General features: G+C 70.9%; 96 protein-coding genes and 8 pseudogenes (2 of these 104 cut by a window edge). 67 read left to right on the top strand and 37 right to left on the bottom strand.

From position 1 onward, the window contains the following. A protein-coding gene (locus ACFZA0_RS17720; protein WP_391017218.1) for a DUF1330 domain-containing protein crosses the window boundary here: on the top strand, positions 1–273 show its 3' portion. It extends 21 nt beyond the left edge of the window; the window shows 273 of its 294 coding nt (coding positions 22–294); its start codon lies off the left edge, out of view; the stop codon is at positions 271–273. 377 nt (positions 274–650) lie between these two features. On the opposite strand, the gene ACFZA0_RS17725 is transcribed toward ACFZA0_RS17720, so the two are convergent. Then, positions 651–953: a hypothetical protein gene (locus tag ACFZA0_RS17725; protein ID WP_391017221.1), complete on the bottom strand. Its 303-nt coding sequence runs from the start codon at positions 951–953 to the stop codon at positions 651–653. Between the two features lie 598 nt (positions 954–1,551). Between ACFZA0_RS17725 and ACFZA0_RS17730 the strand changes: the two genes are divergently transcribed. Together ACFZA0_RS17730 and ACFZA0_RS17735 are read left to right on the top strand one after the other, a co-directional pair. After that, complete coding sequence (locus tag ACFZA0_RS17730; protein ID WP_391017223.1) at positions 1,552–1,932, top strand: SH3 domain-containing protein; 381 nt, start codon at positions 1,552–1,554, stop codon at positions 1,930–1,932. Between the two features lie 783 nt (positions 1,933–2,715). After that, complete coding sequence (locus ACFZA0_RS17735) at positions 2,716–3,756, top strand: helix-turn-helix domain-containing protein (protein WP_391017226.1); 1,041 nt, start codon at positions 2,716–2,718, stop codon at positions 3,754–3,756. Positions 3,757–4,067: 311 nt separating this feature from the next. On the opposite strand, the gene ACFZA0_RS17740 is transcribed toward ACFZA0_RS17735, so the two are convergent. Beyond that, a complete protein-coding gene (locus ACFZA0_RS17740) occupies positions 4,068–4,289 on the bottom strand; it encodes a hypothetical protein (RefSeq protein ID WP_391017228.1) in 222 nt (73 codons plus the stop codon). 149 nt (positions 4,290–4,438) lie between these two features. Here ACFZA0_RS17740 and ACFZA0_RS17745 point away from each other — a divergent pair, with 149 nt between their 5' ends. Next, entirely contained in the window at positions 4,439–5,689 is a 1,251-nt protein-coding gene (locus tag ACFZA0_RS17745; RefSeq protein ID WP_391017231.1) for an IS256 family transposase, read from the top strand. Beyond that, positions 5,686–6,153, top strand: a complete 468-nt coding sequence (locus ACFZA0_RS17750) for a hypothetical protein (RefSeq protein ID WP_391017234.1) — start codon at positions 5,686–5,688, stop codon at positions 6,151–6,153. Before ACFZA0_RS17745 ends, ACFZA0_RS17750 begins: the two co-directional genes overlap by 4 nt. A gap of 563 nt (positions 6,154–6,716) precedes the next feature. Here the strand turns inward: ACFZA0_RS17750 and ACFZA0_RS17755 are convergent. Further along, complete coding sequence (locus tag ACFZA0_RS17755) at positions 6,717–7,547, bottom strand: type II CAAX prenyl endopeptidase Rce1 family protein (protein WP_391017237.1); 831 nt, start codon at positions 7,545–7,547, stop codon at positions 6,717–6,719. A 365-nt stretch (positions 7,548–7,912) separates the two neighbouring features. On the opposite strand from ACFZA0_RS17755, the gene ACFZA0_RS17760 reads away from it, so the two are divergent. Then, a complete protein-coding gene (locus tag ACFZA0_RS17760) occupies positions 7,913–8,440 on the top strand; it encodes a hypothetical protein (protein ID WP_391017239.1) in 528 nt (175 codons plus the stop codon). A 583-nt stretch (positions 8,441–9,023) separates the two neighbouring features. Here the strand turns inward: ACFZA0_RS17760 and ACFZA0_RS17765 are convergent. Continuing rightward, on the bottom strand, positions 9,024–9,161 hold the full coding sequence (locus ACFZA0_RS17765) for a hypothetical protein (RefSeq protein WP_391017242.1): 138 nt from the start codon (positions 9,159–9,161) through the stop codon (positions 9,024–9,026). A gap of 811 nt (positions 9,162–9,972) precedes the next feature. Here ACFZA0_RS17765 and ACFZA0_RS17770 point away from each other — a divergent pair. Then, entirely contained in the window at positions 9,973–10,176 is a 204-nt protein-coding gene (locus ACFZA0_RS17770; protein WP_391017244.1) for a cold shock domain-containing protein, read from the top strand. Positions 10,177–10,391: 215 nt separating this feature from the next. Here ACFZA0_RS17770 and ACFZA0_RS17775 read toward each other — a convergent pair whose 3' ends face one another. The 3 genes from ACFZA0_RS17775 to ACFZA0_RS17785 all read right to left on the bottom strand — a co-directional run bounded on the left by ACFZA0_RS17775 (position 10,392) and on the right by ACFZA0_RS17785 (position 13,139). Continuing rightward, the gene (locus ACFZA0_RS17775; RefSeq protein WP_391017247.1) at positions 10,392–11,006 is read right to left on the bottom strand and encodes a TetR family transcriptional regulator; all 615 of its coding nucleotides are present in this window, start codon (positions 11,004–11,006) and stop codon (positions 10,392–10,394) included. Beyond that, complete coding sequence (locus ACFZA0_RS17780; RefSeq protein WP_391017250.1) at positions 11,006–11,854, bottom strand: oxidoreductase; 849 nt, start codon at positions 11,852–11,854, stop codon at positions 11,006–11,008. Before ACFZA0_RS17780 ends, ACFZA0_RS17775 begins: the two co-directional genes overlap by 1 nt. A 712-nt stretch (positions 11,855–12,566) precedes the next feature. Next, on the bottom strand, positions 12,567–13,139 hold the full coding sequence (locus ACFZA0_RS17785; RefSeq protein ID WP_391017612.1) for a TetR/AcrR family transcriptional regulator C-terminal domain-containing protein: 573 nt from the start codon (positions 13,137–13,139) through the stop codon (positions 12,567–12,569). A 94-nt stretch (positions 13,140–13,233) separates the two neighbouring features. On the opposite strand from ACFZA0_RS17785, the gene ACFZA0_RS17790 reads away from it, so the two are divergent. Next, on the top strand, positions 13,234–14,484 hold the full coding sequence (locus ACFZA0_RS17790; protein ID WP_391017253.1) for an FAD-dependent monooxygenase: 1,251 nt from the start codon (positions 13,234–13,236) through the stop codon (positions 14,482–14,484). 302 nt (positions 14,485–14,786) lie between these two features. On the opposite strand, the gene ACFZA0_RS17795 is transcribed toward ACFZA0_RS17790, so the two are convergent. The 3 genes from ACFZA0_RS17795 to ACFZA0_RS17805 form a co-directional block, all read right to left on the bottom strand. Then, positions 14,787–15,569, bottom strand: coding sequence for an alpha/beta fold hydrolase (locus ACFZA0_RS17795; protein WP_391017256.1), 783 nt, complete (start codon positions 15,567–15,569; stop codon positions 14,787–14,789). Positions 15,570–15,664: 95 nt separating this feature from the next. Then, entirely contained in the window at positions 15,665–16,567 is a 903-nt protein-coding gene (locus ACFZA0_RS17800; protein WP_391017259.1) for an aldo/keto reductase, read from the bottom strand. Then, positions 16,564–17,430: a helix-turn-helix domain-containing protein gene (locus tag ACFZA0_RS17805; RefSeq protein WP_391017262.1), complete on the bottom strand. Its 867-nt coding sequence runs from the start codon at positions 17,428–17,430 to the stop codon at positions 16,564–16,566. Before ACFZA0_RS17805 ends, ACFZA0_RS17800 begins: the two co-directional genes overlap by 4 nt. A gap of 337 nt (positions 17,431–17,767) precedes the next feature. On the opposite strand from ACFZA0_RS17805, the gene ACFZA0_RS17810 reads away from it, so the two are divergent. Next, entirely contained in the window at positions 17,768–19,165 is a 1,398-nt protein-coding gene (locus ACFZA0_RS17810; RefSeq protein WP_391017264.1) for a hypothetical protein, read from the top strand. 482 nt (positions 19,166–19,647) lie between these two features. Here the strand turns inward: ACFZA0_RS17810 and ACFZA0_RS17815 are convergent, their stop codons facing one another. The 6 genes and pseudogenes from ACFZA0_RS17815 to ACFZA0_RS17840 form a co-directional block, all read right to left on the bottom strand. Continuing rightward, a complete protein-coding gene (locus tag ACFZA0_RS17815; protein WP_391017267.1) occupies positions 19,648–20,085 on the bottom strand; it encodes an SgcJ/EcaC family oxidoreductase in 438 nt (145 codons plus the stop codon). Next, positions 20,061–21,056, bottom strand: coding sequence for a helix-turn-helix domain-containing protein (locus ACFZA0_RS17820; protein WP_391017270.1), 996 nt, complete (start codon positions 21,054–21,056; stop codon positions 20,061–20,063). The genes ACFZA0_RS17815 and ACFZA0_RS17820 overlap by 25 nt, the downstream gene beginning before the upstream one ends. A gap of 292 nt (positions 21,057–21,348) precedes the next feature. Further along, complete coding sequence (locus tag ACFZA0_RS17825; RefSeq protein WP_391017273.1) at positions 21,349–21,735, bottom strand: hypothetical protein; 387 nt, start codon at positions 21,733–21,735, stop codon at positions 21,349–21,351. A gap of 135 nt (positions 21,736–21,870) precedes the next feature. Continuing rightward, the gene (locus tag ACFZA0_RS17830) at positions 21,871–22,527 is read right to left on the bottom strand and encodes a maleylpyruvate isomerase N-terminal domain-containing protein (RefSeq protein ID WP_391017276.1); all 657 of its coding nucleotides are present in this window, start codon (positions 22,525–22,527) and stop codon (positions 21,871–21,873) included. 325 nt (positions 22,528–22,852) lie between these two features. Continuing rightward, positions 22,853–23,349: pseudogene (locus ACFZA0_RS17835) on the bottom strand (NADP-dependent oxidoreductase); the annotation flags it as partial. Between the two features lie 152 nt (positions 23,350–23,501). Then, positions 23,502–24,260, bottom strand: a pseudogene (locus tag ACFZA0_RS17840) (isocitrate lyase/phosphoenolpyruvate mutase family protein); the annotation flags it as partial. Positions 24,261–24,283: 23 nt separating this feature from the next. On the opposite strand from ACFZA0_RS17840, the pseudogene ACFZA0_RS17845 reads away from it, so the two are divergent. Then, positions 24,284–25,131, top strand: a pseudogene (locus ACFZA0_RS17845) (IS5 family transposase). A 341-nt stretch (positions 25,132–25,472) separates the two neighbouring features. Here the strand turns inward: ACFZA0_RS17845 and ACFZA0_RS17850 are convergent. Then, a complete protein-coding gene (locus tag ACFZA0_RS17850) occupies positions 25,473–26,054 on the bottom strand; it encodes a VanZ family protein (RefSeq protein ID WP_391017279.1) in 582 nt (193 codons plus the stop codon). 68 nt (positions 26,055–26,122) lie between these two features. Between ACFZA0_RS17850 and ACFZA0_RS17855 the strand changes: the two genes are divergently transcribed. After that, the gene (locus ACFZA0_RS17855) at positions 26,123–26,365 is read left to right on the top strand and encodes an isochorismatase family protein (RefSeq protein WP_391017282.1); all 243 of its coding nucleotides are present in this window, start codon (positions 26,123–26,125) and stop codon (positions 26,363–26,365) included. A 172-nt stretch (positions 26,366–26,537) separates the two neighbouring features. On the opposite strand, the gene ACFZA0_RS17860 is transcribed toward ACFZA0_RS17855, so the two are convergent. Then, the gene (locus tag ACFZA0_RS17860; protein ID WP_391017285.1) at positions 26,538–27,161 is read right to left on the bottom strand and encodes a hypothetical protein; all 624 of its coding nucleotides are present in this window, start codon (positions 27,159–27,161) and stop codon (positions 26,538–26,540) included. A gap of 157 nt (positions 27,162–27,318) precedes the next feature. Continuing rightward, positions 27,319–27,686, bottom strand: a pseudogene (locus tag ACFZA0_RS17865) (IS5/IS1182 family transposase); the annotation flags it as partial. Between the two features lie 57 nt (positions 27,687–27,743). On the opposite strand from ACFZA0_RS17865, the gene ACFZA0_RS17870 reads away from it, so the two are divergent. Then, complete coding sequence (locus tag ACFZA0_RS17870; protein ID WP_391017288.1) at positions 27,744–27,935, top strand: hypothetical protein; 192 nt, start codon at positions 27,744–27,746, stop codon at positions 27,933–27,935. 526 nt (positions 27,936–28,461) lie between these two features. On the opposite strand, the gene ACFZA0_RS17875 is transcribed toward ACFZA0_RS17870, so the two are convergent. Next, positions 28,462–29,064: a hypothetical protein gene (locus ACFZA0_RS17875; RefSeq protein WP_391017291.1), complete on the bottom strand. Its 603-nt coding sequence runs from the start codon at positions 29,062–29,064 to the stop codon at positions 28,462–28,464. 716 nt (positions 29,065–29,780) lie between these two features. Here ACFZA0_RS17875 and ACFZA0_RS17880 point away from each other — a divergent pair. Both ACFZA0_RS17880 and ACFZA0_RS17885 read left to right on the top strand, forming a co-directional pair. After that, the gene (locus ACFZA0_RS17880) at positions 29,781–30,374 is read left to right on the top strand and encodes a DUF998 domain-containing protein (RefSeq protein WP_391017294.1); all 594 of its coding nucleotides are present in this window, start codon (positions 29,781–29,783) and stop codon (positions 30,372–30,374) included. Between the two features lie 957 nt (positions 30,375–31,331). Further along, complete coding sequence (locus ACFZA0_RS17885) at positions 31,332–32,333, top strand: hypothetical protein (RefSeq protein ID WP_391017297.1); 1,002 nt, start codon at positions 31,332–31,334, stop codon at positions 32,331–32,333. Between the two features lie 437 nt (positions 32,334–32,770). Here the strand turns inward: ACFZA0_RS17885 and thpR are convergent, their stop codons facing one another. After that, positions 32,771–33,448, bottom strand: a complete 678-nt coding sequence (thpR, locus tag ACFZA0_RS17890) for an RNA 2',3'-cyclic phosphodiesterase (protein ID WP_391017300.1) — start codon at positions 33,446–33,448, stop codon at positions 32,771–32,773. A gap of 1,070 nt (positions 33,449–34,518) precedes the next feature. Between thpR and ACFZA0_RS17895 the strand changes: the two genes are divergently transcribed. Next, positions 34,519–35,379 carry an SAM-dependent methyltransferase gene (locus ACFZA0_RS17895; RefSeq protein ID WP_391017303.1) on the top strand — a complete coding sequence of 287 codons (861 nt, stop codon included), beginning with the start codon at positions 34,519–34,521 and terminating at the stop codon, positions 35,377–35,379. A 507-nt stretch (positions 35,380–35,886) separates the two neighbouring features. Then, positions 35,887–36,141 (top strand): DUF5959 family protein, encoded by a 255-nt coding sequence (locus tag ACFZA0_RS17900; protein WP_391017306.1) that lies wholly within the window; start codon positions 35,887–35,889, stop codon positions 36,139–36,141. Between the two features lie 88 nt (positions 36,142–36,229). Here ACFZA0_RS17900 and ACFZA0_RS17905 read toward each other — a convergent pair whose 3' ends face one another. Both ACFZA0_RS17905 and ACFZA0_RS17910 read right to left on the bottom strand, forming a co-directional pair. Next, positions 36,230–37,762 carry an amino acid permease gene (locus tag ACFZA0_RS17905; RefSeq protein ID WP_391017615.1) on the bottom strand — a complete coding sequence of 511 codons (1,533 nt, stop codon included), beginning with the start codon at positions 37,760–37,762 and terminating at the stop codon, positions 36,230–36,232. A gap of 257 nt (positions 37,763–38,019) precedes the next feature. Continuing rightward, positions 38,020–38,251, bottom strand: a pseudogene (locus ACFZA0_RS17910) (heavy metal translocating P-type ATPase); the annotation flags it as partial. Between the two features lie 305 nt (positions 38,252–38,556). Here ACFZA0_RS17910 and ACFZA0_RS17915 point away from each other — a divergent pair. Beyond that, positions 38,557–39,903, top strand: coding sequence for a hypothetical protein (locus tag ACFZA0_RS17915; RefSeq protein WP_391017308.1), 1,347 nt, complete (start codon positions 38,557–38,559; stop codon positions 39,901–39,903). A gap of 104 nt (positions 39,904–40,007) precedes the next feature. Here ACFZA0_RS17915 and ACFZA0_RS17920 read toward each other — a convergent pair whose 3' ends face one another. Next, on the bottom strand, positions 40,008–40,751 hold the full coding sequence (locus ACFZA0_RS17920) for an ankyrin repeat domain-containing protein (RefSeq protein ID WP_391017311.1): 744 nt from the start codon (positions 40,749–40,751) through the stop codon (positions 40,008–40,010). 778 nt (positions 40,752–41,529) lie between these two features. On the opposite strand from ACFZA0_RS17920, the gene ACFZA0_RS17925 reads away from it, so the two are divergent. Then, positions 41,530–41,874: a hypothetical protein gene (locus tag ACFZA0_RS17925; protein ID WP_391017314.1), complete on the top strand. Its 345-nt coding sequence runs from the start codon at positions 41,530–41,532 to the stop codon at positions 41,872–41,874. Between the two features lie 407 nt (positions 41,875–42,281). On the opposite strand, the gene ACFZA0_RS17930 is transcribed toward ACFZA0_RS17925, so the two are convergent. Next, positions 42,282–43,364: a hypothetical protein gene (locus ACFZA0_RS17930; protein WP_391017317.1), complete on the bottom strand. Its 1,083-nt coding sequence runs from the start codon at positions 43,362–43,364 to the stop codon at positions 42,282–42,284. A gap of 1,092 nt (positions 43,365–44,456) precedes the next feature. Here ACFZA0_RS17930 and ACFZA0_RS17935 point away from each other — a divergent pair. After that, the gene (locus tag ACFZA0_RS17935) at positions 44,457–44,984 is read left to right on the top strand and encodes a tryptophan-rich sensory protein (RefSeq protein WP_391017319.1); all 528 of its coding nucleotides are present in this window, start codon (positions 44,457–44,459) and stop codon (positions 44,982–44,984) included. Positions 44,985–45,525: 541 nt separating this feature from the next. After that, positions 45,526–46,776: a SpoIIE family protein phosphatase gene (locus ACFZA0_RS17940; RefSeq protein ID WP_391017322.1), complete on the top strand. Its 1,251-nt coding sequence runs from the start codon at positions 45,526–45,528 to the stop codon at positions 46,774–46,776. Positions 46,777–46,932: 156 nt separating this feature from the next. Here the strand turns inward: ACFZA0_RS17940 and ACFZA0_RS17945 are convergent, their stop codons facing one another. Further along, positions 46,933–47,592, bottom strand: coding sequence for a TetR/AcrR family transcriptional regulator C-terminal domain-containing protein (locus tag ACFZA0_RS17945; RefSeq protein ID WP_391017325.1), 660 nt, complete (start codon positions 47,590–47,592; stop codon positions 46,933–46,935). 148 nt (positions 47,593–47,740) lie between these two features. On the opposite strand from ACFZA0_RS17945, the gene ACFZA0_RS17950 reads away from it, so the two are divergent. After that, positions 47,741–48,499 (top strand): SDR family oxidoreductase, encoded by a 759-nt coding sequence (locus tag ACFZA0_RS17950; RefSeq protein ID WP_391017328.1) that lies wholly within the window; start codon positions 47,741–47,743, stop codon positions 48,497–48,499. Positions 48,500–48,639: 140 nt separating this feature from the next. On the opposite strand, the gene ACFZA0_RS17955 is transcribed toward ACFZA0_RS17950, so the two are convergent. Together ACFZA0_RS17955 and ACFZA0_RS17960 are read right to left on the bottom strand one after the other, a co-directional pair. After that, positions 48,640–49,353, bottom strand: coding sequence for an LmeA family phospholipid-binding protein (locus tag ACFZA0_RS17955; protein WP_391017330.1), 714 nt, complete (start codon positions 49,351–49,353; stop codon positions 48,640–48,642). Between the two features lie 475 nt (positions 49,354–49,828). Then, complete coding sequence (locus tag ACFZA0_RS17960) at positions 49,829–50,746, bottom strand: helix-turn-helix domain-containing protein (RefSeq protein ID WP_391017333.1); 918 nt, start codon at positions 50,744–50,746, stop codon at positions 49,829–49,831. A gap of 304 nt (positions 50,747–51,050) precedes the next feature. On the opposite strand from ACFZA0_RS17960, the gene ACFZA0_RS17965 reads away from it, so the two are divergent. From ACFZA0_RS17965 to ACFZA0_RS17975, 3 genes and pseudogenes are all read left to right on the top strand, one after another. After that, positions 51,051–51,935 carry a hypothetical protein gene (locus tag ACFZA0_RS17965; protein WP_391017336.1) on the top strand — a complete coding sequence of 295 codons (885 nt, stop codon included), beginning with the start codon at positions 51,051–51,053 and terminating at the stop codon, positions 51,933–51,935. 95 nt (positions 51,936–52,030) lie between these two features. Continuing rightward, on the top strand, positions 52,031–52,498 hold the full coding sequence (locus ACFZA0_RS17970; protein ID WP_391017339.1) for a hypothetical protein: 468 nt from the start codon (positions 52,031–52,033) through the stop codon (positions 52,496–52,498). Between the two features lie 45 nt (positions 52,499–52,543). Further along, a pseudogene (locus ACFZA0_RS17975) lies at positions 52,544–52,960 on the top strand (transposase family protein); the annotation flags it as partial. Between the two features lie 44 nt (positions 52,961–53,004). Here ACFZA0_RS17975 and ACFZA0_RS17980 read toward each other — a convergent pair. After that, positions 53,005–54,405: an MFS transporter gene (locus tag ACFZA0_RS17980; protein ID WP_391017341.1), complete on the bottom strand. Its 1,401-nt coding sequence runs from the start codon at positions 54,403–54,405 to the stop codon at positions 53,005–53,007. A 65-nt stretch (positions 54,406–54,470) separates the two neighbouring features. Here ACFZA0_RS17980 and ACFZA0_RS17985 point away from each other — a divergent pair, with 65 nt between their 5' ends. The 3 genes and pseudogenes from ACFZA0_RS17985 to ACFZA0_RS17995 all read left to right on the top strand — a co-directional run. Beyond that, positions 54,471–54,869: a winged helix-turn-helix transcriptional regulator gene (locus tag ACFZA0_RS17985; protein ID WP_391017343.1), complete on the top strand. Its 399-nt coding sequence runs from the start codon at positions 54,471–54,473 to the stop codon at positions 54,867–54,869. After that, a pseudogene (locus tag ACFZA0_RS17990) lies at positions 54,866–55,163 on the top strand (Lrp/AsnC family transcriptional regulator); the annotation flags it as partial. The gene ACFZA0_RS17985 and the pseudogene ACFZA0_RS17990, both read left to right, overlap by 4 nt. 147 nt (positions 55,164–55,310) lie before the next feature. After that, a pseudogene (locus tag ACFZA0_RS17995) lies at positions 55,311–55,451 on the top strand (IS5/IS1182 family transposase); the annotation flags it as partial. A gap of 128 nt (positions 55,452–55,579) precedes the next feature. On the opposite strand, the gene ACFZA0_RS18000 reads toward ACFZA0_RS17995, so the two are convergent. Continuing rightward, positions 55,580–56,743 carry an alpha/beta fold hydrolase gene (locus ACFZA0_RS18000; protein ID WP_391017346.1) on the bottom strand — a complete coding sequence of 388 codons (1,164 nt, stop codon included), beginning with the start codon at positions 56,741–56,743 and terminating at the stop codon, positions 55,580–55,582. A 97-nt stretch (positions 56,744–56,840) separates the two neighbouring features. On the opposite strand from ACFZA0_RS18000, the gene ACFZA0_RS18005 reads away from it, so the two are divergent. Then, on the top strand, positions 56,841–57,440 hold the full coding sequence (locus ACFZA0_RS18005; protein ID WP_391017349.1) for a TetR family transcriptional regulator: 600 nt from the start codon (positions 56,841–56,843) through the stop codon (positions 57,438–57,440). A gap of 55 nt (positions 57,441–57,495) precedes the next feature. On the opposite strand, the gene ACFZA0_RS18010 is transcribed toward ACFZA0_RS18005, so the two are convergent. Next, positions 57,496–58,437, bottom strand: a complete 942-nt coding sequence (locus ACFZA0_RS18010) for a helix-turn-helix domain-containing protein (RefSeq protein ID WP_391017352.1) — start codon at positions 58,435–58,437, stop codon at positions 57,496–57,498. Between the two features lie 175 nt (positions 58,438–58,612). On the opposite strand from ACFZA0_RS18010, the gene ACFZA0_RS18015 reads away from it, so the two are divergent. From ACFZA0_RS18015 to ACFZA0_RS18070, 12 genes are all read left to right on the top strand, one after another. Next, positions 58,613–59,305 carry an SDR family NAD(P)-dependent oxidoreductase gene (locus ACFZA0_RS18015; protein ID WP_391017355.1) on the top strand — a complete coding sequence of 231 codons (693 nt, stop codon included), beginning with the start codon at positions 58,613–58,615 and terminating at the stop codon, positions 59,303–59,305. Positions 59,306–59,634: 329 nt separating this feature from the next. Beyond that, positions 59,635–60,267, top strand: a complete 633-nt coding sequence (locus tag ACFZA0_RS18020) for a DUF6461 domain-containing protein (RefSeq protein WP_391017357.1) — start codon at positions 59,635–59,637, stop codon at positions 60,265–60,267. Positions 60,268–60,879: 612 nt separating this feature from the next. After that, positions 60,880–61,236, top strand: coding sequence for an SsgA family sporulation/cell division regulator (locus tag ACFZA0_RS18025; RefSeq protein ID WP_391017359.1), 357 nt, complete (start codon positions 60,880–60,882; stop codon positions 61,234–61,236). 167 nt (positions 61,237–61,403) lie between these two features. Further along, positions 61,404–62,507 (top strand): MFS transporter, encoded by a 1,104-nt coding sequence (locus ACFZA0_RS18030; RefSeq protein WP_391017361.1) that lies wholly within the window; start codon positions 61,404–61,406, stop codon positions 62,505–62,507. 374 nt (positions 62,508–62,881) lie between these two features. Next, the gene (locus ACFZA0_RS18035; protein WP_391017365.1) at positions 62,882–65,794 is read left to right on the top strand and encodes an AAA family ATPase; all 2,913 of its coding nucleotides are present in this window, start codon (positions 62,882–62,884) and stop codon (positions 65,792–65,794) included. A 130-nt stretch (positions 65,795–65,924) separates the two neighbouring features. Continuing rightward, positions 65,925–68,243, top strand: coding sequence for a helix-turn-helix domain-containing protein (locus tag ACFZA0_RS18040; protein WP_391017368.1), 2,319 nt, complete (start codon positions 65,925–65,927; stop codon positions 68,241–68,243). 345 nt (positions 68,244–68,588) lie between these two features. Beyond that, the gene (locus ACFZA0_RS18045) at positions 68,589–69,491 is read left to right on the top strand and encodes an alcohol dehydrogenase catalytic domain-containing protein (protein WP_391017371.1); all 903 of its coding nucleotides are present in this window, start codon (positions 68,589–68,591) and stop codon (positions 69,489–69,491) included. 214 nt (positions 69,492–69,705) lie between these two features. After that, positions 69,706–70,149 (top strand): nuclear transport factor 2 family protein, encoded by a 444-nt coding sequence (locus tag ACFZA0_RS18050; protein ID WP_391017373.1) that lies wholly within the window; start codon positions 69,706–69,708, stop codon positions 70,147–70,149. 42 nt (positions 70,150–70,191) lie between these two features. After that, positions 70,192–71,160 (top strand): alpha/beta hydrolase fold domain-containing protein, encoded by a 969-nt coding sequence (locus ACFZA0_RS18055; RefSeq protein ID WP_391017376.1) that lies wholly within the window; start codon positions 70,192–70,194, stop codon positions 71,158–71,160. A 312-nt stretch (positions 71,161–71,472) separates the two neighbouring features. Next, on the top strand, positions 71,473–72,792 hold the full coding sequence (locus tag ACFZA0_RS18060; RefSeq protein ID WP_391017379.1) for an alpha/beta fold hydrolase: 1,320 nt from the start codon (positions 71,473–71,475) through the stop codon (positions 72,790–72,792). A gap of 164 nt (positions 72,793–72,956) precedes the next feature. Continuing rightward, the gene (locus ACFZA0_RS18065; protein WP_391017381.1) at positions 72,957–73,706 is read left to right on the top strand and encodes an SDR family oxidoreductase; all 750 of its coding nucleotides are present in this window, start codon (positions 72,957–72,959) and stop codon (positions 73,704–73,706) included. 77 nt (positions 73,707–73,783) lie between these two features. Then, positions 73,784–74,644 carry a TIGR03620 family F420-dependent LLM class oxidoreductase gene (locus ACFZA0_RS18070; protein ID WP_391017384.1) on the top strand — a complete coding sequence of 287 codons (861 nt, stop codon included), beginning with the start codon at positions 73,784–73,786 and terminating at the stop codon, positions 74,642–74,644. Between the two features lie 112 nt (positions 74,645–74,756). Here the strand turns inward: ACFZA0_RS18070 and ACFZA0_RS18075 are convergent, their stop codons facing one another. After that, complete coding sequence (locus ACFZA0_RS18075) at positions 74,757–75,164, bottom strand: FKBP-type peptidyl-prolyl cis-trans isomerase (protein ID WP_391017387.1); 408 nt, start codon at positions 75,162–75,164, stop codon at positions 74,757–74,759. Between the two features lie 301 nt (positions 75,165–75,465). On the opposite strand from ACFZA0_RS18075, the gene ACFZA0_RS18080 reads away from it, so the two are divergent. Beyond that, complete coding sequence (locus ACFZA0_RS18080; RefSeq protein ID WP_391017390.1) at positions 75,466–78,636, top strand: discoidin domain-containing protein; 3,171 nt, start codon at positions 75,466–75,468, stop codon at positions 78,634–78,636. A gap of 493 nt (positions 78,637–79,129) precedes the next feature. Further along, positions 79,130–82,144 carry a glycosyl hydrolase gene (locus tag ACFZA0_RS18085; RefSeq protein WP_391017393.1) on the top strand — a complete coding sequence of 1,005 codons (3,015 nt, stop codon included), beginning with the start codon at positions 79,130–79,132 and terminating at the stop codon, positions 82,142–82,144. Positions 82,145–82,273: 129 nt separating this feature from the next. Here the strand turns inward: ACFZA0_RS18085 and ACFZA0_RS18090 are convergent, their stop codons facing one another. Further along, complete coding sequence (locus ACFZA0_RS18090; protein ID WP_391017396.1) at positions 82,274–82,834, bottom strand: TetR family transcriptional regulator; 561 nt, start codon at positions 82,832–82,834, stop codon at positions 82,274–82,276. Between the two features lie 104 nt (positions 82,835–82,938). Between ACFZA0_RS18090 and ACFZA0_RS18095 the strand changes: the two genes are divergently transcribed. Then, positions 82,939–83,862 (top strand): NmrA family NAD(P)-binding protein, encoded by a 924-nt coding sequence (locus ACFZA0_RS18095; protein WP_391017399.1) that lies wholly within the window; start codon positions 82,939–82,941, stop codon positions 83,860–83,862. A gap of 196 nt (positions 83,863–84,058) precedes the next feature. Here ACFZA0_RS18095 and ACFZA0_RS18100 read toward each other — a convergent pair whose 3' ends face one another. Beyond that, the gene (locus ACFZA0_RS18100; protein WP_391017402.1) at positions 84,059–84,664 is read right to left on the bottom strand and encodes an NAD(P)H-dependent oxidoreductase; all 606 of its coding nucleotides are present in this window, start codon (positions 84,662–84,664) and stop codon (positions 84,059–84,061) included. A 150-nt stretch (positions 84,665–84,814) separates the two neighbouring features. On the opposite strand from ACFZA0_RS18100, the gene ACFZA0_RS18105 reads away from it, so the two are divergent. From ACFZA0_RS18105 to ACFZA0_RS18210, 22 genes are all read left to right on the top strand, one after another. Continuing rightward, on the top strand, positions 84,815–85,663 hold the full coding sequence (locus ACFZA0_RS18105; RefSeq protein WP_391017405.1) for a helix-turn-helix domain-containing protein: 849 nt from the start codon (positions 84,815–84,817) through the stop codon (positions 85,661–85,663). A 783-nt stretch (positions 85,664–86,446) separates the two neighbouring features. Then, the gene (locus tag ACFZA0_RS18110; RefSeq protein ID WP_391017408.1) at positions 86,447–86,776 is read left to right on the top strand and encodes a TcmI family type II polyketide cyclase; all 330 of its coding nucleotides are present in this window, start codon (positions 86,447–86,449) and stop codon (positions 86,774–86,776) included. After that, positions 86,773–88,047: a beta-ketoacyl-ACP synthase II gene (locus ACFZA0_RS18115; RefSeq protein WP_391017411.1), complete on the top strand. Its 1,275-nt coding sequence runs from the start codon at positions 86,773–86,775 to the stop codon at positions 88,045–88,047. The genes ACFZA0_RS18110 and ACFZA0_RS18115 overlap by 4 nt, the downstream gene beginning before the upstream one ends. Next, positions 88,044–89,273 (top strand): beta-ketoacyl synthase N-terminal-like domain-containing protein, encoded by a 1,230-nt coding sequence (locus ACFZA0_RS18120; protein WP_391017413.1) that lies wholly within the window; start codon positions 88,044–88,046, stop codon positions 89,271–89,273. The genes ACFZA0_RS18115 and ACFZA0_RS18120 overlap by 4 nt, the downstream gene beginning before the upstream one ends. A 63-nt stretch (positions 89,274–89,336) precedes the next feature. Next, positions 89,337–89,606, top strand: a complete 270-nt coding sequence (locus ACFZA0_RS18125; RefSeq protein ID WP_391017416.1) for a phosphopantetheine-binding protein — start codon at positions 89,337–89,339, stop codon at positions 89,604–89,606. 9 nt (positions 89,607–89,615) lie between these two features. Then, positions 89,616–90,422 (top strand): 3-oxoacyl-ACP reductase FabG, encoded by an 807-nt coding sequence (gene fabG / locus ACFZA0_RS18130; RefSeq protein ID WP_391017418.1) that lies wholly within the window; start codon positions 89,616–89,618, stop codon positions 90,420–90,422. Positions 90,423–90,519: 97 nt separating this feature from the next. Then, positions 90,520–91,452, top strand: coding sequence for an SRPBCC family protein (locus tag ACFZA0_RS18135; protein WP_391017421.1), 933 nt, complete (start codon positions 90,520–90,522; stop codon positions 91,450–91,452). Positions 91,453–91,454: 2 nt separating this feature from the next. Further along, on the top strand, positions 91,455–92,870 hold the full coding sequence (locus ACFZA0_RS18140) for an FAD-dependent monooxygenase (protein ID WP_391017423.1): 1,416 nt from the start codon (positions 91,455–91,457) through the stop codon (positions 92,868–92,870). 8 nt (positions 92,871–92,878) lie between these two features. Continuing rightward, positions 92,879–93,562 (top strand): antibiotic biosynthesis monooxygenase, encoded by a 684-nt coding sequence (locus ACFZA0_RS18145; protein ID WP_391017426.1) that lies wholly within the window; start codon positions 92,879–92,881, stop codon positions 93,560–93,562. Positions 93,563–93,575: 13 nt separating this feature from the next. Further along, positions 93,576–95,195 carry an FAD-dependent monooxygenase gene (locus ACFZA0_RS18150; RefSeq protein ID WP_391017428.1) on the top strand — a complete coding sequence of 540 codons (1,620 nt, stop codon included), beginning with the start codon at positions 93,576–93,578 and terminating at the stop codon, positions 95,193–95,195. A 119-nt stretch (positions 95,196–95,314) separates the two neighbouring features. Then, positions 95,315–96,394 carry a PfkB family carbohydrate kinase gene (locus ACFZA0_RS18155; RefSeq protein WP_391017618.1) on the top strand — a complete coding sequence of 360 codons (1,080 nt, stop codon included), beginning with the start codon at positions 95,315–95,317 and terminating at the stop codon, positions 96,392–96,394. 286 nt (positions 96,395–96,680) lie between these two features. Beyond that, positions 96,681–97,517: an alpha/beta fold hydrolase gene (locus tag ACFZA0_RS18160; RefSeq protein ID WP_391017620.1), complete on the top strand. Its 837-nt coding sequence runs from the start codon at positions 96,681–96,683 to the stop codon at positions 97,515–97,517. A 62-nt stretch (positions 97,518–97,579) separates the two neighbouring features. Next, positions 97,580–98,095, top strand: coding sequence for a nuclear transport factor 2 family protein (locus ACFZA0_RS18165; RefSeq protein WP_391017431.1), 516 nt, complete (start codon positions 97,580–97,582; stop codon positions 98,093–98,095). Between the two features lie 189 nt (positions 98,096–98,284). Then, positions 98,285–99,304, top strand: coding sequence for a methyltransferase (locus ACFZA0_RS18170; RefSeq protein ID WP_391017433.1), 1,020 nt, complete (start codon positions 98,285–98,287; stop codon positions 99,302–99,304). A 97-nt stretch (positions 99,305–99,401) separates the two neighbouring features. Next, a complete protein-coding gene (locus ACFZA0_RS18175) occupies positions 99,402–100,322 on the top strand; it encodes an LLM class flavin-dependent oxidoreductase (protein ID WP_391017435.1) in 921 nt (306 codons plus the stop codon). 200 nt (positions 100,323–100,522) lie between these two features. After that, a complete protein-coding gene (locus tag ACFZA0_RS18180) occupies positions 100,523–102,142 on the top strand; it encodes an ABC transporter substrate-binding protein (protein ID WP_391017438.1) in 1,620 nt (539 codons plus the stop codon). Continuing rightward, the gene (locus ACFZA0_RS18185; RefSeq protein ID WP_391017441.1) at positions 102,139–103,149 is read left to right on the top strand and encodes an ABC transporter permease subunit; all 1,011 of its coding nucleotides are present in this window, start codon (positions 102,139–102,141) and stop codon (positions 103,147–103,149) included. Before ACFZA0_RS18180 ends, ACFZA0_RS18185 begins: the two co-directional genes overlap by 4 nt. Beyond that, positions 103,146–104,390: an ABC transporter permease subunit gene (locus ACFZA0_RS18190; protein WP_391017444.1), complete on the top strand. Its 1,245-nt coding sequence runs from the start codon at positions 103,146–103,148 to the stop codon at positions 104,388–104,390. Before ACFZA0_RS18185 ends, ACFZA0_RS18190 begins: the two co-directional genes overlap by 4 nt. After that, complete coding sequence (locus ACFZA0_RS18195) at positions 104,387–106,714, top strand: dipeptide ABC transporter ATP-binding protein (protein WP_391017447.1); 2,328 nt, start codon at positions 104,387–104,389, stop codon at positions 106,712–106,714. Before ACFZA0_RS18190 ends, ACFZA0_RS18195 begins: the two co-directional genes overlap by 4 nt. Beyond that, positions 106,705–107,757 (top strand): LLM class flavin-dependent oxidoreductase, encoded by a 1,053-nt coding sequence (locus ACFZA0_RS18200; protein ID WP_391017449.1) that lies wholly within the window; start codon positions 106,705–106,707, stop codon positions 107,755–107,757. Before ACFZA0_RS18195 ends, ACFZA0_RS18200 begins: the two co-directional genes overlap by 10 nt. Continuing rightward, complete coding sequence (locus ACFZA0_RS18205; protein WP_391017451.1) at positions 107,750–108,136, top strand: TIGR03618 family F420-dependent PPOX class oxidoreductase; 387 nt, start codon at positions 107,750–107,752, stop codon at positions 108,134–108,136. The genes ACFZA0_RS18200 and ACFZA0_RS18205 overlap by 8 nt, the downstream gene beginning before the upstream one ends. 156 nt (positions 108,137–108,292) lie before the next feature. Continuing rightward, the gene (locus ACFZA0_RS18210; protein ID WP_391017454.1) at positions 108,293–109,132 is read left to right on the top strand and encodes a rhodanese-like domain-containing protein; all 840 of its coding nucleotides are present in this window, start codon (positions 108,293–108,295) and stop codon (positions 109,130–109,132) included. 17 nt (positions 109,133–109,149) lie between these two features. Here the strand turns inward: ACFZA0_RS18210 and ACFZA0_RS18215 are convergent, their stop codons facing one another. Together ACFZA0_RS18215 and ACFZA0_RS18220 are read right to left on the bottom strand one after the other, a co-directional pair. After that, positions 109,150–110,823 carry an LLM class flavin-dependent oxidoreductase gene (locus ACFZA0_RS18215; RefSeq protein ID WP_391017456.1) on the bottom strand — a complete coding sequence of 558 codons (1,674 nt, stop codon included), beginning with the start codon at positions 110,821–110,823 and terminating at the stop codon, positions 109,150–109,152. Between the two features lie 14 nt (positions 110,824–110,837). Beyond that, on the bottom strand, positions 110,838–112,322 hold the full coding sequence (locus ACFZA0_RS18220; protein ID WP_391017459.1) for an MFS transporter: 1,485 nt from the start codon (positions 112,320–112,322) through the stop codon (positions 110,838–110,840). A gap of 148 nt (positions 112,323–112,470) precedes the next feature. Here ACFZA0_RS18220 and ACFZA0_RS18225 point away from each other — a divergent pair, with 148 nt between their 5' ends. Together ACFZA0_RS18225 and ACFZA0_RS18230 are read left to right on the top strand one after the other, a co-directional pair. Continuing rightward, positions 112,471–112,968, top strand: coding sequence for a MarR family transcriptional regulator (locus tag ACFZA0_RS18225; RefSeq protein WP_391017460.1), 498 nt, complete (start codon positions 112,471–112,473; stop codon positions 112,966–112,968). A 248-nt stretch (positions 112,969–113,216) separates the two neighbouring features. Then, entirely contained in the window at positions 113,217–114,020 is an 804-nt protein-coding gene (locus tag ACFZA0_RS18230; protein ID WP_391017463.1) for a glucose 1-dehydrogenase, read from the top strand. Between the two features lie 50 nt (positions 114,021–114,070). On the opposite strand, the gene ACFZA0_RS18235 is transcribed toward ACFZA0_RS18230, so the two are convergent. Further along, a protein-coding gene (locus ACFZA0_RS18235; RefSeq protein WP_391017467.1) for an FAD-dependent oxidoreductase crosses the window boundary here: on the bottom strand, positions 114,071–115,343 show its 3' portion. The gene runs 287 nt beyond the window's last position; 1,273 of the gene's 1,560 nt are visible here — the last part of the coding sequence; its start codon lies beyond the right edge, outside the window; its stop codon occupies positions 114,071–114,073.

Genomic DNA, 115,343 nt, shown 5'->3' on the forward strand with positions numbered 1-115,343 from the left:
AGTGCCTACCGCATCATTTCCGATCCTGAGAAGCTGGCCGCGTACAGCGAGCTGGCAGGTCCGGCCGTGCAGGCCGGGGGCGGGCGGATGCTCGCTCGCGGCGGTCGGGTCGTCGCCCACGACGCCGGAATCGCGGAGAGCACCGTCATCATCGAGTTCGACAGCTTTGAACAGGCGGTCGCGGCACACGAGAGCGCGGCGTACCAGGAGGCGCTGGCCGTCCTTTCCGACGGCGTCGAGCGCGACTTCCGCATCATCGAAGGCATCGACTGACCGTCACGCTGACGTCCAGGTCGGCCCGACTGCCCCAACGGCCTCTCATCGGCGCTTCGCATGCTCGCCCGAAGCGGACCGCGAACCGCGAGTGGCAAACCGGATCGCTGCGGCAGACCGGTCAAGCGAGCACCCGAATGTGATGACCAGCGGCACGTCCAGCATCCGTCTGCTGCGTAACCCGTCGGAGCTGCCTCAGACAAGGGTCCCTGACCAGGCGCTATGCCAGTCAGGGACTCACTGGGATCTCCAGTGCCACGATCTGCCCGTTCGCCAGCCTGGCATTGCTGATGACTACGAACAGCGAAAGTTCACAACCTCGGATGGCACCCGGGGTTCGAACGGCCCGTGACCCTTGACTGGTCAGTACGGAGCGTTCAGTCCCACCAGCCGCCGCCGGCGTGCCAGTGCTGCACCCACTCCTTGAAGCCCCATGCCTGGTCGCCGGGTACCGGGACAGCGCCCACGTCGGCGATCATCCACACCTCGCCGCGGCGAGGGCCGGTGGTCAGCAGGAGCCAGAACGACTGCCCGTCCTCGGACCCGAGAACGACGGATCCCTTGTTGAACGAGGCGTCGATCCGCGGGTCCTCGGCATCGACACCCGCGTCGTCCTCCCAGGGCCAGGCTGCCTCCAGGGGGAGGGTGCGCCTGGTTGCCGTGGGCCGAGGCCGGGCCATGTGTCGGGCAGCCAGCCGAGCGGCTGGAGACCGCCGTCGCCGGCGGGCCCCAGGCTCGACCCGTTGCTGATCTCCGCGATGAACGTCCTGTACGGCTCCGGGAGGGCCACACCGTTCGCCTGCTCCCATCCCGCAACGGCTTCATGCCCAAGCGCCGGCTCGCGCCATTCCGGCGGAAACGCGGAGCGCAGGAAATCGAGGGTGGCTTCGGAGGGTCGCTGATCACTTATGCCTGTCACGTCAGCATGCTGGCAGAAGGGCTGACACTCCATCGCTGCTGCCTCACTCCGGAGCGGTCACAAAGGCGGCTACGAGCGCGTGCGCGCCTACCTGCACAACAAACGAACCTCACCACGGCTGATGAACGCCCAGCCGTTCTCTCCCCGGATGGCGCATTGCCGCGTCGGCCAGGGGTGTTCATCGCACGGCCTCCCTGTAGAGGGCGGCCAACCGGGCGCCCTCGCATCCACGCCGACAGAACACCAGGCGCGCAGGGCTCAGTGGTTGGCACGGGTGGCTAACGACTCCCCGGGGACGGTCGCACACGATGGCCGATGAGCGGAGAGATCGGCTCCCCGCCAGACCAAGAGGACACCTGATGCCGAATCCCGGAACATCCCGCAAGGCACAGCGGACACTGGGCACGTCCCTCGCCGCCATCGGCCTGGCGGCCGCGGCCACGCTGGGCGCGGCCACCCCGGGCCACGCCTCTGCGGCGATCAGTTGCAGCGGCTGGGGCCACAGCAACAAGGACGGCGGCTCGGGCTACTCCAACGGTACGTACGCCCTGAAGGCCGGCCCCTACGCGGCGTGCGGCAACACCGGTCAGACGTACAGCGGGACCTACCTCTACTACCACTGCTACATCGTCAACGACTACGGCAACACCTGGACGTACGCGCGGATCTCCGGCACCAGCACGGAGGGATGGTTCTCCGACGCGAACCTCAGCAACGGCGGTGCCGTCGCGCACTGCTGACCTCGTGTTACCGCGTCGCACTCCGCCAGTCTGACTCCCTCCGCACCGAGGCAGGGAACGGGCAGCCGCGGCGGCGTACAAGGGCCGGGACCTCGTGTGAAGATGTCCCGGCCCGCTCCGCGCCCGGACCTGTGCATTCGTGGCGGGCGCGGCGGCGAGCTGCAACCGCGAACGCAAAGTAGCCCAGCCAGGACGCATCTTGACTCTGCCACCATCTCCCGCCCGCGGTGCCCGGCTCGGCCACCGTGGGCAACACACGTGCGCACGGCCGGGTTTCGTGCCACGAGATCGTGCTCCGAAACGGCCTTGGTGACACCCCAGGTCGTCGAGACCGACCACCCCTGAGGGAAAGACACCCAAGCAGATCAGGCCCTGCTGTCCGGCGCGAACCGGCCCACCGTGATCCTGAGCATCCGTGTACCGCGCTCTCGCGTTCATGGAACACGTCGGAGCGAAGCGGACCTGACCGCCGACCAGTTGCGCTCGCAACGGCCCAACGGCCGTACCTGCGCGGACGCGTGCCCGTCGGGCCGACGTCGGCCGGTCAATGAGCGCGATCGGCACCAGCGACAGCGACACAGCCCTCACGGTGTCCGCCGGCCTCGCCGCCGTGCTGGACGGCTCGGCCTCGGCATCAACCACACCACAAGCCAAAGTGGTTGACCGGTTTGCGCGGCGTGCTCGGGTACAGGTGGTGCCTAGAATCGCCCGGGGCGTGACCGGGGCCGCTTTCCGGCCCCTCGATCATTTGGCCGTGAACTGCCCGCAATCATCAGGAGCCTTGTGGAGACGACCGTCCTGTCGACCCGTCAACTGCCAAAGGCCGAGCGTTTCGACTGGTGGCGCGAGATGGTCGCCCACTCCTCGACACCGACAGCCGTGGCCAGCGAGCATCGGGCCGACTTCCTCGCCACCTCCGAGCAGACCTGGCTCGGTGACCTGCGTCTGTCGGCCGTGTCATTTCCGTCGATGCGCGTCAGCCGGTCGCCCACGCTCGTCCGCCGATGCGACCCCGAGCGGTACCACCTCGTCCTGCCGAGCCGGGGCGGCAGGTGGTTCTCCTGGGAGCGCAGCAATGCGCTGGTGAGGGAGGACGACCTCATGCTGTACGACAGCTCGCACGCCTACGAGGCACACTCTGTCACGCGGGACAGCGGGCTCTCATGCCTCATGATCGACATTCCTCGTGGGCGATTGCCGTTACCGACAGCGAAGATCGACCTGCTTCTGGGCCGTCCGCTGTCCGCCCGCGCCGGCACCGGCTTCCTCGTCGCGCAGTTCCTCACTCACTTGGCCCGGCAGGTGGGCACGCTGGAGGACAGCGACGCCCTGCGGCTCGGCACCGCCACCTCCGACCTTGTCACCGCGTTGCTTGCCCACCATCTCAGCCTCTCCGACGAGGTTGGCGTCGACAGCCGGGAACGCTTCCTGCTGACTCGGGTTTACGCCTTCATCGAGGAGCACTTGGGCGACCGCGGCCTTTCACCCGCGCGCATAGCAGCCGCCCATCACATCTCCGTCCGCAGTTTGCACCGCTTCTTCCACCGGGAGGAGACGTCCGTCAGCGCGTGGATCAAACACCGCCGGCTGGAGCGTTGCCGCCGTGACCTCGCCGAGCCGCACCTGTTGCACAGGCCCGTCCACACCATCGCCGAGCAGTGGGGGTTCGCCCACCCGCAGTCCTTCAGCCGTGCCTTCAGCGCGGCCTACGAGTGCACCCCGAGCGATTACCGCGCCGGCTTCCGCCCGGCGGAACGTGCACAGGGAGGACAGGCTGCTGCGCTGAGCGCCGAGGCCGACTCGGCCTCGCAGCGGGAGGGTTGAGGGGGGGGCGAGTCGAGATCCGCATCCTTCCGCCCCTGCGGTGAAACCGCGACCGGGAGTGGTCGTGAAGCGAATCGCGGACGAGCGCGGTCCCACCCTGCGTCGGCACGTGCCGCGGCTGCGGGCGAAGGATCGGCTGCGCGGCGGTGGTCACCAGGTTCCCTGCGGTGGGCACGCGACGCCCGATGTCGGTGCCGGAGCAGATGGCGGCTGGCTGTAGACGTTCTCCTTCACTCACGAGGGGACCGACGTCGCGCGGCACGCCATGGAGGCGGGCTGGCCCGTCGGCCCTGCGGGCCGTCGCCCCATCGCTATTCGTCTTCCGGGAGGTGGTAGTAGACGGTCCCAGACCGCCAAGGGCCGTGTTCGGTGGTCTCCGACGAGATCACCACGTCTTGGATCTCAACGGGCCCCAACGCGTCGATGGTGTCGGCCAGCCGTCGCAAGAGCGCCGGAACGCTGTCGCAGCCTGGGCCGGCGGGGTTGGCCTGCGAGAAGTGGCGCACGGTCCAGTGTTCTGGAGTTTCCATCATGGGCGGATCGTAGGACCCGCTGTGGTTGGAGCAATGCTCAGGACTTGTGGATCGGTGCCGGGAGGGCATGCGGAGGGCGTACCTTCCCGAATGATCCGTAAGGTCTCCGAGTAGGCCCGCGTTGCAGCGCGGGTCGGGAAGGCACGCCCGTGCTCAGCGTAGTCACCGAAGACGGCTCCACCCAGCCCGGCTCCCTGATCGACGAAATCGTGCGGGAAGGCGCCCGCCGGATGCTCGCCGCCGCGCTGGAAGCGGAAGTCAACCAGTACATAGCCGAGTTGGCGGCCGAGACCGACGAGTACGGCCGGCGTCTCGTTGTCCGCAACGGCCACCACCGGCCCCGGACGGTGGTCACCGCGGCCGGACCGGTCGAGGTCGAGGCCCCACGGGTGAACGACCGCCGCGTCGACGATGAGACCGGCGAGCGCCAGCGGTTCTCTTCGAAGATCCTGCCGCCGTGGTGCCGCAAGTCCCCGAAGATCTCCGAAGTACTGCCGCTGCTCTACTTGCACGGCTTGTCCTCCGGCGACTTCGTCCCGGCGCTGGGGCAGTTCCTCGGCGGCACCGCCGGCCTGTCGGCCGCAACCGTGACACGGCTGACCAAGCAGTGGAGCGAGGACCATGCTGCCTTCCAGAATCGGGATCTGTCGGATCGCGACTTCGTCTATGCGCGGGCTGACGGCGTGCACCCGAAGGTCCGGCTGGGCCAGGCCCACTCGTGCGTCCTGGTCCTGCTCGGGGTCCGGCTGGACGGCACGAAGGAGCTGATCGCCCTGGCCGAGGGCTTGCGGGAGTCGACCGAGTCGTGGGCCGACCTGCTGCGCGACTGCCGCCGGCGCGGCATGCGCGACCCCGAGTTGGTTATCGGCGACGGTGTCATGGGCCTGTGGCGGGCGCTCGCCGAGGTCTTCCCGGCAGCCAGGCCACAAAAGTGCTGGGTTCGCAAAACCCGCAACGTCACTAACTGTCTGCCCAAGTCCGCACAGCCCGGCGCGACGAAAGCGATGCAGGAGATCTACAACGCCGAGGACCGCACCCCCGCCGAGCGGGCGATCGAGGCGTTCGCGAAAACCTACGGCGCAAAGTGGCCCAAGGCCGTCGCGAAGATCACCGAGGACCGTGACGAACTGCTCGCCTTCTACGATTTCCCCGCCGAGCACTGGATTCACTTGCGGACCACCAACCCCATCGAGTCGACCTTCTCCACGGTCAAACTCCGCACCAAGGTCACCCGCGGCGCGGGCAGCCCAGCGGCCGTCCTCGCGATGGTGTTCAAGCTGGTCGAGTCCGCTCAGGCGCGATGGCGCGCGATCACCGGAGCCCACCTGGTGTCCCTGGTCCGCGCCGGCGCACGATTCGAGAACGGCGTCCTGGTCGAGCGCGAGGAGCAGGCCGCATGAACGTCCACGACATCCTGCAGAACCCGGACGAGCACATCCGCTTCTCGGCCTACCTCGACAAGCTGGAGCACGTTGCCGACGCGAACGAGCTTGACCTGGTCAGCCGCGTGCTCACTGACCCGGACCAGACGATGGCCCAGTCCGCTGTGCTGCGGCACCTGGACCGTCGAGCCGCCGGACTCTACCCCGGTCCCGCCTACGAGAAGTGGGCGCAGACGATGACCCAGGCCACGATCGACCACCCCTTACTGGCTCAGCGCCTGCGGGAGTGGTCACTCTTCCGCGCCATCACGCTCAAGCTGCCCTGGCAGGCGGAGGACCTGCTCGCGTCATCCAACTGGCTCCAGCTCAAGACCGCCGCCGGGACGAACACCGAGGCCATCGAGATTCTCGCCGAAGCCGGCCGCACCAAGCGGATCCGCAACACTGCCAGAGTCGGCCTCAACCACCGCAGCGAGAGCTGAAATCAGCTCACCCACAACTCTTGACTATTGCTCCTGTGGTGTTGGCAGGCCGACCGCAGGGGCCGACGGATCGCTTCCTCGGAGACAGCCGACCGTGATCGATAGGCCAAGTCCTGGCCCCCTGCCCTTGCATGGTGCCCGGCGTCAGTCATGTCGGTTGCTGCCGCGAGCAGTTGGAGACGACCCACAGCCAGCCCCCTTTGGCGTTGACGGACTTGCTGTCGGGGAACAGCGGAGGAGGTGCAGAGGGCAGGCGGCGCCCGGCGCGGACCTGTCCGGCGGCCCGTTGCCGGGCTTCGCGCAATGGAGAGGCAGTGTCCAGCAGCAGGGGCGATCAGGCCACGCGTCCCTTCGACCCTCACGGCGACTCTTCGGATACGACGCCCCCGTCATTGTTCCGGCCGGCGACGATGCGAGGCTCACCCGGGCTTCGACCAGCTCCTTCTACCTGCCGCCGGATAACGCAGGCGCGCCCAGTCGTCCGGCGCCGTGAAGAACCTCACGATCATGAGTTCGCGGTCAGGCTACGAACCGAGGGCCCGCGGGCCGATTGCTGTCAGCTGTCAGCTGTCGACTGCGCGGCGTGCGGTCTGCGGGTGCGGTCCGGTGCCGTCGGAGCTGTCGACGGGTTCGATGGTGTGGCGTTTGACGATGACGAGGACGATGAGAACGACCTGGAGGACGATCGGCAGGATCATGCCGGGGTATGCCTTCGGATCGATGCCCGCGGAGTTGGAGACGAGGCTGAAGTCCCAGAGTCCGTGGACGAGCATCGGCAGGAGGATGGTGCCGCCGACGCGCAGGCAGAGGTAGAAGAAGTAGCCGGAGGTGGAGACGACCACGGCCTGGAGAATCGCCTGGACGCCTTCGCTGAAGGCGTTGCTGAGGTGGACGATGCCGAAGATCACGGACGACCACAGGGCGACCCTGCCCTCGCTGAGGCCGGCACGCCTGAAGACCTGGACGCCGATGCCGCGGAACATCAACTCCTCGCCGATGCCCACGAACAGAGTCATCACGATCAAGCTCAGGACGAGGGAGAGCGGCTGGTCGGCAAGGTTGGGGTAGTTCATCCCGAGGACGGCGACCACCAGCATCGAGATCGGCACGAACCGCACCCAGTGCCGCACCGGCACGCGGTAGCGAAGGATGCTGCCCCACCAGCCGAGCCAGGTCACGACGGCCGCGCCGAAGAGGACCGACAGCCCGATCGGGATCACCCCGCTGCGGATGATCGACTCGGTGGTCGGGAACTGGCTGTCGCCGCTGTCCCGGTCGACGGCGATGAGCGCGCCAAGTCCCTGGAGGATCGCGAGGTAGACGACGACCACGACCAGGAACCACGGCCAGGTCAGCCGGCGCCCAGCCGGAGCAGGGGACGGTAGTGCGGACACGGGACAACTCCTCGCGGTAAGGAAAAAGGCCCGGAAGGATCGGCGGGCAAACGATCTCATGGATGGCAGAGTCTTTGAAGGATCAGCCGGCCAAGGTCCGCTCGACGACCCAGCATCACCGCACCGCCCGGCGCGACCTCTCCAACCGCATCCACCGACCCGCACCTCGACTCGGGCTGGGGCTACTGCTGGACGCCTCGCAATGGGACCAATGAGCGCACGTGCTGCTTGCCAGTTCCCGTCCATCACGGCGCAGGTCGGACGTGACCGGAAACGATCAATCGTCACAGGTCAGCCACAAGCCTTACGTCGTGGACACTTTGGCGGGCATGATCCCCGTGCATCTGACACGCACGGGGGGAACCATGACTCAGCCGCAACAGCCCTGGGGACAAGCACCGCAGCCGCAGCAGTCTGCCTGGAGCGGGCAGCCGCAGCCGGCGCCCCGGCCGCCGAAGAAGAACACCGGCCGCAACATCGGTCTGGGATGCCTCGGCCTCGTCGTCGCGCTCGCTGTCATCGGCATCGTCGCGTCCGTCATCACGGGCACCGAGGACGATTCCTCGTCGACCAAACCGAGCGTGGTGGCGAGCGCCACCCCGAGCGTCGACTACAGCGCAGCTGAGAAGGCTGCCGGTATTCCGCCCAACCCGACGGGCGCCAAGCGTGCCGAGTTGCTGCGCGCGCTTCGTGCCGCGAACCCGGACATCACCCGGTACGAGGACAAGGCGGTCGACGCAGCCCGCAACCAGTGCTCCGCACTCAACGGCGACGCGAACAAGCCGGACTGGCTGGCCTCGCAGCGGTTCACATACAAGGACGTGACCACCACGGAGAAGCAGGGCCACCAGATCAACCAGGCACTCACCGACCTCGGCTTCTGCAAGGACTGACCCACCCTTCCAGCCGTTGGAGGGTGATTCTCCCTATGTCTGGCTACTTTGAGCCAGGCATAGGGAGGACGGCCTGGTCGAGCCGACGAGGCCGGGCCCGCAGTCCGTCCGCCGCGTAGCACTCCGCTGTGCCGGAGCTGCCGCGACGCTTCGAAGCGGTCGCGCTACGAGGGATGGCTGGAACGCAATCTTGATCCATGGGTTGGTTCTCGAACTCCCGCCCGGTGGCCTCACGTTGGCGAGCCGAGGCGGCACGGGCTACTCCCACGGGCGAGGGCGGGCCCTTCAACTACCGCAGAAACACAGTTCCTTTGACAGCCTCGTTCCATCTGATCCGCGCTGCTTCTCAGTGGCCGTACCGGTGCGCAACCGTCCACCGTGCGGGGTGGGTACCGGAGGGTGGTGGTGCGCACCGCGATGCGCGCTGCGCACGGGGTCTTGCGGAAGGAAAGGCCGAGGACAGGGCGGGTAGTGCCCTGTCGGTGGCCCGGGGTGCGGATGAATGCCCACGGGATGCACGCCTGGTCTTGGCCCTGGTCCCGGATTCCGGCCTGCGCGGCCTCCCGGGAAGGGGCGCCGTTCTTCAGAGTGGTTGTGTGGGTTCTTCTTCGGCGGAGGGCGGCTGGTCGGTGTCCTTGGAGAACAGGATGTTTTCCAGGGCGTCCGACCCGAAGAGCATGAGCACGATCAATGCCAGCAGGAGCAGGGCGATCACGATCACAACGCCTCCCGGTGGTTCGGTTCACGGCCATCCTGGTGGGCACTCGTTCCCAGACTGGCCCGATCGAGTGATCAGCGCCTGCGGGGCGGGCAACCTTGTAGGCCGTTCGGGTGGCATCGGATTGTGCCGCGATCAGTCCTTGCTCTGCCTGTTCTGCCCGGGGGCGGACCGGGGGCTCCGGGAGGTGCAGGCTGCGGTCATGCCGAGGCGGGGTCGACAGGGATGTCTTGGACGTCTTGGTCGACTCGACCAATTGTCGGGGTGCATCGATACGCGGCTGGCGACCGCGTCGGTTCGCGCCCGACTGGGTTTCAGTGGACCGAGCCCTACGAGCGTCTCAAAACAACGTCTGCGGGGAGGTCACCAGGCGTAACGGCGGCAATCGTGGCGACCTCGCCTTTCGGAGCCGGAGCCGGAGCCGGAGCCGGAGCCGGAGCCGGGGGCCTCGCGACGTCGGGCATCTGTGTTGCGTCAGCACAGGCAGCCGTACGGGACTCGGGTCTGGACGAGGTCACGAGGTGGTTGGTGAACCGGCGATAGTCGGGCGGTTGCTCCGTATGGGGGACGTGCCGCGGTCCGGCCGGAGTTCTGCAGCAGGGACCTCGCTGCCGCTGACGTGCGGTTTTGGGTGGGCCGAGAGGGAGCGGCCGTCGGGCCTCGTGGTCGGGCGGTGTGGTCGGGTCGGCTAGTTTTTGATCAGCAGTCGTGGTTCCGATGCGCCGCTCGAATGGCGGTCGCAGGACCAGGGCGATCACCTCAACCCCCAGGGGTGCGCGACCGATGCGCATCCCGTCCTCGACCAGGGAGCGGCATGGCTACCGGAATCGTGAAGTGGTTCAACTCGGAAAAGGGCTTCGGCTTCATCGAGCAGGACGGCGGCGGCGCCGACGTGTTCGCCCACTACTCGAACATCGCGTCGACGGGGTTCCGTGAGCTCACGGAGGGCCAGAAGGTCGAGTTCGACGTCACTCAGGGCCAGAAGGGCCCGCAGGCCGAGAACATCAGGGCCATCTGACGCACCGCACCGCAGAGCAGGCGCTCTGCTCCGCACCGCGCCTGCACTGAGTCCGTAGACCAGAGGCCGCCGCCGGGATCGAGACGGCGGCCGGCCGGTGTCGGTTCGGTGTCACGGGCGAGAAGGTGGCCCAAGGGGCGGAGCCCGCGGCGGGCGGGTGTCTCAGGCCGTCGACGACGGTGGACGGATCCTCGGTGTCGTCGGTAGCGGTCAGCTCACGTGGTCAGCCCGGCGCTGGTGAGCCAGATGTGTGCGCATGTCGCCGATGCCTCTTGGAGTTTCTCGTGGGCTTCCTGTGAGGCGTGGTAGAAGGTTCGCTCGATCATCCAGCACAGGGCGCGTGCCATGGCTGAAGCTTGTTCGGGTGCGGTGCCGGCCTGGATGCCGGCGCGTTCGAGGACGGCGGTGATGGCCGCGATGAACAGGTCAGCCGTGTGGTTCCACAGCTCACCGATCTCCGGCACGGTCAAGGACAGGTCGATCGCCGTGCGCATGACCAGGCCGTGCTCGTTCCACAGCTCGACCGTGCGCTGCATGGCCGCCGCGATGGCCTGGCGCGGCTCGTCCGTCTCCGCGGCGACCCGGGACCGTTCCCACAGATGCTCGACCGTCCGGGCCACGAGCGCCGTGACCACTTCCTGCTTGGAGCCGAAGTAGAAGTACAGGGCGCCGCGGGTGATACCGGCGCCCTGGGCCACGTCGGCGACGGTCATGGCGTCGTAGCCCTTGTCCGCCAGCAGGGCTTCGCAGGTGTCGAGGATGGCCCGCTCCCGGACGTCTCCCTTGCGCTCGGTGGTGCGACGGCCGCGCGCGGGGTGCTGGCCGGGCATCAGAGCTGAGCGCCGTCGGCGAAGTCGGTCGTCCGGGAGAGTGCTTCCCACGCGCGGATGTCCTCGTCCACGGCCGTGCGCGCGGCGGTGACCAGGCGGAGCGCGTCCGAGCCCAGGACGAGGTGGGCCGGGGGCTGGTCGACCGTCGTGATGTGGACGAGGGCTTCCCCGGCCTTGGCGGGATTGCCCAGCTGGTTGCCGCTGGCCTTCTGCCGTGCCGCGCGGATGGGGACGAACAGCTCGTCGTAGTCGTCGACGGTCCGCGCTGCCCGGGTCATGGAACGTCCGGCCCAGTCGGTACGGAAGGAGCCGGGCTCGATCGCCGTCGCATGGATCCCGAACTGCGCGACCTCCTTGCCCAGCGCCTCCAGGATGCCCTCCAGCGCGAACTTGCTGCCGCAGTAGGCGGACATGCCGGGTACGGCCATGAGTCCGCCTATGGAAGTGACGGCCATCAGGTGTCCGCGGCGGCGCTGGCGCATGTGCGGCAGCGCCGCCTGCAAGGTGGCCATCGCCCCGAACACGTTCACTTCGAACTGGCGTCGCACCTCGGCCAGCGGGGTTTCCTCGAAGGTTCCCTCCAGGCCGTAGCCGGCGTTGGCGACGACGACGTCCAGGGGGCCGACGTTCCGCTCGACCTCCGCGACCGTACTGATGGCGGCGTCGGCGTCCGTCACGTCCAGGATGCGGCCGTGGGTGTACCCGGGCCCGAGCTCTTCGAAGGCCCGCAGGTCCTCCTCGGAGCGGACGGTACCGACGACGGTGTGCCCGGCCGCCAGGGCGGCCTGGGCGAAGGCGCGCCCGAGGCCCGTGCTGACGCCGGTGATGAGCCAGTTCCGCTTCTCCACTGTTCCTCCAGAGAGGTCTTGAGAGGAGCCGGGTGGCCCTCTCAAGAAAAAGTCTACACAACGTCGAGTTTTCTCGTTACTGCGTTGATTCGGCAGCGCCCGCAGAACGGAACCCGAAGGTCAACCTCGTGCTGCGCTCCTCTCGGTCGGGTCTACGTCGTCAAGACCGATCAAGGCCGGTCGAGGACAGTCAGGACTGGTCAAGGCGGGCGGTCAGGTCGTCGACCGTCCGCATCGCGACCTCGCGCGGGCATCCTGCGAGGGCTGGGAGGAGATGCGAGCAGGTCGCGGGCCAGGCCGGCACCGCTCTTGCCGGCGCCGACTCCGGTGGGACGCGCTCGTCCATGCTCGACGAATCGCGAAGCGGAATCGTCGGGCCGCGCGGAGGCCGGCCGCCGCTGACAGCGACTCGGCGCACCGCCCGAAGTGCGCCAGAGTCTGTCTCCGGGAACCGCTCAGCGGGTCGACCGAGGCCAACGGCGATGGCTCTCTGGTGTACGCGTGTATGAGGCGAGGCCAGGGGCCAGGGCGGCCCGCCCGCAGGTCTGCGTACCGTGCGGTGAGTCCTGCCCGTGCCGAAGCGCGGTGCGCGACACCTCGGCTCGCGGGCCTGTCAGCCTCAACCTCCAGTACAGGGTCAGGCTCCAGTACCGGACTCAACCTCCCGTGCCGGCCTCAACCTCCAGTACAGGGTCAGATTCCAGTGCTGGGCTCAACCTCCCGTGCCGGACTCAACCTCCAGTACCAGGCCGTTCAGGATGAGGCGGACGCCCGCCTCGAATGCCGACTCGTGATCGATGACCGGCACATTGGCCGGTAGATCCGCGCCGTCGCCGGGGGCGGTGTCCGCCTGCTCTTCCAGGACGCTGCCGACCGTGAAGCGGCTGGCGGTCAGCATGGCCATCTGGGCTGCTCGCTCGGGCACACCCGAGGCGACGAGGAACTCCATCTTGCGGCGGATCCGGTCGATGTCGCCGGTGGGAGTGCTGCCGGCGTGCAGCCGTGCACCGTCCCGGTGCAGCAGCAGGGTGCGCCTGAAGCTGCGCGTGTTGTCCAGGAACCAGGTGCGCCAGTCGTCGTCGGGTGTCGGCAGAGGTGCGGTCGCGTGGGGCGTCATCGCCGCCGCCGCCATGGCGGCGAGGAGATCCTTCTTGGTGCGGAAGTACCAGTAGAGCGACGGCTGCTCGACTCCCAGTCTCTTCGCCAGTCGCCGCGTACTCACGGTGTCCAGTCCGACCTCGTCGAGCAGTTCCAGCGCCCCGGCGATGACGGTCCCACGGTTCATCTTGGTCACGTTGACAATCTATCGCTGATAGACAACTCTCGGAATGGAATCATTCACTGATAGATTTTTTGGGGTGATGGTGATGGTGATGGGCATGCCGAACGGATCCGACGGGCGGTCCCTGCGGGTTCTGGTCGCCGGTGCCGGTATCGCGGGGCAGGCCTTGGCCTTCTGGCTCGTGAGGGGCGGCCACCGGGTGACCGTTGCCGAGCGCTTCCCGGCACTGCGGGACACGGGGGCCCAGGTCGACCTCCGGGGGCAGGGCATCGAGGCCATCGAGCGGATGGGGCTCCTCGACGCCGTCCGGGGCAAGCTCGTGGACGAGAAGGGCGTCGCGTTCATCGATGGCCACGGCAGGGCCAGGGCCACGATCATGGCCAACACCTCTGGGCAGGGCCGCCAGAGCCTCACGTCCGAGTACGAGATCATGCGCGGTGACCTGGTGCGCATCTTGAACGATGCGACGAAGGACGACGCCGACTACGTCTTCGGCAAGAGCGTGGACGGCTTCGAGCAGGACGCGCACAAGGTCGTGGCGCACTTCTCCGACGGGTCCTCCGGCGAGTTCGACCTCCTGGTCGGCGCGGACGGCCAGGGTTCACGCATCCGGCAGGCGATCCTTCCGAAGGGCTTCGACCCCTACTGGCGCGTCGGTATTCACATGGCCTATTGGTTCGTCCCACGCATCGAATCCGACAGCAGCATCCGGGACACCTACATGGTCCCGGGCGGCCGCCAGATCATGCGCCGCAGCCACAACCCGACCGAGACGCAGGCGTACTTCGTGATGCGGGAAGAGTCGGAGGATGCCTCGGCGATCCACCGTGCTCCCGTCGAGCGCCAACAGGAGTTCTGGGCGGACAGGTTCCGCGACGCCGGGTGGCAGACCGAACGCTTCGTCGAAGGCATGAAGACGAGTCCGTTCTTCTACTCCCAGGAGGTCGTCCAGGTGCGCACCGACACCTGGTCCGAAGGCCGCGTGGTCCTGGCCGGTGACGCCGCGCACTGCGCCTCTCCCTACAGCGGCATGGGAATCTCCGGCGGCCTGGTCGGCGCACTCGTCCTGGCTGACGAGATAAACCGGCACGCGGACGACCTGCCGACGGCCCTGAAGAATTACGACAGGGTGCTGCGGCCCTTCGTCGACGAGATCCAGGCCGAGGTGAATCCGCGCCTTCTTCGACTGGCCATGCCGGAAACGCAGCGTGCGATCGACGCCTTCCAGGCTGCCACCGCGCTGGCCTGCTTCCTCCACGTCCCCGATCTCGTCGCGCGCTTTTCGAAGGAGGACCGCGGCGGCGCCTGGCAACTCCCCGCGAACCCGGCACGGCGCAGCGCCGCCTGAGACGACGGGTCACGAGGGCTGACAGCGCTCCGGCGTGTACCGGGGCAACGCGAAAGCACCTGGGGCGCCGGACGAGGAGGCGCGGGAGGACCTGGCCACACGCATGCCACGCAGCAGGATCGGCTCGTTTCGGCCGGGACGACGGCGGGGCGCTGCGCCGGGGGACGGGGTGTGCCTTCGGCCCGGCACGCGGCACGCGCCGCCCGCGGGTGAACGGGCCTCCGACGGCCGTGCTGACGGGACCCCGGCCTGGCGGGCCACCTGATCCTCCAGCATCGGGAGCACCGCTCGGAGTGTGAGGTTCAGGGGCGCCGCTCCGGGAGACGGCGGACGAAGTCCAGCAGCAGGGTGCAGAACGCAGCGGGCTGTTCCAGTGGCGCGAGGTGGCCCGCGGCGCGGATGACCGCGGTGTGGCCGGCGTTGAGGTCCCGGGCCAGTCCCTCGCCCCCCTCGAAGAAGTCGGGCATGTCGTGTTCGCCGACCGCGACCGGGGCGGGCACGGTCAAGCTGCGCAGGACCGCCATTCCCTCGCCGAGCGGGTCCGCTGCCAAGGGAGGCTCGCCGTGGGCGAGTTGTGCGGTCAGTTGGCCGCGGAGCATACGGGCCGCGTGCGCGCGTACGTCGTCGGTCGCGTCGGTCGAGGTCCACGCCTGGACGCCGGCTGTCACGGCTGCGTCCAGGTCGTCGGCGTCGAGTGCCGCGCGTTCGGCGTCCCACGCGGCTCGCAGACGGGGTGAGGCCGGCTGATCGTGGGGCCGGTACCCGACGAGCACCAGGCCCTCGACCCGCTCGGGTGCCGCGACGGCGGCCTGGAGTGCCACCAGGGCGCCGAGGGAGTTCCCCGCCAGGACGAAGCGGTCGGCCCCGAGGTGGTCGAGGGTGTCGAGTACGTCTGTCCAGGGGGCCACCTCACGGCCGTCGGGTACGCGTGCGCCGCCGTGGCCGGGCAGGTCCAGGGAAATGGCCCGCACGCCGGCATCGGCGAGCAGGGGAAGGTGGGCGCCCCACATGGTGCGATCGGTGGGACGGGCGTGCAGCAGGACGACCGGGCGGCCTCGGCCCGCTTCGTCGGAGGGCAGCAGCATGGCAGGTGTCTTTTCTTCGGTGGGAACGCCAGGGAGAAGGCGGAGACGGAGGGCAGCGGGCTCACGGTGTGGAGGGGCCCGCTGCCGGAGGGCTGTCAGGCTGTGACGGCGGTCAGTTCCGCTGCTTCCGCGTCGCTCAGCCGCAGGGTCGCCGCGGTCAGGTTCTCCTCCAGGTGCGCGACCTTGGAGGTGCCGGGGATGGGCAGGACGACGTCGGAGCGGGCCAGCAGCCAGGCCAGTGCCACCTGCAGGGGACCGGTGTGGTGGGCGGTCGCGATCCGTTCCACCGGGCCACCCGCGCGGGCCGACTCACCCGCGGCCACCGGCGCCCACGGGATGAAGCCGATGCCGTGGCGGGTGCAGTACTCCAGGACGTCGGCGGAGCCGCGGTCGGTGAGGTTGTAGCGGTTCTGGACAGTGGCGATCTCGGCGATCGTACGAGCCTGCTCGATCTGGGCGACGGTGACCTGGGACAGCCCGATCGCGACGATCTTTCCCTCGTCCTGGAGCCTCTTCAGCTCGCCTACCTGGTCCTCCAGCGGGACTTTCGGATCGACGCGGTGCAACTGGAACAGGTCGATGTGGTCCATGCCGAGGCGGCGCAGACTCATCAGGGCCTGTTGGCGCAGGTACTCCGGGCGCCCGACCGGCGGCCACGCCGCCGGACCGAGGCGCACCGGTCCCTCGGCGGTCCTGATCACGTCGGGCCCGTTGCGGGTCAGCCCGGCCTTGGTCGCGATCAGCACGTCGTCACGGTAGGGATGGATCGCCTCCCGGATGATCTCCTCGCTCACGTACGGGCCGTAGGAGTCCGCGGTGTCGATCAACTGCACGCCGAGTTCGACGGCGCGGCGCACCACCCGGACGCACTCCTCGCGGTCGTCGGGCTCACCCCACACCCCGAGCCCGGTCAGGCGCATGGTGCCGAACCCGAGGCGCGCGACCTTCTTGCCGGCGATCTCGAAGGTGCCGGCGGCGTCGGACAGCGAAGCGGTCATGATCGGACTTCTCCTTCTTCCGCGGGGGCGTCCTGGTCTGTCGACGCCGCTTCCTGCTGGGACAGCCGACCGAGCAGGACCAGGGCGTCGGCGCCGGCGCTGCCGGGTTCCGCGCTGTAGACGGACAGGTGCTGTCCGGGGGTGCTGGTGACGGCGAGCGCCTCGAAGTGCAGCCGCATCTCTCCCACCCGCGGGTGCCGGAAGTGCTTGTCCTCGTGCGTACGGGGCCGGACCTCGTAGCGCGCCCACAGGCCCGCGAACGCGGGACTGCGCACGCTCAGGCCGCCGACGACCGCCTCGATCCGTTCGTCCCGCGGGAACTGCGAGGAGGAGGCCCGCAGATTGCCCACCGCGATGCGTGCCGCGTGGTCCCAGTCGACGTAGAACTCGCGCGCGAACGGATCGAGGAAGATCATCCGCAACAGGTTGTCGTACCGGGCGAAACCGCCGTACAGCTCACGCGCCAGCGCGTTGGCCGCCAGCACGTCCTGCGCCACCCCGACCACGAAGGCCGGCACGTCCCGCATGCCGTCCATCAGCCGCAGCAACTCCGGGGCGACACTCGTCGAGGCGGCCGCCGTACCGAAGACGGACAGGCCCAACCGGAAGAGGTGCGCGGCAGCCGCGTCGTCGAGCCGCAGCGCCCCGGCGATCGCCCTCAACACCTGCTCGGACGGACGGCGCTCCCGGCCCTGCTCCAGCCGGATGTAGTAGTCCGTGCTCATCCCCGCCAGCAGCGCCACCTCGTCACGCCGCAGCCCCGGCACCCGCCGCGGCCCGTCATCGAGCAGCCCGACATCCGCCGGCGTGACCGCCGCACGACGGGCGCGCAGGTAGTCACCAAGTTCGTTCACGCTTTCCATGGCAGCCACGCTAATCGCGCACGCACGCCGGGTCGTGGGTGCGCTGCACACACCCGGGCGCGACGGCTGGGCCCGTGTCCCGGGCCGCCGCCGCACACCCTCGCGCACCTGCATGCGTGGTGCACGCAAAATGATCGTCAACTGCACAGCAGGCTCTCAGGCGACACCTAGGCTTGCGCCGCTCAGGTCCCACCGGACACGACAACCGGTCATGTCCGCGGATCCGGCACGCCCGCGCGCCCGCGGTGACCGGACGCAACGGCTCAACGTCTCCTGTCCACGCCGCACACGCAGTCCGTGCTCCTCGCACGGTTCATCCCGACATCCAAGGGTCCTCATGACTTCTCCGCACCCTGTCCGGCGCCGACTGGCCGCCGTCCCGGCGGTCGTCGCCATGCTGGCGGCCGGCCTGCTGACCGCCGCTCCCGCGCACGCGGCCGGCGAGGCCCTTCCGGTGGTGAGGCTCGCGAAGCTGCCCACCCTGGCCCTGCCCGCCGCGCCGCAGACCGCCCAGCCCTACTTCTCCTACACCACGAACGCCTCCACACTCGACGTCGACGACGCCGTCGTCACCGTGGACTTCGGCAAGCTCGCGGACATCGCCACCGTGTCCTTCTCCGGCAACTGCACCGTGGCGGGCACGGTCGCCACCTGCTCCGAGTGGCTGGACTACGGGCAGGTCAGCGATGGCGAGAGCTTCGGCTCCGATACCCAGATGACCGTCACGGCGCTGCCTGACGCGCAGTTGGGGGCCACCGGCAGCTACACGGTCGCCGGGCACTCCGACGAGGCGACGATCGTCGGGCGCACCGCGAATGTCGTGGTGGGCGGGCCCGCCCTCGCCCTCCGGCAGCCCGCGGAACGCACCGGTCTGGCTGTGGGCAGCACCGTCGCCGAGCCGGTGCGGTTCACCAACAAGGGCACCCTGCCCGCGTCGGCCACCGAGGTCGTCCTCCAGGCGTCACCGGGGCTGGACTTCGCCGACCACTACGCCAACTGCCGTTACGGGACCAACGGTTCGGCCCAGGCGCCCACCCAGGTGGCGGTCTGCCGCATACCGGGTCCGGTCGGTGTGGGGGAGAGCGCGCGTCTCGCGACACCGGTACGGCTCCAGGTCACCTCGGCCGCCCTCGTCACCTACTTGGATGTCGCCACCTACGCACCGCGCGACGAAAGATACCTCGACGGCGTCCAGTTGACGCCCGGAACCGGGAAGAGGCTACGGCTGAAGGTGCTCGAAGAAGGTGACACCACACTGCCGGCGGGCGACGTGTCCGTTCCGTTCACCGGCAACGCGAGCAACTACCGTATTGCCACGCTGAAGGCGGACAACACCGACGACTTCGGCGTCACGGGCGCGACCGCCTCCGGCGGACAGGGCGCCGACACCATCTTCGAGTTCACCGCCTACTCGGCCGGCCCCGCGACCCTCTTCGACCGCAGCGGTGGCGAAGGCGTCCCCCTGGTGAGGGTGACGCCCCCGCCGGGCACCAGCGTGGTGTCGACGTCCGCCAACTGCCATGCCGACGCGGGCGCTTACCTCTGCCGTCTCGACTCGTTCGTTGTCCCCGCCGGGGCCACGAGCCACTTCTCCCTCACGGTGCACGTCAACGACGCCGAACCGGGCGCCCAGGGCACCGTCTCCCTGGTCTACGGGCCGCCCGGCGAGGACGTGTACCAGTTCCCCTACGACAAGAACAGCGCCAACGACTCCGCCGCGCTGATCCTGCAGTGAAGCAGCCGGGGGGCAACTCCTCGGACTCGCCCCGGACTTGCCGACTGTCCCATTCCTTGATGACGCCCGTCTGTCCCACTCCCTCCCCGGGAGTGGGACAGGCGGGCTCGCTGACATCCCCCACCCACCACCAGAAGGGCACCGAACCCCGGTGCACCGGGCAGGCTTGGCGGCCTGGGCCTGGGCCTGGGCCTGGGCCTGGTGCAGCGGGCGCGAAAGCCGAAGATGTGCAGGTGGCGGTCGAGCGCTGTGGTGGACTGCCGCGCGGCGTGGAGGAGGCCGACAGTTCCAGGGAGACGGTCAACTCGCCTTTGATTGCAGGAAGGTTGCCAGCTTGAAGGCAGCGCGCCTGGCCTCGTTGGTTCCAACTGACGTGTCCGGACTCGAGCCGGCTTGGTGCCCTGCGCCCGAACGCGAGTGACCCCGGGGGAGGTCCCTTCGGTGGAGTCAGCGATCTCGTGTGCGTCCTCGGGGCTGTGCCCCTATCCGGCAGCTGCCTGGGTGTCCAGGGCCATCGCGGTCTCCAGCGAGATCAAGCGCGCGTTCTGCAGTGCCGCGATCTCCCAGCGGTCGTTCTGCCAGACCAGTGCGAACAGTTGGAGGAAGTGGCGGCTCGACAGCGGCTCCTCCTCACCCGGCATCACCATGGCGACGCGGTGATGCACCACGCCCATGCCCGGACGGACGATCCGGGCGAACGCCACCTCGCCCCGCACCATCCGGGAACCCTTCAGCACGGTGTCGAAGAGCGGCTGGTTGAACGCAATCACCGACTCGCGTCCCTTGTGGATGGTTCCCTCGAAGTCTACGAGCTCGGCATCCTCCGCGAAATCGGCAACGAATGCGGTGGCGTCACCGCTGTTCCAGCCCTCGTTCATCCGGGCCGGGATCGCGCTCATTGCTTCGACAGACTGTTCCATGTGAGCGCCTTTCTGCGTTCTGTACCCTCAGCCACCATCCTCGGCGGGCCGGGCGGCCGACGCACCATCCGTGCACGGTTGCCGGACATGAGTGCCGCCGCGTTGTAGCCGTAGGTGGCCTTGAACAGTCGGCTGAAGTGCGCCGGATCGGTGAACCCCCAGCCGGCGGCGACGGCCGCGACGGTCCGACCGGTCCCCGCCAGATCCGCGTGGCACCGTTCCAAGCGTTGCCGGCGGATCAGGGCCGCCACCGTCAGCGGCTGGTCCTCGAAGAGCTTGTGCAGGCGACGCACGGACATGTGGTGCGCCGCGGCCACCTTCGCCGGAGTGAGGTCCCGGTCGGCCAGCCTCGCCTTGATGAAGCCGACGATCCGGGTGCGCAACGTCTCGTCGTCGACCGGTCGCGGTGAATGACCCAGTTGAGCCGAGAGTGCCACCGCGATCAGCTCGATCACCGCAGCCGCCGACCTGGCCGCCTCGTCAGCGCGGAATCCGTCCAGATACCGCACCGCGTCCCGTGCGAGGGAGGACACCAGGGCCCCGGGGCCGCTGTCGCCGCGGATACGCACTCCAGCCAGCCGGGCCGCGTCGTCCGGCCCGAGTCGCAGCGAGCGGCGTGGCAGCAGCATGGTCACGTGCGTGGACGCGGTGCTGGCGAACCGGACTGGTCGCACCGGGTCGATCAGGACCAGGTCGGTGGGCCCGAGCTCGGCGGTGCTGCGGCCCTGCTGGGCGCGCACCCGGCCCTGCATCACCAGCTCGATCTGCCACAGCTCGCTGTCGGTGGCGCGGGCGGACCGCGCATCGCGGAAGCATTCGCCCTCCGGGGTCACCAGTTCGGCCAGGCGCAGGGGCCCGAGCTCGCGGGTGACGACGTCGGCCTGGAAGTCGTCTCCTGCGTGACGGCGACCGTGCAGGGGTGGCAGACCGCTCGTCGCGAGAGTCTCCAGAAATTCGTCGGCGCTGTTCATGTGCCGTCGCCGTCAGAGCGCCGCATGCGGCACAGGGCGCCGCTGTGTACGCCGTCGCGGAACCACGAGCCTCGCATCACGCACTCGCGGCGCGGACCTTGCTTCTCCGGCGTGTCGTTCGGCGACGTTCGTCATGTCCCACCTCGTCATCAGCGAAAGCCGAGCCCGGTGCCCGCACAGCGTCCATGGACGACCTTACCGGCGCCCACCGGTACCGAACTTGTCGACAGAAGTGGTCAGCCACACATATGAGTTGAGCCGAGCCCCGATGGTTCTCACACTGGCGGGCCTGTCACCTGCCGGGCGGGGCAGCGCACTTGGGGGTTTCGGCCGGCTCTCTGGTGGGTCGGCGGCCTCCGCAGCAGGCCACCACTTCTGTCGCCGTGGAGTTCAGGAAGATCGTGAACCAGGAGGATCTGTCCAGCGCGTCGATTGACCCGATACGAAGCGGCGCCTCCCGAGCTCGCCTGAGGATGGCGACGCTCTCGGCGAGGCCGTTGATCGTGTGGCCACGCTTCGAGGAGTGCCGCATGCGCCCCCGGAAGACGCCCGCGTGCCGGCTGGCCGGGACCAGACCGTCCCAGACGACGAAGTCAGCCCCGGCGACCAGGGCGTCACGCGCCGGCCCGCATGCCGGAGTCTGCTCGCGGAGCAGGGCGATGAGGTCGTCACGAGTCATATCGCGCCCCGGTGACAAGACCGATGACCTGCGGACGCCGGGCCTCCTGCGCTGCCTGTACGGCTGTCTGGTGCACCGCAACTCGTCCGTTCCCTTGAGAGTGCCGCCAGGAAGCCGTGGTTTCGGTTGGGCTGGTCATCCGAGGAAGAGGGGGAGGGTCGCTGCCAGTTCGCCCAGTTCCGCTTTCTCCACGTCGGTCGGGGCACGCCGTCCGGTCCCGACCAGCAGGCTGTCCTTGTCCGAGAACGACGCGGGGAACGCGGCCCCGGCAATGCTCTCCAGCAACTCGCGTGATCGGCGGAGTCCCTCAGCGGGCGGCGCAGCCGCGCGGGGCAGGTGTGCGATCAGGTCGAGGTGGTGGAGCGTCCACTCCAGGACGTACGCGGAGGTGTAGTCGTTGACGGTGAGGACCTCGTCGCGGGTGCTGACCCGGAGCCCCGGGTCGGCGAGTGCGGCGGCGCGACCGGCGGCGGAACCGACGTCGTCGAGGTGGAACTTGAGCAGCCCCGGCTCTTCGTACGCGGCGGCCAACCGGACGACGAGCGCGTCGAGCGGGTCGTCGCCGGTCGGCGGGGTTGCCACGACGTTCCAGTAGGTCACCGCGTCGCGGGTCGGTTCCGTTTCGGCAGGGGTCGCGAGGGTGATCAGGACGTCCTGAGCATCGATGACCAGGTGGCACACCAGATCTCGCACGAGCCAGCCGGTACAGCCCGACGGCCGCGCGAAGTCGTCGTCCGAGAGCTCGGCAACCGCGGCACGCAGCGCCGACCAGGAGCGTTGGAAGAGGTCCACGGCCGCAAGCTAGCAGCTTCCGCCCGCCGCCGACTGAGGCGTGGCGCACCGGGGCGTGGTGGGGCAGGTCAGGGCCAGTGACATCGGAAGGGCGCAGGGGCGGGGCGACTGCTTCCTCGGCGGCTCTCGCCACCTACGCGCTCTGAGCGCACGGCAGCACTGTCCGGTCCGGCCATCAGGTCGCCACCACCGGCCCGATGCCTTGCGGATGGTTACGGCAGGCGTCTCCCTTGGTCGTCTTCGGGATCCCGCGAACGCGCACTCGTTCTGCCTCTCGCACAGCCTGAGCACACCGCGCCGCCCGGAGCAGCATCCGAACGGCGCGTCACATCACACAGCGCAGTGGCACTCCGCTGCGGCACGAGAGGGTAGGGACGATCTTTCTGCGGGCGTGGTCGGCGTCGCTCAACGGGCCTGCCGCAGCCGCGTTTTCAAGGACGAAGGCGGCTGCGACCGGCACGATGAGGCGGCCCTGCTGAGCAAGTGCGGCGGCTGCGGCGAGTCCGTCGCAGTCCAGGACGATGCCGACGCCGGCCGCTGCCGGAGCGGTAACCCGTTCACCCAGTCCGAGGCCGCAGGTGGTCGGTGTCGCCCCCAGTCCCGCGACGAACAAGATGGTTGTTGGGTGCGATGGCCGCCGTGCCAAAGACGTGCGCGCCGCGGGCGGCCGCGCGCAGGACGGCGACAGTGCCGAGTCCGCCCGCGGTGCCCTCGATCAGCAGGGTCGTGCCCGCGGTGCTTTCAGCCGGTCGAGGGCCGCAGGGCGGCTTCGCTGTTGGTAGCGGCGCCGGCCAGGCTGGTGCAGCATGCGTTGCCGTGAGGTGGGGGCCGGCGCTCTCGCCAACGCACCCCGTAGGAAAGCCTCGGTAGGATTGTTCGGCCGTCTCGCAGTGGTCCGCTGCCCGGTCAACGGCCCTGCCGCTTGCAGTGGTTCGGGCATGACGGCCGCCTGTGGGCCACGGCTCCCGAATCATTCAGGGGCAGTTGGGTTCGGAGAACAGCGCGTTGACTTCCGCGAAGGCCATGCCCTCGGCGAGAGAGTCGTAGCCGCCGGCGCCGAAGAGATCCTGCGCGGCGCGGCGGGCGGCGGCGTAGGCGACCTGCGCCACGCCCGAGCCGAGACTGACGCGGGCCACGCCGAGGGCGCCGAGTTCGGCAACGGTCGGGGCGCCGGGGCCGGCCATGACGTTCAGCGGTACGGAGATGTCCCTGGCCAGCGTCGCGATGGTGGCGGTGTCGGTGGTACCGGGTACGAAAATGCCGTCCGCGCCCGCGTCGATGTACATGTGTGCTCGGGCCAGGGTTTCCTCCAGCCGGGTGTCCGGGTCGCCGAGTCCGAACAGGAAGGTGTCGATACGGGCGTTGAGGAACAGGTCCGCGCCTTCCCGGTCCGCGGTCTGCCGGGCTGCGGTCAGCCGCATCGCGAGTTCTGTCGGGGGTCGGGTGCCGTCCTCAATGTTGACGCCGACGGCGCCGGCAGCGAGCACACCGGCTATGGTCTCGGCAACGCTGGCGGCATCCGCCCCGTACCCGCCCTCGATGTCCGCGGTGACCGGCACTCCGACGGCAGCGACGATTCGGCCGACCAGTTCCAGCGCACGCTCGCGGGCAAGGAAGTCGCCGTCAGGGGCACCCAGCGACCAGGCGACCCCGGCACTGGTCGTGGCGATGGCCGAGGCGCCTGCGGCCTCGATGACGCGGGCGCTCGCGACATCCCAGGCGTTGGCTAGGGCGTGTCTTCAAATGATCTTGAGTGATGGATCATGGTCGGGTGATACGTCGTCATGAACTGTCCGATGCCGAGTGGGAGTTCGTCCGGTTGTTGCTGCCTGCGTCCTTGCGGGGGCGGAAGCGGCTGGACGACCGCACCGTGCTCAACGGGATCGTGTGGAAGTTCCGCACCGGCACGGCCTGGCGGGACGTGCCCGAGAGGTACGGCCCGTGGGCCACGCTGCACACGCGTTTCCGGCGCTGGGCGCTGGACGGCACCTTCGATCGGATGCTCCGGGCCGCCCAGGCACGGGCGGATGCGGCCGGGGACATCGACTGGCTGGTGTCGGTCGACTCCACCGTTGTGCGGGCCCACCAGCATGCCGCGGGGGCTCGAAAAGGGGGCTCCGCAGCCCCGCCCTCGGACGCTCCCGGGGTGGTCTGACCAGCAAGATTCACCTCGCCTGCGACGCGTTGGGGCGTCCGCTCGCCTTCACCGTCACGGGCGGCAACACCAACGACTGCACCCAGTTCACCGCCGTGATGGAGGCGATACGGGTGCCCCGCATGGGCCCGGGACGACCCCGAGTGCGGCCCGCCCATGTCCTCGGCGACAAGGGCTACAGCTCCAGGGCCATCCGGACCTGGCTCCGGCGGCGAGGCATCGGCCACACCATCCCCGAGCGGGCCGACCAGGTCCGCAACCGGCTCCGGCGCGGCAGCCGCGGCGGGCGTCCGCCGGCCTTCGACAAGCAGCTCTACAAACAGCGCAACGTAGTGGAACGGTGCTTCAACCGAATGAAGCAGTGGCGCGGCATCGCGACCCGCTACGACAAGACCGCCGAGTCCTACCAGGCAGCCGTCACCCTCGCATCACTGCTGATGTGGGCGTGACATTTGAAGACGACTCCTAGAGCCAAGGGCGCAGATGCTGTGTGCAGGGAGCGGAAGTCGGGTGCGTTGTCCGGCCGTGTGATGGTCATGGACGCAGTCAAACACCTACTGCCGCCCACCTTCTGGCGAGAAACCGACATGGACGTCGACGTCGGAGTCGGCGCAGATTTCCTATCGGAGCCACCCCTCGAAGGACTTCCGGAGCTGACATCGAGACGGGAGAAGTCGCTGAGGCCGGTGCCCGGTACGCGCACAGTAGGTGGCGTTGGCTTCCCCTTGCGAAGCGGCGCCGCATGTCGCCCTGGCGTCCACTGTGGTTCTGGCTGGACGGCCTCGCACGCTTACTGCGATCCGGTTCGAGGTGCGCGGTGGGTTCTGGTGGGGCGTGTGTGGTGGGCGGCTGCTGTGAGGCAGGCGGTGGCGATGGCGGAGCCGGTGAGTGCGCCGGTGGTGTTGAGGAGGATGTCGTCGATGTCGACTACGCGTCCGGCGGCCATTGCGTACTGCAGGACCTCGATCAGGGTGCTCGCGGTGGCGCTCCAGGCAGTGGTCCGCAATACGCCCGGGGCGCGTCGGCAGACGAAGGCGGACAGGGCGCCTACCGGGACGAACATAGTGGCGTTGGCGATCTGCAGACGCACGATCATGGCCCGTTCTTCGGGCAGGAGCATGCTGCCCGGTGACCAGAGTCCTTCGCCCGGCATCCACCAGATGGTGTGTCCGCTGGTTCCGAAGGCCTGGGTGGGGGCGAGAGTCGCGGCGGCGACCAGGACCACCCACAGGGCCAGCAAGACCCGCGCCGTGAACCCTACTTGTCGGGCGTTGGTGCATGTTGTTCGGGCGGCGGCCCAGGCCAGAGCGGTGACCGTCGCGAGGAAGCAGGCCACGGTGGTGGTGTTGATGTAGAGAAGGACGCGCCACATGACGGCCTTTCAACGCGCGGGGAAGAACGAAGTCACGGCCGGCCGATTGCAGGGGGCTGTGGGCGGAGTTGCGTGGCTGGGCCGCTGATCGACACCCATCCGGCGGTGGCGCCCCGACCGGGCGATGTGGTGCTGGACAAGGACAGGCTGACTCCTTCCTCGCCACTGGGCTCGGTGAGCTACTGGACGAGCGAGCCGTGCGCTGCCTGATCGTCACCGGGTTCGCCACCGAGTACTGCGTTGACTCCACCACGGCAGCACACATCCGCGTTGATGACGCGCGTACGACGAATTCGGCGCCGCGGTCCTGATCCGCACGCGGCTCACGGCTCGTTCTGTCGCCGTGCGACGCTGACTGCTGGGGACTGCCACCCTGAGGTGCTGGACGGAGATCTGCATCAGCTGCCAGCAGCCCCTCCCCGTCAGCATCCGCACGGCAACAAGGCCAAGAAAGGCCTCGCGGAGTCCTCTCGGGAACGACTCTCAGTGTCCCCAGGTGGCGTAGACGACGACGTTCCCGCCGGTGTCCCTGGCGCTGACGCACACCTCACGCCAGTCGAGCAGCCAGCCGTTGGAGCGGCAGCTCTGCTGCTGGAGGCCCAGCTCGCGGATGATCTCAGGATGGGACAGACCGTCCTCGCTGGTGATCGTGGCGACGCGCCAGCAGCCGCCGGAACCGCAATCGGTGCCTTCGTTGACCAAGCTGATGCCTGGCGGCAGTGAGGGGAGGGCCTTCGACGGCGGGGCGTCTGAGCCATCGCTGATTATGACTGCGTACATGAGGCCAACCACGAGGGTGAGGGCGAACTGCATCCCCAGGAGGCCGATGGCTCCGTTGCGGCGAGAGATCCATTCTGGGGACGGCGAGTTCTCGTAACGTCCTTCAAGTCCCGCGCCGCAGGCGATGACCAGGGGCGCGAGAACCGTGAACACAAGATGGGCGTCAGGCCTGGGGGCATCGATCCAGCCCCGCTGGACACTGATCAGCAGGCTCGCTCCAGCGAGCAGCATCCCGCCGATCGCGAAGCCGACGGGGCGGGTGCGGGCAATCGTCGTCCAGACGACGGCGGGCGCGACGGCGAAGAGTATCCCCAGGACGATCAGCATGTACGGGGGGACGTGCGGCCTGTGCTCCCGGTTCCACACGACTGGGGACACCTGGCCGCGGCCGCACGTCGACGCTTTCGGCGGCACACTCCACGCTCCCAGAAACCGCTCAGCGAAACTCACCGCGTGGAAGAACCGGCACTGCAGGCTGCGTGCAGGTGGGGATCAGGGCACCGTCCATGACGCGCACGGCCCTCCCGGCTGAACCTCCTGCCGGGCTGGAGAGCGCATATCGGCGCCGGGTGGTCGATGTGCCTGGTCGGCCGCCGGCTTGAAAACCCCGAACTTCGGGGCGTGCTGTCGCATGGTCAGTTCCGTGCGCCGATACGCCGTGACGGCAGAGCCCGGTCGCTACGCGGAAGGCTCCACGGCCTGCCCCCTGTGGACCGCGTCGCACCTTCGCGCCGCGGAGCCGTCACCAACTTCCGGAGAGTGCGGCGCTGAGCTCGGTGAACGGCGCATCCAGGATGTCTCTGACACCGTGATCACATCAGTCGCAGCCAGATCATCGCAGCGGCTTATCATTCGATCCGAAGAGACGGTAGCCGTCGGAGGGGGGCGACAGGGGTGGTCGCAGCACGCATGGCAGCAGCAGTGTTGATCACCTGGGCCGCGCTGATCGCGCTCGTACTCGCACCGTCAGCCCTGCCCGAGCAGTGGCAGTACTACATCTACTCCCCGGCGAGCGTGGGATTGTGGATGCTGGCCATGCTTGCAGCGCCCTTCGTGGTCTGTGCCGTCAAATGGCCATGGATCAAGTCGGGCAGCAAGTGAGCCTCGATTCGCCTGCGTGCCCGCGGACTGACCCGTAGTACCGGGAGGGCGCAGGAGTTTGCTCGTGAAGGCCGCCGAGGACCAGCTGATGATGCTCCTCGGCCCACACCTGGGCCGTCGGCAACTTGCTTACCCGTGAGGGCAGTTGCCCCCGACGGGCCGAAGGGAGCTGCGGGAAATTGCTGTCGGTGTGCAGCCCCGCGTTGCCAACAACACGGTGGCGTGCAGCACTTCGCGGCCTCCGTGCCGGCACAGGGCACCGCCCTGAGGCCGCCGCGGCGCCTCCGGTACGCCCGCTGAAGCAGCTCCCACAACTCATCCGGTGACCGACGGCCGTTCAACGGTTCCCACCGCAGTCAACGAGCTGTCCGGTCAGCCACGGTGTTGACCGCACTTCCCGTGTGGGCTCATACCCGCGAGTCCCCGCCGGACGTCTCCTCAACGCGAACCCGCTCGACGAGCCGTCCCTGCCGGGGCCGGCGATCAGTGACTCGTTTCCGCGCTGGGCCGGGGAGTGCGGCGGGCCTCAGCATTCTCCGGACCGCGAGGTCACCGCGATGCGGTAGATGGGGGTCGTCGAGACGCTGTCGCCCCCTGGGACCCCGACGCCCTCGTAGTCGTCGCCCTTGCGGTGGGTGCGGTGCACCTCGACACAGAAGACCGCCGAGGCCCCAGCGGCGCCCACCGTGTAACGAGAATCCTTGAGGGTGTTGCCGGGTGCCGGATCGGCGCCCACGCCGTTCTGCGGGGCGCCGCCACCGCCGTGCTCGACCAACTCGTCGACGAGCATCTCCTGGTTGTCCTCGTCGAAGCCCTCGCCGTCCCCGAAGTCCGCGAGAGCTCCGAAGCGGCGGCTGCCGTCGAGTGCGGCGGTGCTCTCGCTCACAGCGGTGCGCAGTTCGTCGTCGCTCCAGCCGGCGTTGTCCACCGAGGCATGCAGTTGCAGCGCCACGAAGACGCCCACGGCGGCCAGGACGAAGAAGATCACCCGGCCGACGATGATGCCGCCGTCGGTCAGTTCCGGCGCCCCGGGGTTCACGGCAGCACGCAACGCGTGTACGCGGGACGGGCTCGACAGGACACCTGCCAACACGAACAGCGCGACCATCACCCAGGTCGTCACGATCATCCCCGTCACACTGAACTCCCCTGACTCAAGAAACTGTTGGTACAACAAGGGACGCCCACGATAGGAGCGGGCAGGCAACGACGGCGATCCTGAACGTAAACAGTCCTGTACCTGTCGGCGTAGAGCCGCAGCCGCGACTGCCGCCGCCATCCCGCAGGGCAGCCGACACCTCGTCGAGGCCTGGGCAGAGGGACGTTCCAGGCGTCGCTCGACGGCACTTTTGCGGCAACCGTCGGCACCGGGAGCGACCGAGGCGACTGACGGGTCGATACCTTGCCTCGGAGCCTTCGGCCCCCGCTACGCCCTGATCGTGCGGGGGAACGGTGCTGTGGAACCGGGGAAGCGAGGAAGTCCGGGACGGCCCCTGAACTGTCCTTGCAGCCTTCGCCGTATCGCGAGCCTATGGCCGGACGGCGGGAGCGCCAGCCCGCCCTCGGCCGTCGCCAAGGTCGTTGGTCCGGCCCGGTCGGATCGTCGAACGGTACGAACGGCTGAGCCGCGTCTGCCCGGCCGTCGCGCCCATGGTCGGCTCGGTCGCACGGGCACAGGACGCACGACCCGCTGATCCCCTCCGACGTCGACGGGAGCAAAGCCGGCGCAAGCACCACCGACCCAGGCAAAGCCTTTACGGGCCGGGTTGGTACAAGTGACGTAGACGCACAGAGCGTACAAGCCGGGACGAGTGATTTCGCGCGGCGGCTTTATACCGTTGCCGGGTGAAAACCGTCCCCAAATGGGCTCTTCTAACGTCAGGATGCGCACCGGTCCTCTTTACCGCGGGCTGGGTGTTCGCCGCCCACCTTGCCGGTCCTACATACAATCCGATCAAGCAAACGATCAGCGTACTGACCGCCTACGGGGAGGCGGGAAAAGTGATCACCGTGGCCCTTGTCGTGCTGGGTCTGTGCCATCTGCTCACGGCGTGGGGCCTGCGAGTGGGTACTGCCCTGGGACGGTTGACGCTGGCGGGAGGCGGCGTCGCGGCCCTGGTCGTGGCCATGATCCCGGCACCGATCAGTGGCGGCTCGCTGCGCCACGGAACGGCGGCCGCCATCGGGTTCGTCCTTCTCTCGCTGTGGCCGATCCTCTGCTCGGCGAACGGGGAGAACGCCCCCTGGGCACTTCGCCGCAAGCCGTCCTTCACGGCGATACTGGTGATGCTCCTGGGCGGAAGCTGGTTTCTCCTGGAGAGCCTTTCGGGCGGCGATCTCGGAATTGCCGAACGCTTCGTGACGGACGTTCAGTCCATCTGGCCTTTTGTCGTCGTCATCTCCTGTCTTCGCCACGCGAAGATCTCGGGGGGGACGTAGTCACGTTCGCTCTTTGGCGCTCTGGCCCGGTAGACACGACGAAACACCGTGTCCGCCGTTCCTTCGGAGGCCGGACGTTTCGAGTACCTGACCGCGGCGCTGCGGAGCCCTGTGCTGCGGCCGACCCGGGCGACGTCCTCGGGGACGACGGGACTTCCTCGACCTCGCGGTCGGTCCCGACCCGGGCAACCACGGCCCGGTCACCTTCGCGTCGCGCGGGTCCGGTGAACCCCTGGACCACCCTTGCTGGGCTGTGCGCGACGGGCCGAGTCCAACGGGCCGCCTTCTATGCCCGCCGCGCTGCCGAGCCTGTTACCGCGCGGTGCGCGACGCCGAGCCGACGGGGGATGCGGTGCCCCGTGCGTTCATGCGTGCCCAGGCGGGCAGGTGCCGGATGCGGCCGCCGACGTGTCGCGCGGCTGGTGCTGGGTCCCACCCCTGTCGGGACGGCACCGCAGCGGATGGTGCTCAACGACGATGCCCGATCCGCGAGTTGCCCGCGGCTAGACCTTGCCGTCCAGGGCACCCAGCCCGACTCCGTCGGCCCGGATGCCCCCTGGTGCGGCGACAGCACCTACGCCCACACGCAGGAGGGCTGGCTCTATCCGGCCATCGTTCATCGACGTTGGCCATCGTCGCCGTCGAGACGGTGTTGCGCGGGGTCAACTACCGGCCCGGCCGGGCCGTCGCCGGTACCGCGAGCGCCGACCGTATCGAGAGCCGGTACAACGTGCACCGTCTCACCGCGGCTCGGCTGTGGCGGTCCCGCCGACCACGAGATCGTACTCGCGGCCTGGCCACGCCACTGATGGTGTCGGTCAAACCGGAACATGCTCAACCTCCGAGCCTTTCGTCCACCTGCGGAACTGTCAGGCGTCCGGGAGCGGTCCGAGAACTTCTTCGGCCTTTCCCGCGTCACATCATGAACGGATCCGGATCGGAAAGAAGGCTCGCTCCATGACGCCCACGACACCGCACGACCGCACCGGACCTGTGACGGAGGTGAGCACGCAACGCGGTGTCACCGCGACGACCTTCGCCGTCCTGTGGCGGGGCCGGAGCGCGCTGGCGGGTGCGACCGCACGTGTCGTCGGCCTGTCCGGGCTGAGCGCGCTGTTGATGTTGGCCGCGGTGTTCGCGCTCTCCTGGCCCCTGTTCACCCACATGCGGAACCAGCGCATTTGGTACCTGAAGGTCGAGGAGGACCCCTACCTCCACGACAGCAGCGATCTGGTACTGGTCGCCTTCGGCACGCTCCCGCTCTTCCTGCTCCTGCTGGGCGTCGGCAGCGCGGCCTTGCAGAGTGTGTGCTCCCGGGCGGTCGCCTCGGGGACGCGCGCGGCAACGAAGGACGATCTGTTGCCGGCCAGGACCTCCGCTCGGCTGCGGCCGGTGCTCGCGGTGTATGCGATACGCGGCTTGATCGTGTGGACGCTGCCCCTGGTCGTCTTCTTCGTCGCGCACAGTCTCACCGGATACCAGCTCGACACCCCCGAACCCCTGAAACGTGGCTCGTGGCCCTACAGGCTTGTCGCCGGCTCTCCGGCAGTGGCCGTGTTCGTCGGCGTGCTGCTGCGTACGGTGTTCGCCCTCGCCCCGGCCGCCGCGGCTGCGGGCCTGGGCCCCCGCGCTGCCCTGCGCCGTTCCTGGTCGCTGGCGTTCAGGGGCGCCGGGGGAGTCCGCATCCTCGCCCTCGCACTGCCGCTGGCCGCACTCACCGCTGCAACGGTGCGGCTGGTGGTCCAACTCGCCCTGCCGCTGCGCCCGCTCGTGCGACAACTTCTCGAGGAGGCCACAGGCAACTTCTTCGCCGCGTACTACGCCGGCATCCTCGCCCCGGTTGTCGTCGGCATCCTGGCCGGCGCGGCCCTGACGCTTCCCGTCACTTGCACGGCCTTCGCTGTTCTCAACCTGCGCTTGCGGCCGCACGAAGACGTTCCGAGTGGTCAAATGCGGTAATGCGGAAATGAGTTGGCCGTCAATCGCCTGCGGGCAGAGCGGTGGCCCGTGTGGTCCGGCGAGCGCAAGTCCGCGCCCGGCAGGCCGGGTTCTGGCTGCCGGGTCCGCTTTCGGCGGTGCCGGAAGCCGCGGGTTCGGAGGCGGCGCGCAGCGCGAGACCGCCTTCACATGCGTGTCACCGACGAGGCTCCGCCTGTCCTGAGCCCTCGCACCTTTAGGCGAGACCGAAGGTCCGGTCCCCGACCGTCGGAGGGTGAACGTGACCTGGGTGCTGGATAGCGGGACGGACGGTGTCTGATCGCCGTTTACCACGACAGCAAGGCGCTGACACCGATCGAGTGAGGCCTCTGACCTGTCCGCGTATCACTCGCCGGTGCCGCACGCAGCGCCGCTACGGGGAAGGCCGGGTGCGCTGCCGCGTGAGTGTCCGAGCCGGTTCAGGACGGGTGGGGTCGAGCCGGCGGCATCGTGGGGCCCGAACCGTTCTGCTGCTCGTACACAGCGGGCTGTGACGGTCTCGGGTCGGGATGGCCTTGGCCGGCGGCCAAATTCCAGGCGTCAATGTCCTGATAGCGGCGCGGGCCCGGGTGCCCGCTTGCCGTGCTGCCGACCAGGTGGAGGCGCTCGGTCTGCCAGGGGTATCCGGTGAAGCCGTCGAGGTAGGCAGCCGCCGCCGTGACGGAGGTGTTGTCGTAGCGGCGAGCGCGGGCCAGCGTGAGGTGGGGGCGCAGTGGACGCTCGAGGAACGTCACGCCGCAGTCTCTGATCAGCGCCCGCACTGCTCCGGCGAGCTCGTGCAGGTGGTCGAGTTCGCCCTCGACGCCGCTCCACAGCACACGCTCGTCGAAGTGTCCGCCGCCGAGCAGCGACAGTTCGAGAGGGGGACGGGCAGCCGCCAGGTCGGCGAGGGGCGAACGTAGCCGCTGGGCGACCTGTACCGGCTGCTCGCCCAGGAAGGCCAGGGTGATGTGCCAGTCCTCGATGCGGTTCCAGCGCAGGTCGGGACATGCGGCGTAGGCCGGACGCAGCGCGTGCGCCAGCTCGTTCTTCGCATTGTCAGGCGGTGCGAGGGCGATGAACACGTGCTGGGTTGCGGACTGAGGCGGTTCGGTCACGGAACTCTTCTTACCTCATACGTCCGCAGGTGCCTGCGTGTCCATCGTCATACGCCCAGGCTGGAGCGGGCGGCAGGGAGCTGAGCCTAGCCGTGCATGGTGAGCAACTGGCATGGGGTGGTTGCTGGTTGACGTGGCAGACCGGTGCCGAACACGGGTTGTCCAACGACTCGGCAACGTTCGGACCAGGCTTCTGCGCGAACGCAGAAGCGGAGACGAGCGACGAGGCGGGACGGGACGCGTTCACGGCTCGCCGTCGCCGTCGCCGTCGCTGCCGGGTGACTCGTGCGGCAGGCGCAACAGACACCGACACCGGCGAGTGCACTACGACCGCGAACGGCGGTGTCCTGGTCCCGACGAGCTGACGCACGAGCGACTTCCGGAGCCAGACTCTGTGAACTGCTTGAGGTACTGCCGTTGTCTGTTGTGCCGCTGCCGCACCGGCCGACACAGCTCCGTCCTCGACTGCCCTGCTGCCTGACCCTGGCGGCTGGAGAGCGTCTCCGCACCGGCGGGAGGTTGGGGGAGGGGGAGCGGCCGCCGACGAGGACTCCCTCGCGGACGTCGATCGGGACGCGAACCGCGCCGGACCGCTCCCCGATGGCTGGGCGCCTGCATGTCCCGCAGCGGGAGCTGCCCGAGCCCGGTCGGCTGAACAACCCCGACTCCGCCCACCGAGACCAGCCGTTGCACCGCACACGCCTGGCGCTGAACGCCCTCCCTGCTGACGGAGCATGCGCGGGGTGAGAGTGTCGATGTGGGGGACGCAAGGACAGGTGGACCGCGAACACCGTGCGAAGGCGACGTCACGGTGCTCCTACTGGGTAGCTGAACCTCCCCCTTCCTTCGGCACCACGAACGACGACCTGCTCGCGCACTTCGCCCCGTCCTTCGAGAGACGGCACTCATCGAGCGGAACACCTGGCCCGAGTAACTGCCCTCGAGGGCCGTCGCAGTACGAGCGGCGCGGCGGCCGAGCGTCGTCCCTCGCGGAGGGGGGAGGCATGGCTCGCAGCTCTGCCGCCGCACCCGCCGGAATTCATGACGACCCGGCGGCATACGCTGACCGCATGACTGAAGCGCCGGGGCGGGGCGAGCCGTCCGGAGTCTGGGCCACGGCCGTGGGTGTTGCCCGGGTGAGGGCGAGGGAGACGGCACGCGAACAACCGCTGTTCCGGGACCCGTTGGCGCTGGCTTTCGCCACGGCCGCAGGGAGGGGCCCCGAGACGCCTTCGCCCCCGCGCACGGACGAGGCGGCCCGTCGCCGCTGGAGCGGTGTCGCCTTCTCGATCGTCATCCGGACGAAGTTCCTGGACGACCTGCTGGACCGGGCGGTCGCGTCCGGTGTTCGCCAGGTCGTGCTGCTCGGAGCCGGGATGGACAGCAGGGCCTATCGAATGGACTGGCCCGCGGACACCCGGCTGTTCGAGGTCGACACGGCCGATCCGCTGGAGTTCAAGGCATCGGTGCTGCGTGCTGAACGGGCCGTTCCGCGTTGCGAGCGGATCACCGTCCCGGTCGACCTGCGCGAGGACTGGCCCGCCTCCCTGACCGCCGCCGGGCACGATCCGGCGCGGCCGACGGTGTGGATCGCCGAGGGCCTGCTGATCTATCTGCCCGAGGACACGGTGCGGTCGCTGCTCGAACGCGTCGGAGCGCTCTCCGCGCCGGGCAGCAGGATGGGCCTGACCCTGGGCCCGCGCGGTGCGCTCGAACGCTTCCGGGAGGACGCCGCTGCGGGGTCGGCAGCGTCGATGTGGGTCTCCGAGAGTCCGGAGGACCCCGTCGGCTGGCTGAAGGGACTCGGCTGGGAGGCGGAGACCTTCACCCTGCGCGAGCGCGCCGCGGCATACGGCCGCCCGGTGCTCGCCCCGCCGCAGCAGGACGAGGGCCCCGGCGGACTGGTCTCGGCGGTGCGCACGGGCAACTGAGCCCGTAGTGCTGGTCTGCCTCCCGCCCTTGCGAGCCATGAGAGGCGGTCGGCGAACCCCGCGAACTGCGGTCCGGGTGACCGGTGTGTGCGCAGGTTCGCTTCCGCGTGCGCGCGGTTGGCGGGCCGTGGGGGCCACGAGGGCAACCGGGATCCGTGACGGCGCGTGGCGGGCTGGGGCGCGCGCGCCGAGGACCTCACCGACTCGCCCGCACAGGCGGCGACGCGCTGCTCGCTGCGAGAACTTCGACCTCCGCGAGCCACAGGACGTTCACACGCTGCGCCCACGGCTGACCCGCACGATGTGCGCGGGCGGTCAGCCGGACCGCGTCGTCCCCGCGGTGTCGTCGCGGCTCCCGTCGACCTCGGCGCGGATGTTGTCGACCGGTAGGCGCAGGCCGTAGGCGAACCGCTCGGACGGTGGCGTCCTGAAGGTCGCGGCGAGGGCATCGCGGGCGAAGTCCGAGTCGGCGTCGGTGACCAGCTCGGCGAGGCGTGATGGCTGCAGGTGTCGCTTGAGGACATCGACGAGTGGGAGCGGTGCCTCGACCTCCTTCAGGCCGAGGCGGGGGCCGAGTGGCCGGCAGGCGGCCGTAGGGCCTGGTTGGAGGTAGTTCCCGATGATCCGGTGGAGGTGACGGTGCACGACTCGCCGTCGACAGGGATCGCCGTGCGGGTGCCGATCGAAGTCGGGTCGGAGTGGCTGCGGGAGAACCGGCTGCGGCTGGCCGGTGTCCGAGAGGCGGTCGCATGCACCTCATAGGTTGTTCGGGACCTCGGTCGAAGTCCGTCGCTCGCTGCGCCAAGGCTCTCCGGCGAATCTCGTCGGCCCAGTCTGCCTCGGCGACGCGTCACACGGGGTTGGTGCGCAGGTGGGCGGCGCCCGAACGCACTGCCCATACGAAGACGGCGAGGGCGACGACACCCACCACGAGCGAGTCGTACGGCGCCGGCAGGAGTCCGGAGCCACCGAAGGTGCCGAGCCAGGACAGCAGGGTCAGCGCCGCCAGGTGGAACACGAGCCAGGCGCCCTGAGGCAGTTCCCCGGCCTTGCGGTCGTGCGGCGTCCTGCGTCGTTGCAGCAGGAACAGCGGGACACCGGCAAGGACGAGGGGCAGGGCGAGCCGCAGGTCGTCCCAGCCGGACCAGTAGATGAACTCGGTCGCCACGGCGAAGCTGAGCGGCGCGATCCAGTGCACTCCCGGCATGTGGCCGTCCGCGAGCTGCACGCCGCGCTCCCGGTCGTGCGCCCGGAAGGACGCCACGGCCACCGCCGAGGCGGCGTAGATGATCAGGTACATGTCCCCCATCACGCTCACGATGTCCTGCCAGCCCCCGAACGGCAGCATGAACAGGATGATCACCGCGAGGTTGAGGAGCAGTGCGCGTCGTGCGATGCCGGAGCGGGGATCGATACGCATGAAGAAGCGGGGGAGCAGGCCGTTCTTCGAGAGGGCGTAGGTGTGTCGGGCGTCGATCGCGACACCCACGTACGCCGAACCGCCCGGTGAGACCACCGCGTCGGCGTAGAGCAGTGTGGCCAGCCACTGCAGGTTGAGGACGAGGGCGAGCTGTCCGAACGGCGACTCGAAGTTGACGCCGTGCCAGCCGTGCGTGAGCAGTGAGTCGGGCACGGTGTAGAGAAAGGCGAGTTGGAGCCCGAGGTAGACGAGTACCGCGAGGCCGATCCCGGTGAGGACGGCGGCGGGCACGTTGCGGCGCGGATTGCGGGCTTCTCCGGAGAAGTCCAGCGGAGCCTGGAACCCGTTGACGGAATACACGATGCCGCCGCCGGCAAGGGCGGTGAGGCTGGCCGCGTATCCGTACGGGGCGAACCCGCCGTGTTCGGTGAGGCGCCCCGCGTGGGTGCCGGAGAGGAAGAGGGCGACCACCGTGAGCACCGGCACGACGACCTTGAACACGGACACCAGGTTGTTCACACGCGCGAACAGCCGCACGGCGAACCAGTTCAGCGCGGTGAGCAGCACACTCAGCGTCGCGGCCACGCCCAGCCCCGACGCGGTGAGACTGTCGCCGCGGTAGAGCCCGGGTACGTAATGGGCGGCGTACTGCATGATCGCGCTGATCTCGGCAGCGGTGCCGCCCACGGAGAGGAGGACGGACCAGCCGACCACCGTGCCGACCAGCCGCCCGTTCGCGTACAGCGGCCACCGGACCGTGCCGCCGCCCTCCGGCCTGGTGGCGCCGAGTTCGACCATGACCAGGGCCACCAGGGCGCAGAGCAGGCCGGCCGCGACCCAGGAGAGCAACGCGGCGGGGCCGGCGGTCTGGGCGGCGTACATCGCCGCGAACAGCCAGCCCGAGCCGAGGATGTTGGAGAAGCCGATCGCGGTCAGACCCCAGAACCCGAGGTCCTTGCGCAGCCTGCTCTCCTCGGCGCGTACGTCCGGGGCACCGGCAGTCTCCGCCGGTTGTTGATGCGCCACGCGGTAAGCCTCCTCGCCATCACGGATCTACGGGGGCCAGCGTGCCACGCGGCACGTCGCGCATGTCCGAGCGCGGCCCGTTCGGCACCGCCGGGCAGGTCGCGCGGGGCCGGCCGCGGGCCAGCGTGGTCGATGCCGCGGGCGATCTCGTGCCCCTCGCTCCAGGGACCGAGTCCGCGACTGCGCGGGACGCCGGTCTTGTCCAGGGCGACGGCGTCGGCCTGGCCCAGACGCTCCATCGCGGCGTCGGACTTGGCCAGGACACCGTGGCGGCCGGCGTTGGCGATGGCGGACAGCAGCGGCGGCATCGTGGAGCACGACCGCGCACGGCGAGGCCACGATCATGAACGTCATCGCACGCAGCAGGGCGGGCCGGAGCGTGGAGGCGAAGGCCAGCGGGACCGCGAAGACGGCGAGGGGCGCGATGCCCCCTCCGGTCAGTGTGCGGCCGGCCGCGACGCAGGCTCCTCGACGGCTTCGGCGAGGATGACTTCCCTGTGGCTGTCGCAACCGTCCCTGCCGTTCAGAGACCCTCCAGGCGGCTCAAGTCCGCTGTCGTGCACGTCACTTCCTGGCGTCCATGCCGCGCAGGGTGTCACCCCGGGCACCTAGCATGTCTGCGGTGCGATCAAGGGGGAGGGGTCAGTGAGCCGGGTTTTGCTGGATGGCAGTGTTCATGTGTCGTACGGCCAGTTCTATGTGGAGTGGGGGCGCCGGGCGGACAGCCGGACATGTGGGACGCGTTCAGGGGGCAGGTCAATGGTCTGTGCGGCGGTGCCGAGGCCGGTTTCCTTTTCCTGCTCACCGGGCTGCACACCGGACAGGTTGGGCTGAGGGTCGAGTGGCACGAGAAGGAGCCCCCGCTGGGCGGGCAGTGGGAGGAGGCCGTCGAAGCGTCACTGCGCCCGATGGGGCCACGCGCGGTACTGGCCGAGTGGGCGGACGAGGGTGCCTACTCACTGGATCTTCCCCACACGGATCATCGCGTGCGGTATTGCGCCACCGGCATGCAGGCCGGTCGTTGCCGGGACACCGTGGCCGAGGGCGACCTGCGCGACCGGTACCTCCTGCAGTTCTGGCCCGCCGCCCCAACCCGGGACGCCGTCCTGCGCCAGAGCACCTCGATCGCCGCCTACTGGCACGGTTGGGCGCGCGAGCTGCCCCCGCCGCCCACAAAGGAGGAGAAAGCCGTGGCGGTGGCCGCCCAGGAACAGGCCCGCCAGGCGCAGTTGCACAAGTCACGGCTCGCCCAGGAGACACGCATCTGGGGCGGGCGGCTGCCCACCCTGCGGCGGCTGCGGGATCTGAAGGGAAGCGTTTGCGGACTGTGGCGCTTCGACGCGGACCTGGTCGAAAACCTGGGCCGGTGCCACGAGGAACAGCTGCGCCGGGTGGCCAGGCACGCGGCACGCGCCGCCGGCAGGCGGGTCGGCCTGGAACGGGCCGACTGGATCTCGGCCGCACTGCACGCCCTCGACCGGGGACAGCCGCTGCCGGAACCGTTCGATGACCTGGGCCGCCTGCACGAGAGAATGCATGCGGACGACAGCCTGAGACCTCACTATCGCGGACGCCTGGCCGTCATGCCGCAAGAGGCCGCCCCCGTGCCGCAGGTGCCCACCCCCGCGCCGCCGATTGCGGCCTCTGCGGCGGCGCAGCCCGTGACCGCCTCGGTCTCCTCGCCTCCTCGGCGCGCGACTGTTGCCGCGGCCGACTCAACGCCGAGAGGCCTCAACGGACTTGCGCCCCTGAGCCGGACCCTCAACGTCACGGACGCCCTGCCGGCACCCGAGACCCACCTGGTCGACCGGGTGGAGCCGCTGAGAAACGTTGGTGTCGCGCTCCCGCCCGGAGCCGCACTGTCGAGCGAGGCCAGGGCAAGTCTGCTCCAGGCGGCCACTGACCCCAACGCGCCTGCAATCCTCTCGTACTTGGCGGCAGGCGTGGTCCCGGCGGCTGCCTGCCCCGATCCGCTGCAGGCAGCATGCGACGCGCTGTTCGGCGCTGTGCGGGTGTTCGGCCCGGACTGGCCGGCTCTGCTCGACGGCGTGCGCACCTTGCTTTCTACGGGCAGTTGAGCCGGGGAAGCAGAGCTTCAGGAAGGTGGTCAGCAGGCTGAATGAAGATTCTCGTCCGGGGCCTTCCACGACGGCAACAGAGCGGCTGGACCAACTCGTGGGCCTCAATCGGGTCCGCAGGGTGGGTCTGCCCGTGCGGTTCCCCCAGGCAGTACGGCTCGTAGCGTGCCGTCCGGTCCCGTGGGGCGGGGCACCGGCCGTAGTGCCTGCGCAACAGCTGTCTCCAGGTCGGCCACGGAGCCGCCGAGGAGGGCCGCAATCTCGACGTATCGCCCCCAACGGACTGCATCGGCGCGGTACTTCACAGCTTCCGTGCCGATCCTGGTGACCGTGGTCGGGGACCTGAACGGTCCACCGTCACGGTCTTGGACGAGGCGGAGGATGTCCGGATTCCCGGCCCGGGCCACCTCGACGAGGACGGGGTGCAACTGCCCGGGAAGCCGGCCCGTGGCCGCGCCCCGCTCCAGGAGCAGCGCCGCCGCCTCGACGTGGTTGCCCCTTGCGGCCCCGGTGAGCGGTGGCGGGGACTTCGGCCACGGCCTGCCGTCCGGATCGGCCCCCGCGTCGAGCAGCAGTGCTGCGATGCCGAGCATCCCTTGGTGCGCCGCGTGCCACAGGGGCAGGGCGTCGTCGTGTCGTCCGATGCGCTGCTCGGGGTCGGAGCCGGACCTCAGCAGCAGCCGGACCATGTCGGTGTGCCCGCGGAGGACGGCGGTGCCGAGAGCGCTGGTGGGCCAACGGCGCGCTCTTGTGCGTCCGTCTACCGGCACACCCAGGTCCAGCAGGTGTGCCGCCTGCATGACATTGCCGGACTCGGCGGCCACGACCAGCGCCTCTACGTCTTCCACGAGGACCCAGTGTTCCGCCCGGCTGCGAGGGCACGCAACACTCCACCTCTTGGAGGCAGCCGTGGCCAATCCCACTGCTCTTGAGCGCTGTTGCTGTGGCAGGGAACGTTCGTCGGCGCTGTGTGGCGTGGACGCGCGGGCGGCGACGGCAGGGGATTGGGCGTGTTACTCCTCGGTGCGGGAGAAGCCGGTGCAGAACCCCTGTGCCCTGTCGCGGACTTCGAGCCGGCAGGTGGTGTGCAGCGCGACGTCCGTTCGTACGGACTGCGCGCGCGAGGTGGCTGCGGAGCCGCACAATGCTGCGCTCAGTTTTCGGCGAGCGGTACGCGGCTACCGGGCTCGTGCACCGCTACGGCTCCATGGTGGTCGACCGGCGTCGCGGCGCTTGACCCCGTGTGGAGCTGGCGTTCGACTCCGATGCGGGCAAAGCGGTCACGGCGGCTGGCTGAAGGCCGACAAACGGGCTTGATCGCCTTCCGCCACCTGGAGCGGTCGGTCTGCATGCAACGCAACTGAGCCTGACGAAACGAACTCTGATTGCGCCTTGAACGAGGGCGTCTTTCGAGGCGCCGTGTGAGCGGTCGAGCGTCAGCGGCGTATTCCGTCGGCTCACCTATGCATGATTGAGCGAATTTGATGGAATGCGCCAGTTTCGTGCTCATAGGTGCCCGGTATAGGACATTCCGGCAATGATCGTGCTCCTCGTTTTCGACCTGCCGGGAGGATGGTCGTCCGGTCGGAAGCGTGTGCTTCCTTGGCCGTTCTGGGGGGAGTTCACATGAAGGTCCGTTACGTTCTGACCGGGGCCGCCGCGACGGCTGTACTCGCGGCATGCGCATGCGCGGCACCCACGGCAGTCGCCGCCTCGTCACCGGCCATGGTCCGTCCGGCCAACTTCCACAACGATGTGGTCCCGGCGAACTTCCACACCGATGTGGTTCCGGCGAACGTGTACACCGATGTGGTTCCGGCGAACGTGTACACCGATGTGGTTCCGGCGAACGTGTACACAGATGTGGTCCCCGCGAACGTGTACACAGATGTGGTCTCTGCGAACTTCCACACCGATGTGGTCCCGGCCAATCTCCATGCAGAAGTGGCCCCGGCAACCGCCGCCGTCTAGAAACACACAGGCTCCGACGGGGTGCGAGGCCTCGCCAAACGGACGGACAAGCTTGCCATCGCCTATCAAGCCGCCCTGCAGGTTCCTGCAATCGTCATCTGGACCCGACGCTGAGCAGGTGTTTGCAGGGTTCGGCAGGCCGCCGCATGCACGGCGAGACGGTCCTGCTCTCCGTCGAAGACACCGGCGAAGGCATGGCCGTTCGGCCACTCCCCACCGAGAAGATCTCGCTCGTCGACGTGCATGATCAGGGTGCCGCAGCTGTCGACTACCTCGGAGACGCCTCGGGTCGTGTCCAGGTTCCGGCCGAACTACTCCGGCAGCCTGCACGGCGCACTTATCGCGTCCAGAAGACGTTGTCCCGTCCCGAAGGCGCGCCTGGGACGTCCGGATGAAATCGTCAATTGTTAATTGTCGCGCCGGGCCCACTGCGCGGCCCGGACCGTTCCCTCTTGGATGTCCTGCTGAGGTAGTTGGAGATCGAGCGCTTCCTCCAGGGCGTGGAAGTACAGCTCGAACTCGTCGGTGAGTTCAGGGTGGTCCAATTCGGCACGGCGTATGGCCTGGTTGAGGAAGTCGAGTTGGCCGCCGCGGAAGTAGGGGGCGCGGCCTCGCTCGTACCAGATCAGTTCCAGGACGCCCCAGTCGTCGTCGATACGCCGGCCCTCGCGCATGTAGTCGAAGGTGTAGATGGCCTTCGCGGAGGTGGCGCTCAGGTGTACCGCCTCGGTGACACCGAGGCGGGCGAGAGCCTCAGGATCCGGCCTGAAGCCGGGGGTCTCGTGGTACATCAGGAACGCCCAGTCGCCGGCCCGCCCGTAGCAGCAGGTTTCCCAGACGATGTCCCAGTAGTCGGAGGTCCCGCCGTCCATGCTGCGCAGATCCGCAAGACGGGTCCCGGCGGCGATCTGTGCGGGGTCGGCTCCGTGGAGAAGGGCGATCTGTTCGGCGCTGGTGTTCTCGCCGCGGAAGAAGGAGAGGTGGGTGTAGGGATCCTGCTCACACCAGCCCGCAGCGATCCAGGCGAGGCGCTCCAGCGGGTCGCGCCCGCACGCCGCTTTGGGCTGCGCTCCGTCCATGCCGCCGTTGCGAAATCGGCTGCCCCAGGCAAGGTTGACCCGATCCAGCAACTCAGCATGCCCGGAGACGAGGTTGGCCACCGGGCCGCGCCCCGGGGATCGGGCCGCGATGTGTTCGGCAAGATTGCGGACCGCGTCCTCGGCGGCGAAGTACAGGACCAGATCCAGGTCTTGAGTGACGAAGACCTCCCGATAGGGGCCGATGTGGCCGTGCACCGTGCCGTCGTCGTCCAGGACCAGGAAGAGACGACCGTGCGGCGTACCCACGTGCTGCTCGTACTGGTCGGGTGAGCTGCCGATGGGCGGGAACATCGCGTAGTCGAGCACGTCAGAGCCTGCGGACACCTGGTGCCAGGCCTGCTTGAGTGTGTACGCCGAGAGCTGCATGGGCGTCAGTATGCGACGGGACACTGACACCGTCTCGGTCCGGCCAAGTGCCCCCTGAATATCGCTCACTTCCAGGCTGGACGCGACCTGACTGCTGTCACGCGCCAACTCGTCAACCTCCCGGGTGGCGTGCGTCGTTGTCAGGGGATCCGCCGGAGTCTGCGGGGGCTTGAGACCGCGGTGAATACGGAGAACGGGGGTCGGCACGTTTGTGGGAACGGGGAACGTCGCGGGTTGCCCTGCGTGGCGTGCAGGCGTGGATCGGCGGCCGGTCGCGGACGCGCTACCGCTCGGCGCGGAGGAAGGCGGCTGGAGCCTTGCGCTCTGTCGCGAGCTTCGAGCCGGCGGGTTGTGTCGTCGTTCAGGTGACCGATCGACTTGCGGCGACTGTCCTGCAGCGCGACGAGTTGCCGTCCTGATGAGGTACCCGTCGTCGTCGGGCCACGTCTGGGTGGACGGTGTGGGCCTGGACCTCGGTGACGGGTCGCGGGAGGCGCGGCAGGTGCAGCGGTGCGCGACGGGGCCGGGTCTCGGTCGAGGCCGAGGTGGACCGGTTCCTTGATCGAGGCGGCGGGTCGGCTGCCGGCTGGCTTCACCGGCGGGCACTCGTCCTTCCGAGGGCGGACCCTGGTAGAGGGGGCCGATCGAGGCGAGGAGAGCGCGATGTGGCTCAAGGTCGCACTGACAGCCGTACTGGCGCTGTGGCGTCGTCACCATCGCAAGCGCGTGCAGAGAGGGACATGATCAGCGCTTATCTCGCTAACGGGACGGGAGCTGCCGCACACGTCCTTGCCCGTGCCCGTTCCTGCGCAAAAGTCCGGGGCCTACGGGAGTCGAGGGTGCCGGCATCACGATGTCGGAGCCGGCGACCGGGCAGATGCCGCCCCAGAATCACGCTCTGGACGCCGACGCCGACGCCGACGCCGATGCCGACGCGGTCCTGACAGGCGCATACGCCAACACCCTGCGCATCCTCACCTGTCTCATACCGCCCGGGTGCGCCCGGGGTGACGCGAGGCGCTGAGCCGGGGCGCGCACCGTCCGGACGCTTCGGGTGCCCGGAGGCCGGGGAGTCGAGGCCGATACGGCCGGGCATCGCCGGGAAGAAGTGCAGGCATGAGAATCAACAGGGAACACGGCTCCCGGACCCGCCGAAGCGGCGCGTGGCTGCGCTACGGGGCAGCCGCCGCGGCCGTGACGGTCACGGCCGTCGCCGGTGCCAAGGCCGTCGACCCGCGCAGCGCCTGGTACGCGTCCTTGCGCAAGCCGTCCTGGCAGCCGCCGCCGCGGGCCTTCGGCTTGGTGTGGACACCGCTGTACGCGTCGATCGCCTACGCCGCCGGCCATGCCCTCGGCGCCACCAGCGACCGCCGACAGCACACCGCGCTGACCACCAGCCTGGCTGCGAACCTGTCCCTGAACGCCGGATGGAACTACCTGTTCTTCGCCCGCCGCAGTCCTGCGGCCGGTCTTGCCGGCACCCTGCTCCTGGACGTCAGCAACGCCGACCTCATCCGCCGCACCGCCCGCACCGACCGGGCCGCCGCCCGCGCACTGGCCCCCTACGCCGCATGGTGCGCCTTCGCCACCGCCCTGAACGCCTCCATCGCACTGCGCAACCGCGGCTCGGCGAGCATCCGCTGAGGCTCCACCCGCTGCCTACTCCACCCGGCGAGGCGAGGGGACGGCGCGGCAGCTCGTTCGGCAGCCCCCTCAACGGGGGGTGGTGTAGCTGTGGCGAGGGTGGCGGGGCATCGCGTGGGAGCGGGGGTCCGACAAGATCGCTGCCCGGACCTTCTCCTCCTGCCCCGGTCGGGCTGCGATACCGGCGAGAGGCGAGAAGCACCCCGATGCCTCGACGTGCCCTTTTGGCTGTTCAGCCTGCCGCACTGCCGCACCACCCGCGATGCTTTCGAAGACCAGTGACTGCGGGTTACCGCGGGTTTTCGAACGCGAGGGGGATTCCGTCGCCCGGCGGCAACGAGGAATCGGACCGCGGTGGAAGGTCTCGGCCTGGCAGGGTGGGAGACTCTTCACAGCGTCGGCGCGGTCGACCCCCATCCGGGGGCCGGGGTGGGCACCGGGCGCGTCGGTGTCGCTTCCGCGCACCGACTCCTGTGTGGTTCCTACAACACACGCGTTGCATCGATTCGCGGGCCTTGCGGTCTTGCGCCTGTGGAGAGTCATGGCAGAAGAGCAGAACGTCGTCGGCGGACCCGGAGTGGTCGCCGCGGAGACGGAAGCGAAGGCGCCGGGGTGGGCACGCGCGCTGGTCGACCTGCTGGAAGCCAGTCACAGGGCGCCGTTCGAGCTCTTGCCTGGTCTGCTGGCGAGCGCCGCGCGACAAGCAGGCGCGGGCGGGGCCCGGTTGTTCGTGGCCGATCTGCAGGAGGAAGTGCTGCGCGAGGTCACCGGCGTCGGTCTGAACGCCGGCAAGGGGGGTGACGAGCACCGGATCGAGGGCACACTCCCGGGCCGTGCCTACCAGAGCTCCGAGGTCACGGCGCCCGCGCGCGGCGGGGCGTGCTGGGTTCCGGTGCGGGACGGCGCCGAACGGCTGGGAGTTCTGCTTGTCGAGCCCGGCGAGGGTGAGGTGCGGCCCGACGAGGAGCTGATGCGGGCGCTGGCGACCATGGCCGGGCTCCTGCTGGTCTCCAAGCGGGCCAACAGCGACTCCCACGCCCGGCTGACGCGCACCCGGCCGATGGGGATACCGGCGGAACTGCAATGGAGCATGATGCCGCCGCGGACGTTCGCCGATCGGCGGGTCACGGTCAGCGCGTTCATGGAACCGGCCTACCAGGTGGCCGGGGACGCTTACGAGTACGCGGTGGCCGACGATGTTCTGCACCTGGCGGTCTTCGACGCGATGGGCCACGACACCTCCGCCGGCCTGACCGCCGCCCTGGCCATGGCCACCTGCCGCAGCCACCGCCGGGCTGGCGCCACCATCCCCGACGTCACCAGGGACATCGAGAGCACCCTGATCGAGCAGTTCGGCCACAGCCGTTACGCCACGGGCATCCTCGCCGACCTGGAACTGGACACCGGCAAGTTCAGCTGGGTCATCCGCGGCCACCTCCTTCCGGTTCTGATCCGCGGAGGCCGCTGGGCCAGTACCCTCCGCTGCCCGCCCGCAGGGCCCATGGGCAGCGGCTTCGGCCTGCCGGTCAGACAGTGCACCGAGCAACTGGAGCCGGGCGACCGGCTGTTGCTGTTCACCGACGGCATCACCGAAGCCCGTGACACCCAGGGTCGCGAGTTCGGCGTGGAGCGGTTCACCGACTTCATCATTCGCCACCAGGCTGACGATCTGCCGGTGGACGAGACCCTGCGTCGCCTCATGCACGCCGTCATGGACTACCACCAGGGTGCACTGGAGGACGACGCCACCGTTCTGTTTTGCGAATGGCACGGGCCCAACGCCCCCGAGTAGACAGACCAGCGGCGCACCACCGCCGCGAGCGCAGCGGCACGTTGACCCTCTTGTCTGGAGCGAGGCGTCTCCGGGTGGGGGAGAGGGAATCGCTGCCGTGGGCGCTGCTGCGTTTGCCGCGCTGCTTTGCTGCAACGGGGCCGGGGTGGCGGCCTCTCAGGAGTGCTGCGGGTGGTCGGCGCTGTGGCCGTGGCCGTGGCCGTAACGGGCGAGCATGGTCATGACCGCCTCGTCGACGGCGTGGCCGACGTCGGCAGGTGCGGGGCTCCAGTCGGCGAGCAGCATCCGCGGCCACAGGACGTAGTTGGCGATCATGCCGAGGAACTGGTTGGTGGCGCTCTCCGCGTCAGGTACCACCGCAGTGCCCGCGGCGTGCTGGGCCTCCAAGTAGCGCTGGACGGAGACGAAGTAGGGCAGCTTGCCCAGCTCGAACTGAGCCCGTCCCAGTTCCGGGAAGCGTGGCAGTTCGGCGATGACAATGCGGAAGAGGGCCGCCATCGCGGGCCGGCCGATCAGGTCGGCGTACTGGCGGCCGATCGCGCCCAGGCCGGCGCGCAGGTCACCGGGCTGCACCGCGGGCGCCGCCGGGTTCGGACCGCCCTTCCAGTACTCGGTGACGATGGCTTCGAAGAGCGCCGCCTTGGTGGGGAACTGCTTGAACAACGTGGACTTCGAGACGGCTGCTTCCTGTGCGATCTTCGCCAGCGAGGTCCCGTCGTAGCCCCGCTCCAGGAACAGTTTCGTGGCCGCTGCGGTGATCGCCTCGCGCTTGCGCCGGGCGAGTCGTTGATGGTGCTCGGAGAGTCCTGCGGTCATGGGCCCAGTATGCCTCATGGCGAGGCGAGTCACTTGACTCGCCACTGTGCGGATGCTTACGTGGAAAGGGAGGCGAGTCGTTCGACTCGCATCCGGGCGGCGGGGGAACCCCCGGCCGGCGTCGTTGCGTCCCGAAGGAGAAGCGCGCATGGAGTCAGGCAGGATCGCACTGGTGACCGGCGGCAATCGCGGGCTGGGCTGGGCCACGGCCCGGGCGCTGGCCCGACGCGGGCTGGGCGTCATCATCACTTACCGCGGCGATGCGCGGGAGGCCGAGGAGACGGTCAAGAACGTTCAGGAAACCGGTGCCGCTGCCGCCGCGCTGCGGCTGGACGTCAGCGACGTGGCTTCCTTTCCGGCCTTCGTCTCCGACTTGGCCGCGCAGCTCGAACGCTGGGACGCGACCCGGCTGGATGTCCTGGTCAACAATGCCGGAGTCGGGCTGTTCGGATCGCTGGAATCGGTCACGGTCGACGACTACGACACGATGATGGACACCAACGTGCGCGGCACGTTCTTCCTCATCCAGGCGCTTGCGCCCGTGCTGGCCGACGGTGGGCGGATCATCAACGTCTCCTCCTCCCTCACCCGCCACACCAGTGCCGGCACCTCGGTCTACTCGGCTTCCAAGGCGGCGGTCGAGGTCCTGACCCGGACATTGGCCGTGGAGCTAGGGCCGCGCAAGATCCGCGTCAACGCCGTCGCGCCGGGTCCGACCGCCACGGACTTCAACGGCGGCGCCATGCGGGACGACGCGCGGCTGCGCGAGGGCCTGAGCGCGCAGACCGCGCTTGGCCGCGTCGGCGAACCGCAGGAGATAGGCGACGCCATCGCCGCCCTCGTCTCCGAAGACCTGCGATGGGTCACCGCCCAGCGCCTCGAAGTGTCCGGTGGCGCCCTGCTGTAGGGGCCCGCGCCCACAGCGTGCGCACCCCGATATGAGGCACGGCGACACTTCCTTTCGAAGGTCCCAGGTGTGCCCGTTCGTGATGTCACGGGTGGCGGGCAGGGACCGGGCGCCGGTCCTCGCCCGCCGATGCGGGCCGGTCAGCCGCCGAAGCGCGAGGAGCCCAGGGTTACTTGGTGTCCGGTCACGGTCAGCTTCACGCCGTCCGTGGTGGACTCGGCAGCGCTGAAGCCCACGTTCTGGGGGAGGCCCAGGCGCCAGGATGCGGACGGCTTGGTCTGGCCCGGCGCGGTCAGCGAGAACTCGTCGCCCTGTGCGAGCAGGGTGCCGACGCCGTTGACTTGGGTTCCGTCGACCGAGCCGGAGATCCTGACGTTCGCGGCCTGCTCCTTCGAGCCGGACGCCTGTGACACCGTGATGGTGCTGCCGTGGCCGACGAGCCGGGTCAGCGTGCTGGAGAGTTCGCTGTAGGAGAGGGTGACGGTGCCGGTGGCGAGGTTGGCCTGGGCCGTGCGCGCGGTGTAGGACGGCATGGTCACGCCGCTGAGGTCCAAGTGCAGGTCGGCGATGTGGAGGTAGCCGCCCTGTGCGTTGTCGGCGGCGTCCACGTAGAAGTTGCTCGCGTCCAGCTCCACGTCGTGGAAGTTCTTTGCCAGTGCCTGTGTGAGGAACGGGAACCCTTCGATGGAGACGTCCAGTTCGGCGTCGGTGGTGTTCGCGTAGCCGTATTTGTCCTTGGCCAGGTCGGCCACCTCCTTGTCCGCGTAGTGCACCGCCACCCGGTCCACCACCACGAAGAGCACCCCCAGCACCACCACGGTGCCGACCAGTATCTTGACCCAGCGACCTGCCATGTCCCCCGCCCCTCTTGCCAATCCCCGTTGTTTTGCGGCGCGTTCGAGCAACGCCCGAGGAGATCATCCAGCATGCGTTCCCCGGTGGTGCAGTTTTTCGTCACCTGTGAGCATCCGTCGGCGGCGGGGCCTCGGGCTGACGCCCGCCGTCATTGGTGAACTCCTGCCAGAAATAGGCTAGTTGGGGCAAGGGCGCCCACCGAACGACACTCGCCGCGCGTCCTGCCGGACGCGGGGACCGGGAAAAGCATCCGGCTCCGCGCGGCGAAGTCCCGGTGGCGACGCCGACGATGGCCTCGGTGGTGCCCCGTACCTCGCGCTCGCGGTTCCCGCGCTTCGGTACTACAGCCTCCTGCTGCTGGTCGCTTGGCCGGCGCTGCTTCGGACGGCTTGATGAAATCGGACTCGGACCCGGACCCGGTCACGTTGTTGCCGGTCTTTGACGCACCGCCACCGTGGCTGTGACGCCGTGGTGTCACCTGCGGCGCAGGTCGCTGACGGTTTCGCCGAACTCGTGTTTCAGGGCCCTACCGAGGTGCTTCGGGTCATGCACTCCCCATCGTGCCGCGATCGCCGCTGTGGAGACGCCGGAGGAGGCGGGGTCGAGGAGGTCCCGGCGGATGCGCAGCAGGCGTTCGTGCCGGACCCACGCGGCGAAGGTCAGGTCATTGCCTTTGAACAGAACGTGCAGGTGCCGGACGGAGATGCGGTGCCGGCGCGCGACCTGCTCCGCGGTGAGCCGGGAGTCGCCGAGGTGGGCAAGCGCGTAGGCGCGGATGCGGTCGACGAGGCCGCTGACGACGGGAGCCGCCTCCGGGGCGGTGTCGGCGAAAGCGGCGAGGAGGAGCGCAGTGAGTGCGTCCGCCACGTGCGTGCGTGACACATCACGACAGGGGAAGTCCTCGCTGACCGCGGACAGTGCGTGGCTGAGGAGCCCACCGATCCCGCCCGCTCCCGGCAGGGGGAGCGCCGTGCGTCGGCCGATGGAGTTCGCGTACCTGCCGAGACTCGCACGGGGAACGCAGAGGACCGTCATGTCACTGGCATCGGCACCGATGAGCCGGTAGGGCCGGGTGCCGTCACAGGCGAACAGTTCACCGGGTCTCACCGTCGTGGTCCGGTCAGCCTGGACCGCCGTGAGGGAACCGTGGTGATGCAGATTGAAGTGCATCCACTCCACGTCGCTCGAGGTGATGCTGCGGTTGTCCCGCGTCACGACGGCGGGCGTGGCCCTGACGCGAGCGACGACCATGGGTCCGACGGCTGTGTGGCCGACCGTGGCTTCGAACCCCTTCGGGTCAGGATGTGTCACCCGCAGCGGGGCGAACAGGGCCGAGGCCACTGCCTCGAACGACTCGGTTCCTCGTAAGCGGGAACTCCTGCAGACCGTCATGCCGCTGCCCCCTGTTCGCACAGGAACCCTACAGCCGCGCGCGTCGTGGACTGTGCGCGAACTGGGGAGTGACTGTGCGCTTGTTGGTGCTCCTCGGACGCGGCCCCCTCCTACGGTCGTTGTGCCGGAGGGCATCCGGCCCTCTGTGTGGCTTGAGCAGCCGTACACGCCAGTTCGACGTCGCCCCGGGAGCATGCCGTTGAAGCGCACCGACGCCCCACACCGGACGGTGGGACCAACTGGATGCAGCACGCGACGCGCGGTCACCGCCGCGGGCACGACGGCGCTGCTTGCCTCGCTCGCCTTGACCGGTTGCACGGCGGACACCGACGCGGCCCGTCGCACCACGCCGGCCGCGAAGGCCGAGGCCACCGCGCCCGGGAGACAGCTCACCTACGCCCAGGAGTTGCGGATCTCCGACGCCGAGCAGCACTTGATCACAAACTGCATGAGAAGGCAGGGCTTCCGCTTCTGGGAGGGGAAGCCGCTGAGCCTGGAGGAGAGCCGTCCGGTCGGCTATGTCCAGGACGACGTCGACTGGGCCCGCAGCCACGGCTACGGCAGCCGGATCATGGCGAAGGAGGACCGCGCCCGCCGGGACAACCCCAATATCGCCTATCGCAAGTCCCTTTCGCGTGCGCGCCGGAAGGCGTACGACATCGCGATGGACGGCGGCCGGGACGCCGTGGAACTGAAGTCGCGGCTGCCGACCGGTGGCACGGTCACCAAGCTCTCCGGCGGATGCGCCGGCCGGGCCGAGAAGGTGTTGTACGGCGATCCCGCGGCATGGTTCCGTTCCGACACCACCGTCAGCAACCTGCGGCCCCTTTACGTGGGAAAGCTGCTGCGCGACAGGGAGTTCAAGAGCGCGATCGCCGCCTGGTCGCGCTGTATGAGCAAGGCCGGCCGGTCGTTTCCCGACCCCGATTCGGCACGGCAGTCCACGCGCGAGCACAGCGCGGAGCAGACCCCGGCCGAGGAGGCCAGGACCTTCGCGAACGAGGTTCGGATCGCGGTCGCCGACGCCACCTGCGCCCGCTCCGTCTCCCTCCGCCCGATCGGCGAGCGGAGGGAGGCCCACTACATCGGCGACCTGACGGGCAAGTACGGGTCCGCCCTCGACGCCCATCGGCGGGTGCAGGAGGGCGCCTTGGAGCGCGCCGAGCGCATAGTGCCCGCCCGTACCTGATCCGCACCGCACCGCAGACCGGCGACGCCCTCGCGGACCGTCGCCCCGACTCACCCCGCCCCGGCCACGGGGCATGAGCAGAAAAGGAATTCGCCATGCGCAAACTGACTGTCTCCCTCGCCACCCTGGGCCTCGCGGCCTGCGGCCTCGCCGTCCCGGCCACCGCGCACGCAAGCTCCGGCTGCGCAGCGGAGTGGAACTACTACGGCCGTGACGGCTATGTCCGCGCCTGGGACGGTTACAACTGCAGCGGGTTGTACCTCGGCAACGACGTCGGCAGCGACCCTGACTGGGGCGACTCCTACGGTGAGTTCAAGGGCGCCGACGCGAACCGGGCGTCGTCCGTCATGAACAACGGTTACGTCGGCGGCAAGGACGTCGTCGCCTTCTACTACTACACGCAGTACGACGACAGCGCCTACGGCTGTCTCAAGCCGGGCGAGAAGTACGTGGACGACCTCAGCCGCGACTGGTTCACCAACATCGTGACGATGGACAACGAAATCGCGTCGCACGCCTGGGTGGCCGCGAGCGCCTGTGCCCCGGGCTCCTTCATAAGCTAGAGGTTGTCCCGTAACCCTTTTGGGCCGTTCCGCATTGGTCTGGTCGTGGGTGCTGTGATTACGGCCGCTGAGCCGGAGTGGATCGAGCCGTTCACGGGCTTGACGGTGCGTCAGTTCGCTGAACTGGTGGCGTTGGTGCGCGGTCGGGGCGGGGGTGTTCAGCGGGGGCTGCCGTGGCGTCTGCCGTTGGAGGAGCGGGTGCTGCTGGTGGCGACGTACTGGCGCACGAACCTGACGCTGCGGCAGGTGGTCCCGTTGTTCGGGGTCTCCAAGTCCGCGGCGGACCGGGTGCTGGACCACCTCGCGCCGCTGCTGGCGATCTCCCCGGCCCCGCGTCCGCGCAAGGACACGGTGCTGATCGTCGACGGCACCCTGGTGCCCACCCGCGACCGGACCGTCGCCGCCTCCAGCAAGAACTACCGGTACTCCACCAACCAGCAGGTCGTCATCGACGCCAACAGCAGCCCCTTGCGGTGCCTGCGCCGCAGGTGATCCGGGCTGTGCCGTCATCCCTTACGGGGGCTGTGAATACCGGCTACGGCGGTGAGCAGCCCCGCGAGCGCGATACCTGCGGCGGTGAGGAAGGCTGCTCGGTACCCGGCCAACGTGTTACCGCCGGCTGTGGCGGCGACGGTAGACAGGATCGCGAGGCCGAGCCCGCCTCCGACCTGGAGCGCGGTGTTGAACATGGCGCCGGCCAGTGCCTGCTCGTCGGGTCCCGTGTCGGACAGTGCGGTGATGTTCGCCGACACGAACGTCTGCGAAAGACCGACGATGAGGAGGATCAGGAGCGGCAGGATGACTGTCCAGTAGTTCGTTCGGGGGCCGACCAGGGAGAAGAGGGCAAGGCCGATGGTGTAACAGGTCAGACCGAACAGCATGAGTCGGCGTACACCCAGTCGCGGGACCAGGCGCCCCGCGACCAGAGGCAGGAGCGTGCCGCCGATGGCCAGAGGCAGGAAAGCTACACCCGTGGTGAGCGGACTGAAGCCGAGAGTGTTCTGCAGCAGGAGTGCGGCAAAGTAGTTCACGCCGACCCATCCCGCGTACATGAACACGGCGACCGCCAAGGCCGCAACGAGCTCTGGACGTTTCCACGCCGCCGGAGGGACGAGCGGTTGGGTCGCCCGGCGCTGCCAGGTCACGAAGCCGGCCAGGAGGGCCGCTGCGAGGGCTGCGGCCGCCCATCCGAGGCCATCGGCAACGCTCTTGCCGAGCTGGGTCAGGGCGAAGGAGAGTCCCAGCAGGCCGGCGGTCAGCAGTGCCGCACCGGGAAGATCCAGGCGACCTGGAGCGTGGTTCTGAGGGTCGTCTGCGGGGATCAGTGCGAGCACACCGGCGATGAGCGCGCCCGCCACCAGGACGTTCGTGGCGAACATCGCCCGCCACCCGATTGACCCCGCCAGCGCGCCACCGACGACCAGCCCGAACGCGAGCCCTACGCCGCCCATGGCACCGAACGCTCCCAGCGCACGCGACCGCCCCGGTTCCTCGTGCCACAGGGCGCCGATCAGCCCGAGTGCTGACGAGACCGTCACTGCCGCACCGGCCCCCTGTGCCGCGCGGGCCGCAACGGCGAGCAGCAGCGTGGGGGAGGCCCAGACCACCGCGGAGGCGGCGGCGAACAGCACCATCCCGCACAACAGCGCCCGGCGTCGCCCGTACAGGTCAGCGGCTCGCCCGGCCACCATCAGGAAACCGGCGAACATGAGGGAGTAGGCCGACACCATCCAGGAGAGCTGCCCGGGAGAGGCGTTCCAGTCCCGCGCCATCTCGGGCAGCGCCATGTTGACCGACGAGAGATTCATGATGTCGAGAGCCTGAGCGGTGCACAGGATGGCCAGTACTGCCCCGGAATTTTGCGCCTTCCGTCGGACAGGGACATGCACATATTGCGATGTAGTCACGCAGCCAGTTTCGGGAGTACAACACCGGCTGGGAAGTATGCACAACAAAGTGCCATACTATCCAGATGGATAGTGTCACTTCACGGCAACAGGTCGCCAAGGCTGCTGGGGCCGTCGCCCCACTGCAGTTGGAGCAAGGCTGCACAACCCGTCGAGTCTTCGACCTGGTCGCCGACAAGTGGATGCTGTCGATCCTGTGCGTGCTGTCCGAAGGGACGGCTCGCTACAGTGCGCTGCAGCGAGCCATCGTCGGAATCACGCCCAAGGTCCTCACTCAGCACCTTCGCTCGCTTGAGAGCAACGGCTTGCTGAGCCGCACTGTCTATCCGGTCGTCCCCCCACACGTTGAGTACGAACTCACGGACCTCGGACGATCCCTCAGGCAAGCTCTACAACCTCTGCTGGTATGGGGCGAATCCCATCTCGATGAAGTCGAGCAAGCTCAGAGCGCACGTAAGCGGTGACCTCTGGTCAGGTGGCTTCGATCCGCTCGGTGGCGGAGCGGGTACACGTCTCGCGGGCGAACGCCCGCAGCCGGATCGCGCGGCTGGTGGAGACGGTGTGATCCGGGGGTTCGCGGCGCGGGTGGACCATGAGCGGGCGGGGCTCGGGGCGAGCGCGTACATCACGCTGCGGATCGTGCGGAACTCCTGGCGCACCGTGCGGGGCCAGCTGCCGGCGCTGCTGGGGTGGAGCACATCGCCCTGGTGGGCGGGCACTTCGACATGCTGCCGCTGGTCTTCGAGGAGAACGACCGCACTCCGTCGCCACTCGCGCCCGACTCCGCTGCCACAAACGGGGACGCAGGGCCCCTGCACGTCACCCACGTCATGTCCGGCAACACCTGAAGGATGCCCTGTATCCGTTGTCGGCTGGTGAGGGCGACGGAGAACGCCCTCCACCGCCGGGCGCGAGCCCGGGTGGAACACGCCCTGTCGCGGCTGAAGAACCGGAAGATCCTGCGGGACTGCCGGCTCGAGGGCAACGGCGTTCACCAGGCCATGCTCGGCATCGCCCGACTCCACAACCTGGCACTCACCGGGTAACCCGCACCCCATACGGGACAACCTCTGGGCACCTGTATTCGGGGCCGTCGGCCGGGCCGGGCCCAGACTCTCCCCGTGGCTTTCGGTGAGGAGCGTCGTGCCGGGGCCGGCCGCGTTCAGGTTGGTGGTCAGGAACGCAGGGGGCGCAGCCCGGTGCGGATCTCGCGGACCAGGATCTCCGGTTGTTCCAGGGCCGCGAAGTGCCCGCCCCTGTCGGCCTCGCCGTAGTGGATCACATTGCTGTAGGTGTCTTCGATCCAGCTGCGCGGCAGGAGCGGGATGTCCTTCGGGAAGACGGTCACCGCGACCGGAAGCGTCAGCTTCGGGCCGGCGAACGTGGCCGACCTGTTCTCCCAGTAGATGCGGCCGGAGGACGCCGCGCTGTTGGTGAACCAGTAGAGGGATATCGCGTCGAGCATGTCGTCCGTGCCAAGGACGTCCTCGGCGAGTCCGTGGTTGTCGGTCTTGGACTGGAACTTCTCGTAGATCCAGGCGGCCTGGCCGGCGGGGGAGTCCGCGAGGACGAATCCGACGGTCTCCGGCTTAGTGCCCTGGAGGTGGTTGGACCCGCCGAGATCGCCGGCGTACAGGGCGAGGGTCTCCACGGCGTGGCGCTCTTCGGACGACAGGGCGTCGGGAATCCGCTCGGGAAAGGCGTACTGGGTGTTCAGATGGATGCCGAGAAGTCCCTCCGGTCGCCCGGCCCCGAGGGCGGTGGTGACGACGGCCCCCCAGTCGCCACCCTGTGCGGCCCACTTGGTGTAGCCGAGACGCTTCATCAGTTCTCCCCACGCGTTCGCGATGCGCGACACGGTCCACCCGGTCGCCGTGGGCTTCTGGGAGAACCCGAATCCTGGGAGCGACGGGACGACGACGTCGAACGAGTCGGCGGCGTCCCCTCCGAACGAGACCGGATCGGTCAACGGGCCGATCAGCTTCAGGAAATCGAGGATCGACCCCGGCCATCCGTGGGTGAGTATCAGCGGCATCGCGTCGGGGTTCTTGGACTTGACGTGGATGAAGTGGATGTCCAGTCCGTCGATCTCGGTCAGGAACTGGGGGAAGCGGCGGAGCGCGGACTCAAGGCGCCCCCAGTCGTAGTGGTGCTGCCAGTGGTCGACCAGGGACCTGGCGTTCTCCACGCGAACCCCTTGCGACCAGTCGTTCACCGTTTCCGGATCCGGCCATCGCGTCCTGGCCAGTCGCTGCTTCACGTCGTCGATCTCCGCATCGGGGATCGAGACGGTGAACGGACGGACGAGGGTCGAGGCGGGGGGTGTCGGTGCGGTCATTGCCTTCTTCTCCCGGGCTTCTGAGGCGCGGCGCAACCTTCGTTGCACACCGGTGTGCAATCTAGTTCGTTGCACACCGGTGTGCAACAATGGCGCCGTGCCCACCGAGTCATCCCGCGTGCGCTCGACGAACGAGACACGCGACCGCATCCTCGACATCGCCCTCGGCGTACTGGGGGAGAACCCCGACGCCGGCATGGGCGACATCGCCGCCGCCGCCAGCGTGGTCCGTCGTACCGTCTACGGCCACTTCCCCTCGCGTCTCGCATTGGTACGGACGCTCACGGAACGGGCCGTCACCGAGATGACGGCCGTGCTCACCGAGGTCGCAGCCTCCGAAGCGGAGGCCGACGCGGCGTGGGCCGCATTCGTCGCCCGCCTGTGGCCGGTGGCGCACCGGTACCGGGTGCTGCTGGCCCTGCGCCGGGGCGAGTACGGCGAGGCGATCCACGGCCTGCTCGGGCCGTTCGACGAGCTCCTCGCCGACCTGGTGAAGCGGGGCCAGGACACCGGGGTGTTCGCCCAGCACCTGCCGGCGGCCATTCTGAGCCAGACCGCGTACGGCGTCGTGTTCGCTGTCGCGGACAGCGACCTGTCGGACGGGACCCTCGGCGTACGGGCGGCTTCGATCACGAGCCTGCTGATGCTGGGGGTCCCCGAGACTCGCGCAACCGCTCTGGTGGACGACCGGTCCTGACCCGCAGCACTCGGCGGAGCCACCGAACCGCCCCGTCGTGCGCGACCGCGCGGGGTCAGTGGGACGGGTGGACCGGTTCCGTGGGGGTTGCCCGCGGTGCCGTCCAACTGGCGAGGAGGCGGAGGCGGTGCTCCGAGGGGGTGCCCGGCTCGGCCGTGTAGACGAGCAGGTCGTGGACGGTCCGTCGCGGCAGCGGCAGGTCCAGCGAACGGAAGGTCATGTCCAGATGGCCGACGTCAGGATGGTTCAGCCGCTTGACGCCCTCGTGGCGGAGTCGGACATCGTGACGGGCCCACAGGGCGCGGAAGTCGGCGCTGTGCGTGGACAGTTCGCCGATCAGCTCGCGCAGGGCCCGGTCGTGGGGTTCGAGTCCGGCCTCGGCGCGGAGTACCGCGACGGTGGCCCGCGCGCCCTCCTCCCAGTCGACGAAGAAGTCGCGGGAGCCGGGGTCGAGGAAGAAGTAGCGGGACAGGTTGGCGCGGCCCCGGTCGGTGGTGGTGTCGCTGTCGAACATCGGTGAGTACAGGGCCCTGCACAGCGCGTTGCTCGCGACGATGTCCAGATGTCCGTCGCGTACGAAGGCCGGGGTCATCGTCATGCCGTCCAGCATCCACTGGACGGGGGCCGGGATGTCGACGTCCCTGCGGCGATGCGGCCTCCGGCGGGCCGGGCGGGCCGCTCTGGCGAGATCGAGCAGGTAGGCGTGTTCGTCCTCGTTGAGGGCCAGTGCCCGTGCGACCGCTTCCAGCACGTCCTCGGAGACGCCTCCGATGTGGCCCTTCTCCAGCCGCGTGTACCACTCGGTGCTCACGCCGGCGAGGGCCGCGACCTCCTCGCGCCGCAACCCCGGAACCCGGCGTCGTCCGCCGGTGGGCAGTCCGACCCCCTCCGGGGTGAGCCTGGCGCGTCGGCTGACGAGGAAGTCGCGGATGTCCGAGCGGTTGTCCGAGCGGTCGTCCGTGTGACTCCCGGTGCGGTTTCCGGGCGGCGGTTCCATGCGCCCACGGTACTCACGGACCGCCGACGTAGGGGGGTCGTGTTTGTACCCCCTGTGAACCCGACCTTGTTCGCCCCCGGCGGCGCCGGTTTCGTGAGGTCGGCGGACTTGACCGGCACTCCCTTCGCCGAGGGCCGCCGTCTGCCACCCCCGTCCACGCTTCAGGAGCATGCTCATGACCAGCAAGACCGTACTGATCACCGGCGCGACCAGCGGTATCGGTGCCCACACCGCGCGCTCGCTTCTCGACCGCGGCCACCGCGTGGCCGTCACCGGCCGCGACGAGGGAAAACTGAAGGCGTTCCTCGACGAGGCCGGCCGTCCCGAACGCCTGCTGGGCCTGGTCGCGGACGCGGCGGACTGGCAGGCCACCGAGTCGGCCGTGACCCGAACCGTGGCGCACTTCGGCGCACTTGACGCCGCGGTGGCCAACGCCGGCTTCATGTCCGGTGACACGATCGGGGCCGGTGATCCGACGCTGTGGTCGCCCATGGTCCTCACCAACGTCCTCGGTCCCGCCCTGCTGGCCCACGCCGCCCTGCCGCACCTTGAGGCCACGAGGGGACGGCTGGTGCTCATCGGCAGTGTCGCCGGACTGAAGAACTCTCCCGGCAACCTCTACTCGGCCACCAAGTGGGCCATCACCGGGCTCGCCGAGAACCTGCGCCTGCACGCCACGACCCGCGGTGTCGGCGTCACCCTCGTCAACCCCGGCACGGTCGACACCCCCTTCTGGCAGGGCGCCGGCGTTCCGCCCTTCGCCCTGTCTCCCCGACCCGTCGCCGACGCCGTCTGCTTCGCCCTCGACCAGCCGACGGGCGTCGACCTCAACACCCTGACCATCCGACCTGTCGGGCAGCCCGCCTGACCCCGCCCGGTGGGGGCCGGCGCAGAGGTGTACTCGTGGCCGGCGGCGTCTCCCTGGCGCCCTCGGCCTCGTCAGGAAGCGGCGCCGCTCAGGTCCTTGCGGGTCGGGATGGGGGCAGGATCGGAATGGGGTCAACAGGGCTGCCGTGCGTGGGAGTTGAGACGTCCAGAGCTTCTCCGGCCGGTTGCCCTCCAGGGAGTGCGTCGGGCTGCCGCGCGAAGGGAGGACGGCCGGGGTGCGGAGCCCTTGACGGCGATCACTGGACGGGCGGACTGTAGCTGTTCGATCATGCTTCGTCGTGCGATCGGACAGATCTTCAAGGAGGCGGGATGGTGGTCTCGGCGGGTGCCGGCTACTCCTCGGACTGGGTGAGCGGGGCCGGGCTGGACATCGAAGAGGGCTACTGCGTCACCCTGGTACGTGGAGTGGGGCCGCGTGAGGCGCTGCACCGTCTGGGTGTCGGCGACGCGGCCATCCGGACCGCCACGTGGTCCGAGTTCACGGCTGAGCGGCGTGCGTGTGCGTCTGCCCGCATCCTCCCTGGTGTTGCCGCGGCGTTTGTCGTCGGTGAGTACGTCGTCCTGGTCGAGGACGTCGGTTACCGGGGGCACCTGCCGGAGTGGGCAGGGCCGGTGTCCCGGGGCACGGTGGCCGCCAACGTCTATCTCAGCCCCACCAGTCTCAGGGAGGAACTGCGCGTCTTCCGGGACGGTGAACAAGTGGCCTTCATCGACGGCGACGACCCAGAGGCTGTCGAGGGCCGGGATGGGGAGATGGCGGGTCGGCTCATCGAGCTGACTTTCGACGCCCTCAAGCCCTGGGACGAGGGTGACCCCGCACCTGAGGGCCTCGACGACGGGCGGGTGGACCTGCTTCAGGTCGCCTGCGACTACTTCGGGTTGCAACCGGCGGCAGCGGACATCAGCGGGCCCGTACTCGGGGCACTCGTGGAATACCGCTGAACTCCACCGGGATCAGGGCCAGTCACCGTCGAACGGCCGGCTCTCCGGGATCGCCCGCACGATCCCGGAGAGCCGCTGCCTCGTACCGTCCCAGCCCTGCTGTGCGCCCGGACGAGTGCAACCGTCGTCCGGTCGACCCCATGACCACGTCAGTTCCCGCGCCCGCCGAGATGGGTGCCGCGGGATCCCGCTGACACCCGCCCGGTCGGGCGGTCGGCCGGACCTGGCCGTGCAATCTGCTGCGTACGAGTCGGAGACTCCTGTCCGGCCGAGTCCCGCCTGATCTCGTCCGTTCCGGTCCGGCCTTCGACGAGGTGCGGTCGTCGAGGCGTAGTCAGACGACCAATGCCCTCCCGGCCGGAGCTTGGGCAGGCTGGTGGTCCTGCCGGGATGTCAGGACGTCGAGCAGCCCGGCCTCGTGAAACGCAAAACCACTGGCAGGCCCCGGCCCTCGTCCTGCGACGAACCCCCGGACTGGTCAGGAAGGGAAACTCTCAGATGGATCACCAGCCCATGGAACAGTCGGGAGAGGCGGGTTGCCCGCCCTCCGAGGCTTGCCACCGCACCGAATTGCTGACGATTCTGCGGCTGTTGACGGGTTTCCGTGCACACGTGCCGGTCGACTGCCGGTTCTCGTACCGCGCCGACGATCCCTTCGTCGTCCGTCTGGACCTCCTTGTCGCTCCGCGGACACACGTCTCCTGGGTGGTGGGACGGGACCTGCTGCGCGCCGGCACGCAGCATCTCAGCGGGATGGCCGACGTCAAGGTCTGGCCTTCCCGTGTACCGGCGGGCCGCCCCGGTCTGCACTTCAGGCTGAGCAGGCCCCACGGTCGCGCGACCTTCACGGCCGACCTCGCAGTGGTGCGGGAGTGGCTGGAGGAGACCTACGACATGGTGCCGGCGGGCAGCGAGGCTGCCTTCCTGAACTGGTCGGTCGTCGACCAGAGTCTGCCGCCGGTCGCGTGAGCGCGCCGAAAGCGGGACGTCCCTCCTCCCGGGCGGTCCCGGGCAGCGTGTTGCGTGCGCGGTCGGTGCTCACGCGTTCTGCGCGTTCCGCCCGGACGGCACCCGTTCCCGCCCCCGGGGGAGACGCCCCGCCGGGTGGCTGGCCCGCAGTGGCGTCCGTGGCGACGGTGTCGTTCGTTCTGGTGCTCTCCGAGTTCCTGCCCGTGGGTCTGCTCCCGGCCATCGGCCAGGGCCTGCACACGGACACGGGTACGGCGGGACTGGTCGTGGTGGCTCCCGGTCTCGCGGCGGCGGTTGCCGCACCGCTCCTCACCCGGGCATCCGGCAGGCTGGACCGGCGGCCCGTCCTCCTGGTGCTGGCGGCGCTGATCACGATCTCCGACGCACTCGCCGCCCTGGCCCCCGACCTGCCGGTCATGCTTGCCGCGCGTCTGCTCCTCGGCCTCGGCGTCGGCGGATTCTGGGCCATGGGGGCCGGGGTCGGTGTCCGCCTCGTGCCTCCCGCGTCCGCGAATCGCGCCACTGCCCTGACGACCGCGGGCATTTCGGCCGGGACCGTCGTCAGTCTCCCGCTCGGTTCCCTGATCGGGCTGGTCGCGAACTGGAGAGCCGCGTTCGTCGTTGCGGCAGCCGCGGCGCTGGTTTCCCTGCTCCTGCTGAACTTCGCCCTGCCGGCGCTCGGACCCACCGCCCCGTCCCGTTACGAGACCCTGACGGCCGTCCTGCGCAACCGTCCTATCAGACGGAGTCTCCTCGTCGTGGCCCTCGTCTTCTTCGGTCACTTCGCCGCGTACACCTACATCACCCCGCACCTGCAGCGGCAGGCGCACTTCGGCCCGAGCGCGGTCACCGCGGCGCTGCTCGGCTACGGTCTGGCCGGACTTGCCGGAAACTTCCTCGCCGGGCAGGCCGTCGGCCGGTCGTCGCGCGGGGTGCTGCTCGTCGCCGCCGCGATCCTGGCTGTCGCGGTGTTGCTGCTGACCCGTGTGCACGACGGGCCCCTCGTGGTGATCCTGGTCCTCGCCTGGGGCGGCGCGTTCGGGGCGGTGCCCCTCGCGGGGCAGGCCCGCGTCATGGAACTTGCCGGGGCCGGTCCGGAGACGGCCCTCGCGCTGCTGGTCACGGCCTCGCAGACGTTCCTCGCGGCGGGCTCGTTCACCGGCGGCCTGCTGACCGGTCACGCGGGCACCCGCGCGGCCTTTGCCACGGGAGCCGTCGTCGTGCTCCTCAGCATGGCCGTACCGGTGGGCCGACGACGCATCGGCGCGTAGTCGCCCGCCCGGCCCCGGACTGCCTCCGACCCGGGCGGGCACGACCGGGCCAGGACGAGCCGAAATGCCGCAGAACTTCGTGCTCTGTTCCTGGTCTTCCCAAGTGCCCCGGACGAAAGTGGTCGTGCGAAGGCCGCTTTCGTCTTCCGCGGTGGGAATGCCCTGGGTTCGCCCGGCCGCACCTGTCCGCGCAAGGAGCACCGATGCTCGGAGACCGCCTCAGCGCCACGGCAGGTCACGAGTACGGGTATGCCGACTCGACGACCTCCTGGCCCGTCCGCCGCTGTGACGGACGGGCACCGCGCCGACGCGACAGCGGCGTGGGAGGACGTGCTGCGAAGGAAGCAGCCGCATGGGCATAGGGGTTACGGCGAGTGTCGATCAGAAGCGCGCAGGACACGGTGGAGACACCGGTGTTGGTGGGGCGAGACGCCGAGATACGCAGGCTGGAACAGTGGGTCGATCGCCTGGCGGCCGGGGACCGGGCCGGTGCGGCAGGTGACCCTCCGCGGGGACCGCTCGGCGAGGACGCCCACCTGCTGATGGTCGGCGATCCGGGGGTGGGCAAGAGTGCCCTGGCCGCGCACGCGGCCGGTCGGGCGCGCGCGGCGGGACTGACGGTCGTACGGCTGGTGGGTCTGCGGAGCGAGTGCGACCTCGCCTTCTCCGTTCTGCACCAACTCGTGGATCAGCTGGCCGGACACCTGGAGCGGCTGTCGCCCCACCAGGTGGAAGTACTGGAACGGGCACTCACCCGCAGGCACGGCGAGCGGCCCGACAGACTGAGCGTGTCCGACGCGGTCCTCGACCTGATGCGCCGCGCGGCCCGGGAACGCCCCTTCGTCGTGCTGGCAGAGGACATCCACTGGGTCGACGTGCCCAGCGCCGAGGTGCTCACCTTTCTGCTGCGCCGGCTCGGCGACGTCGGACCGCGGTTCTTGCTGGCGGCCCGCACCGGACGTACCTCGCCGATCGACACGAGGGACGCCCTGCGGATGAACGTCCCGGCGCTGGAGTCCGGAGCGGCGCGTGCACTGCTCGACCTCCGCCACCCGGGGCTGCACGAGCAGGTGCGGCGTCGTGTGCTGACGGAGGCGCGGGGAAATGCCCTCGCCCTGGTGGAGTTCCCCGCGCACCTGACGGCGGGTCAACGCGAGGGATCGCAGGAACTCCCCGTGTGCCTGCCGTTCGGTCCGGGTCTGGACGACGCTTTCGCCGAACCGGTGAGGCAGTTGGACGCTGCTGCCCGTACGGCGCTGCTGACCGTGGCCCTGGCCGGAGAGGACGTTCGCGACCTTGCCTGCCTGCGCGTGGCGATGGCGGGTGCCGGAGAGCCCTGGGAGGAGGAATGCCTGACCCGGGCCGCCGACAGCGGTCTGATCGACCTCGACCCCCTTGCCGATCGGCTGACGTTCCGTCACCCGCTGTTCCGCGCTGCCGTGTTGTCCACCTCGCCCCGTGGTTGGCACCGCGCCGCCCATGCGCGCCTGGGCGTGGCGGAAGTCGGGGGACCGGACCGACGCGCCTGGCATCTGGCCCAGGCGGCCGACCACCCGGACGAGTCCCTCGCGGGCGGCCTCGCCGCGGCGGCTCAGCGGATGCTGGCGCGTGGCGAGGGCGCCCAGGCCGCCGCCGCTCTGTGGCGCGCGGCGGAACTGAGCGGCGAGGAGGCGGCGCGCGCCCGGCGCCTGGAGGGCTCCGCCCTGGCCGCAGGCCGGGTGCGGCTGATGGACACCACGCAGCGGGCCCTGGACCGGGGCGTCCCGAGTACGCCGGAGGGCAGGACGGCCGCCGGTTATGTGATGGTCCACCGCGACGGTGACGCGGACGGGGCCTTCCGCGCTCTCGCTCCTCTGCTCAGTGATCGTGTTCGGGCGTCGTCCGTGCACGAGGCGATGCCCTCCCGCCTCGCGTCGGGCGACGCCGCCGTGCCGGAGCCGACCTCACGGGAGCAGTCACCGCGGGAGCAGTCTCAGCAGGAGCGGACCCCGCTGGACGAGCCCTTCTACCTGCTTCTCGACGCCGCCGCGTGGACGGACCGCCCCGCGCTGTGGGCCCGGCTGCACGGCTGGCTCGGGCATGTCTCGCCCGCCGCGCGGATCTGCTTCGACGCGATGAACAACCCCGCCGCGGCGACCCGGGACGTCCGCCTCGCGCTGGACCGGCACAGCGCGTCGTTGCGGCCCGACGCCCCCGCGCCGGAGATCGAGGGCCTTGTCCGGGCGAGCGTCGCCCTGGACTGCTTCAGCGGCCACGACGGTGCGTGGCGAACCATGCTGGGCGCCCCCTTCGAGAACAGCCCCGCCGTCCTTCTCGCACGCTGCTACGACGCGTACCAGCGGGGCGACTGGCAGTCCGCCTGGACGTCCTCGCAGAGCGGACGGCTCCGCGCCGAGGAACGGCTCGACTTCCACAACGCCGCGCTCTTCGACTGCGTGGCGGCGCTGGTGGCCGCCGGACGCGGGGACGAGGAGGCGATGGCGCGGTCCCACGACCGCATCCGTGCCTTCGCCGCCCCGCGGCAGATCGACCTGCTGGCGTCCGCCGTGCCCGAGACCCTGGCGCGGGCCGCTGCCGGACGCGGCGACTTCGACGAGGCGTACATACAGGCCGTCGCCTGCACGGCACCGGGCCGGCTGCCACTGGCCGCCCCCTACGCCCAGCGCGCCTTCCTGGACCTGGTCGAGGCCGCCGTGCGCACCGGCCGCACGCGCGAGGCACGCCTGCACCTCGAAGCCGGGCAGGCCGCGGGGATCGACGGCATCTCCGTCCGCCACCGACTGCTGCTCGGCATCTGCTCGGCCCTGCTCGCCGACGACGCGTCGGCCGATCTCCTCTACCGGGAGGCGCTGGGGCTGCCGGGTGCCGCCCAGTGGGCCTGGGAGCACGCGCGCGGGCAGCTCTGGTACGGCGAGTGGCTGCGACGGCGCCGGGCGAACACGGCGGCGCGACCCCATCTGACCGCGGCTGCCGCTGCCTACGACCGGCTGGGGGCGGCACGGTGGGCGGGACGGGCACGAGAAGAGCTGCGCCTGACCGGGGTCGCCGTGTCCGCGGCCGAGCGGGGGAGGACCGGGGCGATCACCCCACAGGAACTGCGGATCGCGGAGCTCGCGGCCGGCGGACTGTCCAACAAGGAGATAGCCCGGCGCCTGAACATCTCCTCGCACACCGCCGCAGCTCACCTGTACCGCGTCTTCCCCAAGCTCGGAGTCACCTCCAGGGCCGCCCTGCGGGACGCTCTGCGCGATGCCGGGTACGCGGTCCCGGTCCCGCAGGCCCCGTGAGCCGCGCAGGTCCGCACGACCGGCGCGTGCGGACCGCCCTCGGGGGCGCGGCTCGCCCGGCGGAAGGATCCAGGACGCCTGAGACATATGATCCTTTCGACGGTGCCGAGTCGACCCTCGGAGGAAGCGGATGGAGCCGACGACTTTCGGGGCGCTCCTGCGCGAGGCCCGTCTCCGGGCGATGCTCACCATGGAGGCCCTCGCCGACGCGTGCGGACTGAGCACCCGGGCGGTCAGCAACCTTGAGCGTGGACGGAGTGTGCCCCGCCAGAGCACCCTGGCCGAGCTGATGGACGCGCTCGGGCTGAACGAGGACGAGCGCCGCGCCCTGACACGGGCCGCCCGCGGCCAGGCCCCGGACGCCGCGTCCGTACCGCGGCAACTGCCCCCGGACCTGCGGGTGTTCAGAGGACGCGAGGAGGTACTGGCGCGGGCGCTGCGGCTGACCGAGGAGATCGGGAGCCGACCGGAGCACGTACTGATCACCGCGGTGGGCGGCATGGGCGGAGTGGGCAAGACCGCCCTGGCCGTGCACTGGGCACACCAGGTCGCCGACCGGTTCCCCGACGGCCAGCTCTACGTCGACCTGCGCGGCTTCGACCCCGACGAAGCCGCGGCCGCGGAACCGCAGGAGGTGCTGAGCGGGTTCCTGCGTGCGCTGGGCGTGCCGTCCGACGCGCTGCCCGCGAGCCTCACCGCACGGGCCGCCCTCTTCCGTGAGCAGGCGGCGCAGCGCCGCCTGGTGGTGCTCCTGGACAACGCCCGAGACTCCGAGCAGGTGCGCCCCCTGCTCCCGGGAGCTGCCGGCTGCCTGACCGTTGTCACCTCCCGGGAACGGCTCACCGGGCTCGCCGCCCTGAACGGCGCGCACACCGTCGACCTGGACGTGTGGACGCGCGACGAGGCGGTGGCCGGCCTGGAGGCGCGCATCGGTGCCGACCGGACGGCCGCCGCGCCCGCGGACGCTGGCCAACTGGTCGAACTGTGCGGGCGGCTGCCGCTTGCCGTCGCCGTCGTCGGCGCCGGTCTCGCCGCCGAACCCGCCCTCCCTCTGCGCGCGGTGGTCACCGAACTCGCCCAGGCAGCCTCTCCGCTGGACGCGCTCACCGCCGACGACCCGCGTGCCGACGTACGCGCGGTGCTGTCCTGGTCCTACCGTGCCCTGGCTCCTTCGGCCGCCCGTCTGTTCCGCCACCTCGCCGTACTGCCCGGACCGGCGTTCTCGGCCGAGGCCGCCGCCTCGGCCGTGGGCGAGCCCGTCCCCGAGACCCGCCGGCTGCTGCGCACCCTGACCACGGCCAGCCTGCTCGCCCGGGGTGCCGAGGGCGGCTACGTCCTGCACGACCTGGTCCGCGCGCATGCTCTGGACCTGTGGCAGCACGCGGGTGACGACCGTTTCGCGGCCCAGGAGCGCCTGCTGGAGTACCTGCACCACAACGCGCGCGCCGCGAACAGCGCGATCGGAAGAACCCATCAGGGGACCGAGCAGCTCGACCTTCCCGGCCCGGGTGTCGCACGGGTGCTCCTTCAGGACCGGGAGCAGGGCGCGGTCTGGTTCGAGCAGGAGGAGAGCACCGTCCTGGCCGCCCTGCGCGCAGCCGAGGACCCGCGACTGCTGCGCATCAGAATGCGGTTGGCCCGTGTGTGCACCCACTATTTCCAGGCGCGCGGGCAGTGGGCCGACGAACGGGCCGTCCAGCGCCTCGCCCTGGACACCGCCCTGCTTCTCGACGACGCCGGCAGTGTCTGCGCGTGCGCCGGCGCGCTGGCCTACGCGCTCGCCGCCACCGGAGACCACGACGAGGCCGATGCCGTCATCGCCCTGGCCGAGACGCACCTCGACCGTGCGCCGGTGCTGGAGCGGTCGCACACCCAGCACCTCATCAGCCTGGTGCGCGAACAGCAGGGCCGGTACGCCGAGGCGGTCGAACACGCCCGCGCCGCGCTGAACACCGACCGTGAACTGGCCGACCCCCATTACATCGGCCGGGGACTCAACACACTGGCGTGGTGCCTGACCCTGGCAGGCCGCCACCGTGAGGCGGTGGCGGCCTGCCAGGAGGCGCTTCCGCTGCTCCAGTCGGCGGGCTACCGCTCGATGGAGGCGGCCACCTGGGACACCTACGGTTACGCACTGCACCGGCTGGGCGAGCCGCAGGAGGCGGCCGCCCACTTCGAGACCTCCGCGCGGATGCTCGGCGAGGTGTTCAACCGCTACCAACAGGCAGCCGTGCTCGGCCACTTGGCCGAGGCACGTATGGACATGGGGGAGCGTGACGCCGCCCGCGCGGCGTGGCTGACGGCAGCCGGGCTGCTCGACCTGCTCGGCAACCCCGAGGCCGACGCCATGCGGGTCCGTGCCGACGCGGTGAGCGTTCCGGCCGCGGGTGATGCGACCGATGCGGCCGATGCGGCCGATGTGTCCCGGGGGCCACGGACCGGTTCGTGACAGGGACGACGGGCGCGACGGGCGCGGCAGGCGCCACTGGCACCGGTCCGTGCGGCGCCCCGGAGTTGTTCGCCGGTCGGGCAGCGGCGTCCTAGTCATTCTGCTGATGGCCCGTCGTGCTCTCCCCGGCACACTGGATCACGCGGGGGAGAGGGAGCGAGGCTGTGGCTGCCACGGACCCCGTCACCAGCCCGGGGTGGCCGCAAGGCCGTCACCCCGGTGTGCACCCCCGCGGAGCGGTGGGGTGCCACTGCGTGCCGGAGCGGCGAGGAAGCCGTTTCCTGCCAGGATTCGCCCGCCGAGATCCGTCCCGGAGCCAGGTGGGCCCGCAGAAGGAGAAGCAAGATGCCAAGGGCCGTAGTGATGACCGGGTACGGGCCGCCGTCGGTGCTGAGGTGGTCGCAGGTGTCCCCGCCCGAGCCCGGCCGGGGCCAGATCCGGATTCGGGTGAAGGCCGCCGGAATCAGCCCGACCGACCTCGCCATCCGGTCCGGAGCGCTTCGTTTTCCGCTCGGAGAGCCCGCGGTCCTGGGGTACGAGGTCGCCGGAACCGTGGACGCCGTGGGGGCCGACGTGACGGGCACCGCCGTGGGCGACGAGGTCGGCGCCTTCCTCATGGAGCGTGGCGGCTATGCCGAGTACGCGGTGGCGTCCGTCTGGGCGCACAAGCCGGCGTCCGTGTCGTGGACGGATGCCGCCGCGATTCCCGGCTCCGTCGAGGCGGCGGCCCGTGTCCTGCGCCTGCTTCGCATCGTGCGCGGTGAGCGGGTGCTGGTCCTGGGCGGTGGCGGCTCCGTGGGCCTCATCGCGGTGCAACTGGCCCTGACCATGGGTGCGGAGGTGGTCAGCGCCGTCGGCCCTCAGGACGACGCGCTCACCCGGGAACTGGGCGCCGTTCCGGTGCGCTACGGACCCGAACTGGTCAGCACCGTACGGGCGTTGGGGAGGGTGGACGCCGTCTTCGATGCCGCGGGCGCCGGGGTGCTGGCGGACGCCGTCGAACTGGCCGGCGGACCGGAGCGGGTCGTCACGCTCTCGGACCACGACGCCGCCCGCTTCGGTGTCGTGTTGTCGGGGCCGACCGCCGAGCACGCCGCCGACGCGGTTGCCGAGGGCCTGCGGCTCTTCGTCGAGGGGCAACTCCGTATCAAGCGTCGGCACTTGGTCCGCATGCAGGACGCCGCCGAGGCGCACCGGCTGCTGGAGAGCGGGGAAGTGCGCGACCGGATCATCCTCACCCTCGGCTGAGGGTCTGCGGACCCCGAGGCGGCGGGGCGCCGGGCGGAAGCTCTGCCTGACCGTTGACCGCTGACCGCTGACAGGGCGGTCAATGCCTCTCGCCTCCCTCGCATTGGCACGTCCGTGCGGCGACCGGGGCGCCGCACTCCCCAAAAACAGGTGACATGTCATCCATCTTGGCCAGGGTTCGCCCTCCGTGTCCGTCCGACCAGACAAGGAAGTCATGTCCAACGACAACGAGCAGTTCATCCGGAACGCGTATCAGGTGGCGGAGATCCAGGACATCCGGGGCTGGATCGACTGCTTCACGGCAGAGGGCACCTTCACGGACCACTCGGTGGGCGTCACCTACCGCGGTTCCGAGGTGGGAGAGCCGGTGCGCAACTACGCCCAGGCATTCCCCGACATGCACCGTGAGCTCTACGACGTCTACACGCAGGACGACATCGTCGTCGTCGAGCTGTCCCTCAACGGAACGCACCGGGGTGAACTGAGCCTGCCCGCCGGGAGGATCGGTGCCACCGGCAACACCATCCAGGTCCCCTGCTGCGACGTGTTCCGCCTGCGCGAGGGCCGGATCCAGTCCTTCAACTGCTACCCCTCCGGAACGGTCCTGCTGGGCCAGCTCGGAGTGCTGAACAACCTCGACGCGGCGTTCGCCCACTGAGCGCGCCCTCCCACAACACCCATGACCAACAAGGAGATTCACATGGCCGGCAACCCCCGCGGCATCGCTCTCGAACCTGCCGCGCAGGCCTTCGTCGACGCGACCTCCGAGCCGCCCTTCCTCTACCAACTCCCGCCGGAGGAAGGGCGAAAGGCGGTGGACCAGGTCCAGGACGCCGAGATCTTCAAGCCGGACGTCGACGAGGAGTGGCTGGAGATACAGGGCGGCCCCACCGGCTCCGTCAAGGTGCGCATCGTCCGCCCGACGGGCACCTCGGCGGAAACCCTGCCCGTCATCCTCTACGTGCACGGCGCGGGCTGGGTCTTCGGCGACGCCCACACGCATGACCGCCTGGTGCGGGACCTGGCCGTCGGGGTCAACGCCGCGGTCGTGTTCCCGGAGTACGACCACGCTCCCGAGGCGGGCTACCCGGTCGCCCTGGAGCAGAGCTACGCGGTGGCGCGGTGGGTGACGACGGACGGTGCCGGGCGGAACCTGGACGCGCGGCGCCTCGCGGTGGCCGGCGACTCGGTCGGCGGCAACATGGCGATCGCGCTGACCCTGCTCGCCAAGCAGCGTGGCGACGTGCGGTTCGTCAAGCAGGTCGAGTTCTACCCCGTCACCAACGCCGCCTTCGACACCCCTTCCTACGAGGAGTTCGCCGAGGGCTACTTCCTCGCCCGTGACGGCATGAAGTGGTTCTGGGACCAGTACACGACGAGCGAGGAGGAGCGGGGCAGCATCACCGTCTCCCCGCTGCGCGCGAGCCTGGAGGACCTGGCGGGCCTGCCGCCGGCGCTCATCATCACCGCCGAGGCGGACGTGCTGCGCGACGAGGGCGAGGCCTTCGCGGCCAGGCTCCGCCAGGCCGGAGTACCGGCGACGAACGCCCGGTTCGGAGGCATCGTGCACGACTTCGTCATGGTCAACTCCCTGCACGACACCGAGGCCGCGAAGCACGCCGTCCTGCTCGCCGTCGCCAGTCTCAAGGACGTCTTCCAGACCGGCTGACTTCCTGCGGCCGACCGCGCGTCGGCCGTTCCCCCTGCGGCCGCCCGCCTTTGCCAGGGCGGCCGCGGGCCTACGGGCCCGCAGCGCTCGTCGCGTCCCGAGCCGCAGCCGTACGCGTGCTGCCCCGGCCGGAATGCGCTCCGGCCTGCCGGACAGTGCCCTGCGGCCGTCCGCCGCACCCTGCCGGACAGTGCCCTGCGGCCGTCCGCCGCACCCTGCCGCACAGCGCCCTGCGGCCGTCCGCTGCACCCCTGCCTCCGCGTGCCGACCGCCCGGTCCGGCGCGCCGAACGAAGACCGGAGTCACCACCTCATGCGGTCCCTCTTCCGCCCCGAAGTACCGGGCGACAACGCCGAGTTCCGCCCCTCGCGCCGCAACCTGTTGCGCACCGCCGCGTTCACCGGCCTGGCCACAGCCGTTCCCGCCGCCCTCGGAGCCGAGCCGGTGTACGCTCGTGACGGCGCGTTGAGCCCGTTCACCCTGCCCCAGGCAACCGAGAGGGTCACGCGGCTGCGTGTCAGCGTCCCCGAGGCACACCTCAAGGACCTCCGGCAGCGCCTTGCCGGCGTGCGTCTGCCCGACCCCGAAACGGTCTCCGACGCGTCCCAAGGCGTCCAGCTCGACCGGCTGACCAGCCTGCTCACCTACTGGCGCACCGGATACGACTGGCGGCGCTTCGAGAAGCAGGTCAACGACCTCGGCCAGTACCGCACCAGGATCGACGGGCTGGGCATCCACTTCCTGCACGTCCGCAGCAGGCACGCGAACGCCACCCCCGTGATCCTCACCCACGGATGGCCCGGCTCCTTCGTGGAGTTCCTCAAGGCGATCGGCCCTCTCACCGACCCCACCGCGCACGGCGGCAGCTCACAGGACGCCTTCCACGTGGTTGTTCCGTCCCTCCCCGGTTTCGGTTTCTCCGACCGGCCCCGCGAGACGGGCTGGACCACGGCACGCATCGCCGCTGCCTGGGCGGAACTCATGAAGCGACTCGGATACACCCGCTACGTCGCACAGGGCGGCGACTGGGGCGGCGGTGTCACCACCGAGTTGGGCAAGCTGCGTCCCGAGGGGCTGCTCGGTGTCGAGCTGAACTTTCCGGAGTACACCTTCAGCCCACCCGTGTCGGCGAACCCCACCGCCGAGGAGCAGAAGGCTCTCGCGGAGATCCAGACCTTCTCCTCCCAGTACTCCGGCTACTTCCAGGAGCAGTCCACGCGCCCGCAGACCATCGGCTACGCCCTGGCGGACTCTCCCAGTGGCCAGGCGGCATGGATCTACGAGAAGTTCCTCGACTGGACCGACAACACGGGTGCACCGGGGGGTGTGCTCACCCGGGACGAGATGCTCGACAACATCTCGCTGTACTGGTTCACCGACACCGCGGCGTCGTCGGCGCGGCTCTACTGGCAGAACTACGGCACCTCGGAGCTCACGACGCTCGATCTGCCGGTCGGCCTGAGCGTCTATCCCCACGAACTGGTCCGCAGCCCGAAGGTGTGGGCCGAACGCGCGTACAAGGACCTGGTCTACTTCAACGACCAGATCCCCGCCGGAGGTCACTTCGCGGCGTTCGAGCAGCCGGAGATCTTCGCCCAGGAGCTCAGAAAGTTCGCCCGGCTGGTCAGGTAGGAACGCGCTGACGCGCCCACCTCATCGCCGTATCCCCCCATGGCCCTCGCCGTGGAAGACACCACAGCATTTGGGTGACGTGTCACCCAACGCCGGTAGCGGTGTTGGAAGTTGAACGGATGGTTCGGGTGCATTCCGCCCATCACGAGACAAGGAGTTTCACCATGGCTCAGCTCAGCGGCAAGACGGTCGTCGTCACCGGCGGCACCTCGGGAATCGGACTGGCCACCGCGCAGCGTTTCGCACAGGAGGGCGCCAAGGTCTACGTCACCGGCCGCCGCAAGGAGACCCTCGACGAGGCGGTCGCCACGATCGGGGGCGACGTGACCGGAGTGCAGGCGGACAGCGCGGACCTCGACGACCTGGACCGCCTCTACGCCACCGTGGAACAGGCCGGCGACCGGATCGACGTCCTGTTCGCCAACGCGGGCGGCGGCGAGTTCGCCACCCTCGAACAGGTCACCGAGGCCCACTTCGACGCCACCTTCGGCACCAACGTCAAGGGCACCCTGTTCACCGTGCAGAAGGCCCTGCCGCTGCTCAACGACGGAGCCTCCGTCATCCTGACGGGCTCCACCGCCGCCAGTGTCGGCAACGAGGCATTCGGCGTCTACGGCGCCTCCAAGGCGGCCGTCCGGTCCTTCGCCCGTACCTGGGCGAACGAACTGCGCACCCGCGCCATCCGCGTCAACACCATCGCCCCCGGACCCATCACCACCCCCGGGCTCAACGGCCTCGCCCCCAACGAGGCGGCCGCCGCCGAGCTGCGGGACAACCTCGCCGGGGGAGTCCCCCTCGGCCGCATGGGACAGCCCGCCGAAGTCGCCGGCCTGGCCCTCTTCCTCGCCGGCAGCGAGTCCAGCTACATCACCGGCACCGAGATCTTCGTCGACGGCGGCGCCAACCAGATCTGACAACCACGACAACCGCGCATCGGCCGCACCTCCCCCGCGAGGGAGGTGCGGCGGGTCCGCGGGAACAGGAGCACGACATGGACGTCCGCAGGACCGGCATCTGGAGCCCCGAACTGCGCCTGCACCACGACCCGGTGGAGATCCACGAGGCCGCCGCCGAACTCGACCAGCGGGGATGGGGCGCCCTGTGGATCCCCGGCCTCGGCGGAGGGGACATCCTGGGCGACGCGGAGCGACTGCTGCGCGCCACCGACAACGCCGTCGTCGCCACGGGCGTACTCAGCATCTGGCGCCACCCGGCCACCGAGACGGCCGCCGGTCACGCCCGGCTGCGTCAGGAGTACGGCCACCGGCTGCTGCTGGGAGTCGGCGTCAGCGACGCCGCGGCGGCCAGGGCCGCAGGCGGAAACCACCGCCCCCTCGCAGCACTCGACGACTACCTCGACCTGCTCGACGCGGCGCGGGAGCCCGTCCCTGCCGAGGAGCGCCTGATCGCCGCGATGGGTCCGAAGCTCACCGCACTCGCAGGCCGCAGGAGCGCGGGAACCCACCCGTTCCTGGTCACCCCCGAGTTCACCGCCGGCGCGCGGGCGGTCCTGGGCGCAGGCCCGCTGCTCGCCCCCTACCAGGCGGTCGTGGTCGACACCGACCCCGCGCGCGCCCGCGCGACGGCCCGCGGTTTCCTCGCACCGTTCATCGGCATGGGCCACTACGCCAACAGCCTGCTGCGCCAGGGCTTCAGCGAGGAAGACCTCGCCGCAGGCGGCAGCGACCACCTGATCGACGCCGTCGTCGCATGGGGCGACGTCGACACCATCGGGAAGCGCGTCAAGGCCCACCACGACGCCGGTGCGACCCACGTGGCACTGCACGCCATCAGCCGTGGAAAGGGTCTGCCGCTCACCGAGTGGCGCCACCTCGCGCCGCTGGCCGCCTGAACACCGGGGGGGGGGACCGGCCCCGGCCGCCCGCCGTTGCGGAGCGGCAACGAAGGGCACGCCGGCGCCCACCCCACCCCGGCGCGGACACCGCGGGGGAGGACCCGCAGGGTCACCAGGCCCTGCTCCACCCCGCTGTGCTCGACCAGGAGTCCAGCAGGTCCACCACGAAGACCAGGGTCGAGCCCGCCGGGATCAACGGCGAGGGCGACTGGTTGCCGTAGCCGAGACGCGGGGGAACGATGATCTCGCGCCGACCGCCGACCTTCATCCCCCTCACCCCCCGGTCCCAACCCTTGATCACCTTGCCGCCGCCCAGGGCGAACTTGAACGGTGCGCCCCGGTCCCAGGAGGCATCGAACTCCTTCCCGGACTCGAAGGTCACCCCGACGTAGTGAACCCTGACCACCATGCCCGGCTTCACCTCGGCTCCGTCCCCCACGACCAGGTCCCGGACGGTCAGCTCGACAGGAGCGTCACCCTCCGGAACGTCGACCTCGGGCCTCGTCGGTTCACTCATTGCAGCCCCATCACTCTCGGCCGGGTGCCGCCTCACGGACCAGCCTGACGCATGGCTCGTCCATGCGGCGGAAGGTCACGTTACCGAGAACGTCGGTACCCGGAGCACACCGGATCGCCGCCGAGGGCCGCGAAGCGCCTGCCTTTCCGGCAGCCCCTTTCCCGCACTCGGCCGTGGGCACCTTCGATGACCGGACGCCATCCGGATGTTGTCTGGTTATTGACGGCGACGGACACAGGGGCGAACAATCGGCCCGGCAGTTTGACAACGTTGTCGGACGCAGAGTCCTGGAGGAACGCCCGTGTCGCACGACTTCGCCGAACTCGGCAGGCGCCGTTTCACTCAACTCGCGGGTGTGACGGCCCTGTTGGCGGGCGCACCTCTCGCGCTCGGCGCCGCGCCTGCCCAGGCCGCTCCGGCGCGACCTGCGACGGGCGGCGGCTCGGCAGCCCCGGACCCGGTGGCCGACGCCTACTACCGGGCCCTCCTGACGCACACCCGCTGGGCGGAGACCCAGTGGGACAGCGCGCGGGGGCACTACACCGCCACGGACTTCGGCTTCGCGGTGGTGCTCGGCAACGCCGTGCTGCTGACCCGCGGCACCTACGACGCGGACCTGACCGGGGTGGACCGGGACACGTTGCTGTCCCACACCCTTGACAGCATCACGCACTTCGCCGCCTCCAACCGCCTGACCGGGGGCACGGAGTGGGGACGGACCCTGTTCTTCGACACCACCTTCCAGCTGTACTTCGTGCTGGCCGCACGGCTGCTGTGGGACCGGCTGGACGCCGCCACCCGGCAGAACATCGACACGCTCGTGCGCGAACAGGCGGCCTACACGCACGCGTTGGGCACCACGGCCGATCCCGCCTCCGCCGGCTGGACCACCAACGGGCTCAAGGGCGGCTTCGTCGGGGACACCAAGCTGGAGGAGATGGGCGTCTACGCGCAGTCGCTGGCCCCGGCGCTGGCCTGGGCCACCGACGATTCCCGCCACGCCGACTGGACCGCCGACTTCGGCGTGTGGAGCCGCAATGAGACCGGGCTGCCCGCCGCCGACCTGGCCAACCCGACGCCGGTCGACGGGGTTCCGGTCAGCGCCAACACCGCGCAGAACCTGTACGACACCTTCATCGTGGAGAACCATCTCTCCTTCGGCCCCCACTACCAGGAGGAGTTGTGGCGCACCTCCGGCCGCAACGCCATCCACTTCATCACCGCGGGCAGGCCGCTGCCGCAGGTGCTGAGCGCACAGCCGAACGCCGGGCCACTGTGGCGCACCCTGCTGATGGTGATGAGCGACGCGGGCGAGCCGCTGATGCCGATGGTCAACGACCGCGAGCACCTCTACGGCCGCGACGTCATCCCGCTGGCCTTCCTCGCCCAGGTCACCGGTGACCGCGCCGCCGCGTGGGCCGAGGCGGCGATGGCGGCCCGGCTGGCGCCGTACCAGGCGTACCCGCCCCTCTACCGGCTGGCGAAGTTCTCCGGCGAGCCCAAGTACGAACCCGAGGCCCGCGCGGAAGTGGCGATCAGCTACCTGCTGCACGAGTGGCGGGCCGCCCACGGCGGCGTGGTCGAGCCCCTGTCCGCCACGGAACTGTTCGACCGGGCCAGCGGAGTCAAGGACTTCGGCAGCGGGCCGGGACTGGTCGCCCACCAGACTCCGGCCGCGTGGGCAGCGGCGGTCAGCAAGCCCGGCTTCGTGAAGTTCGCCTGGCAACCGGCCCATGACGACTGGCTGTTCGCGCTCAGCGGTGGCACGTCGATGTTCCTGCCGTCCACCGCCGGGAAGGTGACGGGCCGATCGGTGACCACCTGTCACCGGGTACGGGACGGGATCGACGCGAGCGCGACGCTGCTGTCGCTCGACTCCGGCTACGCCGGCTTCACCACCCTGCCGTCCGGCGCAGTGGTCTACGCGACGAGCGGCACCGCCGACGGCGAGGGACGACTTCAGGTGCAGAACCTGACGATGCCGGGACTGACCGGGCTCGACGGCAGCCGTACCTACACCGCCGCCGAAGCGACGGCCACGGTCGCCTCGCAGGACAGCGGGAAGGCCGGCACCACCGCGGGCCCCGGACCGCGGGTCGACCGTGTCGACGTGCCCGGCGCCTCCTTCCGGTACGTCCGGATGCTCGGCATCAACGGTCACCCGACCTACGGCTACTCGCTCTACGCGGTCGAGGTCCACGACGGCGCCGAGGGCCCCGACCTGGCCAGGGGTGCGACCGCCACCGCCTCGTCCGCCGACACCGGCAAGGGCGCCGCGCTGGCCGTGGACGGCAACGCCACGACCCGCTGGGCGGTCGCGACGGGCGAACGCAGCCGCAAGGACAGCTGGATAGCGGTCGACCTCGGCCGGACCGTGTCCTTCGACCGTGTCGTCCTGAGCTGGGAGGTCGCGGCCGGTCAGGCGTACCGGGTGCAGGGCTCCGCCGACGGCCTGACGTGGACCGACCTGGCACGCTTCCCCGAGGCGGACCTGACGAGCAGCGGCGGGTGGCTGTCGGTGGACGGCCGCGCCGGGCTGGTGGTGCGCGGCGGTGCCCATCCTCTGTCCGTCTACGGCGACCTGGTGATCCTCTCCGACGGCCCGGCCGCACCCCTGCTGGTGGAGGGACTGCCCACGGGTTCCACAGCCGCCGTCAGGGCCGCCGCGGCACGGCCCGCTCCGACGACCGGGGCCACGGTGGTCCGGGCCAGTACGGCGGGCGGCCACCTGAGCCTGTTCAACCTGTCGGGCGCCGCGGTCTCCACCACGGTGTCGGTGCCCCAGGACCGTGCGGCCGTGTCGCTGTACGCCGGGAAGCAGAAGGTCACCGAGGCCGGTACCGACTACGCGGCGCAGTTGCCGGCCGCCTCCGCACAGGTCGCGCCGACCCGCTTCACCTTGCGGGCGAGCGGCTCCGGGAAGGTGCCGGTCGGCACCACCGTGGAAGTGGTCGACGCGGCGACGCTGCGTGTGAGCGGCCCGCGCTCGCTGCTGGTCGCGACCGCGCCGGGCGGCAGCCACGCGGTCGTCAAGGTCCGCCCCGGCCGGACCACCGAAGTGACGGTGCGCGGTGCGGTGCCGTATCCGCTGGCAGACGCGGCACTGGGCTGCGCCACCTTCCCCACCGGCCCCCTGCCGGCGGGCATGTCCGATCCGGCGGCGGCCGTGGACGGCGATCCGTCGACCTCGTGGCGGCCGGGTGCGGACGACGCCCGCATGGTCGTGGACCTCGGTGCGGCCACCGCCCTGCGGGAGATCCGAGCCGAGTGGACCGCCGGCCGGGTCCCCGCGGCGGCGGTCGAGTTCAGCACCGACGGCCTGACCTACCGGTCGGCGGGCTCCCTGCGCACCCGCCGCCTCAGCGGCACTCTCGACGTCAACGCCACCGCCCGCTACGTCGCGCTGACCGTGTCGGGTTGGGACCGCGGACACGCCTCCCTAGTGTCCCTGTCGGTGACTCCCGCGCAGTGACCGACGGCAAGCGGACCCGGGGACCGGTGGGGCCAACCCATACCGGCCCCCGGGCCGTACCCGGGGACCTGTGAGCCCCCGATCGTCATCAGCCACACGCCCACCGACACCCCGAGCCCCCCCGCGGGTCTCCGCCAACCCTTGCGGGAGGGAGCCCGAGATGGTGTCCAGGGGCATGCTGCAAAGCCTGGGCGCCGACGGGCGGGAGGCGTTGCCGGGCCACGAGCGCGCCCCCAGGGGGCGAGTGCAGGCCCGGGGTAATTGAACGGTTCAATTTGCTTTCGCCACGCATTGGTGAATTCGCGTATTCCGCGATGCGTCCATCCATGTCTGCACGCGTATTGACCCGCACAGAAGCGGGTCCTACTGTCGTCCCGCATCCCGAACGGCCTCAAGCAATTGGGGTTCGAGTCGAATTGAATCGTTTCAGTCAGGGCGCCGACACCGTCGTCGGCGGGACGAAAGGCATGGTCGCGTGAACCTGAAGAGACACATGGTGAGACGTCGGGAGGCACCGGCGGTCGCGCTGGTTCTGGCCCTGCTGGGAGCGGCCTGCCTCGGCGCTGCCGAGCCGAGCGGTCAGGCGCAGGCGGGCTCGTCCAAGGCCGGGCCCGCACAGTCGGCGCTCGGCACCCGGCTCACCGCGAGCCAATTCGCCGATCCGGGTTCCGCGGACCGGCCGTGGGTGCGCTGGCCCCTCTCGGCGGACTCCTCGACCGCCGAACTCCAGGGCGAGCTCAGGGAGATGGCATCGGCCGGGATAGCGGGCGCCGAGATCGGACAGGGCTCCTTTCCCGACACGGACAAGCTGGCCGCGCTCTACAGGACGGCCAACAGCCTGGGAATCGTGCTGAGTCTGTCGCACGGGCCGGTGTCCGCCCCGGACGGCTTCTCCATCAACGACGACCAGGCGCGCAAGCAACTGTCCTACGGATCCGCGACGGTGAGCGGCGGTGGCACCTACGCGGGCGCCCTGCCCAAACCCTCGACGGCCGACCGGACGACCCTCGTCTCGGTCCTCGCCTACCGGTGCGACGGATCCTGCTCCGCCAACGCCGCCACCACCCTGGACAAGAACTCCGTCGTCGATCTGACCTCCCGGGTGAAGGGCACGAACAAGGACGGGGTCAACGGCGGCACCACCGCGGGCAGCATCGACTGGACGGCACCGTCCGGCGGAGACTGGGAGCTGCTCACCTTCTGGAGCGTCGGCGTCCAGGCCCAGCCCGACCTGCTGACCAAGGCCGGCACCAAGGTGCTGACCGACAACATGGACGAACAGTTCGCCCCGCTCCAGAAGCTGATGCGGGTCAACGGCGGCGACTTCTTCTACGACTCCCACACCGGTGACCGGGGCAGCCCCACGGACACGTGGAGCAACACGATGAAGGCCGATTTCCGCCGCGAGGCCGGCTACTCCATCACCGACTACCTGCCCCTGCTGGTGAACCTCCCCGCCTCCGGCTTCGGCGGCGCCACTCCCGCCTTCCAGTTCGACGCCACGACCTCGAAGAAGTTCCGCAACGACTTCTCCCAGGCGCGCACCGACCTCTGGCTGGACAACAACGTCAAGCCCATCAAGAAATGGGCCGCCGCCAACTACGGCTACGCGGTACGGCTTCAGCCCTACGGCGACAACGGTGCCGCGGTGGACTCCATCGAGGCAGCAGCCAACCTCGACCGGCCGGAGACCGAGACCCTGTGGTTCGGCGACGAGGTGGACAACTACCTGCCCGAGGCGTCCGCCAACCACATGACCGGCAACAAGTGGTATTCGATCGAAGGCTCGGCCGCGGTCAACCAGGCGTACGCACAGACCCTTCAGGACCAGGTCGTCCGTATGAACAAGGCCTATGCCGGGGGTGTGACCAAGCTCGTCTACCACACCTACCCGTCCGACACGGGCAGCAGTTCGACCTGGCCGGGCTACTCGCTCTTCCCCACGAGCTTCTCCGGATCCTGGGGCGACCGTAATCCGGACTGGGCATCGGACGCGAAGGCGTACAACGACTACTTCGCCCGCAGCCAACTCGTCCTGACCCAGGGGCAGGCCAAGACGGACATCGCGGTCTACATGCAGAACTACACCTACCCGCAGCCCTACACCCAGAACGCCCTGCAGTACTGGTCCGACCCGAAGCTGGCCGAGGCCGGCTACACCCGTGACTACGTGAACCCCACCCTGCTGGCGGAGCCCAACGCCACCGTCAGGAACAAGCAACTCGCCGTCGCGGGACCCGACTACAAGGCTCTGGTCCTGGACAGCGCACAGCTGCCCACCGCCGCGGCCTCCCGCGACAGCGTACCGGCGGACACCGCGAAGAAGATCCTCGGCTTCGCCAGGGCCGGCCTCCCGATCGTCGTGGTGGGCAAGGCCCCCGCCACCTCACCGGGCATCGACGCCACGGCCGACAAGAAGGTGGCGGCCACCATGGCCGCCCTGCTGAAGCAGAAGTCCGTCCACACGGTCGCCGCGGAGTCGGACGTTCCGGGCCTGCTGCGGAAGCTGGGCGTCCAGCCGTCGGCCCAACCGGCCGACGCCGGACCGCTGTTGTCCGTACACCGGCAGGACGCGGACACCGACTACTACTGGATCTACAACCAGTCCACCGTCACCCAGGACGACGAGCCCGCCACGCTCTTCGACCCGAACACGTCCGCCCCTGCCACCGAGACCGACGTCACCCTCCAGGGCCGAGGCACTCCGTACCGGCTCAACACGTGGACCGGTGAGATCACCCCCATCGCCGAGTACACGACACACAAGGACAGCGTCACCGTCCATGTGTCCCTCTCCGGCGACGACACCACCGTGATCGCCCTGAGCAGCAACCCCAGGCGCTTCGGCGCCTCCGGCACGAAGGCCACTCACGTCGTGTCCACCACGGCCGACGGCGCCGTCCTGCGGTCCGACGGCACTCTCGCCGTGGAGGCGGCGAAGGCGGGAACCTACACCACCACGCTCAGCAACGGCCGCAAGGTGACCACCAGGGTCTCCTCCGCCGGCCCCGCCATCGACCTCACCTCCGCGTCCTGGACACTCGACGCCGAGGACTGGAAGCCGGCCGCGCCCTACGGCACCACCGGCGCCGACGCGGCCAGGACCAGCAAGAAGACCGTTCACGTCGACCTCGACCAGCTCAAGGCCTGGACCGACATCCCGGCGCTGAAGGACGCCTCCGGTGTCGGAACCTACGCCACGACGGTCACCCTGCCGTCGTCGTGGAAGAAGGGCACCGGAGCGCGACTGAGCCTCGGCCAGGTCACCGACTCCTTCTCCCTCACGGTGAACGGCACCGAAGTCGCCACACCCGACCAACTCAGCGCCACGGCTGACATTGGGACCTACCTCCACGCCGGCAGGAACACGATCACCGTGAAGGTCTCCACCACACTGATCAACCGCCTGCGCACCTTGAACAGCGCGCTCTCCTCGCGCACCGCGCAGGCCAACGGCCTTGTCGGGCCCGTCACCCTCACCCCCAGCACGGTGACCCGGGTCGGCTGACACCTGGCAGCAGTGGTTGTGACACGCGGCGGGGCTCCAGGAGATGCACAACCGGAGTCCCGCCGCGCAGCGGCATTGGCATCGGCCCCGACAGGTCTCCGGCGGATGCGGCGGGTCGCGCCGTCGAGGTCAGCCGGTGGCGGCGAGGCCCGCCACGGCGAGCCGGAAGGCGCGGTCCGCCGGCGTCGCGGGGTCGGTGTAGTTCTCGGTGGCCAGGGCGATTCCGACGATCAGGGTGAGCAGGTCGTCGACGGTGACGTCCGCCCGGACGGCCCGCTCGGCGATGGCCCTGCGCAGCAGGAGGGCTCCGGCCGCACCGATGTCCGCCGCGCAGGAGTCTCGGGTGACCTCCTCCTGGAGTGGCTCGAACGAGAGGAGGTCGGCCAGACCGCGTGCGGCGAGGGAGTAGTCGAGCAGCTCGCGCAACCAGCGCACCAGGGCCGCACGGCTGTCGTCCTCGTCGGCGAGGACGACGGCGTGCTCGCACAGGGCGTGCACGCGCTGCTCGAAGACGGCCGACAGCAGTGCCTTGCGACTGGGGAAGTGCCGCCGCACGGTGGCGGATCCGACCCCCGCGGTGCGGGCGATCTGCTCCAGGGACGCCTGGGCGCCGTGCGCCGCCACCTCCGCCTCGGCCACGGCGAGGATGTGCGCGTAGTTGCGGCGGGCGTCCGAGCGCTTGCCGGTCATGGTCTCCCCAACGTTGATAAGTGGCGGCCCCCGCCGTATCGTAGCGACCGCGAAACGGCGGGCCCCGCCGTTTCTGCCGTGCTCGAACGTTCGAGGAGACCCCCGTGACCACTGCCGCAGCACCGGTCCTCGTCACCGGAAGCACCGGCCGCCAGGGCGGCGCCACCGCGCGCGCCCTGCTCTCGGAAGGAACACCGGTACGGGCCCTGGTGCGCGACCCGAACACACCGCGGGCACGGGCCGTCGAAGAACTCGGCGCCCGGCTGGTCGTGGGAGACCTCAACGACTCAGTGACCCTGGACGCGGCCGTGGACGGGGTGCGGGCCGTCTTCTCCGTGCAGATGCCCGCGTACACCGACCAGGGTTTCGACTTCCCCGGCGAGGTCGCTCAGGCGACCAACCTCATGAGGGCCGCACGGGCCGCCGGAGTGGAGCAGTTCGTCCAGTCCTCGACCAGCGGCGTGGGCCGGCATGTCGAGGCTCCGGGCTGGGCCGAAGGGCGATGGTCGATGATGGAGGCCCCGCTCGGCACGAAGGCGGCGATCCAGGACCGGCTGCGTGAACTCGACTTCCCGTACTGGACGTTGCTCAAGCCGTCGTTCTTCATGGAGAACTTCGAGCCGTCCATGCGGTTCTACTTCCCGCGCGGTGTCGAGGGCGGTCTGGTCACGGTCGTGAAGCCGGGCACGCATCTGGCGCTCGTGGCGGCCCGCGACGTGGGCCGAGCGGCGGCGGCGGCCCTGGCGGCACCCGCGACGTTCCACCGGACGGAGCTGGAGCTCGCCGGTGACTACCTGACCATGACGGAGATCGCCGCGATCCTCTCCCGAGCCCTGGGAACCACGCTGTCGGCACCGGACATGACCGAGGAGCAGGCCTTCGCCGCCGGCATGCCCGCGATGGGCGCCACCCACGCGTTCATGGAGGTGTTCGGCCAGCCGGCCCGCCCGCGGTTCGCGCGCGCCCTGGGCATCGACCTGACCAGCTTCGAGGAGTGGGCGCAGGAGCACCTGCGCGCCACCGTCTGAGCGGACCTCACGGCCGGAGCGACCACCGCACGTGGTGCACGCCGGCCATGACGGCCCGGTCCGGGCGGAACGCCGTGAAGTCCGTGCCCGTCACGGGCGCCGGGGGCGGCTGCCGTTCTGCCGCCCGGCCCCGCGGGCCGCGCGGACATCGGCCCCGCGGGCCGCGCGGACATCGGTCGCCTCCGGCGGTCCCTCCCTACTTGGCCGTCAGCCGCGGCCTGTTCGCGCGGGCGTCGTGGAGGACGTCGCCCCACCAGAGGAGTTCGTCGAGCATCGTGCGGGCCGCCGCTTCCGGGCCCTGGGGGTCGCGGAGGGTGCCGTCGGGGGAGAAGAGGTTGTAGTAGCCGGGGAAGGCGACGTAGTCGCGGACCGTGTGCGCGTGCAGTTCGCCGAAGATCTGACGCAGGTGTTCGATCGCGAGCAGGCCGCCGCTGAGGCCGCTGTATCCGACGAAGCCGATCGCCTTCGCCCGCCACTGCGTGTAGTGCCAGTCGATCGCGATCTTGAGGGACGCCGGGAGACTGCGGTTGTAGTCGGGCGTCACGATGACGATCGCGTCGGCCGCCTCCAGTCGGCGGGTCAGCTCTCCCATGCCCTCGGGGCGCTCGGGAAGGGGGTCCAGGGCCGGCGGTGTGGGCGGTAGGACGAGGGGGAGTTCGACGTCCGCCAGGTCGATCAGGTCGATCGTGAACTGGTCGTGGACCTTGGCCTGTTCGACGAACCAGTCGGCCACCACCGGGCCGAAGCGGCCCTCCCGGACACTGGCGACGATCACTGCGAGATTCAGTCTTGAGCTGGACACGTGCTGCTTCTCCTTGGGAGGGGTTGTGCCGTCCCATGACGGGGCGTGCACCCCACGGTGCCGGGCGGGCCGCCGGAGAGGGAGACCGGGCGAAGACTGGTAGCAGCAGGGCCACGATCCGCGGTGTCCGGCCGGTGTAGCGTTCGCCGAGTGAGCACCAACGAACTCGGCCTGTTCCTGCGGCTGCGACGGGAAGCCGTCACACCGGCGGAGGCGGGGCTGCCCACCGGGCCTCGCCGCCGCACACCGGGACTGCGCCGCGCCGAACTCGCGACCCTCGCCGGTGTGAGCGTCGAGTACGTCACGCGACTTGAGCAGGGCCGCGACCGCAGGCCTTCCGCGCCGGTGCTGGCGGCCCTCGCGGACGCCCTGCGGCTGACCCCGAGCGAACGCGTGCACCTGCATCGCCTCGCCAAAGGGGCCGACCCCGGCTTCAGTTGCCAGGGCGGGGCCGGGCCCAACCGGGCGGTCCGGCAGACGGTCCGCGCACTCCTGGAACAACTGGAACCGGCACCCGCGGTGGTGCTCAACCGGCTCAGCGAGATCCTCGCCTGCACGGACGGCTACCGGCGCCTGGCCGAACCGCTCGGCCTCCTCGACGGCGTCCGGCCCAGCCTCGCCCGCTTCGTCTTCACCAACCCGCGCGCCCGCACCGTCTACCCGGACTGGGACACCGTGGCCGACGAGCAGGTCGCTGCCCTCAAGCAGGGGCCGGGCAGCACCGACGCCCATGTCGGCGCGCTGATGGCGGAGTTGACGGTGTTCTGCGGCGAATCCTTCGCCGGGCGGCTGGTCACCGTGCCGGGACTGCCGCGTCCGAACGGTGTCGTGCGCATGGTCCACCCCGAGGCGGGCGAGGTGCGGCTCGCGTACGAGACGCTGGGCCTGCCCGCCGACGACGATCAGCAGGTCGTCGTCCACCTCCCGGCCGATCACGCCAGCGCCGCCGCCCTCGACCTTCTCGCAGGGCGCCGGCCCGGCGCCCTGCGCGCCGTCTGACGGACGCGGCGTCCGAGCGGCGCGAGCGCGGACCGCGTCGTCGCCCCGCTGCCCGTCCTTCTCGGCGTCGGACCCGATGCCGTCCCGAGCGGCGCGCGCCGGGCGGGGGCGAGGCGGTGGCATCCTCGGTCGGCCGCCAACAGGGCGCGCCTCGCGAGCCGTTGGCGTCTGCCCGGGGTGTTCGCCCGCCGCACGTCCCGGTGCCGCACGCCCCACGCCGCGCGTCCCCGTGCGGCTCGCCGCGGCGCGCGTGGCTCCCCCCGATCGCTGTGGCGTTCGTAAGCCGTTCCTCCGGCTGTTTCCGGTTGCCGCCGGGTAGCGCGCGCGGGCCCCGCCCCGTTGTCGGCGTCCGGCTCGCCCGGTTGCCCGCCCTGGCCCGCTGCGGTGTCTGTCCCGGCGTCAACCGACGGCTTCAACGCCCTCCCTGGCGCCGGACGCGTTGGGGCCGACGCGCCCTGGATGCCGTCCCGCCCACCGTGCCGACCGTCCGCCGGCTGCCGATGTGTGCCCCGGACCCGGTCGGCTCGGTGCCTCGCCCGCCCCTGGAAAGCGACACTCCCCCCACCTCCGTCTGACGTTCCCCTGTCCTGGCCGCCTGGTCCTGCCGAACCCCGACAGAAGCTGACGCAGTCCTGAACAGGTCTGTCTTGATGGGCATTTGGCAGCCAGCGAGGCTTGGACAGGGGAATCGGGACGCCGTCTTCGACCGCGCCGCCGGCCCCAGTTCCGGACGGCCCACACGTGTCGGCAGTCCGGCATGCCCGTATCGAAGGAGTGTCACGAATGCACAGCACCCTGATCGTCGCCCGTATGGCCCCCGAGGCCGGCAACGAGGTGACGCGGCTGTTCACCGCGTTCGACGCGACCGACATGCCGCACCGGATGGGAACACGGCGACGCCAGTTGTTCTCGTACCGGGGACTGTACTTCCACCTCCAGGACTTCGACTCGGCCGACGGTGGAGAGCGCATCCAACAGGCGCGCCACGACCCGCTGTTCGTCGGCATCAGCAACGACCTCAAGCCGTTCATCGAGGCGTACGACCCCGCCACCTGGCGTTCCCCGGCCGACGCGACGGCCTCCCGCTTCTACTCGTGGGAGGCCTCCGCATGACGGAGCGCCGTGTCGTCGTCACCGGTGTCGAGGTCCTCGCGCCCGGGGGCATCGGCACCAAGGACTTCTGGCAACTGCTCAGCGAGGGCCGCACCGCGACCCGGGGCATCACCTTCTTCGACCCGGCGCCGTTCCGCTCCCGGGTGGCCGCCGAGATCGACTTCGACCCCTACGCCCACGGTCTGACCCCGCAGGAGGTCCGACGGATGGACCGGGCCGCCCAGTTCGCCGTGGTCGCGGCGCGCGGCGCGGTCGAGGACAGCGGGATCGACCTCGCGGCGCTCGACCCCCACCGGGTCGGTGTCACGGTCGGCAGCGCCGTCGGCGCCACGACCGGGCTGGACGCGGAGTACCGGGTCGTGAGCGACGGCGGGCGGCTCGACCTGGTCGACCACACCTACGCCGTCTCTCACCTGTACGACCACTTCGTCCCCAGTTCCTTCGCCACCGAGGTGGCCTGGGCCGTCGGCGCGGAGGGGCCGGGCACGGTCGTGTCCACCGGGTGCACCTCCGGCATCGACTCCGTGGGCCACGCCGCCGAACTGATTCGCGAGGGCTCCGCCGACGTCATGGTCGCGGGCTCGTCCGACGCGCCGATCTCGCCGATCACGATGGCCTGCTTCGACGCCATCAAGGCCACCACCCCCCGCTCCGCCGACCCCGCGACGGCCTCGCGCCCCTTCGACGGGACCCGCAACGGGTTCGTCCTGGGGGAGGGCGCCGCCGTCTTCGTACTGGAGGAACTGGAGAGCGCCCGCCGTCGCGGCGCCCACGTCTACGCGGAGATCGCCGGATACGCCACGCGCAGCAACGCGTACCACATGACGGGTCTGCGCCCCGACGGCGCCGAGATGGCGGAGGCGATCCGCGTCGCCCTGGACGAGGCGCGGATCAACCCCGGCGACATCGACTACATCAACGCCCACGGCTCGGGCACCCGGCAGAACGACCGGCACGAGACCGCCGCCTTCAAGCGGAGCCTCGGCGACGCCGCCCGGCGGACCCCGATCAGCTCGATCAAGTCCATGATCGGGCACTCGCTGGGCGCGATCGGCTCGCTGGAGATCGCCGCGTCGGTGCTGGCCATGGAGTACGACGTGGTGCCGCCCACCGCCAACCTGCACACCCCCGACCCGGAGTGCGACCTCGACTACGTCCCGCTCAACGCCCGGGACCAGTTGACCGACGTGGTGCTCACCGTGGGCAGTGGCTTCGGCGGCTTCCAGAGCGCGATGGTGCTCGCCGAGCCCGGACACCGGAGGCTGGTGTGACGGGCGCACGTCGCGGCACCGCCGTGGTCACCGGGCTGGGTGTTGCCTCACCCAACGGCCTTGGCGCGCAGGCCTATTGGGAGTCGACTCTCGCCGGGTGCAGCGGCATCGGCCGCATCACGCGCTTCGACCCCGGCCAGTATCCGGCCCAACTGGCGGGTGAGATCGACGGGTTCGTAGCGGAGGAGCACCTGCCGGGACGGCTCGTCCCGCAGACGGACCGGATGACCCGCATCGCGCTCGCGGCGGCCGACTGGGCCCTCGCCGATGCCGGTGTGCATCCGGGCGAACTCCCCGAGTTCGACATGGGCGTCGTCACGGCGAGCGCGTCCGGGGGCTTCGAGTTCGGCCAGAACGAGCTGCGCAAACTGTGGAGCCAGGGCAGCCAGTACGTGTCCGCGTACCAGTCGTTCGCCTGGTTCTACGCCGTCAACAGCGGCCAGATCTCCATCCGCAACGGCATGAAGGGACCCAGCGGTGTGCTGGTCGGCGACCAGGCCGGCGGCATCGACGCCCTCGCGCAGGCCCGCCGGCAGATCCGGCGGGGCACCCGGCTCGTCGTCTCCGGCGCCGTTGACGCCTCCCTGTGCCCGTGGGGCTGGGTCGCGCAGCTCGCGGGCGGCAGGCTGAGCACCGGCAAGGACCCCGACCGGGCCTACCTGCCCTTCGACCGGGCGGCGCGCGGGCACGTGCCGGGCGAGGGCGGCGCTCTCCTCGTCCTGGAGGACGCGGAGGCTGCCCGCGAGCGCGGCGCGCACGTCTACGGCGAGATCGCCGGGTACGGCGCCACGCTCGACCCGAGGCCGGGCTCGGGCCGTCCGCCCGGCCTGCGCAAGGCGGTCGAGACCGCCCTCGCCGACGCCGGGCTGGACGCCGCCGACGTGGACGTGGTCTTCGCGGACGCGGCCGGCGTCGCCGCGCTCGACCGGGCGGAGGCCGAAGCGCTGACCGCCGTCTTCGGCCCCCGGGGCGTCCCCGTGACCGCCCCGAAGACCATGACCGGGCGGTTGTATTCCGGCGGGGCACCGCTCGACGTGGCGGCAGCGCTCCTTGCCCTGCGGGACGGCGTCGTGCCTCCGACCCTGCACAGCGACCCCGACCCGCGGTACGACCTGGACCTCGTCCTGGACCGGCCGCGCACCCTGCCCGTCCGCACCGCCCTGGTGCTGGCCCGCGGCCACGGCGGCTTCAACTCCGCGCTGGTGGTCCGCCGCACCGACGACTAGCGCGGGCCCGAACTCCCTTTCCGAACCGCTCATTTCGCCCCGCACCCCTCGAAAGGACCCTCCGTGGCCACCGACGTTTTCACTACCGACGCGCTGCGGCGCATTCTGCTGGAGGCCGCCGGCGCCGACGACTCCGTCGACCTGGACGGCGACATCCTCGACACCGACTTCACCGCCCTCGGCTACGAGTCCCTCGCGCTGCTGGAGACCGTCGGCCGGATCGAGCGGCAGTACGGCGTCTCGCTCGACGACGACGTGCTCGCCGACGCGCCCACCCCCCGGATCCTCATCGACCTCGTCAACCAGCAGCTGTCCGCCGTTCGAGCGGCCTGAGGGGGAACCGTGACGACGCCCTCGACGCAGACCGCACAGCAGGCCGCGCCCGTCGCCCTCGTGACCGGCGGCACCAGCGGCATCGGTCTCGCGGTGGTCCGGCTGCTCGCCGCCTCCGGACACCGCGTGTTCCTCGGCGCCCGCGACGCCGACCGGGTCGCCGCGACCGTGAAGGAACTGACCGCCCAGGGACTGGAGGTGGACGGCACCGCCGCCGACGTGCGGGACCGCGCCGCCGTCGAGCACCTGGTCCGCGCCGCCGTGGACCGCTTCGGCACCATCGACGTCCTCGTCAACAACGCCGGCCGCTCCGGCGGCGGCGTCACCGCCGACATCGCGGACGAACTCTGGGAGGACGTCCTCGACACCAACCTCACCAGTGTCTTCCGGGTGACCCGGGAGGTGCTCAACGCCGGCGGGCTGCGCCACAAGTCCCGCGGCCGGATCGTCAACATCGCCTCCACCGCCGGCAAGCAGGGTGTGGTCCTGGGCGCCCCCTACTCCGCCTCCAAGCACGGCGTGGTCGGCTTCACCAAGGCCCTGGGCAACGAGCTCGCGCCCACCGGCATCACCGTGAACGCCGTGTGCCCCGGGTACGTCGAGACGCCGATGGCCCAGCGGGTGCGCCAGGGATACGCCGCCGCCTGGGACACCTCCGAGGAGCAGGTCCACGACAGGTTCCGGGCGAAGATCCCGCTCGGCCGCTACTCCACACCCGAGGAGGTCGCCGGGCTGGTGGGCTACCTCGTCTCCGACACGGCCGCCTCCATCACCGCGCAGGCCCTCAACGTCTGCGGCGGCCTCGGCAACTTCTGACACCCACGCCCACGCCTGCGCCGACGCCCACGCGCTCGCGGCGCCCGCTGACGCACCGCGCCCACCGGTCCACCGCACCCGTCGAGGAGACACCCCCATGACGACCCGCGAGGTCGAGCACGAGATCACCGTCGGCGCCCCCGCGCCCACCGTCTACCGGTTGCTGGCCGACGTCGCCCAGTGGCCCCGCATCTTCCCGCCCACCCTCCACGTCGACCAGGTCGAGCACGGCGGCGGCCGTGAACGCATCCGCATCTGGGCCACCGCCGGCGACGAGGCGAAGAACTGGACGTCCCGCCGCACCCTCGACGCGGACGCCCTGCGCATCACCTTCCGCCAGGAGGTCACCGCCCCGCCGGTCGCCGCGATGGGCGGCACCTGGATCGTCGAGCCGGTCACGGACGACGCCTCCCGGGTGCGGCTGCTGCACGACTACAGCGCGATCGACGACGACCCCGGCTCCCTGGAGTGGATCGACCGCGCGGTGGACCGCAACAGCCGCGCCGAACTCGCCGCTCTCAAGGAGAACCTCGAACGCGCCCACCAGGAGGAGGAGTTGACCTTCTCCTTCACCGACAGCGTGACCGTGGCCGGAGCCGCCAAGGACCTCTACGACTTCGTCAACGACGCGGCACTGTGGCCCGAGCGGCTGCCGCACGTGGCCTCCGTCCAGCTGACCGAGGACACCCCCGGGCTGCAGACGCTGGAGATGGACACCCGGGCCAAGGACGGCTCGACGCACACCACGAAGTCGTACCGGGTGACCTTCCCGCACCACCGCATCGCCTACAAACAGGTCACCCTGCCCGCGCTGCTCACCCTGCACACCGGACTGTGGACCTTCGAGGAGACCCCCGAGGGCACCGTCGCCTCGTCCCAGCACACCGTGACCCTCGACCCCGGGAAACTGGGCGTGCTCGGCCCGGACGCCACCCTCGCCGACGCCCGCGCCTACGTGCACGGCGCCCTCAGCACCAACAGCCTCGCCACCCTCGGCCACGCCCGCGCGTACGCCGAGGGGAGGGCCTGATCGTGGCCGGGGCCCGGCTGGAGACCCAGGTGGTGGTGGTCGGCGCGGGCCCGGTGGGGCTGCTGCTCGCCGGTGAACTGCGGCTCGGCGGTGCCGAAGTCGTCGTTCTGGAACGGCGGACCGGGCCCACCACCGAGTCACGAGCCTCCACGCTGCACGCACGCACCGCGGAGATCCTCGACAGCCGCGGGCTGCTCGACGAACTCGGCGACCCGCCGCGCCAGCCGGTCGGCCACTGGGCCGGCATCCCCCTCGACCTGACCCTGCCGGGCCCGCACGCCGGACAGTGGAAGGTCCCGCAGTACGACACCGAACGGCTCCTTGAACGCTGGGCACGCTCCCTCGGCGCCGACGTCCGGCGCGGCCACCACGTGCACGGCGTCACCCAGGACACCGGCCCGTACGTCGAGACGGTGGCGGAGGGGCCGGGCGGCGCACTGCGGGTGCGCGCCGACCACGTCGTCGCCTGCGACGGCGAGGACAGCACCGTGCGCCGGCTGCTCGGCGCGGCCTTCCCGGGACATGCCGCGCGGCGGGAACTGGTCCGCGCGGACATCGCGGGCGTCGAGGTGCCCGACCGGCGCTTCCAACGGCTGCCGGACGGCTTCGCGGTGGCCGCCCGGCGCCCGGACGGCGTCACCCGCGTCATGGCCCACGCGTTCGGTACTTCCCCGCAACACGCCTCTTCCGCACCGGAGTTCACGGACGTCGCCGAGGTGTGGAAGCGGGTGACCGGCGAGGACATCAGTGCCGGAACCCCGCTGTGGGTGAACGCCTTCGACGACACCAACCGTCAGCTCGACCAGTACCGGCACGGCCGTGTGCTGTTCGCCGGGGACGCCGCCCACCGCCAGCTGCCCATCGGCGGCCAGGCGCTCAACCTCGGTCTGGCGGACGCCTTCAACCTCGGCTGGAAACTGGCCGCGCACGTCACCGGACGCGCCCACCCCGGCCTGCTCGACAGCTACCACGGCGAACGGCACCCCGTCGGCCGCCGCGTCCTGGCCGGCATCCGCGCCCAGGCGCTGCTGCTGCTCGGCGGCCCCGAGGTGGAGCCGGTCCGCGCGCTGACGGCCGAACTGATCGCCCTGGAGCCGGTCCGCGCCCACCTGGCCGGACTCGTCACCGGCCTCGACGTCCGCCACGACGTCGGCGGCCCCGCACACCCCCTGCTGGGAGCCCTGCTGCCGCACCTGGCGCTCGACACCCCCGGCGGACCCACCAGCACCACCGCGCTGCTCCGCGCCGGCCGCGGCCTGCGGATCGCCCCGCACGACGGCACCGGCCCCGGCTCCGACGGCCCGGTCCTGGTGCGGCCCGACGGCCACGTGGTGGCGGCGGGCCCGGAGCACGACGCACAGGAACAGACCGCACGCGCCCGCTGGTTCCCGGCCGGCGCCACCGTCCCGACCACGTGAGGAACACCATGCCCCTGATCTCTCCCGACGACGGCCACCTCACCGTCTTCAACGTCTTCGAGACCGACACCGCCGAACTCCAGGACGACGTGCTCGACGCGATGCGCGACATCGTCGACCACGCGGACTACCCCGGCTGGATCTCCTCCACCCTGCACGCCGGCATCGACACCCCCGGCACCGCCAACTACATCCAGTGGCGCAGTCTCGCCGACCTCCAGGCCCGCTACGAGGGCCAGAAGTTCCGCGGCAAGACGGTGCCGCAGTTCCACAAACTGGCGCGCACGACACGGCTGTTGCAGACCGAGCTGGAGTTCACCCAGCAGCGGCCCGGCCTCGGCGACACCGTGGAGATCTCGCCCGACCGCGACGACCACACCGTCCTGATCATCCTCGACACGACCCCCGACAACCAGAAGGAACTCCTGGAGACGCTGGCGAGGCCCGACGAGTGGATCACCACCGTGCCCGGCTACGTCTCCCACACCTACTTCCGCGGCCTGGACGGCACCTACGTCGTCAACTACGCGCAGTGGGAGAGCAAGGAGCTGTACGACGCCTTCCACCACCTCCCCGAGGAGCAGCGCCCGGCGGACGTGCGCGCCGGACGGGTCCGGGCGCGGGAACTGGTCACCGGGCGCCAGGCCAACACCTACCGCGTGACCCACTCGCGCTCCGCGACGACGGACTGAGGGAGGGGCACGCATGGGCACCGACGGTACGGAGGAGAAGGACGGCGCGACCGGCAGGGGCGGCGCCGGCGGGTCCACCGCCACGACGGACGTGGACGTGGACGTGGTCGTCGTCGGCGCCGGGCCCACGGGCCTGACGCTCGCCGGCGAACTGCGCCTGGGCGGCGCCCGGGTGACCGTCGTCGAACGGCTCGCCGCCCCCACCGGGCAGTCCCGCGGGCTGGGCTTCACCGCCCGCGCGATGGAGGTCTTCGACCAGCGCGGCCTGCTGCCGCGCTTCGGTCGCGGGCCGGTCCCGCCGGTCAGCCCGGTGGGCCACTTCGGCGGCGTCCGCTTCGACTACACGGTCCTGGAGGGCGCCCACTTCGGGGCCCGCGACATCCCGCAGTCCGAGACGGAGGCGGTGCTGGAGCAGTGGGCGACGGAACTCGGGGCGGAGGTCCGCCGGGACCGGGAGCTGGTCTCCCTGACCGCGGACGACACCGTCGTCGAGGCCGTCCTGCGCACCCCGACCGGCACCGAACGGCTGCGCGCCGCCTACCTGGTGGGCTGCGACGGAGGCCGTAGCACCGTCCGTGAGCTGGCCGGCTTCGGGTTTCCCGGGACCCCGGCGACCCGCGTGATGTACCTCGCCGACGTGGTGGGCCGCTCCCTGCGCCCGCGGCCGCTCGGCGAACGGCTGCCGAACGGCATGGTGATGGCCGCGCCGCTCCGGGAGGGCGTGGACCGGATCATCGTCTGCCCGCACGGCTCCCCGTCGGACGCGCGCGCCGAACAGGCCGCTTTCCCCGAGGTCGCCGCCGCCTGGCGGCACATCACCGGCGAGGACATCGGGGACGCCCGCGCCACCTGGGTCAGCTCGTTCACCGACGCCACCCGGCAGGCCGACAGCTACCGGCGCGGTCGCGTCCTGCTCGCCGGGGACGCCGCCCACATCCACCTGCCCGCCGGCGGCCAGGGCCTGAGCACCGGGGTGCAGGACGCGGTCAACCTGGGCTGGAAACTGGCCGCCGCGGTGCGCCGGACCGCCCCGGAGACGTTGCTCGACACCTACGACGGCGAACGGCGTCCGGTCGGTGCCCGGCTGCTGATGAACACCCGCGCCCAGGGGCAGATCTTCCTGGGCGGGGCCGAGGCGGACCCGCTGCGCGACCTGCTCGCCGAGCTGATCGAGTACGACGACGTCCGGCGCCACCTCGCGGGTGTCGTCAGTGGTCTCGATGTCCACTACCCGATCGGCACCGGCCACCACCCGTTGCTCGGCCGCCGCCTCCCGCACCGCGAACTCGTGGGCGCGGTGGGCGGAACCAGCACCACCGAACTGCTCCACCCGGCGCGCGGCGTCCTGCTCGACCTGACCGGCGAGCCGTCGGTCGGGGCCGCGGCGGCCGGGTTCGCCGACCGGGTCACGGTGGTCACCGCCGTGCCCAAGCCGGTCGACGGCACCGACCCGCTGGCCGGCACCGCCGCGCTGCTCGTGCGGCCCGACGGGTACGTCGCCTGGACCGCGCCGTCCGGCACGGGCGACCCGGTGGCCGGCCTCGACGAGGCGTTGCGGACGTGGTTCGGGGCGCCCCACCCCGACGGCACCGCCCCGCCCGCCGCACAGGACCCCGAGCCGGAGGAGGCGTGATGACCGCGCGGACCGGCGGCGGCGGGCGCACGGTGAGTGTCCGCCGGTCCGACGGCGGACGCGGGGCGACCAGGACGCGGCGCGTCCTGGTCACCGGTTCTGTCGCCACCGACCACCTGATGGCCTTCCCGGGCCGCTTCGCCGACCAGTTGCTCGCCGACCGACTCGACGGCGTCTCCCTGTCCTTCCTGGCGGACACCCTGGAGATCCGACCCGGGGGAGTGGGAGCCAACATCGCGCTGGGCCTCGCTCGGCTGGGGCTCTCGCCGGTCCTCGCCGCGGCGGTGGGGCGCGACTTCGCACCGTACGGGAAACGGCTGCGGGAGGAGGGCGTCGAGACAGGACACGTTCGCGTCAGCGACTCCCTGCACACCGCCCGCTTCGTGTGCACCACGGACACCGAGCAGAACCAGATCGCCACGTTCTACGCGGGGGCGATGGCCGAGGCGCGGCACATCCGCCTCACGGAGGTCAGCGCCTGCCACGGTCCGTTCGGCATGGCCCTGGTCGGCCCGGACGACCCGCGTGCGATGGTGCGGCACACGGAGGCGTGCGTGCGGCTGGGTATCCCGTTCGCCGCGGACCCCTCGCAGCAACTGGCCCGCCTGGACCGGTCGCAGGCTCGCACCCTGGTGACCGGATCGCGGTTCCTGTTCACGAACGCGTACGAGGCGGCCCTGCTCCGGGAGCGCACGGGCTGGACGCGCGATCAGGTCCTGCGGCGCACCGGCGCCTGGATCGTGACCCGCGGCGCCGACGGCGTCGACGTCAACCGGGCCGGTCTCCCGCCGCTGCACGTCGCCGCGGTCGCGCCCGACGGCCCCGCGGAGCCCACCGGGGTCGGCGACGGTCTGAGGGCCGGTTTCCTCGCGGCCACCACGTGGGGCCTGCCACCCCGCGACGCCGCGCGGCTGGGCTGTGCGCTCGCCACGGTCGTACTGGAGTCGGTCGGTCCGCAGCAGTACGTCCTCGACCCCGAGGACCTGGCGCGGCGGCTGCGGGACACCTACGGCCCGGCGGCGGCCCGGCGGGTCGCCCCGTGGCTCGCCCGCCTCGGCGCCGCCGGCCCGCCCGCCACTCCGGACGGTCGCCCGCCGGCCACGGGCGCCCCACGCGGCACGGCCCTGCCGGCCCTGCCGGACGGGCTGGTGCCCTGGGCCGCCGGAGCGGGGCCGCTGGCCGCGGGGGGTGCGGCGTGAGCGGGCCGGCCGGCGCGGCGAGGGCGACCGGCGGCACGGCAGGTGTGGGGCGGGTGACCTGGCGCGGCCGCACCCTCGTGAGTCGACCGGCGGCTCGTCCGACGGGTGCGCCGGCCGGTCCCGAAGTCCGTTACGGATCCGTCCTGTTGAGCGGTTCGGTGGAATCGGCCGGCGCGCACGCGCCGGGCGGCGCAGGTCATGGGGCGCTCACCTCGGGGGGAGCCGCGTGAGCGGGGTCGCCGTGGGTGGTGCGCGGCGGGCCGCGGCCACGGGCCTGTCCAAGGGCGTGCGGCGGATCACGCTGGACGCCACGGGCCCCGTCCTGTCCGCCCTGCTCAGCGAACCGGCGCACGGTGCGCCGCGAGCGACCGTCGTGGCCGTGCACGGCGGTGGCCTGCGCGCCGGCTACTTCGACGGGCAGACCCACCCGGACGTGTCCCTGCTGGCGCTCGGCGCCCGGCTCGGCTTCACCGTGCTCGCCCTCGACCGCCCCGGATACGGCCGTTCGGCGGCGCGGTTTCCCGCCGGGCTGCCGCTCGCCGCGCAGTCCGTGCTGCTGCGCGCCGCCCTGGACGACTTCACCGCCCGCCACCCGGCAGGGGCGGGCCTGTTCCTGCTCGGCCACTCCTTCGGCGGCAAGCTCGTCCTGCGTGCCGCCGCCGACGGCCTTCCCGCACTCGGCCTGGACGTCTCCGGATGCGGCCACCGTCCCGCCGTACCGCTCGCCGGACTGCCGACGCGACCGGGCGGGGGAAGGAACCGGTACTGGGGTCCGCTCGGCCTGTACCCGCCCGGCACGTTCCGGGCCTGCGAGGCCCTGACCGCACCCGTCCCCACCCAGGAGGCGGCCGAACTCGCCCACTGGACGCGGTACTTCGAGCGGATCGCGCCGTCGGTCCGGGTCCCGGTCCGGCTGACCTTCGCCGAGCACGAGCGCCTGTGGCGGCACGACGCGGAGGACCTGGCCGACCTCGCTGCCCGGTTCACCGGGGCCCCGCGGGTCCTGGTGGAGCGCCAGCCCGCGGCCGGCCACAACATCAGCCTGGGCTGGGCGGCCCGCCCCTACCACCTGCGCGCCCTGGCCTTCCTGGAGGACTGCGTCTCGGCGCTCCCACCGCGCTGACCCCGCACCGCACGCGCCGTCCCACCACCGCACACCGATCCCACCCCGTCGAAGGGAACACCATGCCCACCACCTCTGCTCCGGCCCCCACCCCCGTCCCGTCCGCACCGGTCGACGAGCTCCAGGCCCTGCGCGAACAGGTGCAACTGCTCGTCGACCGGGCCGAGTTGACCGCCCTGGCCGACCGCTACCTCGCCCACCTCGACCGGGACCGGCACCGCGACGACTGGTTCGGCGAGGTGTTCACCGACGACGTCCGGCTGGTCTTCCCGATGGGTGAGTACCGGGGGACCGCCGGTCTCGCCGAGTTCCAGCAGCTGGCCCGCACCACCTTCGAACGCACCCACCACCAGGGCACCAACTACGCCGTCGACGTCGACGGGGACCGCGCCGTGATCCGGGCCCACCTGAGCGCCGTCCACGTCAAGCGGGCGGCCGAGCCCGGCGCGCACTTCGACATCGGCGGCCACTACGAGGCGGTGGCCGTGCGCACCCCGGACGGCTGGCGGTTGCGCGACTTCGTCTTCGACCTCGTCTGGCACGCGGGCAGGGGCCCACTGAACGACGGCGGCCACTGACCGTCCCGCACCCCGGCCCGTCGCGCCGTACCGTTCGCGCACCGCCCGCCGGTGCGAAGACTTGACGCGAGTTCACCAAAACCTGACACAGGACCGCCTTGAACGCGCCACCCGCAGCGAAGAGGCTTCGAGTGGGCCCAGTCGGTGCGTCGCGGTCCGCTCATCCGGTCATTCAGGAGGAAGTTCGTCATGCCCTCAGACACCTCCGGGCTCCCCGCACCCGCCCGCGTCCTGCAACTGCTCGCCGGCGGCTGGCTCGCCCAGGCGGTCAGCGCGGTCGCCGAACTGGGCGTCGCCGACGCGCTGGCCGGCGGCCCGCTTCCCGTCGCCGACGTGGCCGCCGCCACCGGCACCCACGCACCCACCCTGCACCGCCTGCTGCGGACCGCTGCCGACGCCGGCCTCCTCGACGAGACCGACGACACCTTCGCCCTGACCGAACTGGGGCACGCGCTGCGCGACGACAGCCCCGGTTCGCTGCGCAACTTCGCGATCTGGACCGGCCTGCCCGCGGAGCGCGCCGCCTGGACCGGGCTCGCCGATGCCGTGCGCACCGGCCGCACCGCCTTCCCCGACGTGCACGGCGCGTCCGTCTGGGAGTACCTGGGGGAGCACCCCGACGTCCTGACCGTGTTCGACAAGGCCATGACCGAGGCGTCCCGCGGGATCATCGCCCCCGTCGTCGCGGCCTACGACTTCGGCGCGTTCCGCAGCGTGGTCGACGTCGGCGGCGGCCGGGGCGCCCTGCTCGCCGCGGTGCTCGCCGCCAACCCGGGGGCGAACGGCGTCCTCTACGACCGGCCCGAGGTGGTGTCCGAGGCGGAGCCGACGCTGCGGGCCGCCGGGGTGCGTGACCGGGTGCGGCTGACGGGCGGCGACTTCTTCGACACCGTGCCCGCGGGCGGCGACGCCTACGTCCTGTCCAACATCATCCACGACTGGGACGACGAACTCTCCCGCCGCATCCTGGGCAACGTCCGCTCCGCGCTGGGCGACGACGGCCGCGTGCTGCTCGTCGAGGCGGTCCTGCCCGACCGTCCCCGCCCGACGCCCACGGTCTCCCTGATGGACCTCGACATGCTCGTCGTGGCCGGCGGAAAGCAGCGCACCGCCGGGGAGTTCGAGGTCCTGCTGGAGAAGTCCGGGCTGCGGCTGACCCGGATCGTCCCCGGCGGCCACTGCAGCGTGGTGGAGGCCGTGCGGGCGTAGATCCCGCACACGCCCACCGCCGGAGGCTCCGCCCGGAAGCCGTTTCCACGAAGACCGCAAGACCAGGACCTGAACCGTGAAAGAGGTACAGACCAGCATGCCTGAACGGCTCGCACGCAAGCTGTGGTTCGGCTACGGCCCCGGCTCGACCCTCGCCGAGGCCGACGAGATCGTGCGCGGGGTGGAGCACGCCGACAGCGCCGGACTCGACTTCTTCACGGTGTCCGACCACCCCTACTACGGCAGTCGGCTGGAGGCGTACGCCACCCTGGGACTGCTCCTGGGCCGCACTCGCAGCATCACCGGCGTCGTCACCGTCACCAATCTGCCGACCCGGCCGGTGCCGTTGCTGGCGCGCACGCTCAGCACCCTCTCGGCGCTCTCGCGGGGCCGTGTCGTTTTCGGCGTCGGGGCGGGCGGCTACTGGGACGACATCGTCAGGTTCGGGGTGGACCGGCTGGAGCCGGCCGCGGCGGTGCGCGCCCTGGAGGAGGCGATCGGCCTGGTCAGGTCGCTCTCCGGGGGAGGTGAACCCGTCTCCTTCCAGGGCGAGTTCACCACGGTCGACACACTCGACCCGGCCCCCGTGCCGGCGCCGCCGGTGTGGACCGGCTCGGTCGGACCCAGGTCGCTCGCCGTCACCGGACGGCTGGCCGACGGCTGGATACCGGGCAACGCGGCCGACTGGCAGAGCCCCCGGTACCAGGCGTCGCGACGGCGCGTCGACGAGGCCGCCGTCGCGGCCGGCCGGGACCCGGCGGACATCGCCACCGTCTTCAACCTCCCGGCCCGCATCACCGACCGGCCCGTCGACGCGCCCCGTGACGAGACCGGACGCTGGACGGGCGGTTCCGTCCGGCAGTGGATCGACGAACTGACCGAAGCCGTACTGGAGCACGGCGCCTCCGGCTTCGTCTTCTTCGCGGCGGGCGACCCGTCCCGTGCGAAGGGCCTGGAGCGCTGGACGGGGGAGATCGTCCCGGCCGTGCGCGAGGCAGTGGCCAAGGAACGGGGGTGACCGGCCCCCGCCCCACCGGAGACTCCCGCCCCGTTCCCCGTCCCCTCCCGCCGCCGCTCCTCTGCTCCCGCGCCCCGCGCGCCATTTGAGCCTCCCCCCACATCGAGTCCCTGCACCGCGCCCGCCGCGGCACGGCAGGCCAGTCCTGCCGTGCCCGCGGTGTGCGCCCGCACGCCCGTACGTCCCAGAAAGGGCCTTTGATGTCCAGAAGTCGAACAGGTCGGCGTTCCCTCGACCGGCTGCCCCTTCGCCCGGCCATCGCGCTGCTCGCGGTGGCGTTCACCGCAACCGCCTGTTCCGACGACGGCTCCGGGCCCTCCGGCGGCGCGGCGGCCGGCACCCCGCGCAACGGCGGCACGCTCGTCGTCGGCGCCGAGGCCGACCCCGCCTGCCTGGACCCGCAGCAGACCGGCCAGTTGGCCGCCGTGGACATCACCCGGTCGGTGGTCGACACCCTCACCGACCAGGATCCCAAGACCGGCAAGATCGTGCCGTGGCTCGCCAAGTCCTGGACGCAGGGCGCCGGAGGCCGCGACTTCACCTTCGTCCTGCGCGACGGCGTCACCTTCAGCGACGGCAAGCCCGTCGACGCGAACGCGGTGAAGCTGACCTTCGACAACCTGATCAAGCAGCCCGCCAACGGTGCCCCCGCCTACATCCGCGGCTACCAGGGCACCACCGTCAAGGACGCGCACACCTTCACGGTCAAGTTCGACGCCCCCAACGCCCAGTTCCTGCAAGCCACTTCGGGCGTCGGCCTGGGCATCCTGTCACCGGCCACCTTCGGGAAGTCCAACGCCGAGCGCTGCCGCGGCCAGTTCTACGGCTCCGGCCCCTACGTGCTGGACCACTACACCGCCAACCAGGAAGTCGTCCTGAAGCGGCGCGAGGACTACGCCTGGCCGTCCTCGCTCGACGACAACAAGGGGGCCGGCCGCCTCGACAAGGTGAAGTTCACCTTCGTCCCCGAGGCAGGCGCCCGTACCAGCGCCCTCCAGTCCGGTCAGGTGCAGGTCGCCAAGAGCGTCCAGCCCACCGACCAGGCGCAGTTCACCAGCAACGGCTTCCACCTGCTGTCCAAGCCCGCGCCCGGCCTGGTGCCCCCGCTGTCCCTGAACCACGTCGGCGCCCTCGCCGACGAGAAGGTGCGCAAGGCCCTGCTGGTCGGCATCGACCGCAAGCAGCTCGTCGACACCGTCTTCAACACCTCGTACAAGCCGGCCACCAGCGTCCTCGCCTCCACCACCCCCTACTACAGCGACGACAGCGACAAGCTCACCCACGACCCGGACGCCGCCGCGCGCCTGCTGGACGAGGCCGGCTGGAAGGAGGGCAAGAACGGCATCCGGGCCAAGAACGGCAAGCAGCTCACCCTGACCTGGCTGATCCCCGCGCCGCTGCCCCCCGTGGACGAGTACGTGCAGCAGCAGCTCCGCAAGCTCGGCGTGGACGTCAAGCTGAAGGCCGTCCAGCCCGCCGCCTACGTCGAGCAGCAGCAGAAGGGGCAGTTCGACATCACCGCGGTCGCCGTGACCCGCGCCGACCCGGACGTGCTGCGCAACATCTTCTACTCCAAGGGCTCCAACCTCTGGCACCTGCCGGCGAGCAAGCTCGACACGTACCTGGAGCAGGAGGCGTCCGCGCCCGACGACACCGCTCGCCGCGCGGCGGTGAAGAACGCCACCGACTGGATCCTCGACCACGCGGACACCGTCCCGCTGTACGAGGGCTCCCTCGTGCACGGCGTCTCCGACCGGGTGCACGGACTGACGCTGGACGCGTCGACCCGTCTGAACCTGCACGACGCATGGCTCGGATGAGCCAGGCGCCGTCCCCGCGCGCCGCCCGTACGGCGGCGCGCGGGGCGGCGACCGTCGCCCGCTACCTGGCGGGGCGGGTGCTGCGCGCGGTGTTCGTCGTGTGGGCGGCGTTCACCCTCGCCTTCGCCGCCCTGCGGCTGCTGCCCGGCGATCCCGTCGCGCTCATGCTCAGCGGGCGCGGCGGGTTCGACACCCTCGACCCGCGAGAGGTCGCCCGGGCGAAGGCCGAACTGGGGCTGGACCGGCCGCTGCCAGTGCAGTACGCCCACGCGCTGGTGGACGCCCTGCACGGCGACCTCGGCGCGTCGCTCCAGACCGGCCAGCCGGTCACCCGCATGATCACCGACGCGCTGCCGTCGACGCTCGCCCTGGGCGGGACCGCCCTGGTGCTCGCGCTGGCCGCGGGTTGCGCACTGGCGGTCGGCGCCCACCTCGCGGTCTCGCCGACGCTGCGGCAACTGCTGCGCTCCGTACCGTCGTTGGCCGTGTCCGTGCCGTCGTTCGCGGTCGGGCTGCTGTTGATCCAGCTCCTGTCGGTGCGGTGGCACGTGTTCCCGTCCCTGGGCGGAACGGGCGCGACCGGACTCGTCCTGCCCGCGTTCACCCTCGCGATCCCCGGCGCCGCCCTGGTGGCGCAGGTGCTCGGCAAGAGCCTGCACACGGTGCTGCGGGAGCCGTACGCCGACACGGTCCGCGCCACCGGCGCGGGCCGGGCCCGGCTGCTCCTCGGGCACGGGCTGCGCAACGCGGCCATCCCGGCGGTGACCGTGGTCGGCCTGCTGGTCGGTTACCTCATCGGTGGTGCGGTCGTCGTGGAGACGGTGTTCTCCCGTCCCGGCATGGGCCGCATCACGCAGGCCGCCGTCTCCACGCAGGACCTGCCGGTCGTGCAGGGGGTGGTCGTCCTGGCCTCGTTCGTCTTCGCCGTGGTCAACCTCGGCGTCGATTTGCTGTACCCGGTACTGGATCCGCGGATCCGGGCGAGCACAGGGGTGGTGACGGCGTGAGCGGGAGCGGTGCGCGGGCCGGTGCGTCGGCCGAGGCGAAGGCCGAGGCGGAAGCCGGTGCGGCGGCGCGGGCGGGCGAGGACGAGGACGGCGCTGAGCGCGGCGCGCGGTCGGATGACGGCGGGCTGTCCGCCGGGACCGGAGTGCCCGAGGGCGAAGCGCGTGACGACGGCGCGGTGCCGGAGGGCGGCGCGGCGGAGCGCGCTGTGCCGGACGACGGCTCCGCGGCGCACGGCGCCGTGACGAGCGGTGCGCGCTCCTGCGGCGCCGCGTCCGAGGGCCCCGTGCCGCACCGCCCGGGGGCCGTGTTGTCCGGGGCGGACGGTGGAGCCCCCGCCGGGACCGGCGCCGGCCCCGGCGAGGGCTCGCACTCCGGGTCGCGCCCCGACCTCGTGCGCGGGCGCCGGTGGCGGGCCGTGCGGGACGCCGCCCACCGGAACGTGCTGCGCTCGCCCGGCGCGGTCCTCTCCATCCTGGTGCTGCTGCTGGTGCTCGGGTGGGCGCTCGCACCCGAGTGGTTCACCCAGCAGAGCCCCACGACGGGGATACCGGCCGACCGGTTCCGCCCGCCGAGCGGGGCCCACCTCTTCGGCACTGACCAACTGGGCCGGGACGTGTACGCCCGGGTGGTGCACGGCGCCTCGCTGTCGCTGCGGGCCACGGTCGTGGCGATCGCCCTGGCACTGGTCATCGGCACCCTGCTGGGCCTGGCCTCCGGTTTCTTCGGCCGGTGGGCGGACGCGGTGATCATGCGGCTGGTCGAGGTGATGCTCTCCGTGCCACCGGTCCTGCTGTCGCTGACCATCGTCGCGGCCATCGGTTTCGGCACCGTCCAGGTGGCCGTCGCGGTCGGCGTCACGAGCGTCGCCGGCTTCGCCCGCGTGATGCGGGCGGAGGTGCTGCGGGTGCGCACGGCCGGGTACGTCGAGGCGACGATCCTGCTCGGGTCCCGGTGGTGGCGCGTGCTCTTCCGCTACGTCCTGCCCGCGGCCGTGGGGCCCGTACTGGCCCTCGCCGCACTGGACTTCGGTCTGGTCGTGCTGGCGATCGCCGGCCTCAGCTTCCTCGGCTACGGGGAACCGCCACCCGCGCCGGAGTGGGGCGCACTGGTCGCCGACGGCCGCAACTACCTCGCCACGGCCTGGTGGTTGACGACGTTGCCCAGCGTCGTCGTGAGCGTCGTGGTTCTCGCGGCGAACCGGCTGTCGAGGATTCTGGAGACCCGAGGAGAACGACGATGACCTCCGCCGCAGCCGGGACGACGCTCCCCGCAGCTGAGTCGCCGGGCACCCCCGTACTGCGGATCACGGGCCTGCGGGTCGACTACCGCACAACCGCCGGAACCCGGACCGCCGTCGACGGCCTCGACCTGGAGGCCGCACCGGGCCGGATCACGGCCGTGGTCGGCGAGTCCGGCTCCGGCAAGAGCACGACCGCGCACGCCGTGATCGGGCTCCTGCCGCCGGGCGGGCGGGTCGAGCGGGGCTCTGTCCGCCTGGAGGGCGAGGAACTGACCGGGCTGGGCGAACGCGCCTGGCGGGACGTACGGGGGCTGCGCATCGGCTTCGTGCCGCAGGACCCCGGCGTGTCGCTCGACCCGGTGAAGCCGGTCGGTCGCCAGGTCGCCGAGGTGTTGCGCGTCCACCACCTCGCCACCGGGCGGGGCGCCGCCGAGCGGGCGGTGGACCTGCTCGCCGCGGCGGGACTGCCCGACCCGGCACGACGGGCCCGCCAGTACCCGCACGAACTGTCGGGTGGCATGCGCCAGCGCGTGCTCATCGCGATGGCGACCGCTGCCGGACCCCGACTGCTCGTCGCCGACGAGCCCACCTCCGCCCTGGACGTGACCGTGCAGCGGCAGATCCTCGACCACCTGGAGAGACTGGCCGTCGACACCGGCACCGCCGTCCTGCTCATCACCCACGACCTGGGCGTGGTCGCCGACCGGGCCCAGCACGTCGTGGTGATGTCCCGGGCGCGGGTCGTGGAGTCGGGCCCGACCGGCGAGGTCTTGGCGGACCCACAACACCCGTACACCCGGCGGCTTTTGGCCGATGTCCCCCGTCTCGCACCCCGCGTCCGCAGGCCCGCGCACGCGACGGCGGCCGCCGGGGCGGCGACCGGGGCGGCGCGCGTGGCACGGTCCGGTTCGGAGGACGGGAAGTCCTCGGAGTCAGGGGCCGCGAGGACCGTAGGAGCCGTGAGGGCCTGGAGGCGGCCCGGCGGGGGAGAGGGGGCGAGTTCGGGGGCTGCCGCCGTGACGACGTCCGGCCAGGCACCCGGGCGTGCGGCACCAGCGGTCGCGGAGCCCGCTGCGTCGGCGTCGCCGGAGCCGGCGCCTGCGGCCACCGCGCCCCCCGCGCCGCCCGGCACGGAACCGGCGCCGTCCGGCACGGATCCGGCGGCGTCCGCCCCGTCTTCGGACGCGACGACCGCGGAGGCGGCTTCGCCCGGCCCGCCGGGTGGCTCAGCCCCCACGACGCCGACCGAGGGGGAAGGCGCTGCCGGTCCGGCTGGTGAGGGGGTCCTGGGCGCAGCCCATCCGGTGTCACGTCATCCCCGCGCGACATCGGGTGCTCCCCGTGCGACGGGCGAGTCGCGTCCAACTGCACCTCCTCGTACGCGAGTTCTCACCGACCCGGCCAGTGGTGCCCCGGACGCCGCCCCTGGTGGCGAAGCTCCGGACGGCCCCGCCCCCGGCGTCCTGCTGCGCGTCCGCGGGCTGACGCTTTCCTTCCCCCTTCGCGGACCGGGCCCCCGGCGTCGGCATCTCGCCGTCGACGACGTCAGTTTCGACGTTCCGCGCGGGCACACCCTCGGGCTCGTCGGGGAGTCCGGCTCCGGGAAGTCCACCACCGCCCGGCTCGTGCTGGGTCTGGAGCGCCCCGAGGCCGGCACCGTCGAACTGGACGGCGCGGACGTCACCGCCCTGCGCGGTGCTGCCCGGCGCCGACTGCACCGCCGCGTCCAACTCGTCCACCAGAACCCGTACGCCTCCCTCAACCCCCGTTTCACCGTCGAGGAACTCCTCACCGAACCCCTGCGCAACCACCGCGTCGGCGACCGTGCGCAGCGCGCCGCGGTGGTGCGGCGGCTGCTCGACGACGTCGCGCTGCCGTCCGACACCTTGGCCCGCAAGGCCGCCGAACTCTCCGGCGGCCAGCGCCAGCGCGTCGCCATCGCCCGCGCACTCGCCCTCGGCCCGGAACTGCTGGTCTGCGACGAACCGGTCTCCGCGCTCGACGTCACCGTTCAGGCCCGCATCCTGGAACTCCTGCTCGGGCTCCAGGAACGCCATCGCATCGCCTACCTGTTCATCTCCCACGACCTCGCCGTCGTCGGCCAGGTCAGCGACCGCATTGCAGTCCTGCGCGACGGACACCTGGTCGAGGAGAACACCGCCGACCGCGTCCTGCGCGCACCCCAACACCCGTACACCCGCGAACTGCTGGCGGCTGTACCCGGCCGGAACGCCCCGGACGGACCCGCAGGTCCCGGCAGCCCGGCCGGCCCGCGCACCCCGAACCACCGCGACCGTCCTACGGAGGACACCTCATGGAGCTAGGTCTCATCACCTTCGGCAGCCTGCTGCCCGACCCGGTCACGGGGAAGACCCTCACCCAGCGCGAACGGTTGCGGGACGTCGTCCGGGCGGCGGCCGAGGCCGAACGGCTCGGCTTCGCCTGGTACACCCTCGGTGAACACCACTTCGGCGACCGGGACGTCATCCCGTCCCCGGCCGTCGTCCTCGCCGCCGTCGCCGAACACACCTCCACCATCCGGCTGGCCACCGGTACCACCCTCGTCGCCAACCGCGACCCGGTACTCGTCGCCGAGGACTACGCGCTGCTCGACCTGCTCTCCGACGGACGCCTCGAGATGGTCTTCGGCGGCTCCTTCTTCCCCGAGCCGTACGCCGTCTTCGACCAGGCCCCGGAGTCCAAGGCCGCCCGCAAGCGGGAGAACACCGAACTGCTGCTGCGGCTGTGGACCGAGGAACGCGTCACCTGGCAGGGGCAGTTCCGCCCGCCCCTGGACAACGTGCTGGTGCAACCGCGCCCCCTCCAGTCCCGCCCGCCGTTCTGGATCAGCGGGGGAGTGGGGTCGGAGTCGGTCGCCCTGGCCGTCGAGCACGGGCTGCCCCTGGTCGTCGGGACGACGGCACGCCAGCCGGACGTCTTCGTCCCCGTCTTCGACTCCTACCGCGCCCTCTGGGCGGAACGGCGCACGGACCCGGTGGGCCGGCTGGGCGCCGCCAGCCACGTGTTCGTCGCCGCGACCTCGCAGGAGGCCCGTGCCCGCTGGGCCCCCTACATCGAGACCTACCTGACGGTGAAGAAGCCCGGCACCGTGGGCCCGCCGGTCCCGCCGGACTTCGACACGTACATCGGTCCCGGCGGCCCCGCGATCTGCGGCAGCCCCGCCGAAGTGGTCGACAGGCTCGGGCAGTTGCACGAGCTCTGGGGCCACGACCTGCACCTGCTCGCCATCGACGTCGGCGGCCTCCCCTACGCCGACGTCCAGGCCGCGACGGAACTCGTCGCCTCCGACGTCCTCCCGCAGGTGCGCGCCCTGGGGTCCGGCGACAAGGCGGTGGCCGGTGCTTGAGGACGACGTGCGCGAACTCGCCGTCGCCCGGACCCTCGGCGTGTTCACCACGCTGATGCCGGACGGCGGCCCGCAGACCAGCCTCGTGTGGCCGCACGCCGACCAGGAACACCTGCTCGTCGGAACCAACACCTCGCGGCAGAAGTACCGCAACGTCGTCGCCGATCCCCGCGTCAACATCCTGCTCCTCGACTCCGAGAACAGCCGCCGCTACATCGAGATCCGAGCCCACGTGGTGGACATCGAACCGGGCGAGGCCGCACTGCGGCTGGCCCGCACCACCTTCGGCAAGTGGACCGGCAGCGAGCGGGTGCGCGAGGCCGAGGGCGAACGCGTCCTGCTGCGGCTGAAGCCCGACCGCGTCCACCGCAAGGAGTGACACCGCGCCGACCGCACCGGCCCCCTGCGCCCACCGCCGGCCCCGCCTCGAAGGGAACCCCGCATGACCCCCTCCCCGTCCCCGTCGCCCGATCCGTCCCCCGCCCGGACCCCCGCACCGCCGTCGGGCGGCCCAGGTCCGATCACTGCGCCACCCGTGCCGCCGGCCCCCGTGGTCGACGCGGGATGGGTGCGCGCGCACCTCGGGCGGATCGTCCTCGCCGACGTCCGCTGGTACCTGGACGGCCGTGACGGACGCGCCGCCCACCAGGCCGGGCACCTGCCCGGCGCCGTGTGGGTGGACGTCGACACCGTCCTGTCCGCGCCTCCCAGCGCGACCGGCGGACGCCACCCGCTGCCCGACGAGGCGGAGTTCGCCCGGTCGCTCGGCGCGCTCGGCATCGGCGACGACACGACCGTCGTCGCCTACGACGACAGCGGCGGCGCCTACGCCGCCCGCCTGGTCTGGCTGCTGCGCCGCACCGGCGGCCGGGCCGCCCTGCTGGACGGCGGGGTCCAGGCGTGGGACGGCGACCTGGAGACCGGCCCAGTCGTCCCCGCGCCCGTGACCCGCACCCCGGTGACCTGGCCCAAGGAGTTCCTGCGCTCCGCCGACGAGGTGGCGGCGTCCCTCGCGACAGGTACCGCCGTCGTCCTGGACGCCCGTGCCGCCGACCGCTACTCGGGCGCTGCCGTGCTTCCCAGCGACGTGCGTTCCGGGCACGTGCCCGGCGCCCGCAGTGCCCCGTGGGCCGCCAACCTCACCGACGACGGCCGGTTCGCCCCCGCGCCACGACTGGCCGAGCGGTACGCGGCCCTCGGCGCCCTACCGGACGTTGACGTCGTCGTGTACTGCGGCAGCGGCGTCACCGCCTGCCACGACCTGCTGGCCCTGGAACTGGCGGGCCTGCCCACGGCGTCGCTCTACCCCGGCTCGTGGTCCGCGTGGTCGGCCGACACCTCGCGTGCCGTCGCGACGGGTGAGGAACCCGGGTAGGGCGGCGCCGGAGGACCTCACCAGCCGGTGCCCAGTCGCGCCATCGGCTCTATCAACTCCTTTTCCTCATAGGCCAGATGGGACAGCAGCGCGTCGGTGAGCAGGTCCACCGCCGCGCGCAGTCCCTCAGGACGGGCAGCGGGCCCGTCCTCGATCCACCCGACCAACTCCCGGTCGATGCGCTCGATCACCCCGTGGATGGCGTGGTGCTCCTCCGTCAGCCGGTCGAGCACCGGCGCCAACCGCGGGTCGCCGTGCCGCAGATGGGGGAAGAGATCCTCGTCCTCCCGCGTGTGGTGCACGGTCGTGATCCGGCAGTACGACGCGCAGTACGCGCCCAGGGTCCAGGAGTTCTGCCGCAGACTCAGCTCCCGCAACCCGGATCTCGCGTCCCCCGGTGCCAGGGCCTCGGCCAGCACCTCGTCGACGATCTCGCGCAACCGTGCCAGGTCCGCGCGCAGTTGGTCGTGGGAGGCGACCAGGTTGGCGGCCGATGCCCGCCGGGCCGGCGCGTAGCGCTGCCCCGAGTCCGGGGCGGGGCCGGTGGGCCGGTCCGTCTCCTCCCACAGTTGCTCGCCGCTCAGCCGTTCGGCGGGCGCGGGGGTCGGCGCGACGAGCGGGGGGAGCCCGTCGGCCGCGCCGCCCACCGCGTGCGTACGCCGCCGGGAGGCCGGCCGGGCGTCCGGCCTCGCGTGGAGCGTCGCGGTGCCCGACCGGTCGGCGCCGGGAGCCTCGGTCGAAGCGGGGGCGACGCTCCCGCGCGTCGCCCCCGCCGGGGCCACGCCCGCCGTGTCGTCCCCTTCTCCGTCCGCCGGCCGTGCGCGTGCCGCGGCGACGAGGGCACGGGTGGCCGGGGCGACCTCCTCGCCGAAGACCCGCAGCAGCTCCTCGTGCTGGGCGGGAAGCAGGTACGCGCTGGTGCCCGACTCCAGTGTCAGGATGGCCAGTTGCTCGGGCCAGTCGTGCGGACGGCCCCGGGGGAAGCCGTCCTGCGCGCCGGGTGAGAGGTTGTACAGCCTCCGCACGGCGGACGGAGCACGTCCGGCCGCCTCGGCCCCCTCGTCGACGAGGCGGTGCCCCGCCGCCAGCCGGGCCGGCGGCACGTGCGGCACGCTGGGCAGCCAGCCGTCCGCGACCTCGCCGGTCAGCCGCAGCATCCGGGGGCCCACCGCACCGATCCACACGGAGATGTCGTGCGCGGGGGAGGGCCCGGCGGCAGCCCCGTAGAGCCCGTAGTGCTTTCCGTCCGTGCGGACCCGGCCACGGGCGGACCACAGCGCGCGCAGCACCTGCACCGCCTCTCGGGTCGCGGTCAGTGCTTCGCCCGGACTGCGCCGGGGACCGCCTTCGGCGGCGATGTCGTCCCAGTACGCCCCGGCGCCCAGCCCCAACTCGACCCGCCCGCCGCTGAGCAGGTCCAGGCTCGCGGCGGCCCGGGCCAGGGCGGCGGGCGGGCGCAGCGGGAGGTTGGCGACGTTCGGGAAGACCCGGACGCGGGAGGTGGCGGTCGCGATGCTCGCCAGCACCGTCCAGGCGTCCAGGAATTCCGGGCGGTAGGGGTGGTCCGGCACGCTCACCAGGTCCAGCCCGGCTCGTTCCGCCGATCGGGCCGCCGCCACGGCGTCGTGCGGCCGGCCGGCCGAGGGCACCAGTACGGCGCCGAAGAGCAGGTCGTGTCCGTAGTCGGTCATGTGCGTGTCCCGTCTCAGCTCGCGGCGGGGCCGCTGGTCTCGGTCCGGGCTCCCGCCGGGGCCGTCTGCGGCCGGGCGCGCCACAGGCCGCCCGGTCCGGAGAGGGCGGCCAGCGTGGCCACGCCCAGGGCGATCGCGGACATCACGAACGCGGTGGTGTACCCGGACTCGGCCGGCAGACCGCTCCCGGCGAGCGTGTGGGAGGCCACGAGGGAGGCGGACACCTGGGCGCCCAGCGAACCGCCGATGGTCCGCATGATGGTGTTGATGCCGGTCGCCTCACCGGTCTGGCGGGGGTCGACGGCGGCGACGACGAGGTTGGCCAGCGCGGCGAAGGCGAAGCCCACGCCGATGCCGAGGATGCCCGAACCGACGTACAGCGCCCACTTGGTGTCGTGGGCCCCGGCGTACACGGCGAAGCCCACCACTCCGATCAGGCAGGCGAGGACGAGCGGCAGCTTGAAGCCGACGGCGGCGCCGATGCGGCCCGCGAGCGGACTGGCGACCAGCATGGTGGCGGCCATCGGCACCATGAAGAGCCCTGCCTCGGTGACCGAGGCGCCGAAGCCGTACCCGGCCCGCGGGGGTGTCTGCGCCAGCAGCGGCACCAGGGTGAACGCGCCGTACATTCCGAAGCCGATGATGAGCGCGGTGACGTGCGACGTCGCTACGGCCGGGCGGCGCAGCAGTTCGATGTCGACGAGGGGTTCCGCCAGCCGTCGCTCCACCACGACGAAGACCACGAGGAGCACAGCCGCCGCCGCGAACAGGCCGATCACACCGGCGGACGCCCAACCCCAGGACTTGCCCTCGCTGATGGCGATCAGCAGGGCGACGACGCCCGAGCTGAGCAGCACGACACCGGTCCAGTCGATGCGGCCCGGTGAACGGACGGGCGACTCCTCCACGAAGGCGACGACGGCCAGCACGCCGAGGACGATCACCACGAGGCCGAGCCAGAAGATCCAGTGCCAGTTGAGCGCGTCGACGATCGGGCCGGGAAGGACGAGCCCTACGCCGAAGCCGATCCCGAAGGTCGAGCTGATGAGTCCGATGGCCACGGGCACGCGCTCGCGCGGGAACTGGTCGCGCACGATCCCGAAGGCGAGCGGGAACGCCGCCGAGCCCACTCCCTGCACGGCGCGCGCGGCGATGAGCAGCCCGATGGAGTCCGACAGCGCCGCGAGCAGTGTCCCCGCGGCGAACACGGTCAGGCTCGCGACGAGCACGCGTTTCTTTCCGAACATGTCGCCGACCCGGCCGAGCAGGGCGGTGGCCACCGACGCCGACAGGAGGAACGCGCTGAGCACCCAGGACACCACTGTGGTGGTGACGTCGAATTCCCGCTGCAGGTCCGGGAGTGCGGGCACGACCATCGTCTGCATCAGCGAGAAGGAGAGCACGGCGACCAGCAGGGCGGTGAACGGGGCCGCGACGCCCCGGCGGGGTCCCGCGACCGCGGTCGGGGGCGGGGCGGGGGTGGTCGTCGGATCGGTCATGAGGGGGTTCCTCCGCTCCGTACGGGAATGCGGCGGCGTGGGCAGCGCGCCACGCGATCGCCGGGACACCAGAGATGATGTCGCCATGTAATGATTACAGCGCGACATCATTATGTCCAGGGCCTTTCTCGTGGTTATGCTGCGCTGCATGACCGACGCTCCCGACTGCGGCCCCGAGACCGTGAAGCCGGACTCCGAGATCCGCCCGCCGAGCCTGCTCGCCCTGCCGAGTTACCTGGTCAGCCACGTCGCCCGGCTCGGCCACGACGTACTGATCGCCGCGGTCGCGGACCACGGCCTGCGACTGCCGCACTTCGCCGCGCTCACGGCGCTCGCCGACTTCGGCCCCCTCCCGCAGCACGTCCTCGCCGACCGGCTCGCCCTCAACCGCAGCCACCTCGTCGGCTATCTCGACACCGTGGAGCAGCGGGGTCTGGTCCGGCGCACTCGCGACCCCGCCGACCGCCGACGCCAACTGGTCGAACTGACCGCCGAGGGGGAGAAACTGCAACGCCGCCTCCAGGCGGTGGCCGAGCGTTCGCAGGAGGAGTTCCTGCACGACCTCTCGCCGGCCGAGCGCGCGACGCTGATCACCCTGCTGCGCAAGGTCCTGGTCTCCGAGAACCAGCAGGCGCGGACGCACTGACCTCCGGAGGGCGCGAAGCGAGGCCACGGCCGAGGAGCCGTCCGACGCGCACATGCCCGCCTCCGGCCGAGCCGGCCGAACGCCGTGCGCGTGCGGTGCCGGACGCGTCGGCCGCCGGCCGGGCCGGTCACCGCAGCGCCCGTCGCACACCTCGAGGATCGCGACACGTTCTCGCAGCACGGCCTTCACAACCGCCCGCGAGAATCGGTGACGACCAGCCCCCGTTGCGAACGAGAGGCCGTTGACCGATGAGCAGTCAGACGAACTCCCTGGCCGGCAAAGTGGCCGTGGTCACGGGCGGTGCGGGAGGGATCGGCGTCGCCACCGTCGAGGCCCTGGCGGCCGCCGGTGCGGACGTCGTCCTCGCCGACGTCGCCGAGGAGCCGACCCGGGCCGCCGCCGCGGAACTCGCCGCCAAGGGGCTGTCGGTGGTCGGGCACACCGTCGACATCACGTCCGAGGACAGCGTCAGACGCCTGGTGGACTTCGCGGTGGACACCTTCGGCGGCATCGACGTCCTCGACAACAACGCGGCGCTGACCTCCGCGATCCGTCAGGACCACGACGTGGTGTCGATGTCCGTCGACCTGTGGGACCAGGTTCTCGCGGTCAACCTGCGGGGTCCGATGCTCCTGTGCAAGCACACCGTGCCGGTGATGATCGAGCGCGGCGGCGGCTCGATCATCAACATCACCAGTGGCCAGGGCCTGTCCGGGGACCGCGTGATGGTGGCCTACGGCAGCTCCAAGGGCGGGCTGATCGCGCTGACCCGCTTCGTGGCCGCCGCGTACGGCGCGGACGGTGTGCGCTGCAACGCGGTCGCTCCGGGACTGGTCCGCACACCGGCCCTGGAGGCGGACATGCCCGTGCCGGTGCAGCAGATGTTCCAGAGCGCGAACCTCATCCCCCGCCTCGGCACCCCTGACGACGTGGCCCAGTTGGTCACCTTCCTCGCCACCCCCGCGGCCTCCTTCATCACGGGCCAGGTGATTCCGGTGGACGGCGGCTTCCTCTCGCACCTGCCGACGCTGTCGCCCCTGCCGCCTCGCTGAGCGGCGCGCCGGGGCCGGCGCGCCCCCGCCCCATTCGGGCCCGTCCCGGCTCAGCTCGGCCAGGGACCGATGCCGGCTTCGATCGCCCGCTCCTCGGCCGGGCCCGCCCAGGCGTAGTACCCGTCGGGCCGAACCAGGACCGCCTCCCGGGTGTCCGGTCCGCCCTCCCGCACCGCGCGGTGGACGACGACCAGGCGCTTCTCGGCCCCGTCCGGGAGAGGAGCGGTCCGGCCGATCTTCCCCACGGTCTCGTCACCGGGTGCCCGGCCCGCGGTCCCGCCCGCCGCGCCGTCGGCGGGAAGGACCAGGACGAACCGCCCCTGGCGCAGCACCTCGTACAGCCGTCCGTCCGCCAGCTCCAGGTCCGGCACGCGTCTGCCCACCAGCCGGTGGGCACCGCGCGGAGCGGGATACGCGTAGCCGATCCCGGTGATCTCGCCCACCGCCTGCCGGGTCACCGGGCGCACGTGCGTGACGACCAGCTTCCGCACGGTGCGCAGCGCGACTTCGAGTGGATTGTGGGCCATGGCCAGCCGCAGGTTGAGGCCGCTGGTGCGCAGCACCGCACGGCCGATCGGATGGCGCTCGCTGTGGTAGGTGTCCAGGAGTGTGTCGGGAGCCCGGCCGTCGAGCACGGCGGCCAGCTTCCAGCCCAGATTCACGGAGTCCTGCAGACCGGTGTTCATCCCCTGGCCGCCCGCGGGCGAGTGCGTGTGAGCGGCGTCGCCGGCCAGCAGCACCCGCCCCTCCCGGTACCGCGGCACCTGGCGTTCGTCGCTGTGGAACCGCGAGATCCAGCGCGGGTCGTGCATCCCGAAGTCGGAGCCGAAGGCGCGCTCGATCAGCGAGCGCAGTTCCTCGAACTCGACCGGGGAGTCGTCGGGTTCGTCCCGGTGGGTCCGGTCCCAGCCGCCGACGCGCCAGTAGCCGTCGCCGAACGGGGCGATGAACCCGAAGGCGTCGCCGGTGCCGTGCACCCGCACCACCAGGCTGGGCTGCGCGGTGAACTTCACGTCGGCCAGCGCCACCGACCTGATCACCGCCTTGCCGGGGAAGGGGAGCCCCAGGGCCTCCCGCACGGCGCTGCGCGTCCCGTCCGCACCGACCACGTAGCGGGCCCGCAAGGTGCTCGCACCTTCCGCGTCGCGCACCGACACGTTGACGCCGTCCTCGTCCTGGTCGAGGCCGGTCACCTCGGTCCCGTACCGGAAGGCCGCGCCGTGCTCCAGGGCCCGGCGCAGCAGCAGCTTCTCCACTTCGTACTGCGGAGTGACCAGCAGGAAGGGGTAGCGGGAGGGCAATGAACCGATGTCGAACGGGATG

Source organism: Streptomyces sp. NPDC008150 (assembly GCF_042956945.1).
Lineage (GTDB): Bacteria > Actinomycetota > Actinomycetes > Streptomycetales > Streptomycetaceae > Streptomyces.

Coding starts and splice junctions, on each gene's coding strand:
- ACFZA0_RS17725 (WP_391017221.1), bottom strand. CDS start 953: ATGGCCCGGCCTCGGCCCACGGCAACCAGGCGCACCCTCCCCCTGGAG.
- ACFZA0_RS17730 (WP_391017223.1), top strand. CDS start 1,552: ATGCCGAATCCCGGAACATCCCGCAAGGCACAGCGGACACTGGGCACG.
- ACFZA0_RS17740 (WP_391017228.1), bottom strand. CDS start 4,289: ATGATGGAAACTCCAGAACACTGGACCGTGCGCCACTTCTCGCAGGCC.
- ACFZA0_RS17750 (WP_391017234.1), top strand. CDS start 5,686: ATGAACGTCCACGACATCCTGCAGAACCCGGACGAGCACATCCGCTTC.
- ACFZA0_RS17760 (WP_391017239.1), top strand. CDS start 7,913: ATGACTCAGCCGCAACAGCCCTGGGGACAAGCACCGCAGCCGCAGCAG.
- ACFZA0_RS17770 (WP_391017244.1), top strand. CDS start 9,973: ATGGCTACCGGAATCGTGAAGTGGTTCAACTCGGAAAAGGGCTTCGGC.
- ACFZA0_RS17775 (WP_391017247.1), bottom strand. CDS start 11,006: ATGCCCGGCCAGCACCCCGCGCGCGGCCGTCGCACCACCGAGCGCAAG.
- ACFZA0_RS17785 (WP_391017612.1), bottom strand. CDS start 13,139: ATGAACCGTGGGACCGTCATCGCCGGGGCGCTGGAACTGCTCGACGAG.
- ACFZA0_RS17790 (WP_391017253.1), top strand. CDS start 13,234: ATGCCGAACGGATCCGACGGGCGGTCCCTGCGGGTTCTGGTCGCCGGT.
- ACFZA0_RS17795 (WP_391017256.1), bottom strand. CDS start 15,569: ATGCTGCTGCCCTCCGACGAAGCGGGCCGAGGCCGCCCGGTCGTCCTG.
- ACFZA0_RS17800 (WP_391017259.1), bottom strand. CDS start 16,567: ATGACCGCTTCGCTGTCCGACGCCGCCGGCACCTTCGAGATCGCCGGC.
- ACFZA0_RS17805 (WP_391017262.1), bottom strand. CDS start 17,430: ATGGAAAGCGTGAACGAACTTGGTGACTACCTGCGCGCCCGTCGTGCG.
- ACFZA0_RS17810 (WP_391017264.1), top strand. CDS start 17,768: ATGACTTCTCCGCACCCTGTCCGGCGCCGACTGGCCGCCGTCCCGGCG.
- ACFZA0_RS17815 (WP_391017267.1), bottom strand. CDS start 20,085: ATGGAACAGTCTGTCGAAGCAATGAGCGCGATCCCGGCCCGGATGAAC.
- ACFZA0_RS17820 (WP_391017270.1), bottom strand. CDS start 21,056: ATGAACAGCGCCGACGAATTTCTGGAGACTCTCGCGACGAGCGGTCTG.
- ACFZA0_RS17825 (WP_391017273.1), bottom strand. CDS start 21,735: ATGACTCGTGACGACCTCATCGCCCTGCTCCGCGAGCAGACTCCGGCA.
- ACFZA0_RS17850 (WP_391017279.1), bottom strand. CDS start 26,054: ATGTGGCGCGTCCTTCTCTACATCAACACCACCACCGTGGCCTGCTTC.
- ACFZA0_RS17860 (WP_391017285.1), bottom strand. CDS start 27,161: ATGCTGATCGTCCTGGGGATACTCTTCGCCGTCGCGCCCGCCGTCGTC.
- ACFZA0_RS17870 (WP_391017288.1), top strand. CDS start 27,744: ATGGCAGCAGCAGTGTTGATCACCTGGGCCGCGCTGATCGCGCTCGTA.
- ACFZA0_RS17875 (WP_391017291.1), bottom strand. CDS start 29,064: ATGATCGTGACGACCTGGGTGATGGTCGCGCTGTTCGTGTTGGCAGGT.
- ACFZA0_RS17885 (WP_391017297.1), top strand. CDS start 31,332: ATGACGCCCACGACACCGCACGACCGCACCGGACCTGTGACGGAGGTG.
- ACFZA0_RS17895 (WP_391017303.1), top strand. CDS start 34,519: ATGACTGAAGCGCCGGGGCGGGGCGAGCCGTCCGGAGTCTGGGCCACG.
- ACFZA0_RS17915 (WP_391017308.1), top strand. CDS start 38,557: ATGTGGGACGCGTTCAGGGGGCAGGTCAATGGTCTGTGCGGCGGTGCC.
- ACFZA0_RS17925 (WP_391017314.1), top strand. CDS start 41,530: ATGAAGGTCCGTTACGTTCTGACCGGGGCCGCCGCGACGGCTGTACTC.
- ACFZA0_RS17935 (WP_391017319.1), top strand. CDS start 44,457: ATGAGAATCAACAGGGAACACGGCTCCCGGACCCGCCGAAGCGGCGCG.
- ACFZA0_RS17940 (WP_391017322.1), top strand. CDS start 45,526: ATGGCAGAAGAGCAGAACGTCGTCGGCGGACCCGGAGTGGTCGCCGCG.
- ACFZA0_RS17945 (WP_391017325.1), bottom strand. CDS start 47,592: ATGACCGCAGGACTCTCCGAGCACCATCAACGACTCGCCCGGCGCAAG.
- ACFZA0_RS17950 (WP_391017328.1), top strand. CDS start 47,741: ATGGAGTCAGGCAGGATCGCACTGGTGACCGGCGGCAATCGCGGGCTG.
- ACFZA0_RS17955 (WP_391017330.1), bottom strand. CDS start 49,353: ATGGCAGGTCGCTGGGTCAAGATACTGGTCGGCACCGTGGTGGTGCTG.
- ACFZA0_RS17960 (WP_391017333.1), bottom strand. CDS start 50,746: ATGACGGTCTGCAGGAGTTCCCGCTTACGAGGAACCGAGTCGTTCGAG.
- ACFZA0_RS17970 (WP_391017339.1), top strand. CDS start 52,031: ATGCGCAAACTGACTGTCTCCCTCGCCACCCTGGGCCTCGCGGCCTGC.
- ACFZA0_RS17985 (WP_391017343.1), top strand. CDS start 54,471: ATGGATAGTGTCACTTCACGGCAACAGGTCGCCAAGGCTGCTGGGGCC.
- ACFZA0_RS18000 (WP_391017346.1), bottom strand. CDS start 56,743: ATGACCGCACCGACACCCCCCGCCTCGACCCTCGTCCGTCCGTTCACC.
- ACFZA0_RS18010 (WP_391017352.1), bottom strand. CDS start 58,437: ATGGAACCGCCGCCCGGAAACCGCACCGGGAGTCACACGGACGACCGC.
- ACFZA0_RS18015 (WP_391017355.1), top strand. CDS start 58,613: ATGACCAGCAAGACCGTACTGATCACCGGCGCGACCAGCGGTATCGGT.
- ACFZA0_RS18020 (WP_391017357.1), top strand. CDS start 59,635: ATGGTGGTCTCGGCGGGTGCCGGCTACTCCTCGGACTGGGTGAGCGGG.
- ACFZA0_RS18040 (WP_391017368.1), top strand. CDS start 65,925: ATGGAGCCGACGACTTTCGGGGCGCTCCTGCGCGAGGCCCGTCTCCGG.
- ACFZA0_RS18045 (WP_391017371.1), top strand. CDS start 68,589: ATGCCAAGGGCCGTAGTGATGACCGGGTACGGGCCGCCGTCGGTGCTG.
- ACFZA0_RS18050 (WP_391017373.1), top strand. CDS start 69,706: ATGTCCAACGACAACGAGCAGTTCATCCGGAACGCGTATCAGGTGGCG.
- ACFZA0_RS18055 (WP_391017376.1), top strand. CDS start 70,192: ATGGCCGGCAACCCCCGCGGCATCGCTCTCGAACCTGCCGCGCAGGCC.
- ACFZA0_RS18060 (WP_391017379.1), top strand. CDS start 71,473: ATGCGGTCCCTCTTCCGCCCCGAAGTACCGGGCGACAACGCCGAGTTC.
- ACFZA0_RS18065 (WP_391017381.1), top strand. CDS start 72,957: ATGGCTCAGCTCAGCGGCAAGACGGTCGTCGTCACCGGCGGCACCTCG.
- ACFZA0_RS18070 (WP_391017384.1), top strand. CDS start 73,784: ATGGACGTCCGCAGGACCGGCATCTGGAGCCCCGAACTGCGCCTGCAC.
- ACFZA0_RS18075 (WP_391017387.1), bottom strand. CDS start 75,164: ATGAGTGAACCGACGAGGCCCGAGGTCGACGTTCCGGAGGGTGACGCT.
- ACFZA0_RS18085 (WP_391017393.1), top strand. CDS start 79,130: ATGGTGAGACGTCGGGAGGCACCGGCGGTCGCGCTGGTTCTGGCCCTG.
- ACFZA0_RS18090 (WP_391017396.1), bottom strand. CDS start 82,834: ATGACCGGCAAGCGCTCGGACGCCCGCCGCAACTACGCGCACATCCTC.
- ACFZA0_RS18110 (WP_391017408.1), top strand. CDS start 86,447: ATGCACAGCACCCTGATCGTCGCCCGTATGGCCCCCGAGGCCGGCAAC.
- ACFZA0_RS18115 (WP_391017411.1), top strand. CDS start 86,773: ATGACGGAGCGCCGTGTCGTCGTCACCGGTGTCGAGGTCCTCGCGCCC.
- ACFZA0_RS18135 (WP_391017421.1), top strand. CDS start 90,520: ATGACGACCCGCGAGGTCGAGCACGAGATCACCGTCGGCGCCCCCGCG.
- ACFZA0_RS18145 (WP_391017426.1), top strand. CDS start 92,879: ATGCCCCTGATCTCTCCCGACGACGGCCACCTCACCGTCTTCAACGTC.
- ACFZA0_RS18150 (WP_391017428.1), top strand. CDS start 93,576: ATGGGCACCGACGGTACGGAGGAGAAGGACGGCGCGACCGGCAGGGGC.
- ACFZA0_RS18155 (WP_391017618.1), top strand. CDS start 95,315: ATGGCCTTCCCGGGCCGCTTCGCCGACCAGTTGCTCGCCGACCGACTC.
- ACFZA0_RS18165 (WP_391017431.1), top strand. CDS start 97,580: ATGCCCACCACCTCTGCTCCGGCCCCCACCCCCGTCCCGTCCGCACCG.
- ACFZA0_RS18170 (WP_391017433.1), top strand. CDS start 98,285: ATGCCCTCAGACACCTCCGGGCTCCCCGCACCCGCCCGCGTCCTGCAA.
- ACFZA0_RS18175 (WP_391017435.1), top strand. CDS start 99,402: ATGCCTGAACGGCTCGCACGCAAGCTGTGGTTCGGCTACGGCCCCGGC.
- ACFZA0_RS18180 (WP_391017438.1), top strand. CDS start 100,523: ATGTCCAGAAGTCGAACAGGTCGGCGTTCCCTCGACCGGCTGCCCCTT.
- ACFZA0_RS18185 (WP_391017441.1), top strand. CDS start 102,139: ATGAGCCAGGCGCCGTCCCCGCGCGCCGCCCGTACGGCGGCGCGCGGG.
- ACFZA0_RS18195 (WP_391017447.1), top strand. CDS start 104,387: ATGACCTCCGCCGCAGCCGGGACGACGCTCCCCGCAGCTGAGTCGCCG.
- ACFZA0_RS18200 (WP_391017449.1), top strand. CDS start 106,705: ATGGAGCTAGGTCTCATCACCTTCGGCAGCCTGCTGCCCGACCCGGTC.
- ACFZA0_RS18215 (WP_391017456.1), bottom strand. CDS start 110,823: ATGACCGACTACGGACACGACCTGCTCTTCGGCGCCGTACTGGTGCCC.
- ACFZA0_RS18220 (WP_391017459.1), bottom strand. CDS start 112,322: ATGACCGATCCGACGACCACCCCCGCCCCGCCCCCGACCGCGGTCGCG.
- ACFZA0_RS18225 (WP_391017460.1), top strand. CDS start 112,471: ATGACCGACGCTCCCGACTGCGGCCCCGAGACCGTGAAGCCGGACTCC.
- ACFZA0_RS18230 (WP_391017463.1), top strand. CDS start 113,217: ATGAGCAGTCAGACGAACTCCCTGGCCGGCAAAGTGGCCGTGGTCACG.